Here is a 115,343-nt window from a genome sequence, read left to right on the forward strand (position 1 = left end):
GGAGCGGCGGCTACTTCGACAAGTCGCGCAACCTCGAGATCGTGCTGCGCGACAAGGCCATGGCCGCTCGCGTGGCAGCGCTCCATGAGCAGACCTGGACGTCCTCGTATGCGGCGCCCATCGACGTGATGAAGCACTATCCGAAGCCGGCCAAGGCAGCGCCTTGACCCGCTTCGCGGCGATCACATGAAGAGGTGTTCGCCTGCGTTCTCTCCACCCAAGATCACGTAGTTCACCTTCTTCAGATCGCTCAGTGAACGCCCGCCCGCATAAGAGATCGAGCTCTGCAGGTCTTCCTGCATCTCGCGCACGGTGTCGGTGAACTTGCCCTTGACCGGCTCGAGGATGCGCTTGCCCTCGACGTGCTTGTACTCGCCCTTGTTGAAGTCGGACGCGGAGCCGTAGTACTCCTTGTAGCGCTTGCCGTCGACCTCGACCGTCTGGCCGGGAGACTCCTCATGGCCAGCGAACAGCGAGCCGATCATCACCATCGAGGCGCCGAAGCGCACGCTCTTGGCAATGTCGCCATGGTGGCGGATGCCACCGTCGGCAATGATGGGCTTGGTGGCCACGCGGGCACACCACTTCAGGGCCGAGAGCTGCCAGCCGCCAGTGCCAAAGCCCGTCTTCAAGCGTGTGATGCAGACCTTGCCCGGGCCGATGCCAACCTTGGTGGCATCGGCGCCCCAGTTTTCGAGGTCGATCACGCCTTCGGGCGTGCCCACATTGCCGGCGATCACGAAGGTGTCGGGCAGCTTGTGCTTGATGTGGGCAATCATGCGCTGCACGCTGTCAGCATGGCCGTGGGCGATGTCGATCGTGATGTAGTCGGCGCCCACGCCTTCGGCCGCCAGGCGGTCGATCACCTCGTAGTCGGCCGGCTTGACGCCCGAGCTGAGCGACACGATCAGGCCCTTGTCGCGCATCGAAGCCGCATAGGCCACGTTATCGAGGTCGAAGCGGTGCATCACGTAGAAGTAGCCGTTGGCGGCCAGCCATTCGGTGATGTGCTCATCGACCACCGTCTTCATGTTCGCCGGCACCACCGGCAGCTTGAAGCGATGCTGGCCGAGCTCCACCGAGGTGTCGCATTCGGCGCGGCTGTCCACCCGACATTTGCGCGGCAGCAGGAGGATGTTGTCGTAATCGAAGATTTCCATGAGATTTCCAAGTTCGCATTCGGGCTGCGTTGTGCAGTGCAGGCCCGGGGCTGCGAGCGCTTGACCAGGAAACCGGTTGCCTTGCCGAGGCCCTGCGGCGGGGCAGGGTGGCCATAAGAAAACCGGGTCCTAAATTTGGGCCCGGTGCCCGATTCTACGCATCTGCGCCCCGCTTTCGGGCATACACGCACCAATCGGTAAAATCACGCCCAGAATCGGCAGCTTCCTAGAAGGAAAACATGAGCAACAACGCAGTCGTCATCAGCGGCACCGGCATCTATGTGCCGCCGCACACCATCACCAACGAGGAGTTGGTGGCTGCCTTCAACGCCTATGTGGACCTGCAGAACGCCGAGAACGCGGCTGCCATTGCCGCCGGCACCCATCCTGCGCTGACGCACTCCAGCGTCGAGTTCATCGAGAAGGCCTCGGGCATCAAGCAGCGCTATGTGATCGAAAAGGGCGGCGTGCTCGACCCGACCCGCATGTACCCGCGTTTCCAGGAACGTCCGGACGACGAGATCTCGCTGATGGCCGAGATCGCCGTCGTGGCGGCCAAGGACGCGATGGCCCAGGCCGGCAAGACCGGCGCCGACATCGATGCCGTGCTTTGCTCCAGCGCCAATATGCAGCGCGCCTATCCGGCGATGGCCATCGAAATCCAGCAGGCCATTGGCGCGGGTGGCTATGGCTTCGACATGAACGTCGCCTGCTCCTCGGCCACCTTTGCCATCGAGCAGGCTGTCAATGCCGTGAAGAGCGGTTCGGCCAAGTGTGTGCTGGTGGTCAACCCCGAAATCACCTCCGCCCACCTCGAGTGGAAGGACCGCGACTGCCACTTCATCTTCGGTGACGTGTGCACCGCCGTGATCGTCGAGCGAGCCGATTCGGCCACCTCGAAGGACCAGTGGGAAGTGCTGGGTACCAAGCTGGTCACGCAGTTCTCGAACAATATCCGCAACAACTTCGGTTTCATGAACCGGATGGAAGACAGCGACCCGAACGGCCGCGACAAGACCTTCCGCCAGGAAGGCCGCAAGGTGTTCAAGGAAGTGGTGCCCATGGCCGCCGCCCACATCGAGGCGCATCTGGCCGCGCTGGGCAAGGAGCCCACAGCTGTGCGCCGCTACTGGCTGCACCAGGCGAACCTGGGCATGAACCAGCTGGTGATCAAGAAGCTGGTGGGCGCTGAATCGACAGTTCAGGCAGGCTCTGACGTGGCGCCGCTGATCCTCGACGAATTCGCCAACACCGCCTCGGCGGGCTCGATCATCGCTTTCCACCGCCATCGCGCCGACATGCAGCCGGGCGACGTGGGCGTGATCTGCTCCTTCGGCGCTGGCTACTCGATCGGCAGCGTGATCGCGAAAAAGCTCTAGCCGGGCCCGGATGCCGCCGCAGCTGGCGGCGGGGCGGTTTCCGACGGGAAGCCCAGGCGCTGCAGCCCGGCTTCGCCTGCATACTCCTCGAACACCCAGCCACTGCCCTGGCGCAGCAGGCCCTCGTCGGGTGGCTTGATTTCGGCCACCGGCATGCCACGCAAGGCCACCGCCATGAAGTCGATCCAGGCAGGCAGGGCGAGGCCGCCGCCTGATTCCCGGTCGCCCATGGGCTTGGGGTTGTCATGGCCGATCCAGACGGCGGCCACCAGGCTGGGCTGGAAACCGACGAACCAGGCATCCACCGCATCATTCGTCGTGCCGGTCTTGCCATAGAGATCGGGGCGATGCAGCGCAGCTTGGGCCCGGGCCGCGGTGCCGCTGCGCGTCACTTCCTGGAGCAGGTCGGCGATGACGAAGGCGTTGCGCTCGGAGATGGCGCGCTGCTCTTCAGTCGGCGCCGTGGGGGCAGCTTCGAACAAGACCTGCCCCTTGGCATCGGTGATGCGCTCGATGATCACCGGCGCCACGCGGAAGCCGCCATTGGCCAGCACCGAATAGGCCTGCGCCATCTGCATCGGCGTGACCGAGCCCGAGCCCAGGCCTAGCGTCAGGTTGTCGGGCTGCTTGTCCACGTCCAGCCCGAATCGGCCGGCCCAGTCGCGCACCGGGCTCGCGCCCAGCATCTGCATCACACGCACGGTGACCATGTTCTTCGAGCGGGCCAGCGCCTGGCGCACGGACAGAGGGCCGTCGTACTGGCTCTCGTAGTTCTTGGGCTCCCAGTCGCCGATGACGATGGGCTCGTCGTTGACGACCGTCTCCTGCGTCAGCCCGGCCTCCAGCGCCGCGGAGTAGACCAGCGGCTTGAAGCTGGAGCCCGGCTGGCGCCAGGCCTGGGTGGCGTGATTGAACTTGTTGCGCGAGAAATCGAAGCCGCCCACCAGCGCATGGACCTTGCCTGTGCCCGGCTCCAGCGCCACGAAAGCGCCTTCCGCCTCGGGCGACTGCACCACCAGCCAGGCGCCTTGCGGCTCGGCCCGGGTCGGCGCACCGCGCATCACGCGGATGATGGAGCCGCGGCTGACGCGCAGGCTGGCCCTGGCCTTTTCAGACATCGCATGCTGCACGAGGCGCAGGCCCTCGCCAGTGATCGTGATGTCGTCGCCACTTTGCAGGCTGGCCCTGAGTCTGCCAGGCGCCACTGCCGTGACCACGGCGGCACGGAGGTCATCGTTGTCGGGATGCTCGGAGAGCGCATGGCTGACGGCGGTGTCTTCCTCGCCGGCGTCATCCGGCAGCTCGACCTGGCCTTCCGGGCCGCGATAGCCCTTGCGGCGCTCGTAGTCCATCAAGGTCTTGCGCAGCGCCTTGTAGGCGGCTTGCTGCTGCTCGCCCACCAGGCTGGTGTAGACGTTGATGCCGCGGGTGTAGCTCTCCTCGCCGTACTGGGCAAACACGACCTGGCGCGCCATCTCGGCCGCGTACTCGGCGTGCAGGCGCTGGTCTTGCGGCGTGCGGATGTGCAGCTTCTCCTTCTTGGCTGCTTCATGATCATCCGGGCTGATCATGCCGGTATCGGCCATGCGCTCCAGCACCACCAGCTGGCGGCGCTTGGCGCGCTGCAGATTGCTGATCGGGTTGGCGTAGTAGGGGTTCTGCGGCAGGCCCACCAGCATCGCGGTCTCGGCAATCGAGAGTTCAGCCAGCGGCTTGCCGAAATAGGCCTCGGACGCGGCCGCAAAGCCGTAGGCGCGCTGGCCGAGGTAGATGTGGTTCATGTAGATCTCGAGGATCTGGTCCTTGCTGAGCTGGCTCTCGATCTTCAGCGCCAGCAGGATCTCCACGAACTTGCGCCAGTAGGGCTGGCGCTTGGTCAGGTACATGTCGCGCGCCAGCTGCTGCGTGATGGTCGAGCCACCGCCCTTCTTCTTCTCGGCGAAGGGGTTGGCCAGATTGGCCACGACAGCCCGCGCGATGCCGCTGAAGGAGATGCCGTCGTGGTGATAGAACTCGGTGTCTTCCACCGCCAGCAGCGCTTCCTTGGTGCGCTTGGGGATCTGGTCCAGCGGCGTGTAGCGGCGCCGCTCGGCACCGAACTCGGCCATCAGCTGGCCATCGCTGGTGTAGACCCGCAGCGGCTGCTTGGGGTGGTAGTCGGTCAGCTTGTCCAGCGAGGGCAGGGTGGGGTAGACCAGCACCGCCGTGATGGTGAGCAAGAGCATGAGGCCACCGATCAGGCCTGCAACGATCAAGGCCACGCGCCTGGGCGAGAAGCCGCGCGAGCTGAGGTAGTCGGGCCAGGGGAACTTGCGCGAGTCTGCGTTCATCGGTTGCGGGTCAGGCCTGTGGGCGAGTGCGCATTATGGCCAGAGGGCCCAAGCGATCTCTGCAGTCATGGAAGTCGTGCATCGGCAAGCCGCCCGGCCGGTGCCGGAGGTCATGGATAACCCGGCGCTGTGCCGGCCCTTGGCGCAGTGAGAATGCCGCTCGTCAAAAACAAGATTCAGGGTGGAGTGATGGAACGCAGAGATTGCTTGCGTGCCGGCATCGGGCTGGCCGCGTCGGGCATATTGCCCTTGCTGAGCGCCCAGGCCCAGGCCGCGAAGTCCGCCCACGTGCCAATGGAGGCCTTTGCGCGCCGGCCACTGCTGGAGCAGCTCAGCCTGTCGCCCGACGGCAAGCTGCTGGCCGCCATTGTCAACAGCGGCAAGGACAGCCTGATCGTGGTTCGTCCGACCGCCGGCGGTGCCTTCAAGACCCTGGCCAGAACAGACAACCTGGAGTTGATGTTCAACTGGATCAAGTGGGTCAATAACGAGCGACTGGTCTTCAGCACCCGCCATCCTTCGGGCCGAAGGGAAAAGGACAACCTGATCGGCAACGTCGAAGCCACGGAGACCCGCCTGCATGCCATCAACGCCGATGGCAGCAACCTGCTCAACCTGATCAAGAACTGGGGGGCTTCCGGCAAGAACCTCGAATGGGCCTACGAGCAGGACAACGTGATCGACTGGATGCGCGGCGATGGCAAGCACATCCTGATCACGCTGCCGGCCAGTGAACTGAATGGCTGGCCCGCGGTGTTCAAGGTCAATGTCGACACGGCGGAACGCACCGGCTACAGCAATTCCAACTCGCGTGAGCGCATTTACGGCTGGATGACCGATGACAGCCATCGCGTGCGCCTGGGCTTGGCGCGCACGACGCATGGCGCGCGCGAGCGCGTGATTCATGTCTGCGACCCCGATGGGAGCAATTGGCGCGTGCTCAGCCAGATGCGCTGGCTCTCGCCCGACGTGTGGTGGCCCTTGGGTTTCGGACTGGACCCCAACCTGCTCTATGTGTGGGCCCGGCATGAGGGCCTGGCGGCCGTGTTCACGCTGGACCTGCGCCAGCCGGATGCCAAGTTGCAACTGAAACTGGCCCATCCGCGCTATGACCTCAATGGCAGCCTGATCTACGACCTGAAGGGAGAGGCTGTCGGCGTGCGGCAGCAGGCGCTGGGTGATTCCTCCTCCTTCTACTGGGATGAACGCTACAAGGAGCTCCAGCTGGCGCTGGACGAGGCGCTGCCTGACCGCTTCAATCAGTTGTACAGCGCCTCGCGCGACGGCCGGACTTTCGTCGTCCGCTCTGACGAGCCGGGTCGTCCGCCGTGCTTCTACATCGGCTACATCGGCGAGCAGGCACGCATGGAGTTGCTGGCCGACTGCTACCCGGAGCTGCTGGATCAGCCGCTGGCCAGCAAGCGCCCCTTCGACATGAAGGCACGAGACGGGATGGAGCTGCACGGCTTCCTGACCTTTCCGCCTGGCACAGATGAGAAGAGTGGCAAGCTGCCGCTGGTGGTCTACCCGCATGGTGGCCCGCATGCCGCCGACGGGCCGGAGTTCAGCCCCCGGGCAGCCTTCATGGCCGATCGCGGCTGCCTGGTGATGCAGCTCAATTTCCGCGGTTCCACGGGCTATGGCCGCAAGTACCTGGAAGCCGGCTATCGGCAATGGGGGCGCGCCATGCAGGAGGACCTGGAGGACGGCGTTGCCGAACTGGTCAAGCGCGGCCTGGCTGATCCGGCGCGGGTGGTCATCGTCGGTGGCAGTTACGGCGGCTATGCGGCCCTGATGGGCTTGATCAAGACGCCTGATCTCTATCGTGGCGGCTTCGCCATCGCGCCGGTTACCGACTTGCTCGAGATGGCCGAGGACGATGGCCAATGGGGCTGGCGTGAGGAGACGCGCGCCTGGGTCGGCGACTTCCGCGACGACAAGGACCTGCTCAGGGCCAACTCACCCTGCCTGCATGCGGCACGCATCAAGGTGCCGGTGGTGCTGGTGCATGGCACGCACGACCGGGTCGTCCACTACCGGCACTCCGAGAAGATGGCCGAAGCGCTGAAGGCGGCAGGGAAGCCGCACCAGCTGATCCGGCAGCAACATGGCGATCACTACCTGAGCCACCAGGGCTATCGCCTCGAGCTGCACGCGGCGCTTGAGAAATTCCTGAGGCAGACCCTGGGTGTCTGAGCCGGCCCGTCCTCACGCCTGAGGACTGGCCTGGCTCGCATGCTGCTATCGTGCCGCCCATGCAAGAAATCAGCTTCTACTGGCACGACTACGAAACCTTTGGCCGGGTGCCGCGCCGCGACCGGCCGGCGCAGTTTGCCGGCATCCGCACCGACGAGGAGTTGAACGAGATCGGCGAGCCGCTGATGCTCTATTGCCAGCCGCCCACCGACAACCTGCCCGACCCCGAGTCCTGCCTCCTGACCGGCATCCTGCCGCAGCTCTGCGCCGAGCAGGGCTTGCCCGAGCATGAGTTCGCGGCGGCCATCGAAGACCAGCTGGCCAGGCCTGGCACCGTGGGCCTGGGCTACAACACCATCCGCTTCGACGACGAGGTCACGCGCTTCCTGTTCTGGCGCAACCTGCGCGACCCCTACGCACGCGAGTGGCAGAACGGCTGTGGCCGCTGGGACCTGCTGGACGTGGTGCGTTGCGCCTACGCCTTGCGGCCCGAAGGCATGGCGTGGCCCAAGCATGAGGATGGCCGCCCCTCGTTCAAGCTGGAGCACCTCACTGTGGCGAACGGCCTGGCGCATGAGGCGGCGCACGATGCGCTGTCCGACGTGCGGGCCACCATTGCGCTGGCGCGCCTCATCAGGTCGGCGCAGCCCAAGCTCTGGGATTTCTGCGTGAAGCTGCGCAAGAAGGAAGCCGTCTGGGCAGAGATCGGCGTGGGCAAGCCCTTTCTGCACATCTCCGGCATGTACGGGCCCGAGCGTGGCTGCATCGCGCTGGTCTGGCCGCTGGCGCCGCACCCGACCAACAAGAACGAGCTGATCGTCTGGGACTGCAGCGAAGACCCGAGCGAGCTCCTGACGCTGAACGCCACCGCCATCCGCGAGCGCATGTTCGTCAAGCAGGCCGATCTGCCCGAGGGCGTGACGCGGCTGCCGATCAAGAGCATCCATGTCAACAAGTCGCCCATCGTCATCGGCAACCTGAAGACACTCTCGCCAGCCATGGCCGAGCGCTGGGGCTTTGACCAGGCACGTGGCCTGGCCCATGCGCAGCTGCTGGCAGAGAAGGGCCGCGTGCTGGATGGCTTGTGGGGCGAAGTCTTCAAGCGCCCGGATGGTGCGGCGCCGATCGATGTCGATGAAGACCTCTATGGCGGCTTCGTCTCGCCAGACGATCGGCGTGCCCTGCAGCGCTTGCTGGGCATGAGCCCGGAGCAAGTGGCTGACCGGGCCTCGCAAGGCAAGCTCTCGTTCCAGGATGATCGGCTGGAGGAACTGGTGTTCCGCTGGCGAGCTCGCAACTTCCCGGCCACCTTGAGCAGCAGCGAGCAGCAGCGCTGGACCGAGCATTGCGCGGCCCGCCTGCATGGCGGCGAGGGCGGGGCAACCACGCTGTCGGCCTTCTTCGAGCAGGTCGACGCCCTGAGCGAAAACGCGGACGAGCGTGGCCAGGCCATCCTCGGCGCGCTCTACGACTGGGCCGAGCAGATCGCTCCACCAGGCTGACCTCTGGCTGGCTGCGGATCGCCGGACGCCAAGCCCTCTCCATCAAGTTCGGGACGCGGCTGCGAGGCCAGATGATCAGAATCTCGCCACGCCCCGATCCAGAGGGCGAGGAGGAGACAGACATGACAAAGCTTTCCCGGCGTGTGCTGCTGTGCGCGCTCGCCCAGGCATGGCTGGCGGGCGATTCCTCGGCGGCGCAGGCGCCAGCGCTGCTGCTCGCTCAGAACGCGCCGGCCAGGCTGGACCCGCAGGGCTATCTGGTCAGCGAAAAGCTCGACGGCGTGCGCGCCTTCTGGACTGGCCGCCGCCTGCTGTTTCGCAGCGGCATCGAGATTGCGGCGCCAGACTGGTTCACCGCGCGCTTGCCCTCACGGCCGCTGGACGGTGAGTTGTGGATGGCGCGTGGGCGTTTCGAGGCCCTCTCAGCTGCCGTGCGCCGCAATGTGCCGCTGGATGCCGAATGGCGCTCGGTGCGCTACATGCTGTTCGAGCTGCCGGACGCGCCGGGGGGCTTCGAGCAGCGCGTGGCGGCGCTGACGAGCATTTCCGAAACTGTGGCGTGGGCGGGGCTGCAAGCCGTGGAGCAGGCGCGCATCGAAACACCTGCGGCCCTGCACAAGCGGCTGCGAGAGGTCGTGGCAGCAGGCGGCGAGGGCTTGATGCTGCATCGGGCTGACGCGGCCTACGCAAGCGGCCGCAGCGAGCTTCTGCTCAAGCTCAAGCCGATTGACGACAGCGAAGCCACCGTCATCGCCCACGAGCCCGGCCAGGGCCGGCTGAGCGGCATGCTCGGGGCACTGCGGGTGCGCAGCCCCGAGGGTCGGGAGTTCAGCATTGGCAGCGGGCTCAGCGAAGGGGACCGCCGAGCGCCGCCGCCGGTTGGCAGCCTGGTGCGCTACCGATTTCGCGGCCTGACCAACAGCGGGCTGCCGCGCTTCGCGACCTTTGTTCGCGTGGAAAGCTAGAGCAACTTCAGCGCCTGCTCATCACCAGTTCAGCGCAGGTAGCGCTGCAGGTACTTGTCGCGCAGGCCCGTCTGCTTGTCCTTCAGCTCGATCTCGCGGCCCTGGATGAAGATGCGCTCGACATTGCTGCGAATGTCCAGCGGGTCACCGTCGCTGACGAAGAAGCTGGCCAGCTTGCCGACCTCAAGCGAGCCGAGCAGGTTCTCGGCACCGAGGATGCGCGCGGGGTAGAGCGTGATCGCCTTCAGCGCCTCATCGGCGGGCAGGCCGAAAGCCACGGCCTGGCCGGCCTCGAAGCCGAGGTTGCGCTCGTTCGACGGGTCGCGGTCTTCGCGCGCGATGCAGAAGCGCACGCCCGCACGGGCCAGCTCGGCCGGCAAGCGGAAGATTGCGTCCACATCGTCGTCGCGGCGCAGGGGCAGGCGGTTCAGCGAGCCGATCACCACGGGGATGTCGCGGGCCTTGAGTTCATTGGCGAACACGGCCGCATCGGCGCCGCCGACGATCACGATCTTCAGCTTGAAGCGATCAGCGAACTCCAGCGCCTGGCGGATCTGCCAGCGGTCGTTGGCGTCGATGAATACCGGCCGCTCTCCGCGCACCACGGGCAGCATCGCTTCCCAGCGGGTGTCGAGCGGGGTCTTCGCGTCGGCAGCCTTGGCCTTGGCATAGGCGGCGGCCGACTCGAACACTTCGTCCAGCAACCTCAACTTGGCCGTCACGGTGCGGCGCAGCTCGTCGCGCGGCGCTTCAGAGGTGGCGAAGACGCTGGCGGCCGTGCGCATCGTGGGCATGCTCACATGCAGGCCCACCTCGGGGCGGATCGCCATGTCTTCCCAGTTCCAGCCATCGAGCTGGACCAGAGCGGACGTGCCCGCCAGCAGGCCCGTGCCGGCGCGCGGTTGCGGCACCGAAAGCACGGTCAGGACGCCGCTTGCACGGGTGACCGGGATGATGTCGCTGTCGGCATTGATGGCGACCAGCGCGCGGGCATTCGGATTGATCGAACCGGTTTCTGCTGTGTCCACCGTGGCGCGCACCGCGCTCACTTCCACAAGACCCATCACCGTATTGGCTGAAACCATGCCGGGGTAGACATGGCGGCCTTTCAGGTCGATGACCTGGGCGCCGGCCGGTGCGGCGAGCTCCGCACCGCCAATCGCCTTGATGCGCCCGCCTTCGACCAGCATGCGGCCATTGCTGAGCACCGGCCCGCTGACCGTGTGCAGCGTGGCATTGCTGATCAGCAGAGGTTTGGCCTGTGCCGGCGGCGGCACATTGGGATTGGCTTGCGTGACGTCGGCGAGGCTGGCCAGCAGCAGGGCGACGGCGCCGACCATTCGAGTCGTGGTCTTGATCATTGGTGGATCTCCTCGGTGCATTCGTGCCATTCGCCGTTGCCGTAGCTCTCGGCATAGCGGGCTTGCTCATGCAGCCATTGCTGCAGGCGGGCTTCATCCAGCGCCAGCCGCGTGGGCGACTCACTGCCCGGCGTGGCGCCAGGCCGGGCCGTGGCTGCGTTGCCGCCCATGCCGAGGCGCGCCGTGATGGCCTTGGACAGCAGGCGCTCGCGCTCGGCGCGGTGCTGAGCGCGCAGCCTGGCGTCTTCGCTGCGGCTGAAGTAGCGGCGGCCCTCGATCCAGGTCTCTTCGGCGCGGCTGGTGGTGGCCAGCGGGTTGCCGTTCCAGAGCACGAAGTCGGCGTCCTTGCCCACTTCGAGCGAGCCGGTGCGATCGCCCACGCCCAGCTGCCTGGCCGGGTTGATGGTGACGAACTTCAGGGCCTCGGTTTCACTCAAGCCTCCGTAGCGCACGGCCTTGGCCGCCTCGGTGTTGAGGCGCCGGGCCAGCTCGTTGCTGTCCGAGTTGAAGCTGGTATTGACACCGACCTTCTGCATCATGGCGCCGTTGAACGGAATCGCGTCCACGACCTCCATCTTGTAGGCCCACCAGTCGGAGAACGTCGAGCTGCCGGCACCGATCTCGGCGATTTCCTTCGCGACCTTGTAACCTTCGAGCACGTGCTGGAAGGTGGCCACCTTGAGGCCGAACTCCTTGGCGATCTTGGTGAACATCAGGATCTCATCCGCCCGGTAGGAGTGGATGTGGATCTCGCGCTTGCGATGCAGGAGTTCGACCAGCGTGTCGAGCTGCAGGTCGCGGCGCGGCGGCTCGCTGCCCTTGGGGTTGCGCTTGAATTCGGCCCAGCGGCCTTCGTATTCGCGAGCGGCCTGGAAGGCGTCGCGCAGCAGCTGCTCCACGCCCATGCGCGTCTGCGGGTAGCGGGTGTTGTTGCCGTCGCCCCAGTTCGATTGCTTGACGTTCTCGCCCAGTGCGAACTTGATGCCTGGAGCCGCCTCCTTGAACTTCAGGCCTTCCGCGTCCAGCCCCCAGCGCAGCTTGATCACCTGGTTCTGGCCGCCAATGGTGTTGGCAGAGCCATGCAGGAGGTTGGCTGCGGTGAGGCCGCCGGCCAGCTCGCGATAGATGTTGATGTCGGTGGCATCGATCACGTCGGCCACGCGCACTTCAGCGGTGATCGAGCTCGTGCCTTCGTTGACGCCGCGGGCTATGGCCGTGTGCGAGTGCGCGTCGATGATGCCCGGCGTCAGGTGCATGCCCTGGGCCATGATGACCTGGATCGTGACGCCCTGGGGTGTTGCCGGGCCGCCGGAGAGGCTGTTGATCTGGCCGATCTGCACGATCTTGCCGTCACGTACCAGCATGTCCGCGTTTTCAAGCTTGCCGGCCGGGCCGCTGGTCCAGATCGTGGCGCCCTTGATGAGCAGCAGTTTCGACTCCGGTGGAGTGACGCCGTAGGCGCCTGCCGGAAAGCGCTGCAGCGAAGCCAGCTCGACCTTGGGTTCGACCTTCGCCGGCGCTTCTGCATGCGGCTTCTCGCGCTCGGCCGTCAGCGTGTCGCCAACCAAGCGCTCGCCCTGCAGGCGCAGCGTCAGCCAACTGGCCGATTCACCTGCGGCACAAGGCCAGCGCAGATGGAGTTGATCGCCACGCCAATGGCCTTCGCAGGTCTTGCCGTCGAGCTTCACCTGTGGGCGTGCGGCCGTGCCGGCAATCAGCAAGGGCTTGTCAACGCCGGTGAGCTTCCATTGGCCGCGCACATCCTTGCGCTGCCAGGCTTCGGTAGGCATGGCGCGGCCATCGACAAAGGCCAGCTCGATCTCGGCCGACTCGCTGCCGAACAGGTCGCCGCTGGCGACCACCAGGTTGGCGATCTGGCCCGGGGCAATCTGGCCCAGACGCTGTTGCTGGCCGATCAACCTTGCAGGCACTGTTGTGAGGCCGGCCAAGGCAGCATCGGCGCTCAAGCCGCGCTTGACGGCCTGGCGCAGCCGCGGCCAGAAGTCGCGCTTGGCATCCGTCAGGCCGCGCGGACTGACGGCGAATTCGACGCCAGCGCCAGCCAACACCGAAAGATTGCTCGGCGCCAGTTCCCAGTGCTGCAACTGCTGCAGGGAGACATCGGCCGCCAGGTCCGGGTTCTCGACCTCGGGCGCGGCCGGATAGGCCAGCGGCACGATCACGGGCATGCCGAGGCTCTTCAGTTGGGCGGCGCGGCGGTACTCATAGCCATTGCCCTGCAGGATGACCTTGAGCTTGAACTCGTCGCGCACCTTGGCAATGCGCAGGAAGTCTTGTTCATCGTCGGCCTGGTAGACCACGGGCTGCTTGCCTTGCACCGCGGGTTGCAGCGCCGCCAGCGAGCTGTTGTGCTCGCGGCGTTCGCCGCCAGCAGCGTTTTGACCGTACCAACGCGCGTCCCACCAGGTCTGCCGCGAGAGCGCGATGGCGCCCATCAAGGAGTTCGGATAGCCGCCGCTGCGGCCGCGTTCGAACTCATGCGAGAGATGCTGGGCGACGTCGCTGGCGATCAAGAGATTCTTGGCGTCCGTGCCTTCGCCGGCAGAGAGCAGGGCGCTTTGCCCGCGGAAGATGCCATGTGCAGGCGACGACAGCAGCGCCGTGAAGCCCAGTTCGCGCGAGGCCTTCAGCTCGTCGGCCTTGAGCTCAAGCACTGCGGCCACCGATTGCTCGGGATGGACCTGCGCATTGCGGCTCGCGGCGCTGCGGCCAGCCAGTGCGGTGCCCGCTGCTGCCGCCGGGCCTCGCTGCGGGCGCAAGGAGGCGGGCACGCCGGCCAGGCTGGCCATGTCGATGAAGCCGGCATAGATGCTGCGCCCCGGCAGTTTCCAGACGCGCGCGCCAGCGGGAATGGCCACGTCGGCACCGGCGGCGACGATCTGGCCATCCTTCACGATGACCGTGCCGCGTTCGATCACCTTGCCCGGTGCCAGCACGAGCCTGGCTTCTGTCAAGGCGTGCCAGCGCGGCGTGTTGTCGCGCAGGCCTTCGACCCGGTCGCTGCTGCTGTTTTGCGCCAGCGCGGCGCTGCCGATGATCAGGCCCAGCCAGGCCAGGGCATGGCGTTGCTTGAATTCCATTGCTTTGCTCCCTCTGGGGCGGTGGCCGGCGATGGCCGGTGAACCCCGCGGCATTGTTCAGGCAATCGAGGGGCGCCGACATGGCGTATTCCCCGGTGAAAATGCAAATGGGCGTTGCTCGCGCGGCGCGATTGGGGTTTCCGTCAGGCGGCAAACGCGGTACACCTGCAATAGTTGCTTCATTCACCATTGCGCGACCGCTGCATTTCGCACGCCAGTTCCAGGAGACATCAATGCAAACAACGCCCGAGAACGCCGAATCCGGCCATGAGGTGGTCGCGGCTCGCATGCGCGCCCTGATGGTGCGCTCGCCGGTGGCGGTGGGTTTCGTCCTGAACCAGCGCTTCGAGCTTGTCAGCGAGCAGTTCAACCACCTGTTCGGTCATGGCGACGAGACCGACCTGGCCGGCCAGGCGACCCGCTCGATCCATGTGTCGGATGGCTCCCACGCCGGCATGCATGAGAAGTCCACGGCGGCCTTTGTGGCCGGTCGGCCGCTGGATGAAGAATTCGAGTACGTCCGGCGCGATGGCAGCCGCTTCTGGGGGCGCCTGCAGGCCACGCCCCTGCACTGGGACCAACCCGGCGGCGAAGCGGTCTGGATCATCGAAGACATCACCGCCGCACGCCAGCAGCGCATGCAGCCGACCTGGACTGCCAAGCACGATGCGCTGACCGAGCTCGCCAATCGTCGCGAGTTCGAGCGCCGCCTGGCCGAGCACGTGGGCAGCCGCCGTCACGAGCCGGTGTCGGTGCTGTGGGTGGACGTGGACAAGTTCAGCGAGGTCACGGCCTCGATGGGCAGCGAGGTGGCCGACCATTTCCTGTACGGCCTGGGCCAGATGCTGATCACCAAGGTGCGGGCCTCCGACCTGGTAGCTCGCCTGGACGATGATCATTTCGCCGTGCTGCTGCCCGACTGCGACCAGCATTACGCCCAGATCGTGGCCGAGAAGATCCGCTCGGCCGTGGCGGGCTTCCGCCTGCGCTGGGGCCTGCATCGCACCCGGGTCAAGGCCTGCGTCGGCGTCGTGCAGCTGCAGCCCACGCTCGAAACGGTGGACGCCGTGCTGGGCGCCTGTGCCCTGGCCTGCACCGAAGCCAAGGCGGCCGGTGGCGACACGGTGCGCGTGTTTGTCTCGGCCGGTGGCTATGAGGAACTGGCTGGCTGAGGTCCACCGGGAGCCCCGCTGGAGCCGGTTTTCGTGAACTGCGGCGGGCCTGATCCGAGAAAAAGGCCCTTTTCACCATTCTTTTCTTCAAGTTTGGCCGGCTTTCGCCGATAGTCGGGGTGTCCGAGCCTGCTTTTAGGGCCCGGCGTAGCCCGGAGCGCACCGCATGATCAGCCTTTCAACCGCCTTGTCCGGCATTTCTGCCGCCAATGAGCGGCTGCGCGCGTCGGCCCACAATGTGGCCAATCTCTCCACCGAGAACTTCAAGCGCGAGACCGTGGAACTGACCAGCCTGGCTGGCGGCGGCGTCGGCGCCACGAGCCGCACGGCTGAGAACCCCGGTGTTGCCGAAGCGACCGAACTGGTCGAGCAGAAGTCGGCCACCTATGCCTTCGTGGCCAATCTGCGGGTCCTGCAGACCCAGGTGCGAGCCGAAGGCGCCATGCTCGATATCCACGCTTGATCAAGGGCTGATCCAAGCGAAAACGGCGCCTGCATCAGGCGCCGTTTGCATTTGCTGCCCTTGCTCAGGGCTTCAATTCATAGTCCGCCCAGCCGTCGCCGCGGTCCCGCAGCAGGCGGACCTTGGGCACGCGGTCCAGGTACTTGATGCCGCCTGCACCGGAGACAAAACGCAGCTTGATGCCAGGCACCGGCTGGATGCGCCAGTTGCCATCGGCACCCGGGTTGAAGCTGGGCCGGGCCGCCAGGTAGGCCGCCACGGCCTCGCGGGTTTCGTCCGGGCTGTCGATGACGATCCTGCTCGAATTGACGCCAGGAAAATTGCCGCCGCCGGCCGCACGGTAGCTGCTGGTCACGACCAGGAACTCGGCCTTGTCGTCCAATGGCTTGCCGGCATGGCGGAGCTCGCGGATGCGGGTGGACTGCGGCGCCACGAGCTTGCCATCCGTGTTGTAGCGGGCGGCTTGGGTCAGGTCGATCTCGTAGCTCAGGCCATCCAGCGTGTCGAAGTTGTAGGAGCGGGCATTCGGGTCGACCAGGTCCTGCTCGGCCGGCCCATGCGGGTCGATGCGCAGCAACTGGCTGACTGCCATCTCAAGCCATTCGCGTACTTCGGCGCCGCTGAGCTTCATCAGCTTGATGGTGTTCGGATAGACATAGAGGTCGGCCACGTTCTTGATCGCCATGGCGCCGGCCGGAATATCGGTGTAGTTGGCCGGCCCCTGGCGGCCGCCGGCCTTGAAAGGCGCTGCGGCCGAAAGCACCGGCAGCTTCTCCCAGGCCGTGCCCTGGACCACGCGCTTGCCGTAGGCCAGTTGCGCATTGGCTACCACTTGCACCGACGGGTCGTCCGTCACCTGTGCAAAGTAGCTGAACACCGGCGCTTCGCTTCGGGTCACCTCGCTGCGCACATGGGCCAGCGTGGCGGCATGCTCGGCGCCGATGGTCTGGGCAAAGCGCGGGTCGGCCTCGACGAGCGGTTTGCGCGTGCGGGCATCCTGGATGGCGCGCAGGCTGGCCTGGCTGTTCAGCACCTTCCAGCGGCCGTTGACCTTGTCCAGGCTCAGGTCGATCAGGCCCAGGTGGTCGCCCCAACGGCCCGGCATCACGGCCGGCGTGCCGAACAGCAGGCCGCGAGCCAGCTCGACACCTGGGAACCCGGCAAAGGCAGGCCCGGGGAACTCGGCATGGGCATGTCCCAGGAGCAAGGCGTCGATGCCTCCGACCCGGGCCAGCTGCGCGGCCACGTTCTCGGACAGCCGGCCGCCCTCGTGCTCCTCGATGCCGCTGTGGGCGATGGCGATAACCACGTCCGCGCCCTTGGCCCGCATCTCGGGCAGCAGGCGGCGCGCAGTCTCGATGATGTCAGCGGCGATCACCTGGCCCTCCAGGTGCTGGCGGTCCCACATCATGATCTGCGGCGGCACGAAGCCGATCACGCCGATCTTGAGCCTTTGCTTCGCGCCCGCCTCGTCGATGAACTCGCGCTCCAGCAGCACATAGGGCGTGAAGGCATGCTGCGTGGGCTTGCTGGCCAGCATCACATTCGCGTTCACATAGGGAAAGCGGGCGCCGCTGATGGCCCGACGAAGGAAAGGCAGGCCGTAGTTGAAGTCGTGGTTGCCGATATTGGCGGCGTCCACGGCCAGCAGGTTCAAGAGCTTGTAGGCCGGATGCACCTTGCCTTCGGCCAGCGGCTGCACCTTGGCCACTTGGTCTCCGAGCGGGTTGCCTTGCAGCAGGTCGCCGTTGTCGAACAACAGGCTGTTCTTCGCCTCGACACGTGCCTGGCTGATCAAGGTGGCCGTGCGGGCCAGGCCGAACTCGCTGCTGGGGCGGTCCTGGTAGTAGTCGTAGTCCAGCAGGTTCATGTGCACATCCGTGGTTTGCAGGATGCGCAGCTTCAATTCGGCGGCCAGCGCAGGCCGCACAGACATGGAAAAGGCCAGCGCGAGGCTGGCCATCAGGATGAGGTGGTGGCGGGGCTTCATGGCCCGGCCATGGTAGCTGGCTTCAGAGTTTCGGATAGACGTAGCTCGCACCGATGCCCAGCGGGATGTCCAGCGCCCAGAAACCGAGCAGGAAGGCGCTCCAGCCGACCAGCAGTGCCAGGGAGTAGGGCAGCATCAGCGCAATCAGCGTGCCGATGCCGGCACCCTTCACGTACTTCTGGCAGAACACGACGATCAGCGGGAAGTAGGGCATCAGCGGCGTGATGATGTTGGTCGAGCTGTCGCCCACGCGGTAGGCGGCCTGCGTGAAATCGGGCGAAAGGCCCAGCTGCATCAGCATCGGCACCATGATGGCGCCGATCAGGGCCCATTTCGCCGAGGCCGAACCGATCAGCAGGTTGACCATGCTGGTGAGCAGGATCATGCCGATCAGCGTGACGCCGGTCGGGAAGGCCATGGCCTTGAGCCAGGCAGCGCCCTTGATCGCGATCAGCGCGCCGAGGTTGGACTGGCCGAAGGCGTAGATGAATTGGGCGCAGAAGAAGGCCATGACGATGTAATAGCCCATGCCGCTCATCGCCTTGCTCATGCCCTTGACCACGTCGCCGTGGCTCTTGATGCTGCCCGCGGCGTAGCCATAGACGATGCCGGGGATCAGGAAGAACACGAAGATCAGCGCGACGATGGACTTCATCAGTGGCGCGGCAGCCGCGGCCAGGCCGCCGTCCGGCGCACGCCAGGCCGAGTCGCTCGGCAGCAAACTCAGCAGGAAGAGGCCGGCGGTGACTGCAATCGACAGCACGGCGAACAGCAGTCCGCGTTTCTCGGCGGCGCTCAGCGGCTCCATCTTGGGCAACTCGGCCGGGTCGCCATCAACCGCTGTGCCCTTGTTCAGGCGCGGTTCAATCAGCAGGTCGGTGATGGCCCAGCCGATCAGCACGATCAGGATGGCCGAGGCCGAGGTGAAGTAGAAGTTGTTCAGCGGGTTGACCACGATGGCAGCCGCGCCGGCGTCAGCGGAGAGCCGGGCTGCGGCCTGCGTCAGGCCGGAGAGCAGCGGGTCGAGGCTGGACGGAATAAAGAAGGTGGCCGAGAAGCCGCCCGACACGCCGGCGAAGGCGGCCGAGATCCCCGCCAACGGATGCCGTCCGGCGGCATAGAACATCACGGCGCCCAGCGGTATCACCAAAACATAGCCGGCATCGACGGCAATATGGCTGAGGATGCCGACGGCGATCAGCACCGGTGTCAGCAGCGAACGGGCGGTGACGGCCAGGATGGCGCGCAACCCGGCATTGATGAAACCTGTGTGCTCGGCTACACCCAGCCCCAGCATGGCCACCAGCACCACGCCGAGTGGCGGAAAGCCGGTGAAGGTCGTGACCAGCCCCGAGGCAAAGGCTGCCATTGAAGCGCCGGAAAGCATGTTCTTGATGGCGATCGGCTGCTGGCTGCGCGGGTCGATGTCACTGAACTGCATGCTGGACATCAGCCAGGAAGCGATCCAGACCGTGACCATCAGCAGGGCGAACAGAATGGCCGGGTCGGGCAGTTTGTTGCCGACGCGCTCGATGGCGTTGAGCGCCCGGCTGATCCAGGACGCGCCTGCGGGGGCAACTTGGTTGGCGTGGGTCATCTTGGTATTGGGCTGGGTTGAGCGGGCCTTACGAAGCAGGCCCCGGGGGCAGTCTTGCTGCGCGCGTGAGCTTAGTGGCTGCGGCCTTGCTGTCAGCGGGGGCAACCCTAGGGTCCGTGCCGCTGACTCGGCCGGCCCTGTCAGCTGCGCAGCGGCAGCCGCAGCTCGACGCAGGTGCCGCCGCGCCCCAGCGAGCGCACTTCAATGCGGCCGCGCATCAGCTCTTCCACCAAGGTGCGAGCCACGCTCAGGCCCAGCCCCGCGCCACCACGGCCGAGCTGGCCGCTGAAGAAGGGGTCGAACACATGCGGCAGGTCTTCGGCAGGAATGCCGCGGCCGGTGTCCTGCAGGCGCAGGCTGCACAGGCTGTTCTCGAGATCGATGCTGAACTGGATGCGCCCGCGCTGGCCGTCCAGGCCGTGATGCAGCGCGTTGTCGATCAGCTCACCGAGCACGTCCTGCAAGGCATGGGGATAGCCGTCCAGCAGCAGTTGCTCAGGTGCCTCAATCCGGGTGTCGACCGAGCGGGCGGCCAAGGCCGCGCTGCGCGCGTTGAGCATGCTGCGCACCAGCCCGACGACATCGAATCGACTTGGTGGCTCGGCCACGCTGCCGCTGGAGAGGGCCTTGAGTCGCTGCACCAGCGAACCGGCTGAATCGAGCGAGCGATCCATGAGCGCCGCGCATTCGTTGAGCGTGCGTGCGGTGTCGCTCAAGACCTGCTTTTGCAAGCGGCCACGCTCGAGTGCCTGCAGCAATTCCTCGCTGCGCTCCCGTATCACCGAAGCACCCATGCGCGCATTGCCAAGAGGTGTGTTGAGCTCATGCGCCATGCCCACCACCACGCGGCCCAGGGCCAGCTGCTTCTCCTGCTGCAGCAGCTGGCGCAGGGCTTGTTCCAGGTCTTGCGTGCGCTGCTGCACCCGCAGCTCCAGTTCCTCGTTGGCCTGCTGCAAGGCGGCCTCGGCCGCGCGGCGGATCGTGGCTTCGGCCTGCACGCGTGAAAGCGCCAGGTTCAGCTCAGTATTGCGCTGCGCGAGCGAGCGCTCCAGCTCGTTGCCCTGGCGGCTGAGGCCTTCGTTGTCGACCAGCACCTTCTGCAGCCGCAAGGCGTCGTCAATGGTTTGACCGAGGCTCGCGGAAAGTGCCTGCATATGCTGGCGCTGATGGACCAGCAATTGCTGGCTGGCCCACACGGCCTTCTCCGGCTGGCCTGCCGCCAGGCCCAGGCGCGCAATGGCGCGCAGCGCATGCTCGCGCACCATGCGCATGTTCTCGCCCTGCGGGTTGAGTTCGCGCTCGAACTTCAGCAGCGCGGCCCAGGCATCAGCAGCCCTGCCTTCCTGCCAGGCCAGCAGCAGCTCGACCAGCTGACAGCCTTCCTCGGCGCCGTCCAGGAGAGCCATCAGCGGCGCGGCCTCGGGCTTGCGCAGTTCAGCCAGATGGCGGCGGGCCATGTCGGTTGCACCCGCCAGCGCGGCGCTGAGCATCACATTGATGGAAGACAGCAGTTGCTCGAAGGCCAGGTTTTCGCGCTTGGCCATGGCCAGCGCCTGTGCATGCCAGCGCATGCCTTTCTGCCAAAGCGGCGAGGCCGAGAGCGCCTGGGACTCCGACCATTCCGAGCTCAATTCGACCTGGCTGGTGCAGGCCACGGCGGCATTGTTGTAGACATGGTGCAGGCTGCGGGGCTCGAAGCGTTCGGGTGCCACCAGCAGTTGTTCGGCCAGGGCCACCAGTTCCGCATACATCTCGGCCTGCAGCAGCACGTAGCAGCGGTTGGCCAGCAAGCGGCCCGAGAGCGTGCTGTCGCCTGCCTTCTCGGCCAGCAGGTGCGCCCGCTCCAGGCGCGAGAGTGAGGCGTGATACAGCCGCAGGCGCAACTGCACGATGGAGAGATTGGACAGCGCCAACGCTTCCATCTGCGGCTGGGCCGGATACGCGGCGGCCTGGTCCAACGCCTGCATGGCCTCGGTCAGCGTGGCTGCGTCGGCCATCTTCGGGTTGGCGCGCAACTCCAACTGCAGCCGGCCGATGCGCAGCAGCAAGCGTTCTTCTTCACTCTCGACGCTGTCGTTCAGGGCGTCGAGAATCTGCCGGGCGTCGGCGAGACGTCCGGTGTACAGCGTTTCGCGTGCCCGCTCCAACTCGCGCAGCACGCTTCCTGGTGGCTCCATGACTGCCTGCCACTTCTGCAAGCACCGGTCGACCCGTGCCGAGCTTGCTGGGGAATGGAAATCCGAAGCGGGTCGGGTGCAGTATGCACGCGCCGACCCGCTCCTGTCCGTCCCCGATGCGCGGGGAGCGTCGACCGGGTCAAAAAAAGGCCCGCATCACTGCGGGCCTTGCATGAAGAACGGCTGGTCGCCCGCTCAAACGCTCACGCCGCGAGCCGTGTCCGCGTATTCCTCGATCTGGTCGAAGTTCATGTAGCGGTAGACCTTGGCGCCGTCCTTGTTGATGACGCCCATGTCGGCATGGTATTCCTCGACGGTCGGGATGCGGCCCAGCTTGGAAGCGATGGCCGAGAGCTCGGCCGAGGCCAGGAACACATTGCTGTTCTTGCCCAGGCGGTTGGGGAAGTTGCGGGTCGAGGTGGACACCACGGTCGCGCCTTCCTTCACCTGCGCCTGGTTGCCCATGCACAGCGAGCAACCCGGCATTTCCATGCGCGCGCCGGCCGTGCCGAAGGTGCCGTAGTGGCCTTCCTTGGTCAGCTCGGAAGCATCCATCTTGGTCGGCGGTGCCACCCACAGCTTGACCGGGATGTCGCGCTTGCCTTCCAGAAGCTTGGAAGCTGCGCGGAAGTGGCCGATATTGGTCATGCAGGAACCGATGAAGACTTCATCGATCTTGGTGCCGGCGACTTCGGAGAGGAACTTGGCGTCGTCCGGATCGTTCGGGCAGCACAGGATGGGTTCCTTGATGTCGGCCAGGTCGATCTCGATGACGGCTGCGTACTCGGCGTCTGCGTCGGCCTTCAGGAGCTGCGGGTTGGCCAGCCAGGCTTCCATGGCCTTGATGCGGCGGGTGATGGTGCGGGCGTCGCCGTAGCCGTCGGCGATCATGTTCTTCATCAGCACGATGTTGGAGGTCATGTACTCCGCGATCGGTGCCGGGTTCAGGTGCACCGTGCAACCGGCGGCCGAGCGCTCGGCCGAAGCGTCGCTCAGCTCGAAGGCTTGTTCGACCTTCAGGTCCGGCAGGCCCTCGATCTCGAGGATGCGGCCCGAGAACACGTTCTTCTTGCCGGCCTTGGCCACCGTCAGCAGGCCGGCCTTGATCGCGTACAGCGGGATGGCATGCACCAGGTCGCGCAGCGTGATGCCAGGCTGCATCTGGCCCTTGAAGCGCACCAGCACCGACTCAGGCATGTCCAGCGGCATCACGCCGGTGGCGGCGCCGAAGGCCACGAGGCCCGAGCCGGCGGGAAAGGAAATGCCGATCGGGAAGCGGGTGTGCGAGTCGCCGCCGGTGCCCACCGTGTCGGGCAGCAGGAGGCGGTTCAGCCAGCTGTGGATCACGCCGTCACCGGGGCGCAGCGAAACGCCGCCGCGGTTGCGGATGAAGTCGGGCAGCTCGCGGTGCATCTTCACGTCGACCGGCTTCGGATAGGCGGCCGTGTGGCAGAAGGATTGCATCACCAGGTCGGCCGAGAAGCCCAGGCAAGCCAGGTCCTTCAGCTCGTCGCGGGTCATCGGGCCGGTGGTGTCCTGCGAGCCGACCGTGGTCATCTTGGGTTCGCAGTAGGTGCCCGGGCGCACGCCCTGGCCTTCGGCCAAGCCGACTGCGCGGCCGACCATCTTCTGCGCCAGCGTGAAGCCGGCCTTGGTCTCTGCGGGTGCCTGCGGCAGGCGGAAGGCGGTGGAGGCGGGCAGGCCCAGGAATTCGCGCGCCTTGGCGGTCAGCGAGCGGCCGATGATCAGGTTGATGCGGCCGCCGGCGCGCACTTCGTCGAACAGCACGTCGCTTTTGAGCTGGAACTCGACAACGGTTTCGCCGTTCTTCTGGATCTTGCCGTCGTAGGGCAGCACGTCCACCACGTCGCCCATTTCCAGCTTGCTGACGTCGACTTCAATCGGCAGCGAGCCCGAGTCTTCCTGCGTGTTGAAGAAGATCGGCGCGATCTTGCCGCCCAGCGTGATGCCGCCGAAGCGCTTGTTGGGCACGAAGGGAATGTCTTCGCCGGTGGCCCAGACCACGCTGTTGGTGGCCGATTTGCGCGAGGAGCCGGTGCCGACCACGTCGCCCACATAGGCCACGAGGTTGCCCTTCTTCTTCAGGTCCTCGATGAACTGCATCGGGCCGCGCTTGCCGTCTTCCTCGGGCTTGAAGGCCGCATCCGCGCGGGTGTTCTTCAGCATGGCCAGGTAGTGCAGCGGAATGTCCGGGCGGCTCCAGGCGTCAGGCGCAGGCGAGAGGTCATCCGTGTTGGTTTCGCCAGGCACCTTGAACACGGTGACAGTGATCTTCTTGGCGACTTCAGGGCGCGAGGTGAACCATTCGGCATCGGCCCAGCTTTTGATCACTTCCTGGGCCTTGGCATTGCCGGCCTTGGCCTTCTCCGACACGTCGTGGAAGAAGTCGAACATCAGCAAGGTCTTCTTCAGGCCTTCGGCCGCGACCGTTGCGACTTCGCTGTCGTCCAGCAGGTCGATCAGCGGCTTGACGTTGTAGCCACCAACCATGGTGCCCAGCAGCTCGGTGGCTTTGGCCTTGGAGATCAGGCCGACCTTGATGTCGCCGTGAGCCACGGCAGCCAGGAAGCTGGCCTTGACCTTGGCGGCATCGTCCACGCCCGGGGGCACGCGGTGCGTGAGCAGGTCCAGCAGGAAGGCGTCTTCACCGGCGGGCGGATTCTTGATCAGCTCGATCAGCTCGGCGACCTGCTTGGCGTCCAGGGGCAGCGGCGGGATACCAAGGGCGGCGCGCTCGGTGACATGTTGGCGATAGGCTTGCAGCATGGGAGGGACTCCAGGGCGGGTAGATGTTGGGTTGAGAGGATCGACTGTCAGGGTTTGGGCGCGATGACGCGCAGGCCCTTGAAGTAGTCGCGGAAGAAGCCGGCGTCGCGGGTGATCAGCCCCTGGCATTGCAGCAGGGCGTGCGCGCCGATCAGGAAATCAGGGACGGTGCGCCGACCTTCGCGAGGCTCGGTGCTGCCGGCCAGGCGGGAGCGATAGCGACGCTGCATTTCTCCAGCCCGCAGGGCTGAGCGCAACTCCAGCGGCGAATAGGCGATGCCAATGGCCTCCAGCGTCTCCATGACGATGTCGCTGTGGCCGAGGCCCGCCACGACTTCGCTGACCACCACCTCGCAGGCCACCACGGGGCCGAGCGACAAGGCATTGCGCAGCAAGGTCTCGGCCTCGTCCGCAGATGGGCCGTCGCCGATGTAGTCGACCAGGATGGAGGTATCGACGGCGATCATGGCAGCAGGGTCGGGCTCATGCTTCGTCGGGTGGCGGATAAGGGTCGCCGGGCGCTCGGCCCCGCAGCTCGCGCATCACATCGTCCGAGGTGGTGCCGGCGGGCAGCTTGATACGGCCGCGCATGCGGGAGAGCGCGTCGCCGACATCCTTGCGCAGGATGATACGGCCACCGTCCAGCTCCACCGTCAGCGTCGTGCCCTTGGTCAGGCCCAGCGCATCACGCACTGCCTTGGGCAAGGTGATCTGGCCGCGTTCGGCAACTGTGGCTTCCATGAGGGGCTCCGTCGAGTATGACGATGAAAGTATGTATGAATTCTACATACTTCAAGTGCCAACGCGAGCTTCGGGCAACAAAAAAGGAGACCCGCGGGCCTCCTTCTTGCACACTACCTCGGCTTGTTCAGCGGTTGGCGGCGGTGGCCTGTGCAGCAGGGGCGATGCTGGTGCCCGGCGTGATGCCGATGCCGGAGTCTGCAGCGGCCGGCACGGCTGTTTGAGCCACTTGCGCCGGATGGACACAGGCGTCCACCATGCGCTGACCGATCTTGCTGTTCATCAGCATGGATTTGGTCGGAATCTGCAGCCAGACCACGCCGGCCTTCTTGTCTTCCAGGCGCACGGCGCCGGTAGTGGTGGGCTCGGGCGCCATGATGTAGACCATCTTGCCGAAGCGCAGATGGAAGCGGCCGGGCTGGTCCGGGTGGGGCGTGATGCTGACCTTCTGGTTGAACTCGCAGGGCACATCGCCATGATGAACGCGTGGCGCCACAGCCATCTGCTCTTCGCTGAGCACCATGGGCTCGTCCGGCGGCAGCGGCGCTACAGCCGTTTGCGGCTTGGCCTTGGCAACCAGGCGATTGACCGGCTTGGCTTTCTCAACGGCGGCTGCGGCGCTTGCCGCGCTCACCAGACCGAAGCAGGCCAGCAGGCCGAGGGAGAGGGTGCTCAGGGCGCGAAGCTTGATGTTCATAGGTACGGCAGAAAGTTGCAGCGATTGTCGGCGCGCCAGCGTGGTGCATGAGCTAGCGTTTGCCAGCATAGCGAAAAGGATTTGCCCAGCCATCAGCGAGCCGGTAAGCGATGTATCAAGCCGTCCCGAACCAGGCTTGCCGGATTTCGACCGGCAGGGGCTGGCTGGTGCCGTGCGCGCGCTGCAGCAGATGCCAGAAGAAGCGATAGCTGGCGCGGTCGTGCAGGCTGTCGCGATGCTGGATCGGCGCCCAGTGCGCCGCTTGCGCCGCCTGCAGGATCTCGACGGCCTCGTCAATCTCGGCCACGCTGGGCGCGAAGGCATCGATGATGGGCTGGATCTGGTTGGGGTGGATGCTCCACATCCGCGTGTAGCCGAACTCGCGCGCTGCCCTTGTCGCTGCTTCCTGCAATGCAGCAGCGTTCTTGAACTCGGTGACCACGCAGTGCGATGGTGTCTTGGCGTGGGCGTGCGCTGCTGCGGCGATCTCAAGCTTGGCACGAACCACCAGTGGATGGTTGAACTGGCCTTGCACCGTGAGCCCGCTGCGTGGAATGGCACCGCGGTGGGCCGAGACGAAGTCCATCAGGCCGAAGGACAGTGATTCAATGCGTGGGTGCGCGGCAATCTGCTGCACCTCGCGCAGGGCGCCATGGGTTTCGATCAGCGTGTGGACGGGCGGCTGCTTGACGCCATGCCGTGCGCAAGTGGCATCGATGAAGTCACAGGCTTGTGCCACCTCATTCGCGCTGCGCGGCTTGGGCACCATCAGGTAGGCGAGCATGGCGCCGGCCTTGCTGATCAGGGCATCGACGTCGGCCTCGAACGAGGCGTGGTCCAGCGGATGAACGCGTGCGCCGACGCGGCCATGCTTGTTCAGCGGGCTGTTCAGGAGTTCGGCCACCAGGGCTGCATGCTCGACCTCGCCACCGATGGGTGCGCCGTCTTCGCAGTCCAGCGTGATGTCGAACACCGGGCCCATCTGCGCTTGCAGTTCCAGGCTCTTGCGCATGCGCGCCTCGACGCCGCAGTAGTGGTCGACCACGGGAAGCAGGGTCGCGGCATCGCCTTCGTCGAACAAGGCCTGGCGGGGATGAAGTGCTGCGTTCATTCGATCCGGATCAGAAATAAAAAGGGCCGGCATGGCCGGCCCTCAGTGTCGCTCACGCCGCGAGCTGATTACAGCAGGTGCTTGACGCCGTCCTGTTCGTCCGTCAGTTCCTTCAGGGTCTTGTTGATGCATTCTTGCGAGAAGGCATCGATTTCCAGGCCCTGGACGATCTTGTACTCGCCACCTTCGCAGGTGACCGGGTAGCCGAACATGACTTCCTTGGGGATGCCATAGGAGCCGTCAGACGGGATGCCCATCGTGACCCACTTGCCGTTGGTGCCCAGGGCCCAGTCGCGCATGTGGTCGATGGCGGCATTGGCGGCCGAGGCCGCCGAGCTCAGGCCGCGAGCGGCAATGATGGCAGCGCCGCGCTTGCCCACGGTAGGCAGGAAGGTTTCGCGGTTCCAGGTCTCGTCGTTGATCATGCCCTTGACCGAGGCGCCGCCGATGGTGGCGAAGCGGTAGTCGGCATACATCGTGGGCGAGTGGTTGCCCCAGACGGTCAGCTTCTCGATGTCGGCCACGGCCTTGCCGGTCTTGGCAGCGAGCTGCGAAGCGGCACGGTTGTGGTCCAGGCGCAGCATGGCGGTGAAGTTCTTGGCCGGCAGGTCAGGCGCCGACTTCATCGCGATATAGGCATTGGTGTTGGCCGGGTTGCCGACCACGAGCACCTTGACGTTGCGCGAAGCGACAGCGTTCAGCGCCTTGCCCTGCGTCGTGAAGATGGCGCCGTTGATGGCCAGCAGTTCAGCGCGCTCCATGCCCGGGCCGCGCGGACGCGAACCGACCAGCAGGGCGTAGTCGGTGTCCTTGAAGGCTTGCATCGGGTCGCTGTGGGCTTCGATGCCGGCCAGCAGCGGGAAGGCGCAGTCTTCCAGTTCCATGATCACGCCCTTCAGCGCGTTCTGGGCCTTCTCGTCGGGAATTTCCAGCAGCTGCAGGATCACCGGCTGGTCCTTGCCCAGCATTTCGCCGGAAGCGATGCGGAACAGCAGGGCGTAGCCGATCTGGCCGGCAGCGCCGGTGACGGCGACGCGAACGGGTTTCTTGCTCATGGGACTCTCTCCGAAAGGTTGGAAATGAAAATCTGTTCGGTTGGCGAGCTCAGGGCGCATCAACGTTCTGTGCGGCCGGCTGCCGGTGGGGCAGTCGCAAAGTGTAGGTCAGAGTCCGGGCATTCCCGTAGTCGACACGGCCGTTTAAGCGATCTTGCGTACCGATTCTTCGTGTTGCATCGCACAAATCCGACACTCTTGTGTCTTATAGAAGATGTCAGGCATCAGAGGGTGGACGGGACTCAGGGTTTCTGCTCGAATGCCGGCCATGCCGCGCGAGCCCCTGTCTTCATCTGCACCAGCCAGCGCATCGAGCCCGGTCGATGCCGGGCCCTCATTCAGCCCGCTCTATCGCCAGATCAAGAGCCTCTTGATCGCCGGCCTGCAAGGCGGTGAGTGGAAGGCGGGTGAGGGCATACCGAGCGAGATCGAACTGGCCCAGCGCTATGGCGTCAGCCAGGGCACGGTGCGTAAGGCTATTGACGAACTTGCTGCCGAGAATCTGCTCGTGCGCCGGCAGGGGCGGGGAACTTTTGTTGCCACCCATGCCGAGCAGCAGCAGCAATACCGCTTCCTGCGCCTGATGCCCGATGAAGGTCAGGAACCGGGGCTGGGGCGCCAGTTGCTGGACTGCAAGCGCCAGCGTGCGCCGGCCTGGATTGCCAAGCAGCTGCAGATGCGTGCGGGTGACCCCATGGTCGAAGTGCGCCGTTTGCTGCATGGCAAGGACAAGCCGGTGGTGCTGGACGACATCTGGCTCCCTGGTGATTTGTTCAAGGGCTTGACCACCGAGCGCTTGAACAAGCATCGCGGGCCGTTCTATGGATTATTCGAGACGGAGTTTGGCGTGCACATGATCCGTGCCCAGGAGAAGGTCAAGGCGGTGGCGGCCGATGAGGAGTCTGCGGCGCTCCTGCACGTGGCTGTCGGCACGCCTTTGCTGAGCGTCGAAAGGCTCTCATTCACCTATGGCGACAAGCCCGTGGAGCTGCGCCGCGGCTTGTACAACACTTCAACGCACTTTTATCGCAACGACTTGAATTGACCCTCGGCATTCATCAGGTACGCAACACGCGCCAAGCGGGTCTGGGCGCTGTTGCGTTGCAATAAAATCCTTGGGTTTCATTCGAATTACAAAGAAGGCAACAGCATGGCTGCTACTCCAAAACAAAGGCCCGGGACCATGCGTCTCGTCGACGCCTTGCAATACCGTCTGCCGCTCGCAGGCTACGTGTCCATCCTGCACCGTATCAGCGGCATAGTGATGTTCGCGCTGCTGCCCTTCGTGATCTGGATGTTCGACACCAGCCTCACGTCCGAGATCTCCTACGACAGTTTCACCAATGCCTTTGTGGCTGGCATCGGCATTGTGCCGGCCTGGTTCGTGAAGCTCACCTGCCTGGGCCTGATCTGGAGCTACCTCCACCACTTCATCGCCGGCGTGCGCCATCTCTACATGGACGCAACGCACAGCGTCACCAAGGAATTCGGCCGCAGCTCGGCCGTCGTCACGCTGGCATTGAGCCTGGCGCTCACTGCTGCCCTGGGCGCCAAGCTCTTCGGCCTGTACTGATTGCCACCCAGCATTCGCGAGGCAAAACACAATGACAACTTTCGGTTCCAAGCGCATCGTCACTGGTGCGAAGTACGGCCTGCGCGACTGGCTGGCCCAGCGCGTCACGGCTCTCCTGATGGCGCTGTTCACCATCGTCCTGCTGGTGCAGGTGCTGCTGCCAGGCCCGCTCGGCTATGAGCGCTGGGCAGGCATCTTCAGCCAGCAATGGATGAAGGTCATCACATTCGCCCTGATCGTCTCCCTGGCGTACCACGCCTGGGTCGGCGTGCGCGATATCTGGATGGATTACGTCAAGCCGGTCGGTGTGCGCCTTGCGCTGCACATCTTCACCCTGGTTTGGCTGGTGGGTTGCGCCGGCTGGGCGATCCAAGTGCTGTGGAGACTTTGAAAATGCAAATTGGATCGACTCTCGCGAAACGCAAGTTCGATGTGGTGATCGTCGGTGCCGGCGGTTCCGGCATGCGCGCCTCGCTGCAACTCTCGCTGGCTGGCCTGAACGTGGCTGTGCTGTCCAAGGTCTTCCCGACCCGGTCGCACACCGTGGCGGCGCAAGGCGGCATCGGCGCCTCGCTCGGCAACATGAGCGAGGACAACTGGCACTACCATTTCTTCGACACCGTCAAGGGCTCCGACTGGCTCGGCGACCAGGACGCCATCGAATACATGTGCCGTGAAGCACCCAAGGTCGTCTACGAGCTTGAGCACTTCGGCATGCCCTTCGACCGCAACCCGGACGGCACGATCTACCAGCGCCCGTTCGGCGGCCACACCGCCAACTACGGCGAGAAGCCGGTGCAGCGCGCCTGCGCCGCGGCCGACCGTACCGGCCACGCCTTGCTGCACACGCTGTACCAGCAAAACGTCAAGGCCCGCACGCAGTTCTTCGTTGAATGGATGGCGCTCGACATCATCCGTGACGCCGATGGCGATGCCGTGGGCGTGACGGCGCTGGAAATGGAAACCGGCGAAGTCCATATCCTCGAAGCCAAGACGGTCTTGATGGCCACCGGTGGCGCAGGCCGCATCTTTGCGGCCTCCACCAACGCCTTCATCAACACCGGCGACGGCCTCGGTATGGCGGCACGTGCCGGCATCCCGCTGGAAGACATGGAGTTCTGGCAGTTCCACCCGACCGGCGTGGCCGGTGCCGGCGTGCTGCTGACCGAGGGTTGCCGAGGCGAGGGCGCCATCCTGCGCAACGCCAATGGCGAGCGCTTCATGGAGCGCTATGCACCGACGCTGAAAGACCTGGCACCGCGCGATTTCGTGTCGCGGTCGATGGACCAGGAAATCAAGGAAGGTCGCGGCTGCGGTCCCAACAAGGACTATGTGCTGCTCGACATGACCCACCTGGGCGCCGACACCATCGCCAAGCGCCTCCCCTCGGTGCTGGAGATCGGCCACAACTTCGCCAACGTCGACATCACCAAGGAACCTATTCCCGTGGTGCCGACCATCCATTACCAGATGGGTGGCATCCCGACCAATATCCATGGCCAGGTGGTGATCCCGAAGAACGGCAAGCACAACGACATCGTCAACGGCCTCTATGCCGTGGGCGAATGCTCCTGCGTGTCGGTGCACGGCGCCAACCGCCTGGGCACGAACTCGCTGCTGGACCTGATCGTGTTCGGCCGTGCGGCGGGCAACCACATCGTCGACTTCAACCTGAAGACCAAGAGCCACAAGCCCCTGCCCAAGGACGCTGCCGACCTGACCCTGGCCCGCCTGTCGGCCCTGGAGAATCGCAGCAACGGCGAATACGCGCAGAACGTGGCGAACGACATCCGCTCGACCATGCAGAAGCATGCCGGTGTGTTCCGCACCCAGGCGAGCCTGGACGAAGGCGTCAAGAACATTCTTGAAGTCGCCAAGCGCGTCGGTGGCATTGGCCTGAAGGACAAGTCCAAGGTCTTCAACACCGAACGCGTCGAGGCGCTGGAAGTCGAGAACCTGATCGAGGCCGCCAAGGCCACGATGATTTCGGCTGCCGCCCGCCCTGAAAGTCGAGGAGCGCATGCGCACAACGACTATCCGAACCGCGACGACGCGAACTGGATGAAGCACACGCTGTGGTACTCGGAAGGCAATCGCCTCGACTACAAGCCGGTGAACCTGCAACCGCTGTCGGTGGAATCGGTGCCCCCGAAGGTCCGGACGTTCTAAAGGATTGATGAAATGAAGCGCACTTTCCAGATCTACCGCTACGACCCGGACAAGGATGCCAAGCCCTATATGCAGACCCTCGAGGTCGAGCTGGATGGGCACGAGCGCATGTTGCTGGACGCCCTGGTCAAGCTGAAGGCGGTCGACCCGACGCTGTCCTTCCGTCGCAGCTGCCGCGAAGGCGTCTGCGGTTCGGACGCGATGAACATCAACGGCAAGAACGGCCTGGCATGCCTGACCAACATGCTGACGCTGCCGGGCGTGATCACCTTGAAGCCGCTGCCGGGCCTGCCCGTTGTGCGCGACCTGATCGTCGACATGACGCAGTTCTTCAAGCAGTACAACTCGATCAAGCCCTACCTGGTCAACGACAACCCGCCGCCCGACAAGGAACGCCTGCAGTCGCCGGTGGAGCGCGAAGAGCTGGACGGCCTGTACGAGTGCATCCTGTGCGCGAGCTGCTCGACGAGCTGCCCGAGCTTCTGGTGGAACCCGGACAAGTTCGTCGGCCCGGCTGGGTTGCTTCAGGCCTACCGCTTCATCGCGGACAGCCGCGACGAAGACACGGCAGCTCGCCTGGACAACCTCGAAGATCCTTACCGCCTGTTCCGTTGCCATACGATCATGAACTGCGTCGACGTCTGCCCCAAGGGTCTGAACCCGACCAAGGCGATAGGCAAGATCAAGGAACTGATGGTCCGCCGCGCGGTCTGATCAGCGCAAAGAAAAGTCATGGCGAACATGGAAGCCACGCTGATCGACGAGAGGTCTCTGTCCAAGCTGCGCTGGCGCTGCCGGCGGGGCCTGCTGGAGAACGATCTCTTCATCGAGCGCTTCTTCAATCGCCATGCCGAGTCACTGACCGAGTTTCAGGCGGAAGGCCTGCGAGTGTTGATGGATCTGTCTGACAACGATCTGCTCGATCTGCTGCTGCGCCGCAAGGAGCCTGAAGGCGAACTCGTTCGTGCCGATGTGCAAGAGGTCCTGAGCCTGCTCCGGACCGTCACCTGAATTTTGTTAAGCATTACCCCGGAACCCCAAAGGAATGACCATGACCCCGTCTGAAGTCAAAGCCACCCTGTCGTTCTCTGACGGCAGTCCGCAAATGGATCTGCCCATCTACAAGGGCTCGGTCGGACCGGATGTCATCGACATCCGCAAGCTCTACGCGCAGACGGGCAAGTTCACTTACGACCCGGGCTTCCTGTCCACAGCCTCGTGCAACTCGACCATCACCTACATCGATGGCGACAAGGGCGAGCTGCTGTACCGCGGCTACCCCATCGAGCAGCTCGCCGTGAACTGCGACTACCTCGAGACCTGCTACCTGCTGCTGTACGGAGAGCTGCCGAACGCCGACCAGAAGGCCAGCTTCGAAGACCGCGTGATGCACCACACGATGGTCAACGAGCAGATGCAGTTCTTCCTTCGCGGCTTCCGTCGCGATGCCCACCCGATGGCCGTGATGACGGGCCTGGTGGGCGCGATGTCGTCGTTCTATCACGACAGCACCGACATCAATAACCCGGAGCACCGCGAGATCTCGGCGATCCGCCTGATCGCCAAGATGCCCACGCTGGTGTCCATGGCCTACAAGTACACGATCGGCCAGCCCTTCATCTATCCGAAGAACGATCTCTCGTACGCTGGCAACTTCATGCGCATGATGTTTGCCACGCCTTGCGAAGACTACAAGCCCAACGACGTGCTGGTGCGGGCGATGGACCGGATCTTCACGCTGCATGCCGACCACGAGCAGAACGCTTCGACGTCCACCGTGCGCCTGTGCGGCTCCTCCGGTACGAACCCGTTTGCAGCCATCGCCGCGGGCGTGGCCTGCCTGTGGGGCCCGGCTCACGGCGGTGCGAACGAGGCCTGCCTGAACATGCTGAGCGACATCCAGCAGATGGGTGGCGAGGCCAAGATCGGCGAGTTCATCAAGCAGGTCAAGGACAAGAACAGCAGCGTCAAGCTGATGGGCTTCGGTCACCGCGTCTACAAGAACTACGACCCCCGCGCCAAGCTGATGCGCGAAACCTGCCATGAGGTGCTGAACGAGCTGGGCCTGCACGACGACCCGTTGTTCAAGCTGGCCATGTCGCTGGAAAAGATTGCGCTGGAAGACGAGTACTTCGTCGCCCGCAAGCTCTACCCGAACGTCGACTTCTATTCGGGCATCGTGCAACGCGCCATCGGCATCCCGGTGCCGCTGTTCACTGCCATCTTCGCCCTGGCCCGCACGGTGGGCTGGATTGCCCAGCTGAACGAAATGATCGGCGACCCGGAGTACAAGATCGGCCGTCCGCGCCAGCTCTTCGTCGGCGCCACCAGCCGCGACGTCAAGCCGATCGCGCAGCGTTAAGCCACTCGCGTACTGATGAAGATCTCCCGAGCGCTTGGGCGCCGGGAGATCTTTTTTTCTGGCTCGATGTTGATGTCGACACTGAGCGAAGAGCAATTTGCGCGTCAGCTGGCATCAACTTAGGGGATGTCGGACGCCTTTACATTTTCTTGCTCCGTGCGCGATTCGCCCGGTTCTATCTTGTTGATTTATTGGAAGGATTTTGAGCTGGCATCAAAGATGCTTTGTGCTTCCTGTCCATTACCGTGAGGTCTCAACATGAAATATCTTGCTACTCGGATTGCCACGGCGCTCGCCGTGTTGGCGATGGCAGGCGGCGCCAGCGCCCAGGCCATCATCCAGAACTCGGAAGTCCAGTTGGGCGTGCGCGCCTACGGTGACCTGAATGTGAACGGCGGAACGCCGTCCACCGGCGACGGCACGTCGACGGTCGGCCTTCGCTCGGTCCGTACCAATTCCGACTCGACTTCGCCCGGTTGCACCTGCGAAGGTTGGGGCGTCGGCCTGCGCAGCACCGGTCAATATGGTGCGGCCAACAGCGCTTACGATGGCACGGCCAACCTTTCCCTGGTCAGCTTTAACTCGACGGCCAGCACCGCTGTGTCGGTGGTGAATGTGTTGAGCGCAACCGGCGCTGCCATTCTTCAGGTTACCCACGATTACCACCCGATCGCAGGTACCCCGTATCTGTACGAAGTGCTGGTGTCGATCAAGAACATGACCGGCACGGCACTGGCGGCCAGCGACCTGGTCTACCGTCGCGTGATGGACTGGGACATTCCTACGCCTGGCGCAGAGTCGGTGAGCATCCAGGGTGTTCCGGGTGCGTTGGGTCTGGCCAATGGCAGCAACCTCTATCGCTCCGACAACAACGGTTTCAACCGCGGCAACCCGTTCAGCTTCAGCAGCTATGGCATGCAGAATCAGAACTTCGTCAACTCGGAAGGCCGTGACCAAGGCGCCCTGTTCGACTTCGAGTTCGAAGCCCTGGCCAATGGTGCAACTCGTACCTTTGCAACTTACTATGGCGTGGCACCGACCAAGGCAGCAGCCGACTTGGCCCGCAGCCTGGTTGACGGTGACTCGTCCGACGTCGAGATCGGCCTGTACTCCTACGGTTCCTGCGTTTACGGCCTGACGGGTTGCGATTCTTCGACCGGCGCACCCGACACCTTCATCTTCGGCTTCGGCGCCGCGGGTGGTGTGCTGGTTCCGCCGGATCGCGGTGACGTTCCCGAACCTGCCAGCCTGGCGCTCGTCGGCCTGGGCCTGCTGGCTGCTGTCGGCGCTCGCCGCCGCAAGTCGGTCGCCGCATAATCTCTGCGGTCCATGACTCGGCCCCTCGCCGGCATTGCCGACGAGGGGCTTTTCAATTCTTGAACGGGATGTCGATGAAACTCCGCTATTTGCCGCTCACTGCTTTCCTGCTCTGCAGTCTCAACCTGCACATCGTGATGGCGGAGCCGATCGCTGCTCAGGCGGGCGCCAAGCCGGCGTCCGCTTCTGGTCTGCTGGCGGCGCAAGCGAAGCTTGAACAGGGGCTTGCCGCGCTGGCCAAACGTGATCATGAGAAGGCGCGAGCGCTGTTTCAGGCGGCGACGAAGCTGGCCCCGTATTGGCCTGAGCCCTGGCTCCAGCTCGCTGAAAGCGCGCGGGTTGCGAATCAACCGGAGCTGGTGAACAAGTGGCTGACTGAGGCGCTGCGAGTGGCGCCCGATGATCCGGCAACCCTGTCCGCCTGGGGCAGTCTCCACTATGCCCGCGGCGAGTACCAGAAGGCAGAATCCTTCAAGCAGGCGGCGTTGAAGGCCGATCCCCGCGCAACCAACGTGCTGGTTGATCTTGGCGACTTGTACTTCAATGTCCATGGCAAGCCCGACGTGGCGGCGGACTACTTCCGCCGTGCATTGGTCATCAACCCCAAGCTGGGCGGCGCACACAATGCGCTGGGCACCATGCTCCTGCTCACTGGCAAGGCCGGCCAAGCCATCGACTCCTTCACTGAGTCGGCCAGGCTGGCGCCTACCAATCCCTTGCCCGTGCTGGGCCTGGCGCGCGCCCAGGCGCAGACCGGCAACACCAGTGCAGCGCTGGCGAGCTATGACCAGGCGCTCAAGCTCAGCCCTGGTCTGATTGACGCTTACCTGGGCAAGGGTGACCTGCTGTTGAACCAGGGCAAGCCTGACGCTGCGCTGCGCAGCTTTGCCGATGCGGTCAAGGCCAATCCTCGGTCCAGCCTTGCATACCTGAAGCTGGGCATGGCCCAGCAAATGCAGAACCGGTCAGATGAAGCGATGGCAGCCTACAAGGAGGCTGTCAGGCTCTCGCCCCAGATGGCCGTGGGCTTCAACAACCTGGCCTGGCTGGCTGCGGAGCGCAGCGACGTGGCGGACAAGGGTTTGGCCTGGGCCAAGCAGGCCGTTGCCTTGAACGGTGAGGAGCCGCGTTTCAAGGGAACACTGGCATGGGTCCATTTCAAGCGCGGCGAATCGGCAGAGGCGATCAAGCTGCTGGAGCCCCTGGTGCGTGGCAATGCAAAGGCGCTGCCTGAAACGCATTACCTGCTGGGCCAGGTCTATGCCGGCAGTGGCGACAAGGCCAAGGCCAAGGCCGCGATTCAAGCGGCGCTGGAGCTTGACCCCAGGTTCTCGCAGGCCGAGCAGGCCCGGGCGAGCTTGCGCCAATTGGATCGTCCCTGAGGCCTGCAGGGGTCAAGTCGTCGGTGACCACCGTCCGGTTGATACGTGGCCTGTATGGCATCGAGCTCCAGCAGCAGGCAGCTCATGAGGCGCGGTATTGAGTCGCTTTTGGGCTATGCTGGCACTCCGGCGCCAAACGTTTGCTGGCGCAATTCATCCATCACTCGCCAAGCGAGGCTCCCTCTGCGCGACCTAGGCAGCAGATCCGGGCCGCCAGCGCTTGGTTTTCCTGCATCAGGCTGAGATTCGTGAGCACGATCAAAGATGTCGCGGCCTTGGCGGGGGTGTCGTTCACCACCGTCTCCCATGTCCTGAACGAAACCCGGCCGGTCAGCGCAGATGCGCGCAGGCGCGTGCTGGCTGCGGTCGAGGAGATCGGCTATCTGCCCAGTGCCGTGGCCCGCTCCTTGCGCAAGAGCGAAACCAAGATCATCGGCGTGCTGATACCGACGGTGGTCAACCCCTTCTTTGCCGAGCTGGTTTGCGGCGTCGAGGACTGCTGCCGTTCGGCCGGCTACTCGGTCTTCCTGTGCAACTCCGACAACGACCCGCGCCGCCAGCAGCAATACATGCGCACGCTGCTCGAGAAGCGCGTGGACGGCCTGCTGCTGTCCTCGGCCGGTGATGCCGCGGCGCTGGCACGCATCTTCAAGCTGGCCACGGTGCCGGCGGTGACGGTGGACCGCCTGGTGGCCGGCGCCAAGGCCGACCGGGTATCGGTTCACAACCAGGATGGCGCCTACCAGGCGGTCCGCCATCTGCTGGACCTGGGCCACCGCCGCATCGGCTGCATCAGCGGCCCGGCCGAATTCGAGGTGGCTTGCGAGCGTATCGACGGCTGGCGTCGTGCCCTGGCCGAGCGCGGCATTCAGCCGGGCGAGGACTGGCTGATCGAAAGCGACTTCAGCAATACCGGCGGCTACGAAGCCGCGCGTCAATTGCTGCGTGGTCCGGCCGGCCTGTCGGCCATCTTTGCCAGCAACGACATGATGGCCATCGGCGCCTTGCGCGCTGCGGCCGAAAGCGGCCTCAAGCTGCCCGAGCAGATGTCGGTGGTCGGCTTCGACGATGTGGAGCTGAGCGCCTTCGTCTATCCGGCGCTGACCACGGTGGGCGTGTCGATCAAGGAGTTGGGGCGCGAGGCTGGCAAGGTCCTGCTGGACCGCATCGAGAACCCCGGCGCACCCTTGAAGGACGTGCTGCTCACCCCGCGCCTCGTGGTGCGTGAGAGCAGCGGTGCGCCGCGTGCCATGCCTGCTGCGGTGAATCAATGAGTGCCAGTGTCGTCATCGTCGGCAGCCTGAACATGGACATGGTGTCGCACTCGACGCGCCTGCCGGCGCCGGGCGAAACGCTGGTCGGTCACGACTTCGTGATGGCACCGGGCGGCAAGGGCGGCAACCAGGCTGTCGCGGCGGCCCGCCTGGGTGCTTCAGTGGCGTTTGTCTCTCGTGTTGGCACGCGCCAGCATGGCGAGGCCTTGCTGCAAGCCTTGCGTGACGAAGGCATCGATACGAGCGGCAGCACGGTGGATGCCGCGGCTTTGCCCGGCATCGCCGTCATCATGGTTGCGAGCGTGGGCGGCGAGAACTCCATCGTCTACGTGCCGGGCAGCAATGCCGAGCTGTCGCCTGCCGACGTGCAAGCCAGCCGTGCACTCTTGCAGGCGGCCAAGGTCGTCGTGGCCCAGCTCGAGGTGCCGATGCCAGCGATTGCAGAAGCCTTTGCCCTGGCCCGCGCGGCCGGCGTTACGACGGTGCTGAACGCGGCGCCGGCGCTGGCCGTGAGCGACGAGTTGCTGGCGCTGACCGACTGGCTGGTCGTCAACGAAACCGAGGCCGAGCAGATGAGCGGCGAGCCCGATCCGCTGGCCGCTGCACAAGCGCTCCTGAAGCGAGGCCCGAAGCAAGTGCTGGTGACGCTGGGCGCGCAGGGTGCGCTGCTGGTGACGAATGAGGGCTCTCAAACCGTGGCTGCAGCGGCCGTGAAGGCGGTGGACACCGTTGGCGCCGGCGACACCTTTGTCGGCGGCCTGGCTACCGGGCTGGCCGAAGGCATGTCGGCGATAGCCGCCGTTCGCCTGGGCCAGTCGGCTGCGGCCATTGCTGTGAGCCGCAGCGGTGTGCAATCGGCGATGCCTCGCCGTGCTGACCTGGCGTGAGGCCTTGATGATGAGCAACGTTCAACACCAGGTCATTTTCGACACCGACCCTGGCATCGACGACGCGATGGCCTTGTTCCTGCTTGCGCGCCATCCCTCGGTCAGGCTGCGCGCAATCACGGCGGCGTTTGGCAATGCGTCGGTCGAAACCACCGCCCGCAATGCGCTGGCGCTTGCTGGCTTTTATGGCATTGAGGTGCCTGTCGCGGCCGGTGCTGACAGCCCGCTGCAAGCAGACCTGAGGCGCGATTTCCCGGCCCACGTGCATGGCGACGATGCGCTCGGCGGCATGTTCGAGCGCCTGCCGGCGACTCGGCAGACGCTTGACCCGCGACCGGCGCATGAGCTGATCTGCGACACGGTCAATGCCGAGCCGGGTGAGATCACGCTGCTGGCGGTCGGCCCGATGACCAACTTGGCGCTGGCCTTGCGCCACGACCCCGGCATTGCCGCCAAGGTCAAGCAGGTGGTCGTGATGGCTGGCGCCTTCGGCACCCATGGCCATGGCGGCAATGTGACGCCGGTGGCCGAAGCGAATGTGATCAACGATCCGGAAGCGGCCGACTTGGTTTTCACGGCCTCCTGGCCCGTGGTCATCATCGGCCTCGATGTGACCCAGGAAACCGTGATGAAGCACGAGTACCTGGCCGCCCTGCGCGGCAAAGGGCAGGGCGCGGGCGACTTCCTGTGGGAGGCCACGCGCCACTACCAGGACTTCTATCATGAGCGCGACGGCATCGGCGGCATCTACTCGCATGATGCGAGTGCCGCGGCCTACCTGATCGAACCCACGCTGTTCAAGCTGCGGTCAGGGCCGGTGCGTGTGGTGCAAGATGGCATCGCGCGCGGCCAGACCATCCAGGACCATCACAAGCCCACCGGCGCTGTCACGCCCTGGAGTGCCTGCCCGGCCCAGCAGGCTTGCATCGGCGTTGATGCGGCCGGCATGCTGCGGCTGTTTGCCGCGGCCTTTGAAGAATGAATTCGCAAGACAAGGAATCGACATGAGCATCACCCTTTTGAACGCCGGCTGGATCATCCCCATGGCTGCCGGCACCGGCACGCTGGAAAAGCACAGCCTGGTGATGGACGACCAGCGCATCGCTGCTGTGCTGCCCTGGGCCCAGGCCGCGGCGCTCTATCCCGGCGCCGAAGTGGTCGAGCTGCGCGAGCATGTGCTGATCCCTGGCCTGATCAATTCGCACACCCATTCGGCGATGTCGCTGTTGCGCGGCGTGGCCGACGACGTGCCGCTGATGGACTGGCTGCAGAACCACATCTGGCCACTGGAGAAGCAGTGGGTCAGCGAGGACTGGACCTACCAGGGCTCGCTGCTGTCGGCGGCCGAGGCGCTGCGTGGCGGCGTGACCTACCTGAACGACATGTACTTCTTCCCGACCGCGATGGCACGTGCCGCCATCGATTCGGGCATCCGCGCCGGCGTGTCGATCAATGTGATCGACTTCCCCACCGGCTATGCGGCCGGCCCGGACGACTACATCGCCAAGGGCCTGGCCGCCTATGGCCAGTTCAAGGGCGAGGCGCTGCTGGACTGGACTTCGGCGCCGCATGCGCCCTACACGGTGTCGGACGAAACCTTCATCAAGCTGCGCGAGCTGGCCGAGAAGCACGATCTGCAGATGCATTGCCACATCCATGAAACCCAGCATGAGGTCGATGAAAGCCTCAAGCAGTTCGGCATGCGGCCGCTGGCGCGCCTGGACAAGCTGGGCCTCTTGAACGAGCGCATGATCGCCGTGCACATGGTGCATCTGGACGAGGAAGAGATTCCGATGCTGGCCCGCAATGGTGTGCACCTGGTCCACAACCCGAACTCCAACCTGAAGCTCGCTTCGGGCATCGCACCGGTGACTGCGCTGGAGGCCTCGGGCGTCAACACCATCCTCGGTACCGACGGTGCTGCATCCAACAATCGTCAGGACATGTTCGGCGAAATCCGCGCCGCGGCCTTGCTGGCCAAGGGCGTGACGCAGAACGCGACGACCGTCTCGGCCCGCACCGCGCTCGAGATGGCCACGATTCGCGCCGCCAAGGCCATGGGCCGCGGCGACGACCTGGGTTCGCTGGAAGTGGGCAAGCTGGCTGACGTCGTTGCCGTGTCGCTGGCCGCACTGGAATGCCGCCCGGTCTACAACCCGGAAGCTCAACTGGTCTATGTGGCCGGCCGAGAGCATGTGTCGGATGTCTGGGTCAATGGCCGCCGGGTCTTGAAGGGCCGTGAGCTGACGACCATCGACCAGGGCGCGCTGCTGGATCGCACCGAGGCCATCGTGGCCGCGATGAAGGCGGGCGCCTAAGCCTTACGCCCCAGTGAAACTTGCCGGCTCTGCCCGGCGAGTGCTCCGGCTCTCGGTAGAATCCCGCGGTTTGAAGCCCAGCCCGACCCGGGCCGGCAGCTATCGCGGGACTCCATGGCACATCAAAAGCATCTGCTCTCGTTCGCAGGCGGCAACGCGCTGTCTGCTTTCCGTTCCCAGGCCCTGCTGCCGCGCTTGCAGGCGGTCAACGAGAAGATCACGGCTGTCCATGCCCGCCATGTCCACTGGGTCTGGCTCGATGCAGCGATGGACGCCGCCGGCCAGGCCAAGCTGGCCGAGCTCCTGAACTACGGCGATGCCTACGAAGGCCCGACGGAAGAGGGCACGCTGGTTGTCGTGGCGCCACGCCTTGGAACGGTCAGCCCATGGGCGTCCAAGGCCACTGACATCGCCCACAACTGCGGCCTGCAGGTGCACCGCGTCGAGCGCGTCACCGAATACCGAATCACATTGAAGAGTGGCCTTCTGTCTTCAATTGGCGCCGGCGCGAAGACGCTCAGCCGCGAAGAGCAGATCGCCTGTGCCGAGTTGCTGCATGACCGCATGACCGAGAGCGTGCTCTTGGCCCGCGAAGACGCCGCCCATCTGTTCGACGAAAAGAGCGCCCAAGGCCTGGAGCATGTCGACGTGCTGGGCCAGGGGCGTGCGGCGCTGGAGTCGGCCAACAAGACCTTCGGCCTCGCGTTGTCGGACGACGAGATCGACTACCTGGTCAGCGCCTTCACGAACCTGAAACGCAACCCCAGCGACGTCGAGCTGATGATGTTCGCGCAAGCCAACAGCGAACACTGCCGCCACAAGATATTCAATGCCAAGTTCACGGTCGATGGTGCAGACCAGGCCTTGAGCCTGTTCGGCATGATCCGCAACACCGAAAAGCTGCATCCGCAGCACACGGTGATCGCCTATTCGGACAACGCTGCCGTGATGGAAGGCCATCAGATCGAGCGCTGGATGCAGGCCGGCGACCAGCGCGCGCCGAAGTACGAAGCACGTGCCGAGCTGTCGCATGTCTTGATGAAGGTCGAGACGCACAATCACCCGACCGCGATCTCGCCGTTCCCCGGTGCCTCGACCGGCGCCGGTGGCGAAATCCGCGACGAAGGTGCTACCGGCCGTGGCTCCAAGCCCAAGGCGGGACTGACCGGCTTCTCGGTCTCGAACCTGCGCTTGCCGGGTTTGAATGAACCCTGGGAAGCGATGAACATCGGCAAGCCGGCGCACATCGCCAGCCCCTTGCAGATCATGATCGAAGGCCCGCTCGGTGGCGCGGCTTTCAACAACGAATTCGGCCGCCCGAACCTGAACGGCTACTTTCGCGTGTACGAGCAGGAAGTGGACGGCGTGCAGCGCGGTTATCACAAGCCCATCATGATTGCGGGCGGCCTGGGCACGATCCGCGCCGACCTCACCAGGAAGATCGAGTTCCCGGCAGGCTCCTTGCTGATCCAGCTCGGCGGCCCGGGCATGCGCATTGGCATGGGCGGCAGCGCCGCCAGCTCGATGGCGGCTGGCACGAACACGGCCGACCTGGACTTCGACTCGGTGCAGCGCGGCAACCCCGAGATCGAACGTCGCGTGCAAGAGGTGATTAACCATTGCTGGGGGCTGGCCGAACGCAACCCCATCCTGGCGATTCACGACGTGGGCGCTGGCGGCATCTCGAACGCCTTCCCCGAGCTGGTGAATGACGCTGGCCGTGGCGCGCGCTTCGACCTGCGCAAGGTGCCGCTGGAAGAGTCGGGCCTCGCGCCCAAGGAAATCTGGTGCAACGAGAGCCAGGAGCGCTACGTCCTGGCCATCGCGCCGGGCAGCCTTGAGCTGTTTCAGGCCATGTGCGAGCGTGAGCGCTGCCCGTTCGCCGTGGTCGGCGTGACGACCGAGCAACGCGAGCTGGTGCTTGAAGATGGCGAAGGTGGCGAGCGCGCCATCGACATGCCAATGGACGTGCTCTTGGGCAAGCCTCCCAAGATGCACCGCGAAGTGACCCGCCTGGCCCGCGATGCCGGCCGCATCGAGCTGACAGGCGTGGACCTGTCCAAGGTCGCCTTCGACGTGCTGCGTCACCCGACCGTCGCATCCAAGCGCTTCCTGATCACCATCGGCGACCGCACCGTCGGCGGCCTCAACAGCCGCGACCAGATGGTCGGCCCCTGGCAGGTGCCGGTGGCCGATTGCGCGGTCACGCTGGCCGACTTCCAGGGTTTTGCCGGCGAGGCCATGAGCATGGGCGAGCGCACGCCGCTGGCCGCGGTCAATGGCCCCGCCTCGGGCCGCATGGCTGTGGGCGAGTCCATCACCAATCTGCTGGCCGCGCCCATCGAGCTGTCGCGAGTCAAGCTGAGTGCCAACTGGATGGCCGCTTGTGGCGAGCCAGGTGAAGACGCGGCGCTGTTCGACACGGTCAAGGCGGTCGGCATGGAGCTGTGCCCGCAGCTGGGCATCTCGATCCCGGTGGGCAAGGACTCCTTGTCGATGCGCACCCGCTGGACCGACGACAGTGGCACCGTCCAGCAGGTCACTGCACCTGTGTCCCTCATCATCACGGCCTTTGCATCGCTGGCCGATGTGCGTGGCACCTTGACGCCGCAATTGCAGACCGGCGACACGACGCTGATCCTGGTAGACCTCGGCCAAGGCAAGAACCGCATGGGTGGCTCCATCCTGGCGCAGGCCTTGAACCAGTTCGGTGGTGCCGTCCCCGACCTTGACGACGCGGCCCTGCTGAAGCAGCTGGTTGCAGCCGTGAACGAGCTGCGCGCCGAAGGCAAGCTCCTGGCCTATCACGACCGTGGCGACGGCGGCCTCTGGGCCACGGCCTGCGAGATGGGTTTTGCCGGTCATCTGGGCGTGAGCCTGAATGTCGACATCCTGGTGACCGAGGCCGAAGGCCTGGCCGATGTCGGCGACGTCAAGAACTGGGCCGGCCAGGTGGCTGCCCGCCGCGAAGAGTTGACGCTGAAGGCGCTGTTCAGCGAAGAGCTGGGCGTGGTCCTGCAAGTGGCCACGGCAGACCGTGACGCGACGCTGCAGCTGCTCCGCAAGCATGGCCTCTCGGCTTGCAGCCATGTGGTCGGCAAGCCCAACAGCACGGGCCAGATGGAAGTCTGGCGCGATGCCAAGAAGGTGTTCGCCGCGCCGCTGGAAACGCTGCACAAGAGCTGGGACGAAGTCTCCTCGCGCATCGCCCGGTTGCGTGACAACCCGGCCTGTGCCGAGAGCGAGCATGCGCATGCCGGCCGCGCGGATGACGCCGGCCTGCACGTGCACTTGAGCTTCGACCCGAAGGAAGACATCGCTGCGCCGTTCATCAATGTGGGTGCAAAGCCGAAACTGGCGATCCTGCGCGAGCAGGGTGTCAACTCGCACGTCGAGATGAGTTATGCGATGGCCAAGGCCGGCTTCGAGACCTACGACGTCCACATGAGCGATCTGCAAGCGGGCGCAGTGACGCTGGAGCAGTTCAAGGGCTTTGTCGCCTGCGGCGGCTTCAGCTATGGCGACACCCTGGGTGCCGGTGAAGGCTGGGCCCGCTCGGTGATGTTCAACCCTGTGTTGTCCGAGCAGTTCAAGGCATTCTTCGCGCGCAGCGACAGCTTCGCGCTGGGCGTGTGCAACGGCTGCCAGATGATGGCGGCGCTGTCGCCCATCATCCCGGGCGCCGAAGCCTGGCCCAAGTTCACGCGCAACAAGAGCGAGCAGTTCGAGGCGCGCCTGGCCATGGTCGAGGTGCTCGAGTCGCCCAGCCTGTTCTTCAAGGGCATGGAAGGCAGCCGCCTGCCCATCGCCGTGGCGCATGGTGAAGGCTTTGCGGACTTCTCGCAGCGTGGCGATGCGGCCAAGGTGGCTCGCGCCATGCGTTACGTTGGCAACGATGGACAGCCGACCGAGGTCTACCCGTTCAACCCGAACGGCAGCCCGGACGGCCTGACCTCCGTGACCACTGCGGACGGCCGCTTCACGGTGCTGATGCCGCACCCGGAGCGCGTGTTCCGCAACATCCAGATGAGCTGGACCAGCGGCGACAAGAGCGAGCTGAGCCCCTGGATGCGCATGTTCCGCAACGCTCGCCACTGGATCGGCTGACCATGGCGACGCGGAGGGCGCTTCAAGGCGACAACGCCGAACGCTCTCCCGAGTTGCTGCACTTCCGCGCCTTCGAGGCGATCTTCCGCCTGGGGAGCCTGACGGCGGCTGCCGAGCATCTGGGCCTCACGCAGCCGGCGCTTTCGAAGTCGCTGTCGCTCTTGCGCCGCTACTACGGCGAAGACCTGTTCATACGCGGCAAGCAGGGCATGCGACCTACGGCGCGCGCGCGCCTGCTGGCTCCGCATGTCGTTGACATGCTGCGCATCGCCGACGGTGAGCTGCGCGCGCAGGCCGGCTTCGAGCCAGCGCGTTCCTCGCGCGTATTCCGCATCAGCTGCTCCGAGATCGGCGCCATCCACTTCATGCCGCGTCTGGTGGCTAGCGCTGCGGCACTGGCGCCGGGTGTCCGCTTCGATGTCGTGCCGCTCCTGAGCCAGCAGACCGAATCGATGCTGGCCAATGGCGAGGTCGATCTGGCCCTGGGCGCCTACATGGACTTCGGCAGCCGTGTGCATTCGCAGGCGCTCTACGAGGTGCCCTATGTCTGCCTGGTGCGCCAGGGCCATCCGCGCATCGGCCAAACCATGGACCTCGCTGCCTTCCGCCGCGAGCAACATGTGGTGGCTTCGCTGCGCGACACCATGCATGCCTTCAGCCGCGTGGAGCAGGCGATCATCGATGTGGCCGGCAGCGCGGCCATCACGCTGCGCGTGCATTCGCTGCTGGTCGCCCCCTACGTGGTGGCGCAGACCGACCACATCTTCACGGCCACTCAGCATGTGGCGCAGCGCGTGGCCGTCATTCCTGGCTTGCGCGTCGTTGAGTGTCCCTTGCCGCTGCCATCCATCGTCGTGCGGCAGTACTGGCACAGCAGTCAGTCCGGCGACCCGGCCATTGCCTGGCTGCGCGCCCAGATCGAAAGCCTCTTCGGCGAGGACTTGCGCTGATAACCGGTGGCTATTTGCGCAATCAGTTTCGATCAGCTTCATTGCTGGCCTGGAACGCGGCCGCTCTAATGCCGCCACGGTAACAAAGATTGCCGATTGAGGAGAGAGGGGACCCTGGTTTCAGGCGTCCTTCCGGGTACCAGTGGAGGCCCCGGGGGCAACAGAAAACCGGTCGGCTGCACGCATAGGCGGCTGGCCGGCCTGACCCGAAAATCTTCCGCACAGCGCACAAGGCCTCGCTATCATCCGCCGACTTTTCCCACAGGGAGCGCGGATGCTTACGGTAGAAGGTCTTTGCAAATCGTTCGGAACACGCCAGGTCGTGAGCGATCTCAGCCTGAGCCTGCGCGCCGGCCAGACGCTGGGCCTGCTCGGTCCCAACGGCGCAGGCAAGAGCACCTCGGTTGCGATGATCTGCGGCCTCCTGCCGCCCGACAAGGGCCAGGTGCTGATCGATGGCCAGGCGATGGCCGGCGACGATGACCCCAAGAAGCGCCGAATCGGCGTCGTGCCGCAGGAGTTGGCGCTGTACGAGACGCTGAGCGCCGAAGCCAATCTGCAAACCTTCGCCGCGCTCTATGGCCTGGGCGGCGAGACGTGCCGCCAGCGTGTGGCGGCCGCCTTGCAGGTGGCTGGCCTCACCGAGCGGGCCAAGGACAAGGTCGAGCAGTTCAGCGGCGGCATGAAGCGCCGCTTGAACATCGCCTGCGCCTTGCTGCATGAGCCCGACGTCTTGATCTTCGACGAGCCCACCGTGGGCGTGGACCCGCAAAGCCGCAATGCGATCTTCGACACGCTGATCCAGCTGCGCGCGCAGGGCCGCGCCTTGCTCTACACCACGCATTACATGGAAGAGGCCGAGCGCCTTTGCGACAGCATCGTCATCATGGACCAGGGCCGCGTGATCGCCTCGGACAGCCTGGGCGCCTTGCTGTCCAAGCTGCCGATGGCGGCCAGCCTGGAGCTGCGGATTGCCGGCGAGCCGGACGAGGCTGCGCTGCGTGCCGTGCTCGCCGTACAGAGCCTGGACCGCCAGGGCGAGCAGCTGCGCATGGGTCTGGCCACACTGGACGCGGTGCCTGAAATCCTCCAGCTGCTGCAAAAGCAGGGCGTGCAGGTTCAGCAACTGTCCTCGGGCCGCGCCAGCCTCGAAGCGCTTTTCCTCTCCTTGACCGGCCGCAGCCTGCGCGATTGAAGGCAGAAGAACATGAACGCATTGCTTGCTCTCATCCGCGTCCAGGTCCGGCTCTATCTGAGCAACCGGCGCGCCATGGCCATCAACCTGGCCATGCCCATCATCATTGCGGCCTTCTTCGGTTCGCTGTTCGGCGGCAGCGGCAAGGACGACAAGCCCCTGCGCGTGAAAGTTGCGGTGGCCGACCTGGACCGCAGCGAGCTCTCCGGGCGCATCGTCAAGGCCATGGCAGCGGACGCATCGCTGGACCTGCAGCAGCTGGACCAGGCCACGGCTGAAGACCAGGTCAAGCGCGGCAAGCTGCGCGCTGCCCTGATCCTGCCGGCCGGCTTTGGCGAGAAGGCCGGCGCAGCCTTGATGGGCCAGGACAAGGCCGACGTTCGCCTGATCTACGACCCGTCCGAGAAGATGGCCAAGAGCATGCTCAGCGGCATGTTCTCGCAGTATGCGATGCAGCAGACGATGAACTCTGCTTTCAGCGGCGCGAGCGGTGGCAAGCTGGTGGATGAAAGCCTGGCGCGCCTGGACAAGGCAGAAGGCATGGATGCCGCCGACAAGGCGAGCCTTGCCAAGCTGTTCAGCAGCCTGCGCGAGGTGCAGAACAGGCAAGCAGCGGCCGCGTCCTCTGCTTCCGCGGCTTCGGGTGCAGATGAAGGCAAGGCCAGCGTTGGCGGCATGAGCATGCCCTTCAAGATGACCGAAGAGGCGCTCAGCTCGGGCGAGCATGGCTACAACGGCTATGCGCATTCCTTTGCCGGCATGGGCGCGCAGTTCGTGCTCTTCATGGGCGTGGAACTCGGCGTGGGCATCCTGCTGGCGCGGCGCGCGGGCCTGTGGCTGCGGCTGCGGTCGGCGCCCTTGTCGCGCTTCACCCTGCTGGCCAGCCATTTCTGCAGCACCACCCTGATCGCAGCCAGCATCCTGGGCCTGGTGATGCTCAGTGGCATGCTGATCTTCGGCTACCGCGTGCAGGGCAGCTGGCTGGGCCTTGCCCTGGTGGTGTTCGGCTATGGCCTGTTCACCGCCGGGTTCGGCCTCTTCCTGGCGGCCGTGGGTCGCTCACCCGAGGCCACGCGCGGCCTGGCCATTCTCGCCACCCTGATGATGGTGATGCTGGGCGGCGCCTGGGTGCCGAGCTTCGTATTCCCGCAGTGGATGCAGGAGCTGACGCTGGTGGTGCCGGTGCGATGGGCCGTCGACGGGCTGGACGCGATGACCTGGCGCGGGCTGGAGCTGATCGAGGCGGTCAAGGCCGCCGCCGTGCTGCTGCTGTCGTCCGCCGTATTCGCCGGTCTGGCCTGGTGGCGCTTCGACTGGCGCGAGTAGTTCTTCAGGGCCAGAGCTCGGCCAGCAGCGTGTAGGAGCGCTGCCTTGCCGCGGCGTCATGCACGCCGCAGGCGACGATGAATTCATCAACCTGGGTGCGCGCCAGTGTGGCTCGCAGGCCCGCGCGCACCGTTGCAGGCGAGCCGACCACGGCCTCGGCCAGCATGCGCTGGACGCCGGCTTTTTCAGCTGCGGTCCACAATGCATCCATGCTGTCGACAGGCCTTGGCAAGGGCCCGCGCTGGCCGCGCTGCATGCCCAGGAATCGTTGTTGCAGCGAGGTAAAGAGGTAGGCGGCTTGCTCGTCGCTGTCGGCCACCACCACGTTCAAGCCCATCATCGCGTGGGGCCTGGGGTGGCGCGCGCTCGGCCGGTACTGGCTGCGATAGATGTCGAGCGCCTGCATCAGCAGGTCGGGCGCGAAGTGTGATGCGAAGGCAAACGGCAGGCCGAGGTAGGCAGCCAGCTGCGCGCCGTAAAGGCTGGAGCCGAGCAGCCAGATCGGCACCTCCGTGCCCTGGCCGGGGATGGCGCGTACGACCTGCCCCTCCTTGGCCGGCGCCAGATAGCCTTGCAGCTCCAGCACGTCTTCGGGAAAACGGTCTTCGGCCGCACTGGAGAGATGGCGGCGCAGGGCACGCATCGTGGGCCCGTCGGTGCCAGGTGCGCGGCCCAGGCCAAGGTCAATGCGGCCGGGGAAGAGCGTGGCCAGGGTGCCGAACTGCTCGGCAATCGTCAGCGGCGCATGGTTGGGCAGCATGATGCCGCCGGCGCCCACGCGAATCTTCTCGGTGGCGGCTGCAAGCTGGCCGATCAGCACGGCCGTGGCCGAGCTGGCCACGCCCTCCATGTTGTGATGCTCGGCCACCCAGAAGCGCTGGTAGCCGAGGCCCTCGGCATGACGGGCCAGCGCAATGCTCTGGCGCAGCGCGGCGGCGGCATCGCTGCCCTCGACGATGGGTGCGAGGTCGAGGATGGAGAGGGGAACGGCTGAACTCATGCCTGGCAGTCTAGGAGCCAGGCTCCGACCCTTGCCGGGCCGGGCCTATTGCTGCCAATGGCGGCCTATTGGTCGGACTCGCCCAGCTTCACCGCCTGCTGTCGAATCTTGCCCTCGCGCCAGAGCGTCAGGCGCACGGTGTCGCCAGGCTGGCGGCGCTCGAGCAAGCTCAGCATGTCGTCCAGGTCGGCAATCGCCTCATCGTTGATGGCCGTGATCACATCGCCATTGACGATGCGGCCGTTGCGGTCGCGGCTGAACGGCTGCAGGCCGGCGGCCTTGGCCGGGCTGCGCTGGCCCACGGCCACGATGGCCACGCCCTTGGGCAGGCGCAGCGCCTGATGCAGCTGCGGCGGGCCCGAGGTGATGCCCAGCGCCGGGCGGATGAAGCGGCCGTCGCGTATCAGCCGCGGCACCACGCGGTTGACCTCGTCCACCGGAATGGCAAAGCCGATGCCGGCGCTGGCGCCGCTGGGGCTGTAGATCTGCGTGTTGACGCCGATCAGCCGGCCGGCCGAATCGAGCAGCGGCCCGCCGGAGTTGCCGGGGTTGATGGCCGCATCGGTCTGGATCACGCCCCGGATGCTGCGGCGGTTGAGCGAGTCGATCTCGCGGTTCAGCGCGGAGACGATGCCGCGCGTCAGCGTCTGGTCCAGGCCGAAGGGGTTGCCGATCGCATAGACGTTCTGACCCACCTGCAGGTCGCGGCTGCTGCCGACGGCAATCGGCAGCAACTTGTCGCGCGGCGCCGTGATGCGCAGCACGGCGATGTCGCGGTCGACGAAGGCGCCGACAAGACGGGCGTCGAAACTGGTCTGGTCCGACAGCGTGACCCGGAACAGGTCGCTGCCCTGGATCACATGGAAGTTGGTGACGATGTGGCCCTGCTCGTCCCAGATGAAGCCGGTGCCCGTGCCATGTGGCACCTCCTGCACATTGCGCGAGAACAGGTCGCGCTGCACGTCCAGCGTGGTGATATGGACCACGGAAGGTGACACCTTGCGGAACACATTGATGTTGTTCTGCTCCGAGGGCTCGAAGGCGCCGCGTGGCGTGACGGGACGGGGATGCGCCTCCGGGCCCGCATGGGCTGGGACGCAAGTTGTGGCGAGCGTGGCCAGGGCGGCCAGCGCTGCCAGAAGCAGCTGGCGAGTGGTCTGCATGATCTTCATCGGTAAGTTTCTCCGGCCGGCATAGACTGCGCGCCTGATGCCCAGCAGCTTCTCTCATCCATCACCGCGCTTTGACCGTCTCGATGCCTTGCGCGGTGCCGCCATTGTCTGGATGGCGGGCTTCCATTTCTGTTTCGACCTGCGCTTTTTCAAGCTGATTGCGGCCGATTTTTACCGCGACCCGTTCTGGACCGGCCAGCGCACCGCCATCGTCAGCCTGTTCCTGCTCTGCGCTGGCCTGGGCCAGGCCGTGGCCCAGGCCCAGGGTCTCGGCTGGCCGCGCTTCTGGCGGCGCTGGGGTCAGGTGGCCGTGTGCGCCTTGCTGGTGTCTGCCGGCTCGGCCCTGATGTTCCCGCAGAGCTGGATCAGCTTCGGCGTCCTGCATGCCCTGGCCTTGATGCTGCTGATCCTGCGCTGGGCCGGGCCGCACCTGGGGCAGGCCGCTGCATCACTGATAGGCGCCGCAGCCATCGCGCTGCCGCAGCTCTGTTCGCACGCATTCTTCGACAGCCGCTGGACCAACTGGCTTGGCTTCACCACGGCCAAGCCGATCACCGAAGACTATGTGCCGCTGCTGCCCTGGCTGGGCGTGATGCTGTGGGGTTGGGCGCTGGGCCGCTGGCTGCTGGCCACCAAGCCGGCCTGGCTGCAGGGGCAGCTTCCCGCCGCCTTGCAGCCGCTCGCCGTGCTCGGCCGCTGGTCGCTGAGCTTCTACATGCTGCATCAGCCCATCCTGATTGGCCTCCTGTTCGCCTGGACTGCGACAATGGCGCGATGAGCGCACCCAAGCAAATCCTCTTCGGCTTCCATGCCATCACCGTGCGGCTGAAGACCGCCCAGGCCTCGATCCAGGAGATCCATGTCGATGCAAGCCGGCGCGACCAGCGCATGCGCCAGCTCGTCGAACGGGTCAGGGAGGCCGGCGTCAAGCTGATAGAAAGCGATGACGACCGCCTCACCAAGCTCAGCGGCAGCCCGCGCCACCAGGGCGTCGTCGCCCGAGTGACGGCCCTGGTCCAGCAGCATTCGCTGGACGACCTGCTCGACGCGCTGGAAGGCGAGGGCGCCGAGCCGCTGCTGCTGGTGCTGGACGGCGTGACCGACCCGCACAACCTCGGCGCCTGCCTGCGCGTGGCCGATGGCGCCGGTGCGCAAGCGGTGATCGCACCCAAGGACCATTCGGTCGGCGTCAATGCCACCGTGGCCAAGGTGGCCAGCGGCGCGGCCGAGACCGTGCCCTACTTCATGGTCACCAACCTGGCGCGCACGCTCAACGAGCTGAAGGAACGCAATATCTGGGTGATCGGCACCTCTGACCAGGCCACCAAGTCGATCTACGAGCTGGACCTGAAGGGCCCCGTGGCCCTGGTGCTCGGCGCCGAAGGCGACGGCATGCGCCAGCTGACCGCCAAGACCTGCGACGAGCTGGTCAGCATCCCGATGAAGGGTGCGGTCGAGAGCCTCAATGTGTCCGTGGCTGCGGGCGTCTGCCTGTTCGAGGCGCTGCGCCAGCGCCGATAATCCTGCCAACTTACACCAGAAAAGAAGCACAGATCATGGCCGTCATCGAAGTCAAACATCCGCTCGTCAAGCACAAGATCGGCCTGATGCGCGAGGCCGACATCTCGACCAAGAAGTTCCGTGAGCTGACCGGCGAGGTGGCGCGCCTGCTGGCCTATGAGGCGACGGCCGACTTTCCGCTCGAGAAGACGACGCTGGAATGCTGGAGCGGCCCGACCGAGGTCGACCAGATCGCCGGGCGCAAGGTCACGGTCGTGCCCATCCTGCGTGCCGGCCTCGGGATGCTGGACGGCGTGCTGGACATGATGCCCAACGCCAAGGTCAGCGTCGTCGGCCTGGCCCGCGACCACGAGACGCTGCAGCCGGTGCACTACTTCGAGCGCTTTGTCGGCCAGCTTGATGAACGCACGGCTTTGATCGTTGACCCGATGCTGGCCACGGCCGGCTCGATGATTGCCACCATCGACCTCCTCAAGCGACGTGGCGCCAAGGACATCCGTGCCCTGGTGCTGGTGGCAGCGCCTGAAGGCGTGGCGGCCCTGACCAAAGCCCACCCCGATGTGCGTTGCTGGACGGCGGCCATCGACAGCCATCTGAACGAACACGGCTACATCATCCCCGGCCTGGGCGACGCCGGCGACAAGATCTTCGGCACCAAGGAAGGTTGAGGCGCGAGAGACTGGGTCAAACCCAGCCCAGCGCACCCACCACGCCGCCGCCCAGCACCATCCACACCGGGCTGAGCTTGGTGCGCAGCATCAATGCAAGCGTGATGGCGATCAGCACCAGCGTTGCCAGCCGGTGTTCAGGCGCTGTCAGGTAGGGCTGGGCGAGCAGCCAGCCGGTGGCGATGATCAACCCGAGCGTGAGCGGCGCCATGCCGCTGCTGAAGGCTCGCACGCCGATGTGCTCGCGGTTGTCGCGGGCCCAGCGCGAGGCGGCCAGCACAAGGAGGGTGGAGGGCAGCATGATGCCGGCCATCGTCACCGCCGCGCCTGCCGGCCCGGCCAGGTTCCAGCCGAGCACGGCCACAAAAAGGATGTTGGGCCCGGGCGCCGCCTGCGCCAGCGCTATCGAGCTGGTGAAGGTCGTGTCCGTCATCCAGCCCTTGTCGACGACCAGGAAACGGTGCATTTCAGGCGCCGTCGTGATGCCGCCGCCAATTGCCAGCAAGGACATCGCCAGAAAGTGCAAAAAGAGCTGCAGGAGGTCGACCGGTGGCATCAGCGCAGCTCCCTCAAGCGCCACCAGGCCATGACCATGCCCATGCTGCCCAGGCCCAGCACCACCCAGATCAGGGGCCAGCGCAGCACCGCCACGGCGATGATCGTGGCAGTACCGAGCAGCAGGCACAGGAGGCGTCCCATCACGTTGCCACGCAGGCTGCCCAGCAGCTTCAGGCCGGTGGCCAGGATCAGGCCTGCGGCCACGGCGCCCATGCCGCGCAATGCCCCGGCCATGGCGGGATGTGCCAGCAGCTGCTCGGAAACCGCGGCCAGGCTCAGGACGATGACGCAGGGCAGGGCGAACATGCCGGCCAGTGCCGCTGCCGCGCCACGCAAGCCAAAGAAGCGGTCGCCAATCATCAGGGAAATGTTGACCACGTTGGGGCCGGGCAGCACCTGCGAGATGGCCAGCAGCTCGACGAACTCCGCCTTGCTCAGCCATCCGCGTTTCTCGACCAGCTCGCGCTGGGCCACGGCCAGCACGCCGCCAAAGCCTTGCAGGGCGAGGACGGTGAAGGCCCGGAATAGGGCCATCGGATTCTCCGGGCGAGGCCGTGGGAGGCCGTCGTCAGCCGTCATCAGCGCAGGACCTTCAGCGCCTCGGGATTGACGATGTTGGTGGGCTCGCCCTTGACGAAGTTCAGCACGTTCTCGAAGGCCGCATCGAAGTAGAGCTCATAGCTGTCTTGCTCGACATAGCCGATGTGGGGTGTGCAGACGGCGTTCTCCAGCCGCAACAGCGGATGGCCTTGCAGGATGGGTTCGCTTTCGAACACGTCGATGGCTGCCATGCCGGGGCGGCCGCGGTTCAGGGCCGAGACCAGTGCGGTTTCGGCCAGCAGCTCGGCGCGCGAGGTGTTGACGAAGAGGGCGGTCGGCTTCATCCGCGACAGGTCTTCCAGGGTGACGACGCCGCGCGTCGCGTCCACCAGGCGCAGATGCAGGCTCAGCACGTCGCATTGTTCGAAGAAGGCTTCGCGGCTCTCGGCCGCCTGATAGCCGTCGGCGCTGGCGCGCAGGCGCGAGGCCTCGCTGCCCCAGATCTGCACGTTCATGCCGAAGGCGCGGCCATAGCTGGCCACCATCTCGCCGATCTTGCCGTAGCCCCAGATTCCAAGTGTCTTGCCTCGCAACTGCATGCCGACGCCGAAATTGGCCGGCATCGAGGCTGACTTCAGCCCCGACTGCTGCCAGGCACCGTGCTTCAGGTTGCCGATGTACTGCGGCAGACGCCGCATCGAGGCCATGATCAAGGCCCAGGTCAGCTCGGCCGGCGCCACCGGCGAGCCAACACCCTCGGCCACTGCAATGCCCAGCCGCGTGCAGGCATCGACGTCGATGTGCGAGCCCACGCGACCGGTCTGCGAGATCAGCTTGAGCTTGGGCAGCTTCTCGAGCAACTGCCTTGGGAACTGGGTGCGCTCGCGCACCAGCACCAGCACATCGGCGTCGCGCAGGCGCACCGACAGTTGCCCGATGCCCTTGACCGTGTTGGTGAAGACCTTGGCCTGCAGGTGGTCCAGCTTGGCGGCGCAGCGCAGCTTGCGTACGGCGTCCTGGTAGTCGTCGAGGATGATGATGTTCATGGCGGGGCCGGGTCATTGTGCCCGACCCTTGCCAAGCGAAGACTCAGGCAAATCGCTAGCATCTGCGTCTTTCGTAAGGAGACATGCGATGACGATTTCCATGCATTCGGCCAGCGCGCCGATCTTTGCCAAGACCCTCGGCAACATGCTGCTGTGGCTCGAGGCCGCCAAGAAGCATGCCGAGACGAAGAAGTTCGACACCGCGGTCTACCTGGGCCTGCGCCTGGCGCCCGACATGCTGCCGTTCAGCCGCCAGATCCAGATTTGCAGCGATGCGGCCAAGGGCTGTGTCGGCCGCCTCGCCGGCCAGGAATTGCCGCGCTGGGACGACAACGAAGCGACGCTGGACGAACTCATCGTCCGCATTCGCAAAACCATCGACTACGTCCAATCGATCCCTGCATCAGCCGTCGAAGGGAGCGAGGAGCGTGCGATCGAGATTCCGCGCCGCAATGGCGAGCCGCTGAAGTTCAGGGGCGAGGACTATCTGCGCCACTACGCGCTGCCCAACTTCTTCTTTCACGCGACGACGACGTACGCGCTGCTTCGCCACGCGGGCGTGGACCTGGGCAAGGCGGACTTTCTCGGTCGTCCCTGAGCTCCGGCGGGCCCGGAACGCGAAATGAGCTGAACCCTGGGCTGGGTTCAGCGCTCAGGAGCGGGACGAATGGCTCGGGAAGGCGCGGGCGATGGCCAGCTCCATGTCGGCGCGGTAGACCAGCGCCAGCTCGCAGTGCTCGGGCAGGGCGGCGAGCAGGGTGCCACGCAGCATCCAGAGTTCGATAGGCTCACAGGCCTGGCGAACCTGGCGTTGCAGCTCGGCACCTTGCTGGCCCTGAACTTCCGCCGCAATGCGGGTGCAGACCAGCTTGAGCTCGACAAAGGTCTGGCGCACGCGGCTGCTGCGGCCACGGCGGTCTCCCATGCTGCTCAGGGATGCGAAAGCCCAGGGCGGCGGGAAGTCGGGAATGTCACGCAGGGTCAGGGTCAGCATGATTTCAGTGCCCCCGGCCGCTGCGGCTTGGCTCGAAGAAGCGGTCCATCTGCGCCAGGCGACGCTCGGCCTCGTACTGGCTGTGGCTTCGCGCCACCTCGGTATAAACGGCAGTGCGTAAATGCCACAGATCACGCAGCGATTGGCTGCGTCGGATGGCCGTTTGCAGCGGTTCGGCGAATTCGGTCTGCACATCGCCCAGGCCGCGGAGGAATTCGGCGCGGGCGCGCACCAGATGATTGCGGCTGCCTGGGCGGGTCGACACGGCGGTCTCGGCCTCGCCCGGGATCAGGCGCAAAAGGCTCTGGAACAGCGAATCGACGCTGCTGGCAGGGCGTGTTGCAGGGGTGGCCCCAGGGGCGGCGGACATTTCCGTCGCCAGGGCGCTGCGGGTCCAACGACTAAAAAATGCATTCAGCATGGCATTGTTCTGTCAGGTTGCCAGGCCTCCTCCGGCCCGGTCTTCTCTTGATTCTGAGCATCAGGAGTCAGCTCTAATGCGTTGATTAGGCAGGATATTCCAGTTCTTCTTCCACCCAATTCGCTTGTAGGAAAATGTCCTACAGACAAACCCTGAGCCGACCCGGCCGTGAATAGATGCGCTTTCGGGCGCCTAATCGCGGCGTCGCTGCAGGCGCCGGGCTTCTAATATCGGGCGAGCCCAATCGGAGGCCGTCTTGTGGCGGCTGCTCTTGCCCATGGACCTTTCATCGCCCCCCGCGAAGACGCTTGCCCACGCTGTGAACGCCGCACCCGTCCCTGCCCCGCTTGAAGCCGGGACCACCGAGCCCGCCGTCATTGCCGTGTTGCAGCGCGCTCGGCTAGGTGGCTTCCAGTTGGGCGATCTGCTCGCGCTTGCTCAGCAATGGCAGCAGCAAGGTCGTACCGAGGCCTTGCTGCTGCTGTACCAGAACTGGGTGATGGGCGCGCCTTCGCCGTACCGCCATGTGGCCTGCTTCAACTGGGGTTCGCTCCTGGGCGACCTGCGTCGGCACGCCGAGGCGGAGAAGGTCTACCGCCTGGCCCTGTCTCTGCATCCCCGCTTTGCACAAGCGCGCCTGAACCTCGGGCATCAGCTGGAGCACCTGGGTCGCAGCGCCGAGGCACTGGCCGAATGGCGCGAAGTTTATGAGGCCGAGAGCTTCGAAGCCGTTGGCGCCGACCCGCTGGACCTGCGCCTGCATGCGCTGAACAACGCCGCACGCCTGCTCGAAACCGAGCGCCGCTATGCCGAGTCGCAGGCGCTGATGCGCCGCAGCCTGGAGCTCAAAGCCGACCAGGGCGACGTGCAGCAGCACTATGTGCACATCCGCCAGAAGCAGTGCGACTGGCCGGTCTATCAGCCTGTGGGCGAGGTGACGCTCAACCAGCTCCTGGTCAACACCTCGCTGCTGGCCACGCTCAGCGCCACCGACGACCCGGCCGTGCAATTGATGGCAGCCCAGCGCTTCGTCCATGAGAAGGTGGTCAAGTACAAGGGCCCGGCCTTCCACCTGGAAGCCTCGGGCAAGCAGCGCCGCGAGGGCAAGATCAAGATCGGCTATCTGTCGGGCGACCTGCGCATGCATGCGGTGGGCTTGCTGACGGCCGAGCTGTTCGAGCTGCACGACCACTCGCGTTTCGAGATTCATGCGCTGTGCTGGAGCGTGGATGACGGCACGCCATTGCAGGCCCGCATCCGCAAGGCCATGGACAAGCGGCTGCCGCTGGCCGGCGTTGACGACATCACCGCGGCGCGAATGATCGCTGAAGCCGGTATCGACGTCCTGGTGGACCTGCAGGGCCTCACCAGCGGCGCCCGCCCCAACATCCTGGCTTACCGGCCGGCGCCCATCCAGGCCGGCTATCTGGGTTTGCCCGCCACCTCGGCCGTGCCGGGCCTGGACTGGATCATTGCCGACCGCTTCACGATGCCGCCGGAATACCTGCCGTACTGCACCGAGAAGCCGCTCTACGTGCCGAACTGCTACCAGGTGAGCGACCGCAAGCGTGAGGTCGGCCCGGTGCCCACGCGGGCCCAGTACGGCTTGCCTGAAAGTGCGTTTGTCTACGCCACGTTCAACAACAACCACAAGTTCAACGAAGAAACCTTCTCGGCCTGGATGCGCACGCTGCATGCGGTGCCGGGAAGCGTCCTGTGGCTGCTGGCGGACAACGAATGGGCACAGGCCAATATGCTGCGGGTAGCGGCCGAGCATGATGTGGCGGCCGAGCGTCTGATCTTCGCGCCGCGCGTGGCGCCGCCCGAGTACCTCGCGCGCTTCACGCTCGCCGACCTGGTCCTGGACACCTTCCCGTACAACGCCGGCACCACGGCGAGCGACTGCCTGTGGATGGGCACGCCTATGCTGACCCGTTCCGGCCGCAGCTACATCTCCAGAATGTGCGGAAGTTTGCTCAGCAGCGTCGGCCTGCCCGACCTGGTGACCTTCTCTCTGGAAGAATACGAACAGCGTGCGATCCAGATCGGCCGCAACCCGGCCCGGGCTGCGTCCTACAAGCGCTTCCTGGCCGAACACGGTCATTCGTCCAAACTGTTTGACATTCCGGGCCTGGTGCGCGATCTTGAGGCCGAGTTCGAGAAGCTGGCCTTGGCCGAGCGCCATCGTCAGCCCGCCTGAGAGATTCCTAGGACAGCAGTACCGTGCCGCAGCGCCACGACCCCTTCTTCGACGGACCCGGCAAGGGCGCCGGCGGCCTTTATCTGGCCGCCGATGGCTCCACGCCGCCGCCCGTCGCCCAGGCGCCAGCGCTGGATGCCGGCGCTGCTGAGCTCGGCGACCCGTTGTTGCAGGCCCTGGTCTGGCTGACCCAGCACCACGGCAAACCCCGTTCTGCGGCCTCCTTGCGCGCCGGCGCCGCCTTCAATGGCGTGCTGGCGCCCGACCAGGCCATGCGCATGATGCGCGAGGCAGGCTATGAGGCCGGCCTGCTGCGCCGTTCGATTCCCGAGATCAGCCCGCTGGTGCTCCCGGCCGTCCTGCTGCTCAATGGCGGCGACGCCTGCGTGCTGGTGACGAAGGGCGAGGGCGGTGCCTTCGACGTCGTGTTCCCCGGTCCCGAGCCCAAGGTCTGCCGCGTCACGGCAGCCGATCTCGAGAGCGAGTACAGCGGCTTCGTCATGCTGCTCACGCCGCAGGAGCTGCCCAAGGCCAACGCGACCAACAGCCTGCTCTTGCGCAATACCGGCAGCCACTGGCTCTGGGGCACGCTGAAGCGCTTCATTCCGTATTACCGCGGCGCCATGCTGGCCGCCATGCTCAGCAATATCCTGATGCTGGCCTCGGGCGTGGTCACCTCGGTGGTGTACGACAAGGTGATTCCGCACCACGATGCCACGGCCACGCTGTGGACCCTTGCCATCGGCGCTGGCCTGGCCCTGCTGTTCGACCTGTTCGCCCGCCAGTTGCGTGCGCACCTGATCGACCTGGCCGGGCGCAAGGCCGACCTGATCATCGGCTCCAAGCTGTTCAAGCAGACGCTGGGCGTGCGCATGGAGCACAAGCCTGCATCTGCCGGCAGCTATGCCCACTACCTCGGCCAAATCGAGACGGTGCGCGATTTCTTCACCTCGGCCAGCATGTCGGTCGTCTCGGACCTCCCTTTCATCGCGCTGTTCGTGGGCATGACCTTCGTGATCGGCGGCCCGCTCGGCTGGGTCGTGGCCATGGCCGTGCCGCTCCTGATCATCCTGACGCTGGCCATGCAGGCATACCTGCGCCGCGCCGTGCGTACCAATATGGCCGAACAGGCCGAGCTGCAGGGCTCGCTGGTCGAAGTCATCGAAGGGCTTGAGGACCTGAAGACCTCGGGTGCCGAAGGGCGCTTCCAGCACAGCTACGAGGTCAGCAATGCCGTGGCAGCAGAGTCGGGGCTGAAGATGCGTGCCATGCATGCGCTGTCCAGCAACCTGACCATGACGCTGCAGCAGGCCATCACCCTGATCATGCTGATCTGGGGCGTCTACCTGATCCAGGACAAGACGATTTCGGCCGGCGCCCTGATCGGCGCCATCATGTTTGCCGGTCGCGCCATCGCGCCGCTGGGCAGCGTGGTGAGCCTGGCGGCACGCTACCAAGCCGCGCGTGCGGCCATGCAGTCGATCGACGACATGATGAGCCGGCCCACAGAGCGCGAGTCTGACAAGAACTATGTACCGCTCACCAGCTTCACAGGCCGCCTGGGCTTGCGTGAGGTCGGCTTTGCCTATCCGCCCACAGGCGGCACGCCTTCGCCCAAGGTGCTGAAGGGCGTGACCATGCGCATCGATGCCGGCGAGCGCATCGCCGTGCTGGGCCGCATCGGCAGTGGCAAGTCCACGGTCCTGCGCCTGCTGGCCGGCCTGTATCAGCCGACCGAGGGCATGGTCGACGTGGACGGCATCGATCTGCGCCAGATCGACCCGGCCGAATTCCGCGGCCGCATCGGCTTCGTCTCGCAGGAGCCGCGCCTGTTCCACGGCACGCTGCGCGAGAACGTGTCGATGGGCCGCAGCGAGATCGACTCGGCCCGCCTGGTTGAAGTGGCGCGCCTGACTGGCCTGGACCGCGTGATTGCCGCCCATCCGCAAGGCTGGGACCTGCCGGTGGGCGAGATGGGTGGCCTGCTGTCCGGCGGACAGCGCCAGATGGTGGCCCTGGCCCGAGCGCTGGTGAACAAGCCGCAACTGCTGCTGATGGATGAGCCCACCAGCTCGATGGACGCGCAAAGCGAAATCGCCTTCCTGCGCCAGTTGCGCGATGCCACGCAGGGCTGCACGCTGATCGTCGTCACCCATCGGCCGGCCGTGCTGGAACTGGTGACGCGCATCGTCGTGATGGACAGCGGCAAGCTGGTGCTCGATGGTCCGCGCGACCAGGTGCTGGCTGCGCTGTCGGGCGTGCGTCCGAGCCAGCCCGACCAGGCGGCCCAATCCAACTTGCACATGCATCCGGCCGCGCAGCCAGTGCAGCGTTCGCCGTCTGTGTGACCACATGAGGCCCCTCGTCCAAGGAGTACCTTGGCCGGTCCCCCGAGGGGACGGCGATGCTTGCCGGTTTGACCGACAAGCACACGCCCATGGCGGGCCGGCTTGGGAGCGGCCCGGCGCTCGGCCCGCAAACCCTAAGGAGAATCGTTGCGATGGCCGCGCCGCGTGAAGAAGGTCTGTTCATCAGCAGCCTGGCAGCCGCCCAGGTCGATGAGCCCTTGCCGCGTGTGATGTGGGCGCTTTATCTGCTGCTTGCCGTCGTGGCCGTGGCGATCACCTGGGCCTCGCTCGCCCAGGTGGACCAGATCAGCCGCAATGAAGGCCGCGTCGTGCCCGACGGCCGCGAGCAGGTCATCGCCAGCCTGGAGGCCGGCATCCTGCGCGAGATCCTGGTGCGCGAAGGCCAGGAGGTCGAGGCCGGCCAGGAGCTGGTCCGCCTGGACCCGACCCGCTTCGAGGCACAGCAGAACGAAGGCCTGGTGCGGCGCACGGCCATGAAGGCAACGCAGGCGCGGCTGTTGGCCGAAGCCAGCGGCGGCAGATTGGTTTTCCCGCCCGAGGTGCTCGAGCAGCCCAGCCTCGTTCAGGCCGAAACGCAAGCATTCCAGGCTCGCCAGCGCTTGCTGGAAGATGCGCTCGCCACCATGGACCGCAGCATCGCCTTGCTCGTGAAAGAGCAGGGTGTCTCCCAGCAGATGGCGGCCAAGGGCCTGATGAGCGACGTCGAGGTGATGCGGCTGACGCGTCAGGTCAATGAACTGCGCCAGCAGCGCGGCGAGCGCCTGGGGCGATTCCGCCAGGAGGCCAGCTCCGAACTGGTGAAGCTGCAGAGCGATCTGGGCATGCTGGAAGAACAGCAGGTGGTGCGCAAGGACGCCTTGACGCGCACCGTGCTGCGCTCGCCGGTCAAGGGCGTGGTCAAGAACATCCGCGTCAACACCATTGGCGGCATCGTCACCACCGGCGCCGCGGTGATGGAGATCGTGCCGCTCGGCGCGCGGCTGCTGATCGAGGCGCGCATTCCGCCCAAGGAGGTCGGTTTCGTCCACGTGGGCCAGGAGGCGGTGATCAAGCTGGCCGGCTATGACTTCAACAATCTCGGCGGCCTGGAGGGCAAGGTCGAGCAGATCAGCCCGGATGCCATCGTCGATGGCGAGAAGGTGGCCGGTGGCGACAGCCGTTTCTACCGTGCGCTGATCAGTGCCGAGCGCAAGGGCCTGAAATACAAGGGCGAAGACCTGCCGGTGATTCCCGGCATGACCGCCAGCGTCGAGATCAAGACCGGCCAGCGGTCGGTGCTGCAATTCCTGCTGCAGCCGATGCTGAAGTCGCGCGACGCACTCAAGGAGCGCTGAAAGCGCCCTGTTTCACATGGGATAAGCGCCCGCTGTGCGCCGCTGTTCCGGCCTTTGCGGTCGGTGATCCATGATGAAGTAGCGGCATGTCAAGATTTCCCCTGGCCCTGCTCGCCTGCCTGCCCCTGCTGGCCCTGACGCCGGCCGCCGCGCAGCGTGGCTGCAACGAAGACGATGCCGGCCCCTCGCGCAGTGGCCACTATGCTTCGATGCTGGAAACCAGCAACGTCGACCCGCGCGCCCAGGTCATCGAGCTGGTCAACAAGGCCATGCAGCGCAGCCAGTCGATTGGCGCCATCACCTTGCTGGCCCAGGCCGCCCGGGCCGATTGGGAAGAGGCGCGCGATTCGGGCAAGCCGCGCCTGAGCATCGACAGCTCCGCCAACCACATGGGCAGCATCAACAACGGCATTGCAGACCGCCGGGGCCTGCAGGGCCGCGTCGGTGTAACCGCGACCGCGCCAATCTTCGACTTCGGCCGAGTGGCCCAGACCATGGCCTGGCGCAATCAGCTGGCCGAGAGCGCCCGCCAGGGCATGCTCAGCAGCGAGCAGCAACTGGCCCTGAACACCGTGTCGCTGACGCTGGATCGCAGCCGCTACGTCTTGCAGGCCCAGGTCTATGGCCAGTACGTGCGCAAGATGGCCTGCCTCGTCGAGGCGCTGGAGGTCATCACCAAGGCCGACCGTGGCCGCGCCAGCGAGCTGGTGCAGGCGCAGAAGAGCCAGCAGCAGGCCGAGATGGCGGTGGAGCAGACCATGTCGGCGCTGCGCCAGACCGAGATCCGCCTGAAGCGCTTTGTCGGCGAGCCCTTGCCGCCGAGCGCCAGCTATTCCAACCTGCTGACCGCCATCCCCGAGCTGGGCGAGATCCAGCGCGATGCGCGCAGCGCCGCCGACATCATCCAGCTCGAGGCCCAGGCCCGCGCCCAGTCCAGCTACGCCGACCTGGTGGCCGCCAACAACAAACCCATCGTCAGCGCCACTGTCAATGCGGGGGCGTTGGCGGGCTTGAGCAAGGGGCAGGAATGGAGTGCCGGCGTCAATGTCAGCATCCCGATCCTGAGCCCCGGTGCGGATGCGGGCATCGATGCGGCCCGCAAGCGTGCGGCCGCTGCCCGCATGCAGCGTGATGACGCCATCGAGTCGCGCATCTTCCGCGCCACCGACATGTACGAATCGGCCATCTCGGCCTTTGACCGCGCGCGACGCATCGTCGAGATCCTGCGCAACAGCGACAGGGTGCGCGCATCGACCCTGCAGCAATGGCAGCAGCTGGGGCGCCGTTCGCTGTTCGACGTGATGGGATCGGAAGCCGAGTACTACTCGCTGCGCGTGGCGCACGTGAATGCGATCTACGATGGGCAGCAGGCAGTGGCGCTGCTATGGTCGCTGGGCCGTGGCGTCATGACGCCCTTGCGCTGAGACATGACCATCACCGACCCCCGCGAGCTCCTTACCCCGCTGCGTTTCGACATCAATGCCAAGACCCTGTATGCGCGCCAGCGCGACAAGGGCGTGCAGTGCGTCTGGAACCAGGCGCTGTATCTGGAGCACCTGAAGGTCTGGAACGGCTTCTTCGAGGCTGAGCCACGCAAGAGCGGGCCGCACGACTTCTTGAATGCCTTCAATGCCCTGCTCGACTCGGTCAAGCAGGAAGGCTGGCGCGAGGATGCGCCGCCGGTGCCATTGCTGAACGGTTCGCCCTACAACGGCGCGCATCGCGTCGCAGCGGCCATCACCTATGGCCACATGCCAGCCACAACAGACCAGGTCACCAACGGGCGAGGGCAGTGCGACTGGACCTTCTTCCGCGACAAGAACGACATCGTGCCCTCGGGCCTGCAGCCGATCTTCAGCGATGCGATGGCGCTTGAGTACATCCGCCTGAAACGCAAGGTTCACACCGTCTCGCTGTTCGCTGCAGACCGGATCGACTGCGCCGCTGCCGAGGCCTTGCTCGCGCGCTTCGCGACCATCGTCTATGCCAAGACGATCCAGCTCAGCGAGCTGGGCAAGTTCAACTACATGATGGGCCTCTACGAGAACGAGCCCTGGGTCGGCACCGCCGAGAACGGCCACGCCGGGCTGCACTTCAAGAAGCAGGCCTGTTTCGGCGATTCCGATAGCGTGCGCGTCTATCTGATCGAGGCCGAAGGCCTGGCGCCATTGATGGAGTGCAAGCGCCTGATCCGCGCGCACTATGGCCGTGAAAACCATTCGGTCCACATCAACGACACCTGGCGCGAGACCTGGGAGATCGGCAGCGCCGTCTTCAACGACAACAGTGTTGCCTACATGAACCGCGGTCAGCCCTTGACGCAACCGCGCTTCAACGCCTGGTTCAGGCTCTACCGGGATTGGGTGATGCAGAGCCAGGACGTGGAAGACCTGTGCGTGGTTTCCAGTGCTGTGCTGGCGGCCTACGGCCTGCGGGACTGCCGCGATCTCGACTTCCTCAGCCATGCCGAGCCGCCGCCGGCCACGCCGCATCCGGGCCTGGGCTGTCACAACAAGGAGATCGCACACTACGGCGTGCATCGCGACGAGATCATCTACAACCCGCAGCATCACTTCTACCATCGCGGTCTGAAGTTCTGCACCCTGAATGTGGTCAAGGTGATGAAGTGGAAGCGGCGCGAGCCCAAGGATCTCACCGACCTGCAGCTGATTCTGGAATTCGAAGGCAAGGCATGACGACGATGAAAAAGGTGGCCTTTGTGGGCGGCTGGGGTGAAAGCCCGCAAAGCATGTTGCAGCGCTATGCGATGCAGACGCCGGGCAACCGCGGCATCTGGGGCGACCTGATCGGCATCGCCGATCCGCGCCAGGCCGACCTGATCGTGGTGATGGACCGCACGCCGCGCGACTGGGACCTCGAGAAACTCGACTTCTCCAAAGTCATCTATTTCGAGCGCGAGCCGCACCAGGAGCCCTGGTTGAACCGGCAGTTCCCCTCGAACATGCTGTTCGACGGCAGCTACACCAAATGCCACAACGTGCCGACCTGGTGGATCAGCCTGCCTTTCGACGAGCTGGTGGCCATGCCCTACCAGGCCAAGACCAAGCGCCTCTCCTGCGTCAACAGCGGCATGTACAGCCAGGTGCTGGAGCACCGGCTGCGCGTGGAATTCCTGGCGCGCTTCACCCGCGAATATCCGCATATCGATATCTGGGGGCGCGGCATCGACAAGTTCATCAACCCGGCCACATTCCGCGGTGAGTTGAACTACAACGGCAACTGCAAGCTGCGCGGATTCATCGACCACGAATATGCGCTGGTGCTGGAAAACGTGCGCCTGCCCAATACCTGGAGCGAGAAGATCTGCGATCCCTTGCTTTCCTGGACCGTGCCCATCTACTGGGGCGCCAGCAATATCGACTACTTCTTCCCTGCCGAGTCCTATGTCGCCCTTCCTTTTGACATCACCACCGTGACCCCGGCGATGATCGAGGATGTGCTGCGCCGTCCCGTGAATGTCGATGCGCTGCGTGCGGCGCGCAATGACCTGCTCTTCAAGTGGAATATCTGGCCGACGATCAAACGGATCGCCGATGGCCAGCCCGCCATGTGACGCCGCTCGTCGTTGCCTAGGTGGCGAAGTGTGCTGGTGCGTCGAATCGAAGTGCCTATCACCGCTGACTTCATCAGCGGGCTGGACCTGGAATTGAAATTGGTGCCGCGCTGATCAGCTGGCGTTGACAAGCCTTGCGGCTGCCAGATCTTCCAGGCCCGTTCCCACGGATTTGAAGACCGAGCGTTGGCCGGGCTGATGAGCGGCACCTGGGGCGAGCCGACACAGCTTGGCGAGATCGCCGCGGATGCAAGCTGGCGTGATCAGCCCCTCGGTCAGCGGCTGCAGGAGGTCACCGCTCTTGCGCAGCGCCTCGTCGGTATCGACCCAGAGCTCCGCGTTCACGAAGCAGCTGGCATGCGCTTCGCGCATCTGCGGCGTGAAGCCGCCAATCAGGTCCAGATGACTGCCGGGCTTCAGCCATTCGGCCCGGATCAGCGGCTCGCGGGCCAGGGTGGCGCAAGTGACGATGTCGGCCTGCCTGCAGGCATCGGCAAGTTCAGGCACCGCATTCGCCTCGATGCCGATGCCGCGCCATTGCTCGACCAATGGCTGCGCGGCCTCCGGCCGCCGCGCCCAGACCGACACCTGGCCAATGCCTGGCAGCGCCGCGCGATAGGCCTCGGGCAACAGCGACGCGACCCGGCCACTCCCGACGACCAGAAGATGGCGCGATGCAGGGTCGGCGAGGCGGGATGCAGCCAGTGCCGAAGCCGCCGCGGTGCGGCGCGAGGTGATCTCGTTGCCGTCCATCATGGCCAGCGGCTGGCCGGTGCTGGCATCGAACAGCGTGTAGCTCGAGAACAGGCCGGGCAGGCCACGTACAGCGTTGCCAGGCGCAATGCTGACCGTCTTGATGCCCAGCAGGGCGCCGAGCTGCCAGGCCGGCATGATCAGGAGCGTCAGGTCTTGCCCGAGCTGGTGCTGATGCCGCTGCGGCACTTCGCAGCCCTCGATGAACATCTGCCGCAAGGCTTCGATCAGCGCCGTGAAAGGAAGGGCGGCCCGCGTCGCCTCGGCATCAAAGTGCCGCATCGGTCAGAACCACTCGAGCGGCAGGCTCAGGCCCACGCCGGCCAGGAGGGCCTGGCGCTGGGCCTTGAGCTCCGGCGTCGGCGCGGGCCAGCGGCGGTAGGTGTAGAGGAAGTCGAGGATGACCACGTTGTTGGACGAGGTCTCCTGCGTGCCGCGGCGGGTGCCGGGGTTCACATAGTCCTTGTGCATCACCACGCCGGTGCTCGCGAAATGCTGGGGCAGGGCGCGGCTGCAGACCGCAACCAGGAACTCCCAGTCTTCCAGCGAGGCCATGTGGGCGTCGAAGGTGATGCCTTCCAGGAGCGAGCGGCGATAGGCCAGCGCATGGTTGGGAATGAAGTTCTTGACCCAGAGCTGGTTCACGTCCTGGCGGCTGAAGTCGAGCTGCTGGCGCGACAGCGGCGGCATGCCTTCCTGGGTGCGGTCTTCGGTGACGACGGCGCAATCGGTGAACAGCACCGGTGAGCTGGAGGCTGAAATTGCCTTGCGCAGGGTGGCGAGATGCTCCGGCTCGAAGCTGTCGTCGTCGTCCAGGAAGACGATCCATTCGCCACGCGCCTGGGCCATCGCCACATTGCGGCTGGTGGCCGGGCCGTTCTTGCCCGTGCGCTTGATGAAAGTGTCCTGCGGCCGAAGCAGCTCCGCGGCCACGGCAGCGCTCTCGGGATCCCAGGCATCGGCAACAACGATGATCTCGAAGTCCTGCTCGGTCTGCGCCCGCAACGAAGCGAGAGACCGGCGCAGCAGCGCCGGGCGCAGATGGGTGGGCATCAGGACGGAGAAGCAGGGAGTCGCAGGCATGCCGGGATGCTAGCGCTGCCAGCCTGCGACCGATGCTCAGATTTGCCCCCGAATTGCCCCGACTTGCCCGGCTCGGACAGCAGAACTGAGCTGCCCACGACCCGCAGATGTCAGGATGGGCGGGCCGCCAAGCTTCGTATCATTGCCTCATCCTCCAGACCGAGAATTTCGCCATGCAGAGCGTCGCCATCGTCATTCCCACCACGGGTGCGCCGCTGGTGCGCAAGGCCATCGAATCGGTGCGAGCCCAGACCCATGGGGCGATCGAGCTGCATGTGGTGATCGACGGCCCTGAATTCGTGGCCGCCTTTGAGGCCTCCTCGGCGGGCATGGATCTCTCGGGCGTGCGCGTCACCACGCTGCCCAACAATGTGGGCCGCAACGGCTTCTACGGTCACCGGGTGTATGCCGCCTGGTCGCACCTGGTGAACACCGACTGCATCTCCTTCCTGGACCAGGACAACTGGTTCGAGCCTGGCCACATTGCTTCGCTGGTCGCCGCCATCGAGGCTCATGGCTGGCAATGGGGGTTCGCGTTGCGCCGCGTGGTCAGCGAGGAGGGTGAGTACCTGATCGACGATGAATCACAAAGCGTCGGCCCGTGGGGCGAGACCGGCCCGCACAAGCTGGTCGACACCAACTGCTATTGCCTGAAGGTCGACACGGCCCATCGCATCGCCAGCCATTTCCATGGGGGCTGGGGGCAGGACCGGGTGTTCTACACCCAGTTGGCGGCAGCGTTCCCGAATTTCGGCAGTTCGGGCCAGTACACGGTCAACTACCGCACCCGCCCCGAACTGCAAGCGCGCGTGCTGGAGCTCCTGCAGCGCGAGAACGCCGCGATGCGCGCGCGCTATCCGCAGGGCTTTCCGTGGATGCTTGAGACGGCCTGATCCGCGAGTTCAGCGACCGTAGAAGCGGCGGATCTCTACGCAGATGCGCTTGATCTGCGCGTCGGTCAGCTGGATCATGCTCGGCAGCCACAGGCCGTCGCGGCCGACCAGCTCCGACACCGGATAGCTGCCCGCCTGGTCGTAGGCCTTTTGCTGGTTGATCGGCGGGTACATGGTGCGGGTGCCGATGCCTGCAGCCTTGAGGTGGGCGGCCAGCTCGTCGCGGCGCTGGGCCAGGGAGTCGATGAACCAGGGCGTGCACAGCTTCAGGTCATGCTCGAAGAGCTTGAATTCCGGAATGCCGGCCAGGCCCTCGGCGTAGCGCTGCCAGATCACCTTCTTGCGCACCACGCGCTCCGGCAGCTTCTTCATCTGCGCAATGCCGACGCAGGCCTGCAGTTCGGTGAACTTGAAGTTGTAGCCCACCGAGTCGTGGATGTCGGTGCCGCCCGAGCGACGGCCGAAGTCCTTCAGGCGGCGCAGCTTGTCGGCCAGTGAGTCGTCGTCGGTGATCAGGGCGCCGCCCTGGCCGGTCGAGATGATCTTGGGCGCGGAGAACGAGAAGCTGCCGATGGCGCCGGCCCGGCCCACGTGCTGATCGGGTGCGTAGAAGGAGCCGAGTGACTGGGCCGAGTCTTCGATGAGCGCAATGCCGCGCTCGCTGCAGAGCTGCTGGAAAGCGGCGATGCCGACCTGGGGCGCGCGGCCATTGGCCGACACCAGCATCAGCGCCTTGGTCTTCGGCGTGATCGCGGCGCGGGCCTTCTCGATGTCCATCACCAGCGTCTCGGGTTCGACGTCGACGAAGACCGGCACGGCGCCGAGCATCTTCACCGAATTGGGCGACGCGATCATCGTGTAGTTCGGAACGATCACCTCATCGCCAGGACCGACGCCCAGTGCGATCGCTGCCAGCGTCAGCGAGACCGTGCCGTTGTTGACCACGATGCAGTGGCGTGCTCCGGTGTAGTGCGCGATCTGCTGCTCAAACAGTTCGGTCCGCTTGAACTCGGTGAAGAAGCCGTCTTCGGTCAGGTAGTCGGCCAGCTCGGCCTTCTCTTCCTCGCCGAACAGCGGGCGCATCTGTGGGATGAATTCTTCGGCAGACATGGCTTTCAGGGCTTTCGGGCTTGGAGATTGAGCGAGAGTAGCAGGCCGTGCGCCTTGTCCATGTGCGGAAAATAGGCCTGGGAGTAGTCGTCTATCTGGGCATGTTCGGTCTGGCGCCAGTCCCAATGGCGAATGGCGACAAAGCCGGCCGCGTGCAGCAACTGGCTCAAGGTCGCCTCGTCATAGGCAGTCTTGTGGAACAGCGTGGCCGGGCCGGCCTCGGTGGCAATCTCGAGTCTTCCGTAGAGCGGGCCTAGGATGCGTTGCAACTCGCCGGTCTGCTGATAGACCTTCATCAGCGCTGCCACGTCGGGTACCGCCAGTCGCAAGAGACCATCCGGCCGCAGCACCCGCCGCCACTCGACCAGGGCCTGGCGAGCCTCGATAAGGTCGAGGTATTCGAAGGCATGGCTGCAATAGACCATCTCGACCGAGTCGTCCGCCAGGAAGGGCAGAGGGCTGATGCTCGCCTTGTGATCGATGTGCGGATATTCGGCCAGGTCAACGTGGACGAAGCCCGGGATCACCCGCGGCCCGCAGCCGAGGTGCAGTCTCATTCGCCCCTCGTCCAAGGAGTACCTTGTCCGGTCCCCCGAGGGGACGGCGACGCATGCCGGATTTGCCGGCAAGCAAGTCGCCATCGCGGGCCGGCTTGGGAGCGGCCCTGCGCTCGGCCCGATTGCCGCGAACCGGCGCTCACGGTTGAAGACGTCGGCGGTCGGCATCTGCGCCGACGTAGGGGCCGTTCTTGATCTCCAGCACCTGCGTGCCGTCTTCGAGGATCTGGTAGCCGTGGCCGCCGCGCAGCAGCACGAGGATGTCGCCGGCGCCGGCTTCCAGCTCGGCCACCTTCTGGTCCTTGGTATCAAAGACCTCGGCCTTCACGCGGCCCTGGCGGATGTAGAGCACTTCCTGCGTCCACAGCACGGCGCGCGTCACCTCGTTGTGGCTGTGGGCCAGCAACTGCTTGCCCTGGTCGTAGCCCCAGGTGCCGACCTGCTGGTAGTCGCCGTCGGGCGAGAAGAACTTGAGGCCGCCGCCCCAGGCATCTTCGGCGGGAATGTGGCGGGCGAGGACCAGCTCGCCTTCCTTGATTTCATTGACGGCCATTGTCAGCTTCCGTGTTCGATGTACCAGTCGACAGTGTCGCGCACGCCTTGCTCAAAGTCGCGTGCAGGCGTCCATTGCAGCAGTGCGGCGCCCTTGCTGCCGTCAACCGTCTTGTAGGGCGCGCCGTCAGGCTTGCTGGTGTCGAGCACCAGCTCGCCCTGGTAGCCCACCACGCGCTTGATCAGCTCGGCCATCTCGATGATGGAGATACCCTGGGCCACGCCGACGTTGACCGGCTGGTTGGTGGCGGCGGCGTCGAGGCCGCGGATCAGCGCCTCGGCGCCATCGTCCACATGCAGCCATTCGCGCACCGGCCGGCCAGAGCCCCAGACCACGACCTGTGGCGCGCGCTCGCGTTTGGCCTTGACGATCTTCATGATCAGGGCGCCCATCGCATGCGAACGCTCTTCCTCGAAATGGTCCTCGGGACCGTACATGTTCGAAAGGATCAGGTTGATGACGTCGAGGCCGTACTGCTGCTGGTAGGCCCAGGCGCCCACCCATGAAGCCTTGCGCACGAAGCCATAGACCATCACCGAGTCATGCAGCGGCCCGTCCCAGAACTCCTCTTCCTTGAACAGCGTGGCGGCAGCCGGATAGGCGCAGTTGCTGATCGGGTTGACGATGCGGGCAACGCCGGTGGCCTTGGCCGCTGCCAAGAGGCTCAAGGTCATCAAGAGGTTGTTGTGGAACAGCTCGGCCGGGTGCTTGGTGCCGAACTGGATGCCGCCCACGTAGGCGGCGCAGTTGATGACCTCCGTGGGTCGGTGGGTCTCGAAGAACGCGAGCGTGGCGGCCGCATCGCGCAGGTCCAGCCCGAGCGACTGCGAGGTGCGCATGAACTCGCGGCCCTGCGCGGCCAGCTGCCTGCAGACGCGCTTGCCCAGGAAGCCGGTGGCGCCGGTGACCAGGATCACAGCTCAGGCCCGCCGTACTGGTCGTTGTGCAGGTCGTACTGCACCATCTTGCGAACCAGTTCGCGCACCGGCGTCCTGGCCACCCAGCCTAGCTTCTCGCGCGCCTTGGCCGGATTGCCCCAGAGCAGGTCCACCTCGGCGGGGCGGAAGTAGCGCGGGTCGATGGCCACGCGCACCTTGCCAGTGGCGCGGTCGATGCCCTTCTCGTCAACACCGGTACCGACCCAGTCCAGCTGAACGCCGATCTCGTCGAAGGACATGTCGACAAACTGGCGCACGGTCCAGGTTTCGCCGGTGGCGATCACGTAGTCGTCGGGCTGCTCCTGCTGCATCATCAGCCACATGGCTTCGACGTAGTCCTTGGCATAGCCCCAGTCGCGCTTGGCATCCATGTTGCCCAGCGTGAGCAGCTCCTGGCGGCCTTGCTGGATCCTGGCCACGGCCTGGGTGATCTTCTTGGTCACGAAGGTCTGGCCGCGGCGCGGCGACTCGTGGTTGAAGAGGATGCCGTTGCTACCGTGCAGCCCGTAGGACTCGCGGTAGTTCACCGTCACCCAGTAGGCGTAGAGCTTGGCTGCGCCATAGGGCGACTTGGGATAGAAGGGCGTTGATTCGCTCTGCGGCGCTGTCTCCGGCAGGCCGCCGAAAAGCTCGGACGTGGAGGCCTGGTAGAAGCGCGGCTTGATGCCCAGGTCCTTGATCGCGTTGAGCAGCCGGATCGTGCCCAGCGCATCGACCTCGGCCGTGTACTCGGGCACCTCGAAGGAAACGGCCACGTGTGACTGGGCGCCGAGGTTGTAGATCTCGTCAGGTTCGATCCTGGAGAGCAGCGTGTGCAGGTTGCTGGAGTCGGTCAGATCACCGTGGTAGGTCTTGAAGCGCTCATGATCGATGAAGCTGTCGACCCGGTGGGTCGTGAAGACCGAGCTGCGTCGCAGGATGGCATGAACCTCATAGCCCTTGGCGAGCAACAGCTCGGCAAGGTAGGAACCGTCCTGGCCGGTCACGCCGGTGATGAATGCTTTCTTCATGGGATGGTGCTGGCCTCGGTCTGGAATCCAGTGCAGATTGGAGCGCATCTGCGCGTCCTCTGGCGGGTGGAGTGGTGCAGGATTTCCCGCGCATTTTGCAGTTCCCGGTGAGAGGGCCGATCTGACCGTGGTTTCTCGCCGTCTTTGCTGGACCGCCTGGCCTTGGCTGCGGGACACTCGCCGCATCTCGAATTCGCGGGAGAAGCGCCCATGCAACTGCTGAGTCTTGGCTACGACTGCAAGGTGGCCTGGCAGATCCGCCGCCACAGCGGCCAGGGCGAAGCATTCTTCTTCGATTGGCTGATGACGCCCATCGACGCCTTGGCGGTGATGCTGGGCCGCGATGAAGACCTGCTGCGCGACGGCCGCTGGGAGCTGATCAAGGACGACTGCTGCCTGCGCGACCTCGACACCGGGCTGATGTTCATGCATGAATTCCCCTCGGTGCCGGTGGTGGGCGGCGAGCAGTCGCACCGCATCCTCGCCGAACAGGTGCCTGCCCATCTGCCCATCGCAAGGGCCAAGTTCGCCTACCTGCGCCGCAAGACGCTGGAGTTCATCCGCAGCAGTGAGAACCTGCTGCTGGTTCGTGCCGACGAGGTGGCGACGCTGGACGAGGCGATAGCGAACGTCAACAAGATGCGCAGCTTGTTCCTGCCGATCAATCCGACCCTGAAATTCGCGCTCGCCTCGACGCTTGTTCCGGCCAGCGGCGCCGTGGCCGATACTTTGATCTTCAAGACCGACGCTGGCGACGATTGGCGCGGCGGTCATGAAAGCTGGAGCCGGCTTTTCGAAGCGGCGACCCGAAGGTTTGCCGGCCAGCCTGCCTGAGACTGCGATCATCCATTCCATGAGCACGACCAAGTACTTCGTTCACCCGCAGGCACTGCTGGAATCGACCCAGGTCGGCGAGGGCAGCCGCATCTGGGCCTTCAGCCACGTGCTCCCGGGCGCGCGCATCGGTGCCGAAGCCAATATCTGCGACCACGTCTTCATCGAGAACGATGTCGTCGTCGGCAACCGCGTGACGGTGAAGTGCGGCGTGCAACTGTGGGACGGCGTGACACTGGAAGACGATGTCTTCATCGGCCCCAACGTCACCTTCTCCAACGACCCGGCACCGCGCAGCAAGCACAAGCCCGAGGCGCCACTGCGCACGCTGGTGCGCGCTGGTGCAAGCATTGGCTCGAACGCCACGATCCGCCCCGGCATCACCATCGGCCCCGGCGCCCTGGTGATGGACGGCGCGGTGGTCACGCGTGATGTGCCATCGAACGCCATCGTCACCGGCAACCCCGCGCACATCACCGGCTATCGCGACACGCCGCACCTGGCCATGGCGGGCAGCCTGAGCAGCGACGCTGCGCTGCCCCAGCTGCAAGCGCGTGGCGCGGCCCTGCACAAGCTGCCCAAGATCGTGGACCTGCGTGGCGCCCTGAGCTTTGGCGAGATCGGTGCCCACCTGCCGTTCACCCCGCAACGATTCTTCATGGTCTACGACGTGCCGACCAAGGAAGTGCGCGGCGAGCATGCGCACAAGGCCTGCCACCAGTTCCTGGTCTGCGTGAAGGGGAGCGTGGGCATCGTGGTGGACGACGGCGAACGGCGCGACGAGCTCTTGCTCGACAGCGCTCAGCTCGGCCTGCACATACCGCCCATGGTCTGGGGCATCCAGTACCAGTTCTCAAGCGACGCCGTGCTGCTGGTGCTGGCCTCCGATTGCTACGCGGCAGACGACTACATCCGCAACTACGACGAGTTCCTGGCGGCGGTGCGAGGGGCGGGCAATGGGCACTGAAGCGGTTCCTTTCCTGGACCTGCAGCCGGCCTATCGAGTGGCTCAGCCCGCCATCGATGCAGCGCTCTTGCGCGTGGCGGGCAGTGGCTGGTTTCTGCTCGGCAAGGAGCTGCATGCCTTCGAGGAGGCCTGGGCGCGCAGCTGCGGCACCGCGCATTGCGCGGGCGTGGCCAATGGCCTGGATGCGCTCTTCCTGAGCCTGAAGGCACTCGGCGTGCGCGAGGGCGATGAAGTCATCGTGCCCTCCAACACCTATATCGCCACCTGGCTGGCAGTCAGCCAGTGCGGCGCGAAGCCGGTGCCGGTGGAACCTGATGCGCGCACTTTCAACATCGACCCGGCCCGCATCGAAGCGGCGATCACGCCTGCTACCCGGGTGATCCTGCCGGTGCATCTGTATGGGCAGCCGGCCGACATGGACGCGATCATGGACATCGCGCGCCGCCATCATCTGAAGGTGCTGGACGATTGCGCGCAAGCCCATGCAGCGCGCTACAAGGTGAGGCCGGTGGGTGGCCTGGCGGACATGTCGGCCTGGAGTTTCTATCCGGGCAAGAACCTTGGTGCCTTTGGCGACGGCGGCGGCGTGACCTGCCGCGATGCCGACTTGATGCAGCGCGTCAAAGTGCTGCGCAACTATGGCTCGCAGCAGAAGTATCACAACGAGGTCAAGGGCATCAACTCGCGGCTGGACGAGATTCAGGCCGCGGTGCTGGCCGCCAAGTTGCCGCTGCTCGAAGCTGCAACGCATGAGCGCCGCGCCATTGCCGCGCGCCTGCTCGAGGGCCTGGCCGGCTGCGACCTGCAGCTGCCTCATGTGCCGCACTGGGCCGAGCCGGCCTGGCATCTGTTCGTGGTCCGTCATGCCGACCGCGACGGCCTGCAGCGCCGCCTGGCGGAGCAGGGCATAGGCACGCTGATCCACTATCCGGTGCCGCCACACCGCCAGCCAGCCTATGCGGAGCTGGGCTTTGCCGAGGGCGACTTCCCGGTCTCCGAGACCATGCACCGCGAGGTCTTGAGCCTGCCCTTGTGGCCCGGCATGAGCGAGCTGCAGATCGAACGCGTCATCAAGGCGGTGCGCGCCAGCGTCTGACGCTCGCTGGGGCGGCGATCGGTCGATCAATCAGCTGCTGTTGTCGTGCACGGCCTTCCAGCCGTGCGCAGTGCGCAGCCAGGCCGCGGGCCGGCCTTGGCAATGGGTGCGATTGTTTTGCTCAGGCCGGGCCGCGCGAACGAGCCGGGTTGCCGACCCACAGCTCGCCGGCCGGCACGTCGCGGGTCACCACGCTGCCGGCGCCGATCATCGCGCCCTCGCCGATGGTGATGCCGCCGAGGATGGTGGCATTCGCGCCAATCGAGGCGCCGCGCCTGACCACGGTGCGCTGGAAGGCCTCGGGGTATTGCTTGGAGCGTGGGTACTTGTCGTTGGCAAACGTGACGTTGGGTCCAATGAAGACCTTGTCTTCGAGCGTGATGCCGTCCCACAGCTGCACGCCGCATTTGACGGTCACCTCGTTGCCCACGACGACATCGTTCTCGATGAAGCACTGCGCATTGATATTGCAGCCGCTGCCGACACGCGCACCGGCCAGCACGACACAGAACTGCCAGATCGTCGTGCCTTCGCCGATTTCCTGGCTCTGCACATCTGAACTCGGATGGATGAAAGCGGGGTGGCTCACTTGGTTGCGCTGCTGATGAGTCGAGGCGGCCCAGCATAAGGCAAGCCGCCCCGCCACAGTGCGAACCGTGACCGGGCGGCATTTGGAGCGGGGCATGGCGCCCCGCTGGGGTTCTTCGTCAGATCAGCGGCGGCAGACGGTCGTCCTCGTCCAGCTTCTTGTGCGTCAGCAGGTGCGAGTGCATCGGGTCGGCATGCGGCACGAAGCTGGTGGCCGCCGAGGCATCGCCCAGCACACTGCCTTGCGGCGGTGCCAGCACATCGGTCAGGCTGACCTTCACCTCAGGTTGCGTGCTGCCTTCCGGCTTCACGTCCTTGGCGAACCAGACGTCGGCCATCTCATGCGTCTTGCCGTCGGCCGTCTTGTAGCCGGAGACCAGACCCACCAGGTTGCCGTTGTCGATCACGCTGCTGGCCTGTGCCTGCAGGTCGAGCTCGGTGATACCGAGGCCTGCCAGGTCCTTCAGCTCGCCCGCATCGGTCTTGCCGTCGTGATTGGCGTCGACCCAGACCTTGAGGTCCTTGAAGCCGGCATCCAGCACGTCGAGCTTGCCGTCGTGGTTGACGTCCAACGCTGCCATCGCCTGGTAGCCGTTGCCGGCATGCTGGCCATTCGCCAGGACCGTGCCGGTGCCGAACAGCTCCTTGCCGTCGTTGATCACACCGTCCTTGTTCAGGTCCATCACCAGCAGACCGTCATTGCCGCCGACCCAGCCCCACTTCTGGGCGTTGCCGGTGCCGTTCAGGTCGAAGGTCACGCCTTGTGCCGAGGACAGGGTCTGGATGCCATTGCCATCCAGGTCCAGCACGATAGGTGTGGCCAGCCACAGGGCATCGAGCTGACCGCCGTCCAGCGAGGCGATCTGGTCGGAAGTGAACGCGCCCACCTGGGTCATGTTCATCTTCGCGATGTCGGCCGAATCAAGGCCGTCGAGCTGATCGGTGGTGAACGAACGGATCTGGTCCGTCGTCAGGCCCGGCATCTGCGCTGTGGTGAAGGCGTGAATGTCGTCCGAGTCAAGCTTGCGGAGCTGGTCGGTCGAGAACGCGCCGATCTGCGTCGAGGTGAACGAGGCGATCTGTGCCGAGGTCAGCGCACCCATGTCATCGGTGGTGATGGCATGCAACTGGTCGGTCGTGATCGCCACGATCTGTGTCGTCGACAGCGAACCGATCTGGTCGCTGGTGAAGGCCAGGAACTGATCGGTCGACAAGGCGCGCAGCGCAGCCGTGGTGAGGCCTCGCAGTGCATCGGTGCTGATGGTGTCCAGGTCGGCCGCATCAATGCCGACGATCTGCGCCGAGCTCAGGCCGCCCAGCTGGGTGCTGGTGAAGGCCGCGATCTGATCGGAGTTGAACGCGGCCAGATCCTCAGACTGCAGGCCCTTGATGCTGGCGGTGCCCAGGGCACGCACATCGTCGGTCGAGAAGGTCTTGATCTGGTCGCTGCTCATGTAGCCGATCTGGGCCGAGGTCAGTGCACCGACCTGGTCCGAACGCAGAGCCTGCACATCGTCCGTCGCCCAGCCCTGGACCTGGGTGCTGGTGAGCACCGAGATCTGCAGGTTGGTCAGTGCGTCCACCTGATCGGTGGTCAGTGCATTGAGCTGATCGGTCGAGAGGGCACGCACGCCGAACACGCTGATCGAGCGAATGTCATCCGTCTCAAGCTTGCGCATCATGTCGGTCGTGATGCCGGCGACCTGCGTCGCAGTGAGTGCGCCGAACTGACTTGTGCTCAGTGCATTGAAGTCGTCCGAACCCATGGCCGTGACCTGGGCCGAGGTGATCGCGGTGACCTGGGTGTTGGTCAGCGAAGCCACCTGATCCGAGGTGAAGGCCACGAACTGGTCGGTGCTGAGCTTGGACAGGGCCGCCGAGGACAGGGCGCGGACGTCATCCGTCTCCATCTTGGCGATCTGGTCGGTGCGCAGGCCGGCCAACTGGTTGGTACCCAGTGCGGCGAACTGTGCGGTGCCCAGGGCCACGACGGCGTCGGTCGTCAGCGCTGCGATCTGGTCGGAGCTGAAGCCCTTCAGGCCGGTCGTCGAGATGGCCGCGAGGTCATCCGTCTGCAGGGTCTTGACCTGGTCGGTGCTGATCGCCGCGATCTGATTCGAGGTCATGGCCTTGAATTGATCGGTCGTGAAGGCGTTCAGGTCGTCGCTCACCAGACCCTGGACCTGGGCCGAGGTCAGCGAGTTGACTTGCGACGTCGTCAGCGATGCGAGCTGGTCGGAGCCCAGGGCGCCGAGCTGGTCAGTGCTGAACTTGGCCAGGGCCGAGGTGCCGAGCGCGCGCAGGTCGTCGGTCTCGAGCTTGGCGATCTGGTCGGTACGCAGGCCGGCAGTCTGGGCGCTGCTCAGCGAAGCGTACTGGGCCGTCGTCATCGCCACGGTCTCGTCCGTCGTCAGCGCGTTCAGCTGTGCCGAGGACAGGCCACGCAGGCCGGCCGAGCTCAGCGATGCCAGGTCGTCGGTCTGCAGGGCCTTGACCTGGTCGGTGCCAAGGCCGGCCACTTGCGCCGATGTCAGCGCCCTGAACTGATCGGTGGTGAGCGAATTCAGCTTGTCGGTGGCCAGGCCGGCGAGCTGGGCGCTCGTCAGCGAAGACACCTGGGCCGTGGTCAGCGCGCTCAACTGGTCGGTGCTCAGGCCGGCCAACTGGTCGGTCGCGAGGCCACGCAGTGCGGCGGTGTTGATGGCACGCAGGTCGTCGGTCTCGAGCTTGGCCATCTGGTCGCTGGACAGGCCCTTGACCTGCGCCGTGGTCAGCGCTGCGGCCTGGGCCGTGGTCAGTGCCTTCACATCGTCGGTCGACAGGCTGGTCAGCTGCTGCGAGGTCAGCGACACGATCTGGCCCGTGGACAGCTGGCCGATCTGGTCGGAGGTCAGCGCCGCGAACTGGTCGGTCGAGAACTTGGACAGGGCCGAGGTGCTCAGGGCACGCAGATCGTCACTTTCCAGCTTGGTGATCTGGTCGGTGCGCAGGCCGGCGATCTGGCCGGAGGTCAAGGTGCTGACCTGGGCCGTCGTCAGGGCGACGATCTCGTCGGTGCGCATTGCCTCGATCTGTGCCGAGCTGAAGCCCTTGATGCCGGCCGTGGAGATGGCAGCCAGGTCGTCTGTCTGCAGCGTCTTGACCTGGTCGGTCGTCAGCGCAGCCACCGTGGACGAGGCCATGGCCTTGAACTGGTCGCTGGTGAAGGCGTTCAGATCATCGCTGACCAGGCCCTGGATCTGGGTCGAGGTGAGCGAGTTGACCTGCGCGGTTGTCATCGCCGCCAGCTGGTCGGAGCCCAGGGCGCCGAGCTGGTCGGTGCTGAGGGCACGCAGGCCGGCAGTGCTGAGGGCACGCAGGTCGTCGGTCTCCAGCTTGGCCATCTGGTCGGTGCGCAGACCCAGCACCTGGGCCGAGCCGAGCGATGCGTACTGAGCCGTGCTCATCGCCACGACTTCGTCCGTCGTCATCGCGGCCAGTTGAGCCGAGTTCAGGCCCTTGATGCCGGCGGTCGAGATGGCCGCCACATCGTCGGTCTGCATCGCCTTGACCTGGTCGGTCGTCAGCGCGCCGATCTGGGCTGAGCCGAGCACCTTGATCTGGTCGGTGACCAGGGCGTTCAGGTCGTCGGTCTGCAGGCCGGCCACCTGGGCGGTGCCCAGCGAGCTGACTTGGGCCGTGGTCAGTGCGCCTACCTGGTCGGAATTCAGTGCGGCCAGTTGGTCGGTGGCGAGGGCCTTGATCGAGGCGGTGTTGATCGCACGCAGATCGTCGGTCTCGAGCTTGGCCATCTGGTCGGTCGACAGACCCTTGACCTGCGAAGAGGTCAGCGCTGCGGCCTGGGCCGTGGTCAGTGCGCGGATGTCGTCGGTCGACAGGGCTCCCAGCAGGTTGACCGGCGTGGTGCTCAGCGTGGCCACTTGTGCCGTGGTCAGCTGGGCCACCTGGTCGGAGGTCAGGGCTGCGAACTGGTCGCTCGTGAACTTGGACAGGGCGCCGGTATTGATCGCACGCAGGTCATCGCTTTCCAGCTTGACGATCTGGTCGGTGCGCAGGCCGGCCACCTGGACCGAGCTCAGGGCGGCGTACTGTGCCGTCGTCATGGCCGCCGTTTCATCGGTGGTCATGGCGCCGATCTGGGCGGAATTCAGGCCCTTGATGCCAGCGGTCGAGATGGCCGCCAGATCGTCGGTCTGCATCGTCTTGACCTGGTCGGTCGTCAGCGCGCCGATCTGTGCCGAGTTCAGGACCTTGATCTGGTCGGTGACCAGGGCGTTCAGGTCGTCGGTCTGCAGGCCGGCCACCTGGGCGGTGCTCAAGGAGCTGACTTGGGCCGTGGTCAGCGCGCCGATCTGGTCGGAGTTCAGTGCTGCAAGCTGATCAGTGCCCAGTGCCTTGATGGCGCCGGTGTTGATCGCGCGCAGGTCGTCGGTTTCCAGCTTGGCGATCTGGTCGGTCGACAGGCCCTTGACTTGCGAGCTGGTCAGCGCCGCGGCCTGGGCCGTGGTCAAGGCGCGGACGTCGTCGGTTGACAGGGCGCCAAGCTGATTGGCCGGCGTGGTGGCCAAGGAAGCCACTTGCTGGGTGGTCAGGACCGCCACCTGGTCGCTCGTCAGGGCTGCAAACTGATCGGTCGAGAACCTGGACAGGGCCGTGGTGGTCAGGGCGCGCAGGTCATCGCTTTCCAGCTTGGTGATCTGGTCGGTGCGCAGGCCTGCGACCTGGGCGGTGCCCAGGGCCGCGTACTGCGCCGTCGTCATCGCGACAATCTCGTCCGTCGTCATCGCCGCAAGCTGGGCCGAGTTGAAGCCCTTGATGCCGGCCGTGGAGATGGCAGCCACGTCGGCTGTCTGCAGCGTCTTGATCTGGTCGGTCGTCAGTGCCGCCACCGTGGACGAGGCCATGGCCTTGAACTGGTCGCTGGTGAAGGCGTTCAAATCGTCACTTACCAGACCCTGGATCTGGGTCGAGGTGAGCGAGTTGACCTGCGCGGTCGTCATCGCCGCCAGTTGGTCGGAGCCCAGGGCGCCGAGCTGGTCGGTGTTCAGTGCGCGCAGTGCGGCCGTGTTGAGCGAACGCAGATCGTCCGTCTCGAGCTTGGCCATCTGGTCGGTGCGCAGCCCCAAGACCTGTGCCGAGCCCAGAGCGCCGAACTGGGCGGTGCCCATGGCGACCACTTCATCGGTGGTCATGGCATTGATCTGGGCCGAGTTCAGGCCCTTGATGCCGGCGGTCGAGATGGCCGCCACATCGTCGGTCTGCATCGCCTTGACCTGGTCGGTCGTCAGTGCGCCGATCTGGGCCGAGGACAGCACGCGCACCTGGTCAGAAACCAGGGCGTTCAGGTCATCGGTCTGCAGGCCGGCCACCTGGGCGGTGCCCAAGGAGCTGACTTGGGCCGTGGTCAGCGCGCCGACCTGGTCGGAGTTCAGCGCGGCCAGTTGGTCGGTGGCCAAGGCCTTGATCGCGGCGGTATTGATCGCACGCAGATCATCCGTCTCGAGCTTGGCGACCTGGTCGGTCGACAGACCCTTGACCTGCGAAGAGGTCAGCGCTGCGGCCTGGGCTGTGGTCAGTGCGCGGATGTCGTCGGTCGAGAACGAACCGATCTGGTTGGCCGGCGTGGTGGCGAGCGCGGCGATTTGCGCCGTGGTCAGCACGGCCACCTGGTCGCTCGTCAGGGCGGCGAACTGGTCGGTCGTGAACTTGGAGATCACGCCGGTGCCGATGGCCCGCAGGTCATCGCTTTCCAGCTTGGTGATCTGGTCGGTACGCAGACCGGCCACCTGGGCGGTGCCCAGGGCGGCGTACTGCGCCGTGGTCATGGCGACGATCTCGTCTGTCGTCAGTGCGGCGATCTGAGCCGAGTTGAAGCCCTTGATGCCGGACGTCGACAGCACGGCCAGGTCCTGCGTCTGCAGCGCCTTGACCTGGTCGGTCGTCAGGGAGGCGACCGTGCCCGAGGCCATGGCCTTGAACTGGTCGGTGCTGAAGGCGTTCAGGTCGTCCGTCGCCAGGCCCTGGACTTGGGCTGAGGTCAGCGAATTGACCTGGGTGGTCGTCATCGAAGCCAGCTGGTCCGAGGTCAGTGCGGCGAGCTGGTCGCTGTTCAGTGCACGCAGGGCGCCGGTGTTGATGGCACGAAGGTCATCCGTTTCCAGCTTGGCCATCTGATCGGTGCGCAGACCCGCGACCTGGCCCGAGCCGAGTGCCGACACCTGGGCGGTGCTCAGCGCCACCACTTCATCGGTGGTCAGGGCGCCCAGCTGGGTCGAGGTGAGGCCCTTGATGCCAGCGGTCGAGATCGCCGCGACATCGTCGGTCTGCATGGCCTTGATCTGGTCGGTCGTCAGCGCAGCGATCTGGCCGGAAGACAGCACCTTGATCTGGTCGGTGACCAGCGCGTTCAGGTCGTCGGTCTGCAGGCCGGCCACTTGCGCCGTGGTCAAGGAGACCACTTGCACCGTGGTCAGCGCGCCCATCTGGTCGGAGTTCAGCGCGGCCAACTGGTCGGTGCTCAATGCCCGGACCGCGCCGGTATTGATCGCACGAAGGTCGTCGGTCTCGAGCTTGGCCATCTGGTCGGTACCCAGGCCCTTGACTTGCGAACTGGTCAGCGCCGCGGCCTGTGCCGTCGTCAGTGCCCGGATGTCGTCGGTCGAGAAGGCGCCAAGCTGGTTGGCCGGCGTGGTGGCCAGCGATGCGACCTGTGCCGTCGTCAGCTGCGACACCTGGTCGCTGGTCAGCGCGGCGACCTGGTCGCTCGACAGCTTGGACAGCGCGCCAGTGCTGATCGCACGCAGGTCATCGCTTTCCAGCTTGACGATCTGGTCGGTGCGCAGGCCTTGCAACTGGGCCGAGCCGAGCGCAGCGAACTGCGCCGTGGTCATGGCCACGATCTCGTCGGTCGTGAGCGCGCCGAGCTGGGCCGAGTTCAGGCCCTTGATGCCGGCGGTCGAGATGGCCGCAAGGTCATCCGTCTGCATCTTGATGAGCTGGTCGGTCGCAATTGCCGCGATCTGACCCGAGCTCATGTTCTTGAACTGGTCGGTCGTGAAGGCGTTCAGGTCGTCGCTGACCAGGCCCTGGATCTGGGTCGAGGTGAGCGAGTTGACCTGCGCTGTGGTCATGGCGGCCAGCTGGTCGGAGCCCAGGGCGCCGAGCTGGTCGGTGGACAAGGCACGCAATGCGGCGGTGTTGATCGCGCGCAGGTCGTCTGTTTCCAGCTTGGCCATCTGGTCGGTGCGCAGGCCAAGCACCTGGGCGGTGCCCAGGGCCGCGACTTGCTGCGTGCCCAGACCGACAACTTCATCGGTGGTCAGCGCGCCGAGTTGGGTCGAGCTCAGGCCCTTGATGCCGGCCGTGGAGATGGCGGCCACATCATCCGTGGTCATCGCCTTGAGCTGGTCAGTCGTGATCGCGCCGATCTGCTGCGACGTCAGGACCTTGATCTGGTCGCTCACGAGGGCATTCAGGTCGTCGGTCTGCAGGCCGGCCACCTGGGCGGTCGTCAGCGAAGCGACTTGCAGGCTGGTGAATGCCGACATCTGGTCGGAGTTAAGCGCCGCCAGCTGGTCGGTGCTCAGAGCCTTGATCGCGCCCGTGTTCAGTGCACGCAGGTCGTCGGTCTCGAGCTTGGCCACCTGGTCGGAGGACAGGCCCTTGATCTGGCTGGAGGTGATGGCCGCGGCTTGAGCCGTGGTCATTGCGCGGATGTCGTCCGTCGAGAAGGCGCCGAGCTGGTTGGCTGGCGTCGTGGCCAGGGCCGCGACTTGCGCCGTGGTCAGCTGCGAGACCTGGTCGGAGGTCAGCGCGGCGATCTGGTCGGAGCTCAGCTTGGACAGCACGCCAGTACTGATCGCGCGCAGGTCATCGCTTTCCAGCTTGATGATCTGGTCGGTGCGCAGACCCGCCAGCTGGGCCGTGCCCATGGCTCCGAACTGCGCCGTACTCATCGCGACGATTTCATCGGTCGTCATCGCGGCGATCTGGTCGGACGAGAAGCCCTTGACGCCCAGCGTCGAGATCGCGGCCAGGTCGTCGGTCTGCAGCGTCTTGACCTGGTCGGTCGTCATTGCTGCGACTTGCGCCGTGGCGAGATTCTTGAACTGGTCGGTCGTGAAGGCGTTCAGGTCATCACTGACCAGGCCCTTGATCTGCGTGGAGGTCAACGCGTTGACCTGCGTCGTGGTCATCGCGGCCAGTTGGTCTGAGCCGAGAGCGCCGAGCTGGTCGGTCGACAGCGAGCGCAGAGCGCCCGTGCCGAGCGCGCGCAGGTCGTCGGTCTGGATCTTGGCCATCTGGTCGGTCGTCAGGCCTTGGACCTGGGCCGAGTTGAAGCTGCCGTACTGCGTCGTCGTCAGCGCCACCACTTCATCGGTGGTCATCGCGCCGAGCTGGGCCGAGTTCAGGCCGCGGATACCGGCGGTGGAGAGCGCCGCCAGGTCGTCCGTCTGCATCTTGCGGATCTGGTCGGTCGCGATCGCGCCGACCTGAGCCGAAGTCATGTTCTTGAACTGGTCGGTCGTGAACGCGTTCAGGTCGTCACTGACCAGGCCCTGGATCTGGGCCGAGGTGAGCGAGTTGACCTGCGCCGTGGTCATCGCGGCCAGTTGGTCTGAGCCGAGGGCGCCGAGCTGGTCTGTAGAGAGGGCGCGCAGCGCGGCGGTGTTGATCGCGCGCAGGTCGTCCGTTTCCAGCTTGGCCATCTGGTCGGTGCGCAGACCCGTCAACTGGGCCGAGCCCATGGCGGCGAACTGCGCCGTGCCCATGGCCACGACTTCATCGGTGGTCAGCGCAGCGACCTGCGCCGAGTTCAGGCCCTTGATGCCGGCGGTCGAGATCGCCGCCACATCGTCACTCTGCATGGCCTTCAACTGATCGGTCGTCAGTGCGCCGATCTGGGCCGAGGTGAGTGCCTTGATCTGGTCAGTGACCAAGGCGTTCAGGTCGTCGGTCTGCAGGCCGGCCACCTGGCCCGTCGTCAGGGAGACGAGCTGGGCCGTGGTGAGGGCGCCGATCTGGTCGGAATTCAAGGCGGCCAGCTGGTCGGTGCTCAGTGCCTTGACCGCGCCGGTGTTCAGCGCGCGCAGGTCATCGGTCTCGAACTTGGCCATCTGGTCCGTGCCGATGCCCTTGATCTGGGCCGAGGTGATGGCGGCCGCCTGGGCGGTCGTCAGCGCGCGGATGTCGTCGGTCGAGAACGAACCGATCTGGTTGGCCGGCGTGGTGGCCAGCGACGCGACCTGCGCCGTGGTCAGCACGGCCACCTGGTCGCTGGTCAGTGCCGCAACCTGGTCGCTGCTCATCTTGGACAGCGCGCCTGTGGTCAGTGCGCGCAGGTCATCGCTTTCCAGCTTGGTGATCTGGTCGGTGCGCAGGCCGGCCACCTGGGCCGAGCTCAATGCGGCGAACTGCGCCGTGGTCATGGCGACGATTTCGTCGGTCGTCAGCGCTTCGATCTGGGCGGAGTTGAGGCCCTTGATGCCGGCCGTGGAGATGGCGGCCAGATCGTCGGTCTGCAGTGTCTTGATCTGATCAGTCGTCAGCGCCGCCACCGTGGACGAGGCCATGGCCTTGAACTGGTCGCTGGTGAAGGCGTTCAGGTCATCGCTGGCCAGGCCCTTGATCTGGGTCGAGGTCAGCGCATTGACCTGGGCCGTGGTCATGACGGCCAGCTGGTCGCTGGTCAGCGCGCCGAGTTGGTCGCTGGACAGTGACCGCAGCGCGCCTGTGTTGATGGCGCGCAGGTCGTCCGTTTCAAGCTTGGCCATCTGGTCCGTGCGCAGGCCAAGCACTTGTGCGCTACCGAGGGCTGCCACTTGTTGGGTGCTCAGGCCCACCACTTCATCGGTGGTCAGCGCCCCCAGCTGGGCCGAGTTCAGGCCCTTGATGCCGGCCGTGGAGATGGCGGCCACGTCGTCCGTGGTCATGGCCTTCAATTGGTCGGTCGTGATCGCGCCGATCTGATGCGAGGTCAGGACCTTGATCTGGTCACTCACCAGGGCGTTCAAGTCGTCGGTCTGCAGGCCGGCCACCTGGGCGGTTGTCAAGGAGACGACTTGGGCGCTGGTCAGCGCGCCCACCTGGTCGGAATTCAACGCGGCCAATTGGTCGGTGCTCAGAGCCTTGATCGCACCTGTGTTCAGCGCGCGCAGGTCATCGGTTTCCAGCTTGGCGATCTGGTCGGTGCCCAGGGCCTTGATCTGGGCCGAGGTCAGAGCAGCCGCCTGAGCGGTCGTCAACGCGCGGATGTCGTCGGTGGAGAAGGAGCCGAGCTGGTTGACCGGCGTCGTTGCCAGCGAGGCGATCTGGGCCGTGGTCAGCTGGGAGATCTGGTCGCTGGTCAGCGCAGCGGTCTGGTCCGATGTCAGCTTGGACAGCGCAGCGGTACTGATGGCACGCAGGTCGTCGCTTTCCAGCTTGGTGATCTGGTCGGTGCGCAGGCCGGCCAACTGGGCCGAGCCCATGGCGGCGAATTGCGCGGTACCGAGCGCCTGAATTTCGTCGGTGCTCAGCGCGGCGATCTGGTCCGAGTTCAGGCCCTTGATGCCGGCGGTGCTGATCGCAGCCAGGTCGTCGGTTTGCAGTGTCTTGATCTGGTCGGTCGTCAGCGCGCCGACAGTGGCCGAGCCCATGGCCTTGAACTGGCTCGTCGTGAAGGCGTTCAGGTCGTCGCTGGACAGGCCCTTGATCTGGGTCGAGGTCAGGGCGTTGACCTGCGCCGTGGTCATGGCGCCGAGCTGGTCGGAGACCAGGGCACCGAGCTGGTCGGTGCTGAGCGAACGCAGGGCCGCGGTGCCGATGGCGCGCAGGTCGTCGGTTTCCAGCTTGGCCATCTGGTCGGTGCGCAGGCCGGCAACCTGTTGCGTGCCAAGGGCCGCCACTTGCTGCGTGCCCAGGGCAACGACTTCGTCCGTGGTCAGCGCGGCGATCTGGGCGGAGTTCAGGCCCTTGATGCCGGCGGTCGAGATGGCGGCCAAGTCGTCCGTCTGCAGCTTGGCAACCTGATCGGTGCCGATGGCGCCGACCTGGGCCGAGGTCAGGACCTTGAACTGCTCGGTCGTGAAGGCATTCAGGTCATCGCTGGCTATGGCGGCGACCTGGCCGGTGGTCAGCGAGACGACTTGGGCCGAGGTGAGGGCGGCGGTCTGGTCGGAGGTGAGGGCAGCGAATTGGTCGCTGCTCAAAGCACGAAGCGCGCCGGTGTTAATGGCGCGCAGGTCGTCGGTTTCCAGCTTGGCGATCTGGTCGGTTCGCAGCCCCTGCAACTGGGCTGATCCCAAGGCACTGAACTGCGCTGTTCCCAGCGCCACGACCTCGTCGGTACTGAGCGCCGCGATCTGCGCTGAATTGAGTCCCTTGATGCCGGCAGTGCCGATGGCTGCCAGGTCATCGGTCTGCAGGGCCTTGATCTGGTCGGTCGTCAGGCCAGCCACCTGGCCGGAGCCCAGGACCTTGAACTGTTCGGTGGTCAGGCCATTCAGGTCGTCAGTCGTCAGCCCGGCCAGCTGGGCCGTGGTCAGCGAGACCACTTGGGCGGTGCTCAGGGCGGCGATCTGGTCGGAATTGAGGGCGCCGAGCTGGTCGGTGCGCAGGGCGCGCAGGGCGCCGGTGTTCAGGGCACGCAGGTCGTCGGTTTCGAGCTTGCCGATCTGATCGGTCGTCAGGCCGGCCATCTGGGCCGAGCTGAAGGACTTGAACTGGGCGCTCGTGAAGGCATTCAGGTCATCGCTGACCAGGCTGGACAGTTGGCTGGTGGTGAGCGTCGAGACCTGGTTGGTACCAAAGGCGGAGAGCTGGTCGGAATTGAGTGAGCCGAGCTTGTCGGTGCTCATAGAGCGCAAGGCCAGGGTGCTGAGTGCTCGCAGGTCCTCGGTCTGGAACTTGCCGATCTGGTCGCTGGACAGCGAGGCAATCGCGAAGGTGCCGAAGGTGCTGACCTGTCGAGTGGTCAGCGCCGCAATCTGGTCTGAGTTGAAGGCCGCCCAGTCCTCGGTCGTGAGTTTCGCCAGTGTCTGAGTGGCAAGACCGGCGATCTGCGCTGTCGACAGACTGGAAATGATAGAGGCCATCTTTAACTCACTTGGTTAATTCAGAAGCGCCGCCCGGGGGCGACGTCTCGACACAAATCTCACAGGCGCTGTGTCAAGCACCATAACTTTTCAGGCAGGCTCCGCGTGCCAGCGCACGCACGAAGCCTTCCCGCTTCATTCGGTTTTCGTCTCCTGCGCCCAGTACTTGAGCGCAATCGACGGCAAGCTGTGCTTGAACGACCCAGCCAACCAACAGATTGCTATAAAAACAAGCAAAAGCAACGAAAAGATACACGTATTGCAGGGTCCGCCAATACTAGGGGTGTGGCCTGTCCACAATGTTTACAAAAGCGAGTCCAAAACTTGGCTGTTCTGCCCATGAACGGATGCCAGTCGCGAGTTAAATCACGATTCGCCGCCCTTTTCGAGGGCGGCTATCGCCCGTGCGCTCTTCCATGCAAATCACCACGCTGATTCCCGCCTACAAGACCAAGTACATGGTCGAGCTGATGACCAGCCTGGTCACGCAGACGCACAAGAGCCAGCGCATCATTGTGTCCGACGACAGCCCGGGCGGCGAGTTCGGCCAGATCCTGTCGTCGCCTGCCATGCTGGTGGCTCGCGAGCGTTTGCCGATTGAGATCCATCAAGGCCCGCGCATCGGTGCCTATGAGAACTTCCTCCACCTGCTGAAGCTCTGGGACAACAGCACCGAGCTGGTGCATTTGCTGCTGGACGACGACGTCATCTACCCGGATTTCTATGCCGCCCATCGCGCCATCCACGGGGCTGGCAACTTCGCCTGCAGCATCAGTGCCCGCTGGACGGCCAATGAGCGCGGCCAGCCGATCGAGGGCATGCCGATACCGGCCGGCGTTCTGCAGTCCATGGGCCGCATCGTCTCGCTGGACGCCGGGGCGATGTTCACGACCACGATTCCGCAGTGCCAGAATTGGTTCGGCGAGTTCTCCAACTGCGTGATGCGGCGCGAAACGGCAGCCCTGCTGTTCAAGCCGGACTTTGGCGGTGTGTCCTATGCGGGCTTGTGGGACCTGGGCGCCTTCCTGGCCGCCAGCCTGCAGGGACCGGTCGCCTACATCCAGGACCGCCTGGGGCACTTCCGTACCGGTGGAGAAGGCCATTCCAATCAGCTCTACGGCAAGCACATGAAGGCTGCGCACCTGGGCTATGCCGCGCTGGCGGTGGGCGCTCGCCGTATCGGGCAGCTGGGTGAGAGCCACGCACGCCAGTGCTACGACGGTATCGCCTCGGCAATTTGGCAGCGCTACGCAGGCGAGGAAGACATGCAGCCTTTCTGCCGGGTGCTGCCGCGGATGCGCGATGGCCTGCCCGGTGCCGAAGACGAGTTTCTGCCGATCTGGCAGGACTTTCTGACTCGGCACAAGTTCTGAGCCGGCGGCTTTCATCACCATGCTGAAACTCATCGAAAGCCTGCGCAAGCGCCTCGGCCGCAGCAACCCGCTGGACCTGGAGCTGTGGGTGCGCGGCCTCCTGATCCACTATTTCTTCCATACCTCGGAGCGAGGTCGCATCGAGCTGGCCGGCGAGGGCGGCCGCACGCTCAAGCTGCTCACGCCCACGCAGTTCAAGGGCGATGGCCGGGTCCGCCTCGACGTGAGCGCCGTTTTCGGCGTGCCGCGCTCGCCCGGCGCGTACAGCTGCTCCTATATAGAGGCGCGCACGCCGGAGTCGCTGATCGAGGTCGGCCCAGGATGCGTCTTCAACAACCGCTGCGTGCTGATCTCCGAAGGCGCCAGCATCCGTTTCGGCGCCAATGTCCTTGTCGGCCCCGAGCTGCATGTGATGGACAGCAATTCCCACGACTTGCGACTGACGCACCGCCGCTCGCCCGACCCGCGCCCGGCGGGCGTGGAGATCGGCGACGAGGTCTTCATCGGCTCGCGTGTCACCATCCTCAAGGGCGTGAAGATCGGGCGTGGCTGCGTGATCGCTGCGGGTGCCGTTGTCACGCCTGGCTTCGAGGCGCCGGCCATGAGCATCGTCGCCGGCAATCCTGCGCGCGTGGTCGGGCAGGTCAGCCCGGAAGGAATGAATCCATGAGCGCGGACATCCAGGCGATTCCTGTTGTCGCCGTATCCTACAACTCGCCCGAGCTCTTGCAGGGCCTGCTGAGCTCGCTGCGCGAGTTCTACCCGAACCCGGTTCACATCGTGGACGGCTCGACGCCCGAGCATGTCGAGAAGATCCGCGCCGTCGTGGCCGGCTTCGAGAACGTCCAGCTCCACGTGATGGGCTTCAACATCCACCACGGGCCCGGCATGGCCTGGGCAATCACCGAACTGGGCCTGAGCGGCCGCGTGCTGTTCCTGGACACCGACATCGTGATCCGCCGCGGCGGCTTTCTGGAGCTGTTGGCCGAGGCCCTGCAGCCGGGCGACTACGGCGCCGGCGGTGTGGCCTACGTGAACCGCGACGGCTTCGACATTCCGTATGCCTACGGCGCCGTGCCCTATCTGCATCCGCCTTGCATGCTCTGCAATGTCGAGGTGATGCGGCAATGGCCGCTGCCGATCAAGCATGGTGCACCCATGGTGGCGCCGATGCTGGCGCTGCACGACGCAGGCAAGTCTGACCTGCTGCGCCATCTGGACTGGTGTGGCAACGATGTCCTGATGGGCACGAAAAAGGTCTACGTCGACCACATCGGCCAGGGCACCAGCCAGGCCACCGGAAGCTACAACCTGGACGAATGGTTTGCCGAGGTGCGCGCCAAGGAGGCGGCGAAGGCCTTGCCACCACCCACCGGCTACAACCCGGACCTGCTGGCGCTGATTCCCGCCACGGCGCAAGCAATCGTCGAGATCGGCTGCAGCACCGGCGCGCTGGCCCATGCGGTCAAGAGCAGCCGGCCGGCCGTGCATTACATCGGCGTCGAGCTGGACCCCAAGGCCGCCGAGATCGCCGCGCGCTTCTGCGATGGCGTGCAGGCCTTGGACCTGGAGGCGACCGACGACAGCCAGTTCCGCGACTATGCCTCGCGCGACTGCTGGGTTTTCGGCGACGTGCTCGAGCATCTGCGCGACCCCTGGAAGGTCTTGCAGCGCATCCGCGCCGTGCTGCCACCTGGCGGCTGCGTGGTAGCCAGCATCCCGAATGCCCAGCATTGGAGCCTGCAGGGGCGGCTGTCGGTGGGCGACTTCCGTTATGAATCGGGCGGCCTGCTGGACCGCACGCACCTGCGCTGGTTCACCCGCGTGACCATCTTCGAGCTGTTCCAGTCGGCCGGCTTTCGCGTCGAGGCCGGCGTGCCGCGCATCTTCGACGAACCCGGCCGCGAGCCGGTCTTGAACGCGATCCGTCAGATGGCCATGGCCATGGGGCGCGACCCTGAGGGTGCGGTGCGCGACGCGCTGCCGCTGCAGTACGTGGTCAGGGCTGTCGCGGCCTGAAGAGGCTCAGGCGCCGGCCGTCGCGGCGGTCAGACCGTTCTCGAAATGCTCGCGCATCAGGCGCGCCGCCGCCTTGCCGTCCCGCTGGCCGATGGCCTTCATCACGGCCCGGTGCTCGCCCAGCGATTCGGCCAGGCGGCCCTGCTTGAACAGGGAGTGATGACGGTTCAGCTTCATCACGCGGCGCAGGTCGTTGACCATCTGGCAGCGCCAGCGGTTGCCTTCGATTTCCAGCAGGCGCAGATGGAAGCGCTCGTTGGCAATGAAGAAGGCATCGCGCTGGTCAATGGCGGCTTCCAGCTGCTCGTGCAGCGATTGCAATTCCGCCAGCTCTTCGTCTGAACCGGATTCGGCCACGCGGGCGGCCGCATCGCTTTCCAGCAGGGCCAGCAATTGATAGGCCTCGCGCACATCGCGCTCGCTCATCTCGGTCACGTAGGCGCCGCGCCGCAGCTTCATGGTGACCAGGCCTTCTACGGCCAGCACCTTCAGGGCTTCGCGCATCGGCGTGCGGCTGATCCCGAGTTCGGCGCACAGCTTCAGCTCGTCGATCCAGCTGCCCGGCTCCAGTTCACGGCCGAAGATCTGCTGGCGCAGGCGTTCGGCAACCTCCTGGTAGAGGGCGCGGGGGGCGAGAGGTGGGGCGGCGGACATGCGTGTTGAAAAGCAGGGCGTGTCAGATTCTAGCCAGTTCTGAATTCATAATTATGAATAACGGAGGCGGTATGATGCCCACTTCAACGGAGTTGCCCCATGTCTGAGTCCAAGCCCAACCCATCTGAATTTGCTTCCGCCACGCTGGAGCAATGGCACAAGGCGGCCGCAAAGTCGGCCCCTGGTGGCGATGTCTCCGCCTTGAACTGGGTGACTCCCGAAGGCCTGACAGTCAAGCCGCTCTACACGGCGGCCGACACGGCAAACCTGCCGCATGCCGACACGCTACCCGGCTTCGAGCCCTATCTGCGCGGCCCGCAGGCCACGATGTATGCCGTGCGGCCCTGGACCATCCGTCAATACGCCGGCTTCTCGACCGCCGAAGAATCCAATGCCTTCTATCGCAAGGCCTTGGCTGCGGGCGGGCAGGGCGTGTCGGTCGCCTTTGACCTGGCCACCCACCGCGGCTACGACTCCGACCATCCGCGCGTGACTGGCGACGTGGGCAAGGCCGGCGTGGCCATCGACTCGGTCGAGGACATGAAGATCCTGTTCGACGGCATTCCGCTAGACAAGGTGTCGGTCTCGATGACGATGAACGGCGCCGTGCTGCCGGTGCTGGCCGGCTATGTGGTGGCGGCGGAGGAGCAGGGCATTTCGCAAGACAAGCTCAGCGGCACCATCCAGAACGACATCCTCAAGGAGTTCATGGTCCGCAACACCTACATCTACCCGCCCGAGCCGAGCATGCGGATCATCGGCGACATCATTGGCTACACGGCCAGGAACATGCCCAAGTTCAACTCGATCTCGATCTCGGGTTATCACATGCAGGAGGCGGGTGCGAACCAGGCGCTGGAACTGGCCTTCACGCTGGCGGACGGCAAGGAATACGTGAAGACGGCGATCGCCTCCGGCCTTGACGTGGACGACTTTGCCGGCCGTCTGAGCTTCTTCTGGGCCGTCGGCATGAACTTCTATCTGGAGATCGCCAAGATGCGGGCGGCGCGCCTGCTCTGGTGCCGGATCATGAAGGGTTTCGACGCGAAGAACCCGAAGAGCCTGATGCTGCGCACGCATTCGCAGACCTCGGGCTGGAGCCTCACCGAGCAGGACCCGTACAACAACGTGGTGCGCACCACCATCGAAGCCATGGCCGCGGTGTTCGGCGGCACGCAATCGCTGCACACCAATTCGCTGGACGAAGCCATCGCGCTGCCCACCGAGTTCTCGTCGCGTATCGCTCGCAACACGCAGCTGATCATCCAGGAAGAGACGCACATCACGAACGTGGTCGACCCCTGGGCCGGCAGCTACCTGATGGAGACGCTGACGCAGGACATGGCAGACAAGGCCTGGTCCATCATCGAAGAGGTCGAGGCCATGGGTGGCATGACCAAGGCGGTGGACAGCGGCTGGGCCAAGCTGAAGATCGAGGCCAGCGCGGCCGAGAAGCAGGCGCGCATCGACTCGGGCAAGGACGTGATCGTCGGTGTCAACAAGTACAAGCTGGCCAAGGAAGACCCGATCGAGATCCTCGACGTGGACAACGTCAAGGTGCGTGACAGCCAGATTGCCCGCCTGAACACCATCAAGGCCACGCGTGATGGTGCAGCCGTGCAGGCGGCGCTCGCTGCCTTGACGCAGGCTGCGCGCAGCGGCGAGGGCAACCTGCTCGACCTCTCGATCAAGGCCGTGCGACTGCGCGCCACGGTCGGCGAGATCAGCGATGCGCTGGAAGAAGTGTTCGGCCGCCACCGCGCCGACACGCAGAAGGTCAGCGGCGTCTACGCCGCGGCCTACGACTCGGCCGAGGGTTGGGCCAAGCTGCAAGACGAGATCAAGGACTTCGCCGAGGCGCAGGGCCGCCGCCCGCGCGTGATGATCGCCAAGCTCGGCCAGGACGGCCATGACCGCGGCGCCAAGGTCGTGGCTACCGCCTATGCCGACCTGGGCTTTGACGTCGACATGGGCCCCCTGTTCCAGACGCCCGAGGAATGCGCCCGCCAGGCGATTGAGAACGACGTGCATGCCGTGGGCGTGTCCACGCTGGCCGCCGGGCACAAGACGCTGGTGCCAGCCATCATCGCGGCGCTGAAGGCTCAGGGCGCGGACGACATCATCGTTTTCGTCGGCGGCGTGATCCCGGCACAGGACTACGACATGCTTTACGAGGCAGGCGTCAAGGGCATCTACGGCCCGGGCACGCCGATACCGGCCAGTGCCAAGGACGTGCTGGAACAGATCCGCCAGTCGGTGGCCAAGGTCGCTGCCTGATGAATCTCGCTGCGGCGGTCACTGGTGAGCCCGGCGCCGAGCAGCGCCGCGCCATCGCCAAGACCATCACCCTGCTGGAGTCGACCCGGGCCGATCATCGTGCCCAGGCCGATGCCCTGCTGACTGCGCTGCTGCCGTACAGCGGAAAGTCGCTGCGCCTGGGCATCTCCGGCGTGCCGGGCGTGGGCAAGAGCACCTTCATCGAAGCGCTGGGCCTGTTCCTGATTGCACGTGGCCACCGAGTGGCCGTGCTGGCCGTGGACCCGTCCAGCAGCATCTCAGGCGGCTCCATCCTCGGCGACAAGACGCGCATGGAGCGGCTCTCGATGGATGAGCGCGCCTACATCCGCCCCAGCCCCAGTAGCGGGACGCTGGGCGGCGTGGCCGAGAAGACGCGCGAAGCCATGCTGGTCTGCGAGGCAGCGGGCTACGACATCGTGATCGTCGAGACCGTCGGCGTGGGCCAGAGCGAAACCGCCGTGGCCGGCATGACCGACATGTATGTGCTGATGCAGCTGCCCAATGCCGGCGACGATCTGCAGGCGATCAAGAAAGGCGTGATGGAGCTGGCCGACCTGGTGGTCATCAACAAGTCCGACCTGGACCATGCGGCGGCCACCCGCGCGCAAGCCCATATCTCTTCTTCGCTGCGACTGCACGGCATGCACGGCCATGCGCATGACGAGGCTGTCTGGCATCCGCTCGTGATGCAACTCTCAGCCTTGAAGGGCGATGGTCTCGATCAATTCTGGGCGGCGGTGAGCCGCTTTCAGCAGCTGCAGGCCGGCAATGGCAGCTTCGCCTCCAAGCGCCAGCAGCAGTCACTCGCCTGGATGTGGGAGCGTATCCAGGCCGGGCTCAAGCAGCAATTTTCCGATGCGCCGCCTGTTCGCGCGGCCTTGTCCACCATCACCGAACGCGTGCTGCAAGGCCAGCTCGCACCCTCTACGGCAGCCCGTGAGCTGCTGACGAAGTTTTCCGGAGACAAACCCTCCTAACCCCCACGCCCATGAATGGGCTGCCCCCCCGAGGGGGTGCAGTCCTTTCTTGGGGCGGCCCTGCGAAAGAACTGACCATGCATGACATCCAGCAGATGCTCGAAGAGAAGCGCGAGCAAGCCCGCCAAGGTGGCGGCGCCAAGCGCATCGCAGCCCAGCACGCCAAGGGCAAGCTGACCGCACGTGAGCGGCTGGAGCTGCTGTTCGACGAAGGCACGTTCGAGGAATGGGACATGTTCGTCGAGCACCGCTGTGTGGATTTCGGCATGCAGGACAACAAGATCCCGGGCGACGGCGTGGTCACCGGCTACGGCATGATCAACGGCCGCCTGGCGTTCAGCTTCAGCCAGGATTTCACGGTCTTTGGCGGTGCGCTCTCGGAGTCTCATGCCGAGAAGATCTGCAAGGTGATGGACCAGGCGATGAAGGTCGGCGCGCCGGTCATCGGCCTTAATGATTCGGGCGGTGCACGCATCCAGGAAGGTGTGGCTTCGCTGGGCGGTTATGCCGACGTATTCCAGAAGAACGTGCTGGCCTCGGGCGTGATCCCGCAGATCAGCATGATCATGGGGCCTTGCGCCGGCGGCGCCGTGTACTCGCCTGCGATGACCGACTTCATCTTCATGGTGAAGGATTCCTCCTACATGTTCGTCACCGGCCCCGAGGTGGTGAAGACGGTGACACACGAGGAAGTCACCGCTGAAGAGCTGGGCGGCGCCGCCACGCACAACAGCAAGAGCGGCGTGGCCGACCTCTCGTTCGAGAACGATGTCGAAGCGATCCTGATGCTGCGCCGCTTCTTCAACTACCTGCCCCTGAACAACCGCGAGAAGGCGCCCACGCGCCCGAGCGGCGACCCCGGCAACAGGCTCGACATGTCGCTGGACACCCTGGTGCCCGACAACGCCAACAAGCCCTACGACATGAAGGAGCTGATCCTCAAGACCGTGGACGATGGCGACTTCTTCGAGCTGCAGCCCGACTACGCCAAGAACATCATCATCGGCCTGGCCCGCATGGAAGGGCAGACCGTGGGCATCGTGGCCAACCAGCCGCTGGTGCTGGCCGGTTGCCTGGACATCAAGAGCTCGATCAAGGCCGCACGCTTCGTCCGCTTCTGCGACGCTTTCAACATCCCGGTGATCACCTTCGTCGATGTGCCTGGCTTCATGCCCGGCACATCGCAGGAGTACGGCGGCATCATCAAGCATGGCGCCAAGCTGCTCTATGCCTACGCCGAATGCACGGTCCCCAAGGTCACCGTGATCACGCGCAAGGCCTATGGCGGCGCCTATGACGTGATGGCCTCCAAGCACCTGCGCGGCGACGTCAACTTCGCCTGGCCCAATGCCGAGATCGCGGTGATGGGCGCCAAGGGCGCGGTGGAAATCATCTTCCGCGAAGACAAGAACGACCCCGAAAAGCTGGCGGCCCGCGAGGCTGAATACAAGGCCCGCTTTGCCAACCCCTTCGTGGCCGGCGCGCGTGGCTTCATTGACGATGTGATCCAGCCGCACGAAACACGCAAGCGCATTTGCCGTTCACTCGCGATGCTCAAGGACAAGAAGCTCGAGAACCCGTGGCGCAAGCACGGCAACATCCCTCTGTAAATGTTGGCCCCCACGCTCCTCTCGTCGCTGCCCCCCACGGGGGCTCATGCAGCGGACCGGCGGAGCCGGATCCGCGCATGTCCCTTGATCGGACGACCGCCCTGTCTCGAAAAGAAAAGGTGAAGTGATGTTTACCAAGATACTGATTGCAAACCGTGGCGAGATTGCCTGCCGCGTCATCAAGACGGCCCAGAAGCTGGGCATCAAGACCGTTGCCGTTTACTCAGAAGCCGACAGGGACGCCCGCCATGTCGAGCTGGCTGACGAAGCCGTGCTGCTCGGCCCGGCTCCCTCGCGCGAGTCCTACCTCGTTGCCGACAAGATCATCGCCGCTGCCAAGCAGACCGGCGCGCAGGCCATCCACCCCGGCTACGGCTTCCTGTCAGAGAACGAGGACTTCGCGCGCCGCGTCGAAGAGGCCGGCATCGCCTTCATCGGCCCCAAGCACTATTCCATCGCGGCCATGGGCGACAAGATCGCCTCCAAGAAGCTCGCGAACGAAGCTCGGGTCAACACCATCCCGGGCCACAACGAGCCCATCCTCTCGCCCGAAGAGGCGGTGAACATTGCCCAAGGCATCGGCTATCCGGTGATGATCAAGGCCAGCGCCGGCGGCGGAGGCAAGGGCCTGCGCGTGGCTTTCAACGACAAGGAGTGCTTCGAAGGCTTCACGTCCTGCCGCAACGAGGCGCGCAACAGCTTTGGCGACGACCGAGTCTTCATGGAGAAGTTCGTCGAGGAGCCGCGCCACATCGAGATCCAGGTGCTGGGCGACTCGCTTGGCAACGTGGTCTACCTGCATGAGCGTGAATGCTCGATCCAGCGTCGCCATCAGAAGGTGATCGAGGAGGCGCCGAGCCCCTTCATCAGCGACGAAACACGCAGGGCCATGGGAGAGCAGGCCGTGGCTTTGGCCAAGGCCGTGAAGTACCAGAGCGCAGGCACGGTGGAGTTCGTGGTCGGCAAGGACCAGAGCTTCTACTTCCTCGAGATGAACACCCGTCTGCAGGTGGAGCACCCGGTGACGGAGTGCATCACCGGCGTCGACCTGGTGGAGCAGATGATCCGCGTGGCTGCCGGCTTGCCGTTGCCCTTCAAGCAGGAAGAGATCAAGCGCGAGGGCTGGGCCATCGAGTGCCGCATCAATGCCGAGGATCCCTTCCGCAACTTCCTGCCCTCGACCGGGCGACTGGTGAAGTACCAGCCGCCGGCGGCCAACCTGGAGCAGGGCACGAACACACTCGTTGGCGCGGCCTACGAGGGCGGCCAGTTCGGTGGCGTGCGGGTCGATACCGGCGTCTACGAAGGCGGCGAGATCCCGATGTTCTACGACTCGATGATCGCCAAGCTGATCGTCCATGGCCGCGACCGCAAGGACGCGATTGCCAGGATGCGCGAGGCGCTCAACGGCTTCGTGATCCGCGGCATCTCCAGCAACATCCCCTTCCAGTCGGCCCTGCTGGCCCACCCTGACTTCGCCACCGGCAACTTCAACACCGGCTTCATCGCCCAGCACTACGGCGGCGGCTTCCTCGCCGAGGATGTGCCGCATGACGACCCGCTGTTCCTCGTGGCGCTGGCCGGCTTCATCCGCCGCAAGGCACGTGAGCGCGCCGCCGGCATCAGCGGCCAGATGGCCGGCCATGAAGTCAAGGTGGAGCACGACTACGTGGCGGTCGTCAATGAGGGCCATGGTGACTTCGAGCGCCATGCCTTGCATGTCTACGAGTTCAGCGGCAGCCAGGGCGAGGCCCTGGTCGATGTCCGCGACGGCACCGAGACCTGGAGCTACCGCATCGTCTGCACCTCACGGCTCAACGATGTACGCCTCAGCGGCACGGTCAACGGCCGGCCTTTCACGGCGCAGGCCGAGCGCGGCACGCCCAAGAATCCGCTGGCCTACCGCATACAGCACAACGGCCGCGCCATCGAGGTGACGGTGCTGTCGCCTCGCGCGGCCGAGTTGCAGCAGCTGATGCCCTACAAGGCGCCGCCCGACACCAGCAAGTTCCTGCTCTCGCCGATGCCGGGCCTGCTGGTCCACATCGCCGCTAAGCCAGGTCAAGTGGTGCAGGCCGGCGAACGCCTCGCAGTCATCGAAGCGATGAAGATGGAGAACATCCTTGTCGCCGAGCGCGATGTGAAGGTGGCCGAAGTGTTGGCGAAGACGGGTGAGAGCCTGGCAGTCGATCAGCCGATCGTGAGGTTCGAGTAATGACCAAGCCCTACAAGATCCTCGGCATCCAGCAGATCGCCATCGGCGGGCCCGACAAGATGCGCTTGAGCAAGCTCTGGGTCGATGTGCTGGGCCTCACCGTCACCGGCAACTTTGTGTCCGAGCGCGAGAACGTCGACGAAGACATCTGCGCGATCGGCAGCGGAGCGCACAAGGTCGAGGTCGACCTGATGCAGCCGCTGGACCCCGAGAAGAAGCCAGCCGTGCACACCACGCCGCTCAATCACGTGGGCCTGTGGGTGGACGACCTGCCCAAGGCGGTCGAGTGGATGAGCGCCAACGGCGTGCGCTTCGCGCCGGGCGGCATCCGCAAGGGCGCGGCGGGCTTTGATATCTGCTTCATCCATCCGAAGAGCAGCGACGAGTTCCCGATTGGCGGCGAGGGCGTGCTGATCGAGCTGGTGCAGGCACCGGCCGAGGTGATCGCCGCCTTGGGTTGAAGTCGCTCGGCGCTGCGCGCCGCCATGCTTCTATCGGCCGGCCGCGATGGCCTGCGCCAGCTGCCACAGCGCCGTGCGATGCGCACTGACCAGCGCATCGGTGTCGGCGCCGGAGGCCGCCACGTCGATGCGGCGCTCGGCCACCACCGGCTTGCTGGCGCCACTTGGGTCGATCAGCGTCCAGCGCGCCTGCAAGACGACGACGCGGCCAGCGCTGTCGGCATCCAGCCTTTGAATCTCGACACGCAAATGCCGCTCCGCCGTCATGCCGGGTGGCAGCGGCAGGCGCCACACAGCATCGTTGCCGCGCAGCCGTGCCAGGTCTTGCTGCAGGAGGCGCGGCACGGCATCTCGCAAAGACTCGGCCCAGCGTTCGCCGGGGTTGGTGTTCAGTGTGGCCTGGCCGCTGGAGCGGACGATGGCATCGCGGTCCAGGTACTCCGGCAGCAGGACCGGGCCCAGGGCCCAGGTCGGCGACGCTGCCTGTGGCACCGCTGCCAGCGGGCCTGGTGGGTCGGCTCGCAGCTGGTAGAGCTGCACCGGTGGCGAGCTGCCGCAGGCGCTCAAGGCCAGTGCGCACAGCACAGCGAGGGTCGACTTGGCTGAGATCATTTGCGTCCCTTCAACACCGATTCCGGCTGCTTGTCCAAGGTGTCAGCCAGCTCGCGCAAGGCGCGCGCTGCTTGCGCGATGTCTTTCAGTGCCCGCTGCAAGTTCTGGTTCAAGGGCGCTTCGTCCTGTGTGGCGCTCGATACCGAGGCTGCAGCCTTGGCCAGCTCATCGGCGACCCGGCGAAGGTCCTTCACCAGCGGTCCCTCTGCATTGAAGGTCTTCTTGACGGTATCGGCCGCGCCGTCCACCGTCACGGCTGCCTTGTTCATCCGTTCCATGGCCTGCCGGGTGCTTTCCATGGCCGCCAGCGTGGTGTCCGACAGCGGACCCACGCGCTTGTCCAGCTGTTCGGTCAGCCGGCGCAGATTGGCGCTGACCTGCTCGATGTCCTTCAGCGCATGGCTCAGCTCCGGCCCTTCGATCAGGCGCCGGCCGGTGCTGACCAGGGCGGAGAGATCGACCACGAGGCGCTTGATGTCCAGGCCGTCGACCTGGCTGCGCAGGTCCTGCAGCGGCGTGCTGACCGTCGGGATCTCGATGTACTTGTGCTCGGGTGCATCGACGGCCGGGCCCTTGCCGGGCCGGAAATCCAGGTCCACATAGAGCTGGCCGGTCAGCAGGCTTTGCAGGCCCAGTTGTGCCCGCAGGCCACGCCCGACCAAGGCGTTCAGCGACGGCGCATTGCTGCCGCGCCGGTGCTCGCCCGTCAGGTTGCCGAGCATGTCGCGCTCCAGCTCGGCCTCGACCGGAATCGACACCGTGTTGTTGGCGCCGTCGTACGACACGCCGATGGCGCTGACACTGCCCAGGTGCACGCCACGGAACACCACCGGCGCGCCGACCTGCAGGCCGTAGATCGAGCCGTTGAAATACATCACCACCTTCTCCTTGCCGCCGAGCAGCTTGCCGCCGGCGATCACGAACACGGCGACGAAGAGCAGGATCAGCGCCGTGACGACGAAGAGCCCGAGCAGGGCAGGGTGGCCATGGCGTTTTCTCATGCGGGCTCTCCGCGACGCAGGAACTCGCGCACGGCCAGTGGCCCGGATTCAAGCAATCGTTGCGGCGCATCCAGCGCGGTCATGGTCTTTTCCTTGGCGTCGAGAAACAGGGCGCGGTCGGCCACCGCGAAGATACTGCTGAGCTCATGCGTGACCAGCACGATGCTGGTGCCCAGATGATCGCGCAGCTTCAGTATCAATTCATCCAGCCTGGCGGAAGTGAGCGGGTCCAGCCCGGCAGAGGGTTCATCCAGAAACAGCAAGGGCGGGTCCAGTGCCATCGCGCGGGCAATCGCGGCGCGCTTCTTCATGCCGCCGCTCAAGGAACTGGGCATTTCATCGAAAGCGCCGTCCAGACCCACCAGGGCCAGCTTGAAGCGCGCCACCTGCTCGACGCCTGCTTCGTCCAGATCGGCAAACTCGGTCAGCGGCAGCATCACGTTCTCGCCTACCGTCATCGAGCTCCACAAGGCGCCCGCCTGAAACATCACGCCGAACTGGCTGCGCAGCCGGGTGAGCTCCGTTTCATCGGCCTCGGCCAGGTCCACGTCGCCGTAGATGACGCGGCCACAGGCCGGCTGCTGCAGGCCCACGAGATGGCGCATCAAGGTGCTCTTGCCGCAGCCGCTGCCGCCCATCAGCGCGAGGATCTCGCTGCGGCGCACATCGAAATTCAGGTCCTTTTGCAGCAGTCGGCCGGCCACGCTGAGTGACAGGTTTTCGACACGCAGGAGTGGGGCTGGCGCTGCCTTGCTCATCACACCCCCAATCGCTGGAAGGCGATGGTCAGGGCCGAGGCGGCGATGACGATCCAGATGATGGCCTGCACCACCGCCTTGGTCGTGGCATCCCCCACTGCCTGCGCGCTGCGGCCGGCATTCATCCCTTGCCGGCAGCCAGCCAACGCGACGAGCAAGGCGTAGACGGTTCCCTTGAGCAGCCCGATGCCCGCGTGCGCCAACGTCAGCGCCTTGGAGCTGCGGTAGAGATAGTCCAGCAGCTCGACATGGAAGATGCCCACGGCGACCAGGCAGCCCGCCAGCATGCCGACGAGCGCTGCAAAAGTGGTGAGTAGCGGCGCCATCAGCACCATGGCCAGCACTCGCGGCAGCACCAGGTGCTCGACCGGATTGAGGCCCATTGCCCGCAAGGCGTCAATCTCCTCGTTAGCTTCCATGCTGCCGAGTTGCGCAGCGAACGCCGCACCCACGCGGCCGGCCAGGATGATGCCGGTCATCAGCGCGGCAATTTCTCGCACCACGCCGATCGTTACCAGGTCGGCCATGAAGGACTGGGCGCCCAGGCGCTGCAGCTGCGCTGCGCCCATGTAGGCAATGATCAGCCCGACCAGAAAACTCACCAGCGCCACGATGGGCAGGCTGGCCGGCCCGGTGGCATGCAGTTGCGTGGCCAGGTCCTCGCCGCGCATCGCGGTGCTGCCTCGCATGGTCTTGTAGGTCGCCTGCAAGACCTCGCCGATGAAAGTGAGCGTGGTGTGCGTGCGGTGGTAGCGGCCCAGCCAGTCCAAGCCGACCTGGGTCAGCCAGCGTGGCCGGCGGCGGCGTTGTGGCTCCGGCGTGCGGCTGCCGGGATTGTCGAAAGCCAGTTGCAGCATGCCGCGCAGCCCTGACGGCAGTTGGCTCAGGTCGAGCGGGCGGCCGCTCTGCATCGCCAGGTCGAACAGCGCCGCAGGCAATTGGCTGTCGAAATGGCCCAGTGCCAGGCCGTCCACTCCCCAAGGCTGGTCAGCGGGCGGGGGCGACGGTGGCGCAGGCAGCTCGCCTCGGCCACGCCAGTCGCCGCGAAGCACCAGCAGCGGCCGCCCTTGCGGGTCGAGTTCCCAGCGGGCCTCGGCAGGCAAGGAGTCAGATGCTGCTTTCGCGGCGTGTTCACTCAACGGGCTTGCTCCCGGCAGCCTCAGCTGCATAAAGACCGAGATGGGCTCAGGGTAACAGGGCAGCAAGCCGGTTTAAACTTCGCCATCCACGAACCCTTCGTTTTGATCTGCCGTATTTCCGGCTTGTTCGCGAAGGGACAATCAACCCAGTCGAGTACACCCCCATGCGCCTGGACCTCACCACCCTCAATCTCGTGCTGGCCATCGAGCAGACCCGCTCGATCACCCGCGGAGCCGAGCGCGAGCACCTGGCGCTGGCGGCGGCCAGCAAGCGCATCTCCGACCTGGAGTCGCGCCTGGGCGTGCAGTTGTTCGAGCGCCGAGCGCGCGGTGTCGAGCCCACCGAAGCCTGCCGCGCGCTGGTCCGCCATATCCGCACGCTCAATGCCTCGCTGCATGCGTTGGAGAGCGAGGTGGTGGAGTTTGCGCGAGGCATCAAGGGTCATCTGCGCATCGCCGCCAATGCCGGTGCGATTGCCGAATGCCTGCCTGCCGACATGGCCAGCTTTCTGCAGGCCCATCCGCAGATCCGCATCAGCCTGGAAGACATGACCAGCGCCGAGACTCAGGCTGCTGTGGCCGAAGGCCGGGCCGACGTGGGCGTGTTCACGCCACCCATCGTCGACAACCGGCTCGATACCCGCAACTACAGCCAGGGCCGCCTGGCCGTGCTGGTGCCGGATGGTCATGCGCTGGCCGGGCGTCAATCAGTGTCGTTCGACGATTTGCTGGATTACGACCTGGTCGGCCTGCATGCCGGCGCCTCAGCCCAGGAGCTGATGCGCGAGCAGGCGCTGGCCCGCGGCCGCACGCTCAATGCGCGCCTGGCCGTGCGCGGCTTCGATGCCATCGCGCAGCTGGTCGAAGCGGGCCTTGGCGTTGCCGTACTGCCGCAGGGCCCGGCGCAGCGTTTCTCGCAGGTCTTTGCCGTCAAGCTGTTGCGCCTGGAAGAACCCTGGGCACAGCGCGACTATGTTCTCGGTGTGGCCCGCGTCGAGCGGCTGCCCACCGTGGTGCAGCGCTTTGTTGATGCGCTGTGCCCAGTTGCCAAGGAAGAGAAGAAGCCATGAGTGCAAGAACCTTGTACGACAAGCTCTGGGATGAGCATGTCGTCCATACCGAAGACGATGGCACGGCCGTGCTCTACATCGACCGCCACCTGGTCCATGAAGTGACCAGCCCGCAAGCTTTTGAAGGCCTGGACCTCGCGGGTCGCAAGGTCTGGCGCCTGTCGGCCAATCTGGCCGTCAGCGACCACAACGTGCCGACGACCGACCGAAGCGAAGGTATTGCCGACCCGATCTCGCGCCTGCAGGTCGACACGCTGGACAAGAACTGCGACCGCCATGGGCTGACGCAGTTCAAGATGAACGACAAGCGCCAGGGCATCGTCCACGTGATCGGCCCGGAGCAGGGCGCCACGCTGCCCGGCATGACCGTGGTCTGCGGCGACAGCCACACCTCGACGCATGGCGCATTTGGCGCTTTGGCCCATGGCATCGGCACGTCCGAGGTGGAGCATGTGCTGGCCACGCAGACGCTCTTGGCCAAGAAGGCCAGGAACATGCTCGTGCGCGTTGAAGGCGCCTTGCCGCGTGGCGTTGGTGCCAAGGACGTCGTGCTGGCCATCATCGGCAAGATCGGCACCGCCGGCGGCACCGGCTACACCATCGAGTTCGCCGGCTCGGCGATTCGCTCGCTGTCCATGGAAGGCCGCATGACGGTCTGCAATATGGCGATCGAGGCGGGTGCCCGCGCCGGCCTGATCGGTGTGGATGACACGACCATCGCCTATTGCAAGGGCCGGCCGTTCTCGCCCTCTGGCGTGGAATGGGACCAGGCCGTGGCGTACTGGCGCACGCTGCACAGCGATGCCGGTGCGCATTTCGATGCGGTGGTCGAGCTCGATGCCTCGCAGATCCGCCCGCAGGTGACCTGGGGCACCTCGCCCGAGATGGTGCTCTCCATCGAGGACCGCGTGCCCGATCCGGACAAGGAAAAGGACAGCGTCAAGCGCGGTGCCATCGAGCGCGCCCTGCAGTACATGGCACTGGAGCCCAACAAGGCGCTGGCCGACATCCGCATCGACAAGGTCTTCATCGGCTCCTGCACGAACAGCCGCATCGAAGACATGCGCGAAGCCGCTGCGGTGGTCCGGCGTGTCGGCGGCAAGATCGCCGGCAATGTGAAGCTGGCGCTGGTGGTGCCGGGCTCGGGGCTCGTGAAGGCGCAAGCCGAAGCCGAAGGCCTGGACCAGGTCTTCAAGGCCGCCGGCTTTGAGTGGCGTGAGCCGGGCTGCTCGATGTGCCTGGCGATGAATGCCGACCGGCTGGAGCCGGGCGAGCGCTGCGCCTCGACCAGCAACCGCAATTTCGAAGGACGGCAAGGTGCCGGTGGCCGCACGCATCTGGTGAGCCCGGCCATGGCCGCGGCCGCCGCCATGCAAGGCCATTTCGTCGACGTTCGCCGGATCTCCTGAGCACACCATCATGGAAAAGTTCACCCTCCACAAGGGCCTCGTCGCGCCGATGGACCGTGAGAACGTCGATACCGACGCGATCATGCCCAAGCAGTTCCTGAAGTCGATCAAGCGCAGCGGCTTCGGCCCCAATCTGTTCGATGAATGGCGCTATCTGGACCACGGCGAACCGGGGCAGGATCCGGCCACGCGCAAGCCCAATCCGGACTTCGTCCTGAACCAGCCGCGCTACCAGGGCGCCTCCGTCCTGCTCGCGCGCCGCAACTTCGGCTGCGGCTCCAGCCGCGAGCACGCGCCCTGGGCGCTGGATCAATACGGCTTCCGCGCCCTGATCGCGCCGAGCTTTGCCGACATCTTCTTCAACAACTGCTTCAAGAGTGGCCTGCTGCCGATCCAGCTGTCAGAGACGCAAGTCGCACAATTGTTTGATGAAGTGGCCGCATTCCCGGGCTACCAGTTGACGGTGGACCTGCCGCGCCAGGTCGTCATCAAGCCCGATGGCACCGAGCTGCCGTTTGATGTGCAACCGTTCCGCAAGTTCTGCCTGCTGAACGGCTTCGACGACATCGGCCTGACGCTGCGCCACGCCGACAAGATCAAGGCCTTCGAGGCCGAGCGCATGGCCAGCAAGCCCTGGCTCAACAACCGAATCATTGGATGAACATGAAGATCGCAGTCCTGCCGGGCGATGGCATCGGCACCGAAATCATCAATGAGGCGGTCAAGGTCCTGAAGGTCCTCGACCTGCCGATGGAGCTGGAGTTCGCGCCGGTCGGCGGCGCGGCCTACGAAGCGTCCGGCCATCCGCTGCCGGACGCCACGCTGAACCTGGCCAGGGCGGCCGATGCCGTGCTGTTCGGCGCCGTGGGCGACTGGAAGTACGACAAGCTGGACCGCCCGTTGCGCCCCGAGCAGGCGATTCTTGGCCTGCGCAAGCACCTGGGCCTGTTCGCCAATTTCCGTCCGGCCATCTGCTACGAGCAGCTCACGCATGCATCGAGCCTGAAGCCGGAGCTGGTGGCGGGGCTGGACATCCTGATCATCCGCGAGCTGACCGGTGACATCTACTTCGGCCAGCCACGCGGCCGCCGCACGGCGGTCGATGGCCACTTCCCCGGAGCTGAGGAAGCCTTCGACACCATGCGCTACTCGCGCCCCGAGATCGAGCGCATCGCCCATGTGGCTTTCCAGGCCGCGCGCAAGCGCAACAAGCGCGTGACCAGCGTTGACAAGGCCAATGTGCTGGAGACTTTCCAGTTCTGGAAGGATGTGGTCACCGAGGTCCACGCTCAGTACCCAGACGTCGAGCTGGACCACATGTATGTGGACAACGCGGCCATGCAGTTGGTCAAGGCGCCGAAGAAGTTCGACGTGGTGGTGACCGGCAATATGTTCGGCGACATCCTCTCGGACGAAGCGGCGATGCTGACCGGTTCCATCGGCATGCTGCCCTCGGCCTCGCTCGACAAGAACAACAAGGGCCTTTACGAGCCCAGCCATGGCAGCGCGCCGGACATCGCTGGTAAGGGTGTTGCAAACCCACTGGCTACAATCCTTTCCGCTGCCATGATGCTCAAGTTCTCCCTCAACCAGCCCGAAGCTGCCGCTCGTATCGAGTCGGCCGTTCAATCGGTGCTGTCCCAAGGTCTGCGCACCGCCGACATTTGGAGCGAGGGCACCCAGAAGGTGGGTACGCGCGAGATGGGTGATGCCGTGGTTGCGGCAATCACCACGATGACCAAAACCATTAAGGGCTAGTTCAGCTCCGGTTCGTCTCGCCCCTACAAACCCGGCGAAGCGAGCCGGGGAAGAAGAAACCCGAGGGTTTGTTTTGTTTGTAGAGCGATTGAGGAATACGAGATGACGACGACATTGGTTGGACTGGTGGGCTGGCGCGGCATGGTCGGCTCGGTGCTGATGGACCGCATGGCGGCCGAGCGCGATTTCGATTTGATCGAGCCGCTGTTCTTCAGCACTTCGAACGCTGGCGGCGCTGCCCCAGCGTTCGCCAAGAACGAAACACAGCTGCAGAACGCCTTCGATATCGAGCAGCTCAAGCGCTGCGAGATCATCATCACTGCCCAAGGTGGCGACTACACCAGCGAAGTCTTCCCCAAGCTGCGCGCCGCGGGCTGGAACGGCCACTGGATCGACGCCGCCTCCACGCTGCGCATGGCCGACGACGCCGTGATCGTGCTGGACCCAGTCAACATGCCCGTCATCAAGGACGCGCTCGCCAAGGGCGGCAAGAACTGGGTCGGCGGCAACTGCACGGTCTCCTGCATGCTGATGGGCGTGGGCGCGCTCTACAAGGCCGGCCTCGTCGAGTGGATGAGCACGCAGACCTACCAGGCCGCGTCTGGCGGCGGCGCCCAGCACATGCGCGAACTGCTCACCCAGTACGGCACGCTGAATGCCGAAGTGCGCGCTCTGCTGGACGATCCCAAGAGCGCCATCCTCGAGATCGACCGCAAGGTCATCGCCAAGCAGCGTTCGCTGTCCGAGGCGGAAACGGCCCACTTTGGTGTGCCGCTGGGGGGCTCGCTGATCCCCTGGATCGACAAGGACCTGGGCAACGGTCAATCCAAGGAAGAGTGGAAGGGCATGGCCGAGACCAACAAGATCCTCGGCAGCGCCAATATTCCTGTCGACGGCTTCTGCGTCCGCGTGGGCGCGATGCGCTGCCACAGCCAGGCCCTGACCTTCAAGCTGAAGAAGGACGTGCCGCTAGCCGACATCGAGGCCATGATCGCCGCCGACAACGAATGGGTGAAGTTCGTGCCCAACACCCGCGAAGCCACGCTGAAAGACCTGACCCCCGTGGCCGTGACCGGCACGATGACGATTCCGGTTGGCCGTGTGCGCAAGCTGGCCATGGGCCCCGAGTACCTGGGCGCCTTCACCATCGGCGACCAACTGCTGTGGGGAGCGGCGGAGCCGCTGCGTCGCATGCTGCGCATCCTGTTGGCTCAGTAATTCCCCTAGCTGATCCCCCGCCCCCCGTTGCCCTGAAGCTACAAGCGGTGACAGGGGGTAAATCAGAGCGCTGACATGGGGCGTATTCACGCTTTGCATGAGGGGTGCAGCGTATATGCTTGCCGCTGTTGTGTTTTCGGACCGTTGGGTCACTGAGGGCATCGTGCAGACAGCCGACAACGAGACCATCATTGCAAGAACAGGCGGGACCCATGTTGGCCCCGCCTTGTCGTTTTGGGGGACGCCTTGAAAAAACCATCCAGCGCTTTGGGGCGCTTCGCCCTGTCTCATGTCGCGGTGGCGGCGATTGCAACGCTCACCACCACGGCCTCCTGGGGTCTGGGTCTGGGCCGTTTGTCGGTGCAGTCTTCGCTCGGCGAAACGCTGCGGGCCGAAATCGACGTGGCCAGCCTCAGTGCGGAAGAAGCCGGCTCCCTGAAGGTGCGCATCGCGCCGGCCGACGTCTATCGCAGCAGTGGCGTCGAGTTCAACTCGGTGTTGAGCAACACGCAGGTCCAGCTGGCGCGCCGCGCCGATGGCCGCCCATATTTCCGCATCCAGAGTGACCGCGCGGTCCAGGAGCCCTTCGTCGATGTGATCCTCGAGATCACCTGGACCGGCGGCCGCCTGGTACGCGAGTACACCTTGCTGTTCGATCCGCCGGCCACGCCTTCGCGTCAGGCCGCGCCGCCGATGGTTGCCACATCGCCGGTGATCGCACCAGCCCCGGCTGATCCAACCCCCTTGCCCAGCGCTGCGGCCACGCCAGCTCCCGCCGTGGCCGCAGCGCCGCAGCGTCCTGCCGTGCCGGCGCCAGCGCCGCGCGCTCGTCCCGAGCCTGCGGCACCGCCGCCGGCCGCCCCGGTGCCGCCGCGCGATGCCAGCCAGTACCAGGTCAAGGCGGGCGACACGCTGTCTCGCGTCGCTGCCAAGACGCAGGCGCCCGGTGTATCGCTGGACCAGATGCTGGTCGGCCTGTTCCGCTCCAACCCGCAAGCCTTCATCGAAGGCAATATGAACCGGCTGAAGTCCGGCTCGGTGCTGCAAGTGCCGGCCAGCGACGAACTGAGCAGCGTCACGCCCGGCGAGGCGCGCCAGATCATCGTGGCGCAAAGCGCAGACTTCGAGAGCTATCGCCAGCGCCTGGCGGGTGCCGCGCCGCTGATGAAGCAGGACGAGAGCCCGCGCCAGGCCAAGGGCCAGGTGCAGGCCGCCGTTGAAGACCGCAAGCCAGCGGTCTCCGCAACGCCAGACAAGCTGACACTGAGCAAATCCAGCGTTGCCGCTTCGCAGGCCGGCAAGGCCTCCAAGGACACCGAGAAGAAGGATGCGGCCGCCCGCGTGGCCGAATTGACTCGCAATGTGGAAGAGCTGAAGAAGCTCTCCAGCGCGGCCAAGCCAGCGCCGCAACCGGCCGCACCGCCGCCGAGTGCGCCACCGCTGTCGGCACCGCCGCCAAGCTCCCCGCCACTCGGCGCCAAGCTGGCTGCGCCGCCGCCGAGCGCGCCCCCGTTGGCAGCCCCGCCGCCAAGTGCGCCGCCTTTGGCCGCACCGCCGCCGAGCGCGCCGCCTTTGGCTGCACCGCCGCCAAGCGCACCACCAGCCGCTTCCAAGCCCAAGACCATCACCAGTGCTGGCGAGCCGAGCCTGATCGATGGCCTGCTGGACAGCCCGCTGGTCGTGACCGGCGCGGCAATCCTGGTCGCGCTCCTGGGTGGCTTCGGTCTCTACCGCTTGCGTGCTCGCAATGCCGGCAAGAATTCGAAGCCTGACACCGGCTTCCATGAAAGCCGCCTGCAGCCCGATTCCTTCTTCGGGTCGGCCGGCGGCCAACGCGTGGACACCCGAGATCAGTCGACCACCGGCCAGTCGTCGATGAGCTACTCGCTCAGCCAGCTTGACGCCATCGGTGATGTGGATCCGGTGGCCGAGGCCGATGTCTATCTGGCGTATGGCCGCGACCTGCAGGCCGAGGAAATCCTCAAGGAAGCCTTGCGCGCCAATCCGGAACGCATGGCCATCCGGCTGAAGCTGCTGGAGGTCTACGCCAAGCGCCGCGACATCAAGGGCTTCGAGCAATTGGCCGTGCATCTCTATGCCGAGACACAGGGCCAGGGTGAAGATTGGGACAAGGCGCAGGAGCTCGGCCGCCAGATCGACCCTGACAATCCGCTCTACCAGCCCGGTGGAGCGCCCGCCCAGTTGCTGAGCTCCAGCATGGGCGGCCGTCCCGAGCCCATGGATGCCAGCACGCTGCCGCAGACCGTGTCGGCGCCGGGCATGGCCACCGAGCCGATGCTGGACCACGCAAGCGACCCCGGCCCGGCCAGCGGCATGGGCGACCTGGATCTGGACCTCGATCTGGACCTGGGCGGCGGCGATGAACCGTCCACCAGCTCGATGCAAGCCACGCAAGCCATGGCCATCTCGGTCGAGCAGGCGCCGATGGAAATGGACTTCGACCTGTCGAAGGCACCTGCGAAGGCAGCGCCTGCGCCAGCAGAAGACAACGAGCTGGAGTTCGACCTCGATCAGCTGGACACCGCCCAGCCGGCCGCGGCCGAGCAGGCTTCGTCGCTGGACTTCGACCTGTCCTCGATCGATCTGAACCTGCCAGCAGCACCCGCTGCCGCGCCGGTGCCGGCGGGCGAGGCCATCGAAGGCCTGTCGCTGCCCGATATCAGCGACGCCGCCTCGCTGGGCGAAGATGACGGCGATCCGCTGCAGCGCCAGTTGGAGCTGGCCGACGAGTTCCGCCAGATCGGCGATACCGAAGGCGCCCGCGACGTGCTGCAGGAACTGGTCGGCAAGGCGACCGGCGTCCTGAAAGCCAAGGCTCAGGCCATGCTCGACGAGCTGCGCTGACCGATACTCGGGCATGATCCCGAAGGCGCTCGGCCCCGGCCGGGCGCCTTTTCTTTTTGCAGAGCCAATATGACGATACGAGTGGCGCTGGGCGTGAGCTACCGCGGCGAGCCCTACAAGGGTTGGCAAAGCCAGAGTGGCGGCGGCACGGTGCAAGACGCGCTGGAAACGGCACTGACCCAGTTCGCAGCGCATCCGGTGCGCACGATCTGCGCTGGCCGCACCGATGCCGGCGTGCACGGATTGAACCAGGTCGTTCACTTCGACGCCGAGGTCGAGCGCGATCCGTTCTCGTGGATACGCGGCAGCAACCGCTACCTGCCTGCTGACATCGCGATCCAGTGGTGCGAGTTCCCGGGTGCCGATTTCCATGCTCGCTTCGATGCGCGGGGTCGGCGCTATGCCTATCTCCTGCGCGAATCGGTCGTCAGGCCGGCCATCGAAAGCGGTTCCTGCGGCTGGGTTTTCCGGCCCCTGGATGGCGATGCGATGCGTGCCGCGGCGGCCTTGCTGGTGGGCGAACACGATTTCTCATCATTTCGCTCGGCCGAATGCCAGGCCAAGTCACCGATCAAGCAGCTGCGCTCCATCCACATCAAGAAGCAGGGTGCCTATTGGCGCTTCGAGTTCGACGCCACGGCTTTCCTGCATCACATGGTTCGCAACCTGATGGGCTGCCTGATCGCCGTGGGCACAGGCACGCGCAGCGTGGAGTGGATTTCAGAGGTCCTGGCTGCAAAAGACCGAAGGGTGGCCGCGCCGACCTTTGCCCCTGACGGGCTCTACTTCGTCGGGCCGTACTACGATGCCCACCTGAACCTCCCCGAGCATGTAGCAGCCCTCGACTGGCTGCCTGGCGCATGAAGCATCACGCAAGCACCCGAATCAAGATCTGCGGCCTGACCCGCGAGGCCGATGTGGACCTGGCGGTCGAGGCTGGGGCCGACGCCATCGGTTTTGTCTTCTACGAGAGGAGCCCGCGCTACGTGAGCCCGGCCCGCGCGGCCGAGCTGGCGCGCAGGCTCCCACCGTTTGTGACGCCTGTCGGTCTGTTCGTCAATGCCTCGCCCGCGCTGCTGGCGCAAGGCCTGGCGGCCTTGCCGAACATGCTTGTGCAGTTCCATGGCGACGAGACACCGGCCGACTGCCGCGCGCCGGGGCGGCCCTTCCTGCGCGCCGCGCGGATGGAGCCGGGCTTTGATTTGCTAGACTTCGCCCATCAATTTTCAGAGGCATCAGGCCTGCTCGTCGACGCCCACGTCGAGGGCTATGGCGGTGGTGGAAAGGTTTTCGATTGGTCACTGCTTCCAACAAACGTGCCCCGTCCAGTCGTTTTGTCTGGTGGGTTGCATGCCGGAAATGTGATCGAAGGGATTCTTCGGGTCCGGCCCTGGGCCGTTGACGTCAGCTCCGGCGTGGAGGAGGCCAAGGGCCTCAAGAGCGCCGCGCTGATGCGCCAGTTCTGCGATGCGGTCCGCCAGGCGGATGCGCAGATTGCCGGAGCTGTTTCTGCACCGAGTCTCTGAAGAAGGAAATCCATGTCCTACGACCAACCCGATGCCCGCGGGCATTTCGGTCAATTTGGCGGCCGCTTTGTCGCTGAAACCCTGATCCATGCGCTGGACGAGCTGAACGCGGCCTATGCCCACTACAGCAAGGACCCCGAGTTCATCGCCGAGTTCAACAAGGAACTCGCCCACTTCGTCGGCCGCCCCAGCCCCATCTATCACGCCGACCGGCTGAGCCGTGAACTGGGTGGCGCGCAGATTTTCCTCAAGCGCGAAGACCTGAACCACACGGGCGCTCACAAGGTCAACAACACCATCGGTCAGGCCTTGCTCGCCAAGCGCATGGGCAAGAAGCGCGTGATCGCCGAGACCGGCGCCGGCCAGCACGGCGTGGCCACGGCCACGATCTGCGCCCGCTACGGCATGGAATGCGTGGTCTACATGGGCAGCGAGGACGTCAAGCGTCAGTCGCCCAATGTCTATCGCATGAAGCTGCTGGGCGCGACCGTGGTGCCGGTGGAGTCGGGCTCCAAGACCCTGAAGGACGCGCTGAACGAAGCCATGCGCGACTGGGTTACCAATATCGAGTCGACCTTCTACATCATCGGTACCGTTGCCGGCCCGCACCCTTATCCAATGATGGTGCGCGACTTCCAGCGCATCATCGGTGACGAATGCCTGACGCAGATGCCGGCCATGACGGGCCGCCAGCCCGATGCCGTGATCGCCTGTGTCGGTGGCGGTTCGAATGCCATCGGCATCTTCTACCCCTATATCGATCACAAGGAGGTGCGCCTGATCGGTGTCGAGGCTGCAGGGCAGGGCATTGAAAGCGGCAAGCATGCCGCCACGCTCTCGGCCGGTAGCCCGGGTGTCTTGCATGGCAACCGCACCTATCTCCTGCAGGACGCCGACGGTCAGATCATCGAGACCCATTCGATCTCGGCCGGCCTGGATTACCCCGGCGTTGGCCCCGAACACTCGTATCTCAAGGACATCGGCCGGGCCGAGTACGTCGGCGTGACGGACCAGGAGGCGCTCGCCGCCTTTCACCGCCTGTGCCGCACCGAAGGCATCATCCCGGCACTGGAGTCCAGCCATGCGGTGGCCTATGCAATCAAACTGGCGCCGACGATGAGGCCGGATCAGCATCTGCTGGTGAACCTTTCCGGCCGGGGCGACAAGGACATCGGCACGGTCGCCGATCTCTCGGGCGCCAAGGTCTATGACCAGCCCTCGCAGGCCGGCCACACGGTGAAGGGAGGTGCAGCATGAGCCGCATTGCCAATGCCTTCGCCCGCCTGAAGTCGGAAGGCCGCAAGGCCCTGATCCCTTTCATCACCGCTGGCGACCCGTACCCCGATGCGACGGTCGAGATCATGCATGCGCTCGCCCAAGGCGGCGCCGACGTGATCGAGCTGGGCGTGCCGTTTTCTGACCCGATGGCCGACGGCCCGGTGATCCAGAAGGCCGGCGAACGCGCCCTGAAGCACGGCATCGGCCTGGCCAAGGTGCTTGAATTCGTGCGCAGCTTCCGCAGCACGGATCGCAATACGCCGGTGGTGCTGATGGGTTATGCCAATCCGGTGGAGCGCTACGGCCTCCAGCGTTTTGTGGCGGACGCCAAGGCGGCCGGAGTCGATGGCGTGCTGATCGTCGACTATCCGCCGGAAGAGGCCGAGGCCTTCGCAGCCGCCTTGCGCACGCAGGCGCTCGATCCGATCTTCCTGCTGGCTCCGACCAGCAGTGAGGAGCGCATGGAGCGGATCGGCAAGATTGCCAGCGGCTACGTCTACTACGTCTCGCTCAAGGGCGTGACCGGTGCCGGGCACCTGGACACGGCTGCCGTGGCCGAAGTCATCCCCCGGATTCGCAAGCATGTCAGCGTGCCGGTGGGCGTC

General features: G+C 65.4%; 91 protein-coding genes (2 of these 91 cut by a window edge). 56 read left to right on the forward strand and 35 right to left on the reverse strand.

Translation table 11 applies throughout. From position 1 onward, the window contains the following. A protein-coding gene (locus ABT392_RS06760) for a phospholipase D-like domain-containing protein (RefSeq protein WP_395386228.1) crosses the window boundary here: on the forward strand, positions 1-167 show its final stretch. It extends 1,054 nt beyond the left edge of the window; 167 of the gene's 1,221 nt are visible here — the last part of the coding sequence; its start codon lies off the left edge, out of view; it ends in the stop codon at positions 165-167. A gap of 15 nt (positions 168-182) precedes the next feature. On the opposite strand, the gene ABT392_RS06765 is transcribed toward ABT392_RS06760, so the two are convergent. Next, entirely contained in the window at positions 183-1,160 is a 978-nt protein-coding gene (locus tag ABT392_RS06765) for a GMP reductase (RefSeq protein ID WP_395386227.1), read from the reverse strand. A 239-nt stretch (positions 1,161-1,399) separates the two neighbouring features. Between ABT392_RS06765 and ABT392_RS06770 the strand changes: the two genes are divergently transcribed. Further along, positions 1,400-2,539 carry a beta-ketoacyl-ACP synthase III gene (locus ABT392_RS06770; protein WP_395386226.1) on the forward strand — a complete coding sequence of 380 codons (1,140 nt, stop codon included), beginning with the start codon at positions 1,400-1,402 and terminating at the stop codon, positions 2,537-2,539. On the opposite strand, the gene ABT392_RS06775 is transcribed toward ABT392_RS06770, so the two are convergent. Next, positions 2,536-4,869: a penicillin-binding protein 1A gene (locus tag ABT392_RS06775; RefSeq protein WP_464970939.1), complete on the reverse strand. Its 2,334-nt coding sequence runs from the start codon at positions 4,867-4,869 to the stop codon at positions 2,536-2,538. The genes ABT392_RS06770 and ABT392_RS06775 overlap by 4 nt on opposite strands. A gap of 189 nt (positions 4,870-5,058) precedes the next feature. Between ABT392_RS06775 and ABT392_RS06780 the strand changes: the two genes are divergently transcribed. From ABT392_RS06780 to ABT392_RS06790, 3 genes are all read left to right on the forward strand, one after another. Beyond that, positions 5,059-7,065, forward strand: a complete 2,007-nt coding sequence (locus ABT392_RS06780) for a S9 family peptidase (protein WP_334276987.1) — start codon at positions 5,059-5,061, stop codon at positions 7,063-7,065. A gap of 59 nt (positions 7,066-7,124) precedes the next feature. Further along, positions 7,125-8,567 carry an exodeoxyribonuclease I gene (gene sbcB, locus ABT392_RS06785; protein ID WP_334276986.1) on the forward strand — a complete coding sequence of 481 codons (1,443 nt, stop codon included), beginning with the start codon at positions 7,125-7,127 and terminating at the stop codon, positions 8,565-8,567. A 122-nt stretch (positions 8,568-8,689) separates the two neighbouring features. Next, positions 8,690-9,532 (forward strand): DNA ligase, encoded by an 843-nt coding sequence (locus tag ABT392_RS06790; RefSeq protein WP_334276985.1) that lies wholly within the window; start codon positions 8,690-8,692, stop codon positions 9,530-9,532. A gap of 29 nt (positions 9,533-9,561) precedes the next feature. Here ABT392_RS06790 and ABT392_RS06795 read toward each other — a convergent pair whose 3' ends face one another. Beyond that, on the reverse strand, positions 9,562-10,893 hold the full coding sequence (locus tag ABT392_RS06795; RefSeq protein ID WP_334276984.1) for an amidohydrolase family protein: 1,332 nt from the start codon (positions 10,891-10,893) through the stop codon (positions 9,562-9,564). Next, entirely contained in the window at positions 10,890-13,994 is a 3,105-nt protein-coding gene (locus ABT392_RS06800) for an amidohydrolase family protein (RefSeq protein ID WP_395386223.1), read from the reverse strand. The genes ABT392_RS06795 and ABT392_RS06800 overlap by 4 nt, the downstream gene beginning before the upstream one ends. A 233-nt stretch (positions 13,995-14,227) precedes the next feature. Between ABT392_RS06800 and ABT392_RS06805 the strand changes: the two genes are divergently transcribed. Both ABT392_RS06805 and ABT392_RS06810 read left to right on the forward strand, forming a co-directional pair. After that, on the forward strand, positions 14,228-15,166 hold the full coding sequence (locus tag ABT392_RS06805; RefSeq protein WP_395386222.1) for a GGDEF domain-containing protein: 939 nt from the start codon (positions 14,228-14,230) through the stop codon (positions 15,164-15,166). A 166-nt stretch (positions 15,167-15,332) separates the two neighbouring features. Then, on the forward strand, positions 15,333-15,629 hold the full coding sequence (locus ABT392_RS06810) for a flagellar basal body rod protein (protein ID WP_334276981.1): 297 nt from the start codon (positions 15,333-15,335) through the stop codon (positions 15,627-15,629). 64 nt (positions 15,630-15,693) lie between these two features. Here the strand turns inward: ABT392_RS06810 and ABT392_RS06815 are convergent, their stop codons facing one another. The 9 genes from ABT392_RS06815 to ABT392_RS06855 all read right to left on the reverse strand — a co-directional run bounded on the left by ABT392_RS06815 (position 15,694) and on the right by ABT392_RS06855 (position 27,784). After that, a complete protein-coding gene (locus ABT392_RS06815) occupies positions 15,694-17,619 on the reverse strand; it encodes a bifunctional 2',3'-cyclic-nucleotide 2'-phosphodiesterase/3'-nucleotidase (protein WP_395386221.1) in 1,926 nt (641 codons plus the stop codon). Positions 17,620-17,641: 22 nt separating this feature from the next. Then, on the reverse strand, positions 17,642-19,216 hold the full coding sequence (locus ABT392_RS06820; protein WP_395386220.1) for an AbgT family transporter: 1,575 nt from the start codon (positions 19,214-19,216) through the stop codon (positions 17,642-17,644). 140 nt (positions 19,217-19,356) lie between these two features. Further along, positions 19,357-21,393: an ATP-binding protein gene (locus tag ABT392_RS06825; protein WP_395386219.1), complete on the reverse strand. Its 2,037-nt coding sequence runs from the start codon at positions 21,391-21,393 to the stop codon at positions 19,357-19,359. A gap of 195 nt (positions 21,394-21,588) precedes the next feature. Then, positions 21,589-24,180 (reverse strand): bifunctional aconitate hydratase 2/2-methylisocitrate dehydratase, encoded by a 2,592-nt coding sequence (gene acnB / locus ABT392_RS06830; protein WP_334276977.1) that lies wholly within the window; start codon positions 24,178-24,180, stop codon positions 21,589-21,591. A 47-nt stretch (positions 24,181-24,227) separates the two neighbouring features. Beyond that, positions 24,228-24,647: a type II toxin-antitoxin system VapC family toxin gene (locus ABT392_RS06835; protein WP_334276976.1), complete on the reverse strand. Its 420-nt coding sequence runs from the start codon at positions 24,645-24,647 to the stop codon at positions 24,228-24,230. A 16-nt stretch (positions 24,648-24,663) separates the two neighbouring features. Then, the gene (locus ABT392_RS06840; protein ID WP_334276975.1) at positions 24,664-24,921 is read right to left on the reverse strand and encodes an AbrB/MazE/SpoVT family DNA-binding domain-containing protein; all 258 of its coding nucleotides are present in this window, start codon (positions 24,919-24,921) and stop codon (positions 24,664-24,666) included. 127 nt (positions 24,922-25,048) lie between these two features. Next, the gene (locus tag ABT392_RS06845; protein WP_334276974.1) at positions 25,049-25,618 is read right to left on the reverse strand and encodes a hypothetical protein; all 570 of its coding nucleotides are present in this window, start codon (positions 25,616-25,618) and stop codon (positions 25,049-25,051) included. Positions 25,619-25,733: 115 nt separating this feature from the next. Further along, a complete protein-coding gene (locus ABT392_RS06850) occupies positions 25,734-26,729 on the reverse strand; it encodes an HpcH/HpaI aldolase/citrate lyase family protein (protein ID WP_395386218.1) in 996 nt (331 codons plus the stop codon). 68 nt (positions 26,730-26,797) lie between these two features. Beyond that, the gene (locus ABT392_RS06855; RefSeq protein WP_334276971.1) at positions 26,798-27,784 is read right to left on the reverse strand and encodes a malate dehydrogenase; all 987 of its coding nucleotides are present in this window, start codon (positions 27,782-27,784) and stop codon (positions 26,798-26,800) included. Between the two features lie 259 nt (positions 27,785-28,043). On the opposite strand from ABT392_RS06855, the gene ABT392_RS06860 reads away from it, so the two are divergent. The 17 genes from ABT392_RS06860 to ABT392_RS06940 all read left to right on the forward strand — a co-directional run bounded on the left by ABT392_RS06860 (position 28,044) and on the right by ABT392_RS06940 (position 48,644). After that, positions 28,044-28,829 (forward strand): GntR family transcriptional regulator, encoded by a 786-nt coding sequence (locus ABT392_RS06860; RefSeq protein ID WP_395386217.1) that lies wholly within the window; start codon positions 28,044-28,046, stop codon positions 28,827-28,829. Positions 28,830-28,934: 105 nt separating this feature from the next. Further along, positions 28,935-29,357 carry a succinate dehydrogenase, cytochrome b556 subunit gene (gene sdhC / locus ABT392_RS06865; RefSeq protein WP_395386216.1) on the forward strand — a complete coding sequence of 141 codons (423 nt, stop codon included), beginning with the start codon at positions 28,935-28,937 and terminating at the stop codon, positions 29,355-29,357. A gap of 31 nt (positions 29,358-29,388) precedes the next feature. Then, positions 29,389-29,748 carry a succinate dehydrogenase, hydrophobic membrane anchor protein gene (gene sdhD / locus ABT392_RS06870; RefSeq protein WP_334276968.1) on the forward strand — a complete coding sequence of 120 codons (360 nt, stop codon included), beginning with the start codon at positions 29,389-29,391 and terminating at the stop codon, positions 29,746-29,748. 2 nt (positions 29,749-29,750) lie between these two features. Continuing rightward, positions 29,751-31,526: a succinate dehydrogenase flavoprotein subunit gene (gene sdhA, locus ABT392_RS06875; protein ID WP_334276967.1), complete on the forward strand. Its 1,776-nt coding sequence runs from the start codon at positions 29,751-29,753 to the stop codon at positions 31,524-31,526. Positions 31,527-31,538: 12 nt separating this feature from the next. After that, on the forward strand, positions 31,539-32,240 hold the full coding sequence (locus ABT392_RS06880; protein WP_334276966.1) for a succinate dehydrogenase iron-sulfur subunit: 702 nt from the start codon (positions 31,539-31,541) through the stop codon (positions 32,238-32,240). A 27-nt stretch (positions 32,241-32,267) separates the two neighbouring features. Next, entirely contained in the window at positions 32,268-32,537 is a 270-nt protein-coding gene (locus ABT392_RS06885) for an FAD assembly factor SdhE (protein ID WP_395386849.1), read from the forward strand. A gap of 40 nt (positions 32,538-32,577) precedes the next feature. Beyond that, entirely contained in the window at positions 32,578-33,888 is a 1,311-nt protein-coding gene (gene gltA / locus ABT392_RS06890) for a citrate synthase (RefSeq protein WP_334276965.1), read from the forward strand. 258 nt (positions 33,889-34,146) lie between these two features. After that, positions 34,147-35,205 carry a PEP-CTERM sorting domain-containing protein gene (locus ABT392_RS06895; protein WP_395386214.1) on the forward strand — a complete coding sequence of 353 codons (1,059 nt, stop codon included), beginning with the start codon at positions 34,147-34,149 and terminating at the stop codon, positions 35,203-35,205. 74 nt (positions 35,206-35,279) lie between these two features. Next, positions 35,280-36,587 carry a tetratricopeptide repeat protein gene (locus ABT392_RS06900; RefSeq protein ID WP_334276963.1) on the forward strand — a complete coding sequence of 436 codons (1,308 nt, stop codon included), beginning with the start codon at positions 35,280-35,282 and terminating at the stop codon, positions 36,585-36,587. Between the two features lie 248 nt (positions 36,588-36,835). Beyond that, on the forward strand, positions 36,836-37,861 hold the full coding sequence (locus ABT392_RS06905; protein ID WP_334276962.1) for a LacI family DNA-binding transcriptional regulator: 1,026 nt from the start codon (positions 36,836-36,838) through the stop codon (positions 37,859-37,861). Continuing rightward, on the forward strand, positions 37,858-38,748 hold the full coding sequence (rbsK, locus tag ABT392_RS06910) for a ribokinase (protein WP_395386213.1): 891 nt from the start codon (positions 37,858-37,860) through the stop codon (positions 38,746-38,748). The genes ABT392_RS06905 and rbsK overlap by 4 nt, the downstream gene beginning before the upstream one ends. A gap of 10 nt (positions 38,749-38,758) precedes the next feature. Further along, positions 38,759-39,730: a nucleoside hydrolase gene (locus ABT392_RS06915; RefSeq protein ID WP_395386212.1), complete on the forward strand. Its 972-nt coding sequence runs from the start codon at positions 38,759-38,761 to the stop codon at positions 39,728-39,730. A 22-nt stretch (positions 39,731-39,752) separates the two neighbouring features. Continuing rightward, the gene (locus ABT392_RS06920; protein WP_395386211.1) at positions 39,753-41,066 is read left to right on the forward strand and encodes a TRZ/ATZ family hydrolase; all 1,314 of its coding nucleotides are present in this window, start codon (positions 39,753-39,755) and stop codon (positions 41,064-41,066) included. 114 nt (positions 41,067-41,180) lie between these two features. Then, complete coding sequence (purL, locus tag ABT392_RS06925; RefSeq protein ID WP_395386210.1) at positions 41,181-45,173, forward strand: phosphoribosylformylglycinamidine synthase; 3,993 nt, start codon at positions 41,181-41,183, stop codon at positions 45,171-45,173. Positions 45,174-45,175: 2 nt separating this feature from the next. Continuing rightward, the gene (locus ABT392_RS06930) at positions 45,176-46,123 is read left to right on the forward strand and encodes a LysR family transcriptional regulator (RefSeq protein ID WP_334276957.1); all 948 of its coding nucleotides are present in this window, start codon (positions 45,176-45,178) and stop codon (positions 46,121-46,123) included. Between the two features lie 322 nt (positions 46,124-46,445). Continuing rightward, a complete protein-coding gene (locus ABT392_RS06935) occupies positions 46,446-47,318 on the forward strand; it encodes an ABC transporter ATP-binding protein (protein WP_334276956.1) in 873 nt (290 codons plus the stop codon). 12 nt (positions 47,319-47,330) lie between these two features. Then, a complete protein-coding gene (locus ABT392_RS06940) occupies positions 47,331-48,644 on the forward strand; it encodes an ABC transporter permease (protein WP_395386209.1) in 1,314 nt (437 codons plus the stop codon). A 4-nt stretch (positions 48,645-48,648) separates the two neighbouring features. Here ABT392_RS06940 and ABT392_RS06945 read toward each other — a convergent pair whose 3' ends face one another. Beyond that, complete coding sequence (locus ABT392_RS06945) at positions 48,649-49,644, reverse strand: LLM class flavin-dependent oxidoreductase (RefSeq protein WP_334276954.1); 996 nt, start codon at positions 49,642-49,644, stop codon at positions 48,649-48,651. Positions 49,645-49,709: 65 nt separating this feature from the next. Beyond that, positions 49,710-50,807, reverse strand: a complete 1,098-nt coding sequence (locus ABT392_RS06950; RefSeq protein WP_334276953.1) for a S1C family serine protease — start codon at positions 50,805-50,807, stop codon at positions 49,710-49,712. A gap of 46 nt (positions 50,808-50,853) precedes the next feature. Here ABT392_RS06950 and ABT392_RS06955 point away from each other — a divergent pair, with 46 nt between their 5' ends. From ABT392_RS06955 to upp, 3 genes are read left to right on the forward strand one after another with little or no spacing between them, the layout of a single operon-like run. Beyond that, on the forward strand, positions 50,854-51,594 hold the full coding sequence (locus ABT392_RS06955; protein WP_395386207.1) for an acetyltransferase domain-containing protein: 741 nt from the start codon (positions 50,854-50,856) through the stop codon (positions 51,592-51,594). After that, a complete protein-coding gene (gene rlmB / locus ABT392_RS06960) occupies positions 51,591-52,337 on the forward strand; it encodes a 23S rRNA (guanosine(2251)-2'-O)-methyltransferase RlmB (protein WP_334276951.1) in 747 nt (248 codons plus the stop codon). The genes ABT392_RS06955 and rlmB overlap by 4 nt, the downstream gene beginning before the upstream one ends. Before the next feature lie 35 nt (positions 52,338-52,372). Then, positions 52,373-53,005 carry a uracil phosphoribosyltransferase gene (gene upp / locus ABT392_RS06965; protein ID WP_334276950.1) on the forward strand — a complete coding sequence of 211 codons (633 nt, stop codon included), beginning with the start codon at positions 52,373-52,375 and terminating at the stop codon, positions 53,003-53,005. A gap of 16 nt (positions 53,006-53,021) precedes the next feature. Here upp and ABT392_RS06970 read toward each other — a convergent pair whose 3' ends face one another. The 3 genes from ABT392_RS06970 to ABT392_RS06980 are packed head-to-tail and all read right to left on the reverse strand — an operon-like array spanning position 53,022 to position 55,149. After that, entirely contained in the window at positions 53,022-53,561 is a 540-nt protein-coding gene (locus tag ABT392_RS06970) for a chromate transporter (RefSeq protein WP_334276949.1), read from the reverse strand. Beyond that, the gene (locus ABT392_RS06975; RefSeq protein WP_334276948.1) at positions 53,561-54,097 is read right to left on the reverse strand and encodes a chromate transporter; all 537 of its coding nucleotides are present in this window, start codon (positions 54,095-54,097) and stop codon (positions 53,561-53,563) included. Before ABT392_RS06975 ends, ABT392_RS06970 begins: the two co-directional genes overlap by 1 nt. 44 nt (positions 54,098-54,141) lie before the next feature. Continuing rightward, positions 54,142-55,149 carry a D-2-hydroxyacid dehydrogenase family protein gene (locus tag ABT392_RS06980; protein ID WP_395386206.1) on the reverse strand — a complete coding sequence of 336 codons (1,008 nt, stop codon included), beginning with the start codon at positions 55,147-55,149 and terminating at the stop codon, positions 54,142-54,144. 88 nt (positions 55,150-55,237) lie between these two features. On the opposite strand from ABT392_RS06980, the gene ABT392_RS06985 reads away from it, so the two are divergent. Next, the gene (locus ABT392_RS06985; protein WP_395386205.1) at positions 55,238-55,747 is read left to right on the forward strand and encodes a DUF1993 domain-containing protein; all 510 of its coding nucleotides are present in this window, start codon (positions 55,238-55,240) and stop codon (positions 55,745-55,747) included. A 54-nt stretch (positions 55,748-55,801) separates the two neighbouring features. Here ABT392_RS06985 and ABT392_RS06990 read toward each other — a convergent pair whose 3' ends face one another. Both ABT392_RS06990 and ABT392_RS06995 read right to left on the reverse strand, forming a co-directional pair. Beyond that, entirely contained in the window at positions 55,802-56,143 is a 342-nt protein-coding gene (locus ABT392_RS06990) for a hypothetical protein (RefSeq protein ID WP_334276945.1), read from the reverse strand. A gap of 4 nt (positions 56,144-56,147) precedes the next feature. Further along, positions 56,148-56,564 (reverse strand): hypothetical protein, encoded by a 417-nt coding sequence (locus ABT392_RS06995; RefSeq protein ID WP_395386204.1) that lies wholly within the window; start codon positions 56,562-56,564, stop codon positions 56,148-56,150. A gap of 415 nt (positions 56,565-56,979) precedes the next feature. On the opposite strand from ABT392_RS06995, the gene ABT392_RS07000 reads away from it, so the two are divergent. From ABT392_RS07000 to ABT392_RS07025, 6 genes are all read left to right on the forward strand, one after another. After that, complete coding sequence (locus ABT392_RS07000) at positions 56,980-58,764, forward strand: O-linked N-acetylglucosamine transferase, SPINDLY family protein (protein WP_395386203.1); 1,785 nt, start codon at positions 56,980-56,982, stop codon at positions 58,762-58,764. A gap of 23 nt (positions 58,765-58,787) precedes the next feature. Next, the gene (locus ABT392_RS07005) at positions 58,788-61,112 is read left to right on the forward strand and encodes a type I secretion system permease/ATPase (protein ID WP_334276942.1); all 2,325 of its coding nucleotides are present in this window, start codon (positions 58,788-58,790) and stop codon (positions 61,110-61,112) included. 56 nt (positions 61,113-61,168) lie between these two features. Next, positions 61,169-62,467 (forward strand): HlyD family type I secretion periplasmic adaptor subunit, encoded by a 1,299-nt coding sequence (locus tag ABT392_RS07010; RefSeq protein ID WP_395386202.1) that lies wholly within the window; start codon positions 61,169-61,171, stop codon positions 62,465-62,467. Positions 62,468-62,553: 86 nt separating this feature from the next. Continuing rightward, a complete protein-coding gene (locus tag ABT392_RS07015) occupies positions 62,554-63,891 on the forward strand; it encodes a TolC family protein (protein ID WP_334276940.1) in 1,338 nt (445 codons plus the stop codon). A gap of 3 nt (positions 63,892-63,894) precedes the next feature. Next, the gene (locus tag ABT392_RS07020) at positions 63,895-65,163 is read left to right on the forward strand and encodes a hypothetical protein (RefSeq protein WP_395386201.1); all 1,269 of its coding nucleotides are present in this window, start codon (positions 63,895-63,897) and stop codon (positions 65,161-65,163) included. Next, entirely contained in the window at positions 65,160-66,041 is an 882-nt protein-coding gene (locus ABT392_RS07025) for a glycosyltransferase family 10 domain-containing protein (RefSeq protein ID WP_395386200.1), read from the forward strand. The genes ABT392_RS07020 and ABT392_RS07025 overlap by 4 nt, the downstream gene beginning before the upstream one ends. Before the next feature lie 114 nt (positions 66,042-66,155). Here the strand turns inward: ABT392_RS07025 and lhpI are convergent, their stop codons facing one another. Further along, on the reverse strand, positions 66,156-67,076 hold the full coding sequence (gene lhpI / locus ABT392_RS07030) for a bifunctional Delta(1)-pyrroline-2-carboxylate/Delta(1)-piperideine-2-carboxylate reductase (RefSeq protein ID WP_395386199.1): 921 nt from the start codon (positions 67,074-67,076) through the stop codon (positions 66,156-66,158). 3 nt (positions 67,077-67,079) lie between these two features. Continuing rightward, positions 67,080-67,877 (reverse strand): glycosyltransferase family 2 protein, encoded by a 798-nt coding sequence (locus ABT392_RS07035; protein WP_395386198.1) that lies wholly within the window; start codon positions 67,875-67,877, stop codon positions 67,080-67,082. A 173-nt stretch (positions 67,878-68,050) separates the two neighbouring features. On the opposite strand from ABT392_RS07035, the gene ABT392_RS07040 reads away from it, so the two are divergent. Next, the gene (locus tag ABT392_RS07040; protein ID WP_395386197.1) at positions 68,051-68,770 is read left to right on the forward strand and encodes a glycosyltransferase family 2 protein; all 720 of its coding nucleotides are present in this window, start codon (positions 68,051-68,053) and stop codon (positions 68,768-68,770) included. 9 nt (positions 68,771-68,779) lie between these two features. Here ABT392_RS07040 and ABT392_RS07045 read toward each other — a convergent pair whose 3' ends face one another. The 5 genes from ABT392_RS07045 to gmd all read right to left on the reverse strand — a co-directional run bounded on the left by ABT392_RS07045 (position 68,780) and on the right by gmd (position 72,938). Beyond that, positions 68,780-69,880 (reverse strand): DegT/DnrJ/EryC1/StrS family aminotransferase, encoded by a 1,101-nt coding sequence (locus ABT392_RS07045; RefSeq protein WP_334276934.1) that lies wholly within the window; start codon positions 69,878-69,880, stop codon positions 68,780-68,782. A gap of 5 nt (positions 69,881-69,885) precedes the next feature. Further along, a complete protein-coding gene (locus ABT392_RS07050) occupies positions 69,886-70,437 on the reverse strand; it encodes a class I SAM-dependent methyltransferase (protein WP_334276933.1) in 552 nt (183 codons plus the stop codon). A 139-nt stretch (positions 70,438-70,576) separates the two neighbouring features. Further along, entirely contained in the window at positions 70,577-70,990 is a 414-nt protein-coding gene (locus tag ABT392_RS07055; RefSeq protein WP_334276932.1) for a cupin domain-containing protein, read from the reverse strand. Between the two features lie 2 nt (positions 70,991-70,992). Continuing rightward, positions 70,993-71,907, reverse strand: coding sequence for an NAD-dependent epimerase/dehydratase family protein (locus ABT392_RS07060; RefSeq protein ID WP_334276931.1), 915 nt, complete (start codon positions 71,905-71,907; stop codon positions 70,993-70,995). Then, a complete protein-coding gene (gmd, locus tag ABT392_RS07065) occupies positions 71,904-72,938 on the reverse strand; it encodes a GDP-mannose 4,6-dehydratase (protein ID WP_334276930.1) in 1,035 nt (344 codons plus the stop codon). Before gmd ends, ABT392_RS07060 begins: the two co-directional genes overlap by 4 nt. Before the next feature lie 210 nt (positions 72,939-73,148). On the opposite strand from gmd, the gene ABT392_RS07070 reads away from it, so the two are divergent. The 3 genes from ABT392_RS07070 to ABT392_RS07080 are packed head-to-tail and all read left to right on the forward strand — an operon-like array spanning position 73,149 to position 75,835. Then, positions 73,149-73,772: a hypothetical protein gene (locus tag ABT392_RS07070; RefSeq protein WP_334276928.1), complete on the forward strand. Its 624-nt coding sequence runs from the start codon at positions 73,149-73,151 to the stop codon at positions 73,770-73,772. Between the two features lie 19 nt (positions 73,773-73,791). Next, the gene (locus ABT392_RS07075; protein ID WP_395386196.1) at positions 73,792-74,739 is read left to right on the forward strand and encodes a WxcM-like domain-containing protein; all 948 of its coding nucleotides are present in this window, start codon (positions 73,792-73,794) and stop codon (positions 74,737-74,739) included. After that, a complete protein-coding gene (locus ABT392_RS07080; RefSeq protein WP_334276926.1) occupies positions 74,729-75,835 on the forward strand; it encodes a DegT/DnrJ/EryC1/StrS family aminotransferase in 1,107 nt (368 codons plus the stop codon). The genes ABT392_RS07075 and ABT392_RS07080 overlap by 11 nt, the downstream gene beginning before the upstream one ends. Before the next feature lie 121 nt (positions 75,836-75,956). On the opposite strand, the gene ABT392_RS07085 is transcribed toward ABT392_RS07080, so the two are convergent. The 3 genes from ABT392_RS07085 to ABT392_RS07095 form a co-directional block, all read right to left on the reverse strand. After that, complete coding sequence (locus tag ABT392_RS07085; RefSeq protein ID WP_395386195.1) at positions 75,957-76,424, reverse strand: acyltransferase; 468 nt, start codon at positions 76,422-76,424, stop codon at positions 75,957-75,959. A gap of 118 nt (positions 76,425-76,542) precedes the next feature. Further along, positions 76,543-88,497 carry a hypothetical protein gene (locus tag ABT392_RS07090; RefSeq protein WP_395386194.1) on the reverse strand — a complete coding sequence of 3,985 codons (11,955 nt, stop codon included), beginning with the start codon at positions 88,495-88,497 and terminating at the stop codon, positions 76,543-76,545. Positions 88,498-88,570: 73 nt separating this feature from the next. Beyond that, on the reverse strand, positions 88,571-88,753 hold the full coding sequence (locus tag ABT392_RS07095; RefSeq protein WP_395386193.1) for a hypothetical protein: 183 nt from the start codon (positions 88,751-88,753) through the stop codon (positions 88,571-88,573). 160 nt (positions 88,754-88,913) lie between these two features. On the opposite strand from ABT392_RS07095, the gene ABT392_RS07100 reads away from it, so the two are divergent. From ABT392_RS07100 to ABT392_RS07110, 3 genes are read left to right on the forward strand one after another with little or no spacing between them, the layout of a single operon-like run. Next, positions 88,914-89,870 (forward strand): glycosyltransferase family A protein, encoded by a 957-nt coding sequence (locus tag ABT392_RS07100; RefSeq protein WP_334276923.1) that lies wholly within the window; start codon positions 88,914-88,916, stop codon positions 89,868-89,870. A 19-nt stretch (positions 89,871-89,889) separates the two neighbouring features. Continuing rightward, positions 89,890-90,540: an acyltransferase gene (locus ABT392_RS07105; RefSeq protein WP_334276922.1), complete on the forward strand. Its 651-nt coding sequence runs from the start codon at positions 89,890-89,892 to the stop codon at positions 90,538-90,540. After that, positions 90,537-91,889: a bifunctional glycosyltransferase/class I SAM-dependent methyltransferase gene (locus tag ABT392_RS07110; RefSeq protein WP_334276921.1), complete on the forward strand. Its 1,353-nt coding sequence runs from the start codon at positions 90,537-90,539 to the stop codon at positions 91,887-91,889. The genes ABT392_RS07105 and ABT392_RS07110 overlap by 4 nt, the downstream gene beginning before the upstream one ends. 6 nt (positions 91,890-91,895) lie before the next feature. Here ABT392_RS07110 and ABT392_RS07115 read toward each other — a convergent pair whose 3' ends face one another. Continuing rightward, positions 91,896-92,543 (reverse strand): GntR family transcriptional regulator, encoded by a 648-nt coding sequence (locus ABT392_RS07115; protein WP_334276920.1) that lies wholly within the window; start codon positions 92,541-92,543, stop codon positions 91,896-91,898. A 99-nt stretch (positions 92,544-92,642) separates the two neighbouring features. Here ABT392_RS07115 and scpA point away from each other — a divergent pair, with 99 nt between their 5' ends. The 5 genes from scpA (at position 92,643) to ABT392_RS07140 (ending at position 100,104) form a co-directional block, all read left to right on the forward strand. Continuing rightward, positions 92,643-94,820 carry a methylmalonyl-CoA mutase gene (gene scpA / locus ABT392_RS07120; protein ID WP_334276919.1) on the forward strand — a complete coding sequence of 726 codons (2,178 nt, stop codon included), beginning with the start codon at positions 92,643-92,645 and terminating at the stop codon, positions 94,818-94,820. Continuing rightward, a complete protein-coding gene (gene meaB, locus ABT392_RS07125; RefSeq protein WP_395386192.1) occupies positions 94,820-95,818 on the forward strand; it encodes a methylmalonyl Co-A mutase-associated GTPase MeaB in 999 nt (332 codons plus the stop codon). The genes scpA and meaB overlap by 1 nt, the downstream gene beginning before the upstream one ends. Before the next feature lie 77 nt (positions 95,819-95,895). Next, positions 95,896-97,428 (forward strand): acyl-CoA carboxylase subunit beta, encoded by a 1,533-nt coding sequence (locus ABT392_RS07130; protein ID WP_334276917.1) that lies wholly within the window; start codon positions 95,896-95,898, stop codon positions 97,426-97,428. A gap of 127 nt (positions 97,429-97,555) precedes the next feature. Continuing rightward, complete coding sequence (locus ABT392_RS07135) at positions 97,556-99,643, forward strand: acetyl-CoA carboxylase biotin carboxylase subunit (RefSeq protein ID WP_395386191.1); 2,088 nt, start codon at positions 97,556-97,558, stop codon at positions 99,641-99,643. Then, positions 99,643-100,104, forward strand: a complete 462-nt coding sequence (locus tag ABT392_RS07140) for a VOC family protein (protein ID WP_395386190.1) — start codon at positions 99,643-99,645, stop codon at positions 100,102-100,104. The genes ABT392_RS07135 and ABT392_RS07140 overlap by 1 nt, the downstream gene beginning before the upstream one ends. A 30-nt stretch (positions 100,105-100,134) precedes the next feature. Here the strand turns inward: ABT392_RS07140 and ABT392_RS07145 are convergent, their stop codons facing one another. Genes ABT392_RS07145 through ABT392_RS07160 form a run of 4 tightly spaced genes read right to left on the reverse strand, consistent with a single transcriptional unit; the run spans position 100,135 to position 103,614 of the window. Beyond that, positions 100,135-100,716 (reverse strand): PqiC family protein, encoded by a 582-nt coding sequence (locus ABT392_RS07145; protein WP_395386189.1) that lies wholly within the window; start codon positions 100,714-100,716, stop codon positions 100,135-100,137. Next, on the reverse strand, positions 100,713-101,717 hold the full coding sequence (locus tag ABT392_RS07150; RefSeq protein WP_334276913.1) for an MlaD family protein: 1,005 nt from the start codon (positions 101,715-101,717) through the stop codon (positions 100,713-100,715). Before ABT392_RS07150 ends, ABT392_RS07145 begins: the two co-directional genes overlap by 4 nt. Next, on the reverse strand, positions 101,714-102,475 hold the full coding sequence (locus tag ABT392_RS07155) for an ABC transporter ATP-binding protein (protein ID WP_395386188.1): 762 nt from the start codon (positions 102,473-102,475) through the stop codon (positions 101,714-101,716). Before ABT392_RS07155 ends, ABT392_RS07150 begins: the two co-directional genes overlap by 4 nt. After that, complete coding sequence (locus tag ABT392_RS07160; RefSeq protein ID WP_395386187.1) at positions 102,475-103,614, reverse strand: MlaE family ABC transporter permease; 1,140 nt, start codon at positions 103,612-103,614, stop codon at positions 102,475-102,477. The genes ABT392_RS07155 and ABT392_RS07160 overlap by 1 nt, the downstream gene beginning before the upstream one ends. A 164-nt stretch (positions 103,615-103,778) precedes the next feature. Between ABT392_RS07160 and ABT392_RS07165 the strand changes: the two genes are divergently transcribed. The 10 genes from ABT392_RS07165 to trpA all read left to right on the forward strand — a co-directional run. Beyond that, positions 103,779-104,684 carry a LysR family transcriptional regulator gene (locus tag ABT392_RS07165; RefSeq protein WP_334276910.1) on the forward strand — a complete coding sequence of 302 codons (906 nt, stop codon included), beginning with the start codon at positions 103,779-103,781 and terminating at the stop codon, positions 104,682-104,684. Further along, positions 104,681-106,093: a 3-isopropylmalate dehydratase large subunit gene (gene leuC, locus ABT392_RS07170; protein WP_334276909.1), complete on the forward strand. Its 1,413-nt coding sequence runs from the start codon at positions 104,681-104,683 to the stop codon at positions 106,091-106,093. Before ABT392_RS07165 ends, leuC begins: the two co-directional genes overlap by 4 nt. A 10-nt stretch (positions 106,094-106,103) precedes the next feature. Further along, entirely contained in the window at positions 106,104-106,754 is a 651-nt protein-coding gene (gene leuD / locus ABT392_RS07175; protein WP_334276908.1) for a 3-isopropylmalate dehydratase small subunit, read from the forward strand. A gap of 2 nt (positions 106,755-106,756) precedes the next feature. Next, on the forward strand, positions 106,757-107,851 hold the full coding sequence (leuB, locus tag ABT392_RS07180) for a 3-isopropylmalate dehydrogenase (protein WP_395386848.1): 1,095 nt from the start codon (positions 106,757-106,759) through the stop codon (positions 107,849-107,851). Positions 107,852-107,953: 102 nt separating this feature from the next. Further along, entirely contained in the window at positions 107,954-109,069 is a 1,116-nt protein-coding gene (gene asd / locus ABT392_RS07185) for an aspartate-semialdehyde dehydrogenase (protein WP_395386186.1), read from the forward strand. A gap of 246 nt (positions 109,070-109,315) precedes the next feature. Beyond that, positions 109,316-111,934 carry a FimV/HubP family polar landmark protein gene (locus tag ABT392_RS07190; RefSeq protein WP_464970940.1) on the forward strand — a complete coding sequence of 873 codons (2,619 nt, stop codon included), beginning with the start codon at positions 109,316-109,318 and terminating at the stop codon, positions 111,932-111,934. Positions 111,935-112,009: 75 nt separating this feature from the next. Then, positions 112,010-112,798: a tRNA pseudouridine(38-40) synthase TruA gene (gene truA / locus ABT392_RS07195; RefSeq protein WP_395386847.1), complete on the forward strand. Its 789-nt coding sequence runs from the start codon at positions 112,010-112,012 to the stop codon at positions 112,796-112,798. Continuing rightward, a complete protein-coding gene (locus ABT392_RS07200) occupies positions 112,795-113,460 on the forward strand; it encodes a phosphoribosylanthranilate isomerase (RefSeq protein ID WP_395386184.1) in 666 nt (221 codons plus the stop codon). The genes truA and ABT392_RS07200 overlap by 4 nt, the downstream gene beginning before the upstream one ends. A gap of 12 nt (positions 113,461-113,472) precedes the next feature. Next, entirely contained in the window at positions 113,473-114,717 is a 1,245-nt protein-coding gene (trpB, locus tag ABT392_RS07205) for a tryptophan synthase subunit beta (protein WP_334276903.1), read from the forward strand. After that, positions 114,714-115,343, forward strand: partial view of a tryptophan synthase subunit alpha gene (gene trpA, locus ABT392_RS07210; RefSeq protein WP_395386183.1) — the 5' portion only. It continues 171 nt past the right edge of the window; 630 of the gene's 801 nt are visible here — the first part of the coding sequence; it begins with the start codon at positions 114,714-114,716; the stop codon falls past the right edge of the window. The genes trpB and trpA overlap by 4 nt, the downstream gene beginning before the upstream one ends.

The sequence above is a fragment of the Paucibacter sp. JuS9 genome (assembly GCF_044043925.2).
Taxonomy (GTDB): Bacteria; Pseudomonadota; Gammaproteobacteria; order Burkholderiales; family Burkholderiaceae_C; genus JAUASW01.

Bases quoted from the DNA above. Each gene is read 5' to 3' on its own strand.
- upp (WP_334276950.1), top strand. From the start codon at position 52,373: ATGGCCGTCATCGAAGTCAAACATCCGCTCGTCAAGCACAAGATCGGC.
- ABT392_RS07145 (WP_395386189.1), bottom strand. From the start codon at position 100,716: ATGATCTCAGCCAAGTCGACCCTCGCTGTGCTGTGCGCACTGGCCTTG.
- ABT392_RS07110 (WP_334276921.1), top strand. From the start codon at position 90,537: ATGAGCGCGGACATCCAGGCGATTCCTGTTGTCGCCGTATCCTACAAC.
- ABT392_RS06780 (WP_334276987.1), top strand. From the start codon at position 5,059: ATGGAACGCAGAGATTGCTTGCGTGCCGGCATCGGGCTGGCCGCGTCG.
- leuB (WP_395386848.1), top strand. From the start codon at position 106,757: ATGAAGATCGCAGTCCTGCCGGGCGATGGCATCGGCACCGAAATCATC.
- ABT392_RS07070 (WP_334276928.1), top strand. From the start codon at position 73,149: ATGCAACTGCTGAGTCTTGGCTACGACTGCAAGGTGGCCTGGCAGATC.
- ABT392_RS07165 (WP_334276910.1), top strand. From the start codon at position 103,779: ATGCGCCTGGACCTCACCACCCTCAATCTCGTGCTGGCCATCGAGCAG.
- sdhD (WP_334276968.1), top strand. From the start codon at position 29,389: ATGACAACTTTCGGTTCCAAGCGCATCGTCACTGGTGCGAAGTACGGC.
- ABT392_RS06990 (WP_334276945.1), bottom strand. From the start codon at position 56,143: ATGCTGACCCTGACCCTGCGTGACATTCCCGACTTCCCGCCGCCCTGG.
- rlmB (WP_334276951.1), top strand. From the start codon at position 51,591: ATGAGCGCACCCAAGCAAATCCTCTTCGGCTTCCATGCCATCACCGTG.
- ABT392_RS06805 (WP_395386222.1), top strand. From the start codon at position 14,228: ATGCAAACAACGCCCGAGAACGCCGAATCCGGCCATGAGGTGGTCGCG.
- meaB (WP_395386192.1), top strand. From the start codon at position 94,820: ATGAATCTCGCTGCGGCGGTCACTGGTGAGCCCGGCGCCGAGCAGCGC.
- ABT392_RS07015 (WP_334276940.1), top strand. From the start codon at position 62,554: ATGTCAAGATTTCCCCTGGCCCTGCTCGCCTGCCTGCCCCTGCTGGCC.
- ABT392_RS07140 (WP_395386190.1), top strand. From the start codon at position 99,643: ATGACCAAGCCCTACAAGATCCTCGGCATCCAGCAGATCGCCATCGGC.
- ABT392_RS07040 (WP_395386197.1), top strand. From the start codon at position 68,051: ATGCAGAGCGTCGCCATCGTCATTCCCACCACGGGTGCGCCGCTGGTG.
- ABT392_RS06940 (WP_395386209.1), top strand. From the start codon at position 47,331: ATGAACGCATTGCTTGCTCTCATCCGCGTCCAGGTCCGGCTCTATCTG.
- ABT392_RS06955 (WP_395386207.1), top strand. From the start codon at position 50,854: ATGCCCAGCAGCTTCTCTCATCCATCACCGCGCTTTGACCGTCTCGAT.
- ABT392_RS06895 (WP_395386214.1), top strand. From the start codon at position 34,147: ATGAAATATCTTGCTACTCGGATTGCCACGGCGCTCGCCGTGTTGGCG.
- sbcB (WP_334276986.1), top strand. From the start codon at position 7,125: ATGCAAGAAATCAGCTTCTACTGGCACGACTACGAAACCTTTGGCCGG.
- ABT392_RS06985 (WP_395386205.1), top strand. From the start codon at position 55,238: ATGACGATTTCCATGCATTCGGCCAGCGCGCCGATCTTTGCCAAGACC.
- acnB (WP_334276977.1), bottom strand. From the start codon at position 24,180: ATGCTGCAAGCCTATCGCCAACATGTCACCGAGCGCGCCGCCCTTGGT.
- leuC (WP_334276909.1), top strand. From the start codon at position 104,681: ATGAGTGCAAGAACCTTGTACGACAAGCTCTGGGATGAGCATGTCGTC.
- ABT392_RS07055 (WP_334276932.1), bottom strand. From the start codon at position 70,990: ATGGCCGTCAATGAAATCAAGGAAGGCGAGCTGGTCCTCGCCCGCCAC.
- ABT392_RS06885 (WP_395386849.1), top strand. From the start codon at position 32,268: ATGGAAGCCACGCTGATCGACGAGAGGTCTCTGTCCAAGCTGCGCTGG.
- ABT392_RS06795 (WP_334276984.1), bottom strand. From the start codon at position 10,893: ATGATCAAGACCACGACTCGAATGGTCGGCGCCGTCGCCCTGCTGCTG.
- ABT392_RS07080 (WP_334276926.1), top strand. From the start codon at position 74,729: ATGGGCACTGAAGCGGTTCCTTTCCTGGACCTGCAGCCGGCCTATCGA.
- ABT392_RS07115 (WP_334276920.1), bottom strand. From the start codon at position 92,543: ATGTCCGCCGCCCCACCTCTCGCCCCCCGCGCCCTCTACCAGGAGGTT.
- ABT392_RS06800 (WP_395386223.1), bottom strand. From the start codon at position 13,994: ATGGAATTCAAGCAACGCCATGCCCTGGCCTGGCTGGGCCTGATCATC.
- ABT392_RS07150 (WP_334276913.1), bottom strand. From the start codon at position 101,717: ATGAGAAAACGCCATGGCCACCCTGCCCTGCTCGGGCTCTTCGTCGTC.
- ABT392_RS07135 (WP_395386191.1), top strand. From the start codon at position 97,556: ATGTTTACCAAGATACTGATTGCAAACCGTGGCGAGATTGCCTGCCGC.
- ABT392_RS06860 (WP_395386217.1), top strand. From the start codon at position 28,044: ATGCCGGCCATGCCGCGCGAGCCCCTGTCTTCATCTGCACCAGCCAGC.
- ABT392_RS06980 (WP_395386206.1), bottom strand. From the start codon at position 55,149: ATGAACATCATCATCCTCGACGACTACCAGGACGCCGTACGCAAGCTG.
- leuD (WP_334276908.1), top strand. From the start codon at position 106,104: ATGGAAAAGTTCACCCTCCACAAGGGCCTCGTCGCGCCGATGGACCGT.
- ABT392_RS06825 (WP_395386219.1), bottom strand. From the start codon at position 21,393: ATGGAGCCACCAGGAAGCGTGCTGCGCGAGTTGGAGCGGGCACGCGAA.
- ABT392_RS07010 (WP_395386202.1), top strand. From the start codon at position 61,169: ATGCTTGCCGGTTTGACCGACAAGCACACGCCCATGGCGGGCCGGCTT.
- trpB (WP_334276903.1), top strand. From the start codon at position 113,473: ATGTCCTACGACCAACCCGATGCCCGCGGGCATTTCGGTCAATTTGGC.
- ABT392_RS07130 (WP_334276917.1), top strand. From the start codon at position 95,896: ATGCATGACATCCAGCAGATGCTCGAAGAGAAGCGCGAGCAAGCCCGC.
- ABT392_RS06970 (WP_334276949.1), bottom strand. From the start codon at position 53,561: ATGCCACCGGTCGACCTCCTGCAGCTCTTTTTGCACTTTCTGGCGATG.
- ABT392_RS07035 (WP_395386198.1), bottom strand. From the start codon at position 67,877: ATGCCTGCGACTCCCTGCTTCTCCGTCCTGATGCCCACCCATCTGCGC.
- scpA (WP_334276919.1), top strand. From the start codon at position 92,643: ATGTCTGAGTCCAAGCCCAACCCATCTGAATTTGCTTCCGCCACGCTG.
- ABT392_RS06810 (WP_334276981.1), top strand. From the start codon at position 15,333: ATGATCAGCCTTTCAACCGCCTTGTCCGGCATTTCTGCCGCCAATGAG.
- ABT392_RS06765 (WP_395386227.1), bottom strand. From the start codon at position 1,160: ATGGAAATCTTCGATTACGACAACATCCTCCTGCTGCCGCGCAAATGT.
- ABT392_RS06880 (WP_334276966.1), top strand. From the start codon at position 31,539: ATGAAGCGCACTTTCCAGATCTACCGCTACGACCCGGACAAGGATGCC.
- asd (WP_395386186.1), top strand. From the start codon at position 107,954: ATGACGACGACATTGGTTGGACTGGTGGGCTGGCGCGGCATGGTCGGC.
- ABT392_RS06855 (WP_334276971.1), bottom strand. From the start codon at position 27,784: ATGAGCAAGAAACCCGTTCGCGTCGCCGTCACCGGCGCTGCCGGCCAG.
- purL (WP_395386210.1), top strand. From the start codon at position 41,181: ATGGCACATCAAAAGCATCTGCTCTCGTTCGCAGGCGGCAACGCGCTG.
- ABT392_RS07020 (WP_395386201.1), top strand. From the start codon at position 63,895: ATGACCATCACCGACCCCCGCGAGCTCCTTACCCCGCTGCGTTTCGAC.
- ABT392_RS06950 (WP_334276953.1), bottom strand. From the start codon at position 50,807: ATGCAGACCACTCGCCAGCTGCTTCTGGCAGCGCTGGCCGCCCTGGCC.
- ABT392_RS06770 (WP_395386226.1), top strand. From the start codon at position 1,400: ATGAGCAACAACGCAGTCGTCATCAGCGGCACCGGCATCTATGTGCCG.
- rbsK (WP_395386213.1), top strand. From the start codon at position 37,858: ATGAGTGCCAGTGTCGTCATCGTCGGCAGCCTGAACATGGACATGGTG.
- sdhC (WP_395386216.1), top strand. From the start codon at position 28,935: ATGGCTGCTACTCCAAAACAAAGGCCCGGGACCATGCGTCTCGTCGAC.
- ABT392_RS07025 (WP_395386200.1), top strand. From the start codon at position 65,160: ATGACGACGATGAAAAAGGTGGCCTTTGTGGGCGGCTGGGGTGAAAGC.
- ABT392_RS07050 (WP_334276933.1), bottom strand. From the start codon at position 70,437: ATGAGACTGCACCTCGGCTGCGGGCCGCGGGTGATCCCGGGCTTCGTC.
- ABT392_RS06975 (WP_334276948.1), bottom strand. From the start codon at position 54,097: ATGGCCCTATTCCGGGCCTTCACCGTCCTCGCCCTGCAAGGCTTTGGC.
- gltA (WP_334276965.1), top strand. From the start codon at position 32,578: ATGACCCCGTCTGAAGTCAAAGCCACCCTGTCGTTCTCTGACGGCAGT.
- ABT392_RS07100 (WP_334276923.1), top strand. From the start codon at position 88,914: ATGCAAATCACCACGCTGATTCCCGCCTACAAGACCAAGTACATGGTC.
- sdhA (WP_334276967.1), top strand. From the start codon at position 29,751: ATGCAAATTGGATCGACTCTCGCGAAACGCAAGTTCGATGTGGTGATC.
- ABT392_RS06815 (WP_395386221.1), bottom strand. From the start codon at position 17,619: ATGAAGCCCCGCCACCACCTCATCCTGATGGCCAGCCTCGCGCTGGCC.
- ABT392_RS06845 (WP_334276974.1), bottom strand. From the start codon at position 25,618: ATGAACATCAAGCTTCGCGCCCTGAGCACCCTCTCCCTCGGCCTGCTG.
- ABT392_RS07075 (WP_395386196.1), top strand. From the start codon at position 73,792: ATGAGCACGACCAAGTACTTCGTTCACCCGCAGGCACTGCTGGAATCG.
- ABT392_RS07155 (WP_395386188.1), bottom strand. From the start codon at position 102,475: ATGAGCAAGGCAGCGCCAGCCCCACTCCTGCGTGTCGAAAACCTGTCA.
- ABT392_RS07105 (WP_334276922.1), top strand. From the start codon at position 89,890: ATGCTGAAACTCATCGAAAGCCTGCGCAAGCGCCTCGGCCGCAGCAAC.
- ABT392_RS06835 (WP_334276976.1), bottom strand. From the start codon at position 24,647: ATGATCGCCGTCGATACCTCCATCCTGGTCGACTACATCGGCGACGGC.
- lhpI (WP_395386199.1), bottom strand. From the start codon at position 67,076: ATGCGGCACTTTGATGCCGAGGCGACGCGGGCCGCCCTTCCTTTCACG.
- ABT392_RS06995 (WP_395386204.1), bottom strand. From the start codon at position 56,564: ATGCTGAATGCATTTTTTAGTCGTTGGACCCGCAGCGCCCTGGCGACG.
- ABT392_RS07090 (WP_395386194.1), bottom strand. From the start codon at position 88,497: ATGGCCTCTATCATTTCCAGTCTGTCGACAGCGCAGATCGCCGGTCTT.
- ABT392_RS06775 (WP_464970939.1), bottom strand. From the start codon at position 4,869: ATGAACGCAGACTCGCGCAAGTTCCCCTGGCCCGACTACCTCAGCTCG.
- ABT392_RS07045 (WP_334276934.1), bottom strand. From the start codon at position 69,880: ATGTCTGCCGAAGAATTCATCCCACAGATGCGCCCGCTGTTCGGCGAG.
- ABT392_RS06920 (WP_395386211.1), top strand. From the start codon at position 39,753: ATGAGCATCACCCTTTTGAACGCCGGCTGGATCATCCCCATGGCTGCC.
- ABT392_RS06820 (WP_395386220.1), bottom strand. From the start codon at position 19,216: ATGACCCACGCCAACCAAGTTGCCCCCGCAGGCGCGTCCTGGATCAGC.
- gmd (WP_334276930.1), bottom strand. From the start codon at position 72,938: ATGAAGAAAGCATTCATCACCGGCGTGACCGGCCAGGACGGTTCCTAC.
- ABT392_RS06915 (WP_395386212.1), top strand. From the start codon at position 38,759: ATGAGCAACGTTCAACACCAGGTCATTTTCGACACCGACCCTGGCATC.
- ABT392_RS06900 (WP_334276963.1), top strand. From the start codon at position 35,280: ATGAAACTCCGCTATTTGCCGCTCACTGCTTTCCTGCTCTGCAGTCTC.
- ABT392_RS06945 (WP_334276954.1), bottom strand. From the start codon at position 49,644: ATGAGTTCAGCCGTTCCCCTCTCCATCCTCGACCTCGCACCCATCGTC.
- ABT392_RS07200 (WP_395386184.1), top strand. From the start codon at position 112,795: ATGAAGCATCACGCAAGCACCCGAATCAAGATCTGCGGCCTGACCCGC.
- ABT392_RS06790 (WP_334276985.1), top strand. From the start codon at position 8,690: ATGACAAAGCTTTCCCGGCGTGTGCTGCTGTGCGCGCTCGCCCAGGCA.
- ABT392_RS06930 (WP_334276957.1), top strand. From the start codon at position 45,176: ATGGCGACGCGGAGGGCGCTTCAAGGCGACAACGCCGAACGCTCTCCC.
- ABT392_RS06850 (WP_395386218.1), bottom strand. From the start codon at position 26,729: ATGAACGCAGCACTTCATCCCCGCCAGGCCTTGTTCGACGAAGGCGAT.
- ABT392_RS06840 (WP_334276975.1), bottom strand. From the start codon at position 24,921: ATGGAAGCCACAGTTGCCGAACGCGGCCAGATCACCTTGCCCAAGGCA.